76 protein-coding genes and 3 pseudogenes (1 of these 79 running past the window's edge) are annotated in these 100926 nt (G+C 72.8%); 30 read left to right on the top strand and 49 right to left on the bottom strand.

What is annotated here, in order from left to right:
* The first annotated feature begins 694 nt into the window (after positions 1 to 694).
* A complete protein-coding gene (locus ACZ4MH_RS24995; RefSeq protein WP_351599964.1) occupies positions 695 to 1144 on the top strand; it encodes a PTS sugar transporter subunit IIA in 450 nt (149 codons plus the stop codon).
* Between the two features lie 136 nt (positions 1145 to 1280).
* Complete coding sequence (gene ptsP / locus ACZ4MH_RS24990; protein WP_351599966.1) at positions 1281 to 2951, top strand: phosphoenolpyruvate--protein phosphotransferase; 1671 nt, start codon at positions 1281 to 1283, stop codon at positions 2949 to 2951.
* Positions 2952 to 3069: 118 nt separating this feature from the next.
* On the opposite strand, the gene ACZ4MH_RS24985 is transcribed toward ptsP, so the two are convergent.
* Positions 3070 to 4068: a hypothetical protein gene (locus ACZ4MH_RS24985; RefSeq protein ID WP_351599968.1), complete on the bottom strand. Its 999-nt coding sequence runs from the start codon at positions 4066 to 4068 to the stop codon at positions 3070 to 3072.
* Positions 4069 to 4246: 178 nt separating this feature from the next.
* On the bottom strand, positions 4247 to 6256 hold the full coding sequence (locus tag ACZ4MH_RS24980) for an acetoacetate--CoA ligase (protein ID WP_351599970.1): 2010 nt from the start codon (positions 6254 to 6256) through the stop codon (positions 4247 to 4249).
* Positions 6257 to 6595: 339 nt separating this feature from the next.
* Between ACZ4MH_RS24980 and ACZ4MH_RS24975 the strand changes: the two genes are divergently transcribed.
* The 4 genes from ACZ4MH_RS24975 to ACZ4MH_RS24960 all read left to right on the top strand — a co-directional run bounded on the left by ACZ4MH_RS24975 (position 6596) and on the right by ACZ4MH_RS24960 (position 11530).
* Complete coding sequence (locus tag ACZ4MH_RS24975) at positions 6596 to 9046, top strand: glycoside hydrolase family 31 protein (RefSeq protein ID WP_351599972.1); 2451 nt, start codon at positions 6596 to 6598, stop codon at positions 9044 to 9046.
* Positions 9047 to 9123: 77 nt separating this feature from the next.
* On the top strand, positions 9124 to 10158 hold the full coding sequence (locus tag ACZ4MH_RS24970; protein WP_351599974.1) for a methyltransferase: 1035 nt from the start codon (positions 9124 to 9126) through the stop codon (positions 10156 to 10158).
* Between the two features lie 83 nt (positions 10159 to 10241).
* Positions 10242 to 11120: a M15 family metallopeptidase gene (locus tag ACZ4MH_RS24965; protein ID WP_351599976.1), complete on the top strand. Its 879-nt coding sequence runs from the start codon at positions 10242 to 10244 to the stop codon at positions 11118 to 11120.
* Between the two features lie 59 nt (positions 11121 to 11179).
* Positions 11180 to 11530 (top strand): Mpo1-like protein, encoded by a 351-nt coding sequence (locus ACZ4MH_RS24960; protein WP_351599978.1) that lies wholly within the window; start codon positions 11180 to 11182, stop codon positions 11528 to 11530.
* A 35-nt stretch (positions 11531 to 11565) separates the two neighbouring features.
* Here the strand turns inward: ACZ4MH_RS24960 and ACZ4MH_RS24955 are convergent, their stop codons facing one another.
* From ACZ4MH_RS24955 to ACZ4MH_RS24940, 4 genes are all read right to left on the bottom strand, one after another.
* The gene (locus tag ACZ4MH_RS24955) at positions 11566 to 12378 is read right to left on the bottom strand and encodes an ABC transporter permease (protein ID WP_351599980.1); all 813 of its coding nucleotides are present in this window, start codon (positions 12376 to 12378) and stop codon (positions 11566 to 11568) included.
* 108 nt (positions 12379 to 12486) lie between these two features.
* Positions 12487 to 13353, bottom strand: coding sequence for an ABC transporter permease (locus ACZ4MH_RS24950; protein ID WP_351599982.1), 867 nt, complete (start codon positions 13351 to 13353; stop codon positions 12487 to 12489).
* 64 nt (positions 13354 to 13417) lie between these two features.
* Positions 13418 to 14623 carry an ABC transporter substrate-binding protein gene (locus ACZ4MH_RS24945; RefSeq protein ID WP_351599984.1) on the bottom strand — a complete coding sequence of 402 codons (1206 nt, stop codon included), beginning with the start codon at positions 14621 to 14623 and terminating at the stop codon, positions 13418 to 13420.
* 168 nt (positions 14624 to 14791) lie between these two features.
* Positions 14792 to 15925 carry an ABC transporter ATP-binding protein gene (locus ACZ4MH_RS24940; protein WP_351599986.1) on the bottom strand — a complete coding sequence of 378 codons (1134 nt, stop codon included), beginning with the start codon at positions 15923 to 15925 and terminating at the stop codon, positions 14792 to 14794.
* A gap of 373 nt (positions 15926 to 16298) precedes the next feature.
* On the opposite strand from ACZ4MH_RS24940, the gene ACZ4MH_RS24935 reads away from it, so the two are divergent.
* The 3 genes from ACZ4MH_RS24935 to glpK all read left to right on the top strand — a co-directional run bounded on the left by ACZ4MH_RS24935 (position 16299) and on the right by glpK (position 21226).
* Entirely contained in the window at positions 16299 to 18218 is a 1920-nt protein-coding gene (locus tag ACZ4MH_RS24935) for an EAL domain-containing protein (RefSeq protein WP_351599577.1), read from the top strand.
* A gap of 524 nt (positions 18219 to 18742) precedes the next feature.
* Positions 18743 to 19510 carry an MIP/aquaporin family protein gene (locus ACZ4MH_RS24930; RefSeq protein ID WP_351599578.1) on the top strand — a complete coding sequence of 256 codons (768 nt, stop codon included), beginning with the start codon at positions 18743 to 18745 and terminating at the stop codon, positions 19508 to 19510.
* Between the two features lie 186 nt (positions 19511 to 19696).
* Positions 19697 to 21226, top strand: coding sequence for a glycerol kinase GlpK (glpK, locus tag ACZ4MH_RS24925; RefSeq protein WP_351599579.1), 1530 nt, complete (start codon positions 19697 to 19699; stop codon positions 21224 to 21226).
* A gap of 166 nt (positions 21227 to 21392) precedes the next feature.
* Here glpK and ACZ4MH_RS24920 read toward each other — a convergent pair whose 3' ends face one another.
* Positions 21393 to 22001, bottom strand: a complete 609-nt coding sequence (locus ACZ4MH_RS24920) for a GTP-binding protein (RefSeq protein ID WP_351599580.1) — start codon at positions 21999 to 22001, stop codon at positions 21393 to 21395.
* Between the two features lie 375 nt (positions 22002 to 22376).
* Here ACZ4MH_RS24920 and ACZ4MH_RS24915 point away from each other — a divergent pair, with 375 nt between their 5' ends.
* Positions 22377 to 23171: a GntR family transcriptional regulator gene (locus tag ACZ4MH_RS24915; RefSeq protein WP_351599581.1), complete on the top strand. Its 795-nt coding sequence runs from the start codon at positions 22377 to 22379 to the stop codon at positions 23169 to 23171.
* Positions 23168 to 23941: a sulfite exporter TauE/SafE family protein gene (locus tag ACZ4MH_RS24910; RefSeq protein WP_351599582.1), complete on the top strand. Its 774-nt coding sequence runs from the start codon at positions 23168 to 23170 to the stop codon at positions 23939 to 23941. Before ACZ4MH_RS24915 ends, ACZ4MH_RS24910 begins: the two co-directional genes overlap by 4 nt.
* 155 nt (positions 23942 to 24096) lie before the next feature.
* Here the strand turns inward: ACZ4MH_RS24910 and ACZ4MH_RS24905 are convergent, their stop codons facing one another.
* From ACZ4MH_RS24905 to ACZ4MH_RS24895, 3 genes are read right to left on the bottom strand one after another with little or no spacing between them, the layout of a single operon-like run.
* Positions 24097 to 24507, bottom strand: coding sequence for a DUF742 domain-containing protein (locus ACZ4MH_RS24905; RefSeq protein WP_351599583.1), 411 nt, complete (start codon positions 24505 to 24507; stop codon positions 24097 to 24099).
* 19 nt (positions 24508 to 24526) lie between these two features.
* Positions 24527 to 24961 carry a roadblock/LC7 domain-containing protein gene (locus tag ACZ4MH_RS24900; protein ID WP_351599584.1) on the bottom strand — a complete coding sequence of 145 codons (435 nt, stop codon included), beginning with the start codon at positions 24959 to 24961 and terminating at the stop codon, positions 24527 to 24529.
* Positions 24958 to 27657, bottom strand: a complete 2700-nt coding sequence (locus tag ACZ4MH_RS24895; RefSeq protein WP_351599585.1) for a sensor histidine kinase — start codon at positions 27655 to 27657, stop codon at positions 24958 to 24960. Before ACZ4MH_RS24895 ends, ACZ4MH_RS24900 begins: the two co-directional genes overlap by 4 nt.
* Before the next feature lie 312 nt (positions 27658 to 27969).
* Here ACZ4MH_RS24895 and ACZ4MH_RS24890 point away from each other — a divergent pair, with 312 nt between their 5' ends.
* From ACZ4MH_RS24890 to ACZ4MH_RS24880, 3 genes are all read left to right on the top strand, one after another.
* The gene (locus ACZ4MH_RS24890; protein WP_351599588.1) at positions 27970 to 28386 is read left to right on the top strand and encodes a hypothetical protein; all 417 of its coding nucleotides are present in this window, start codon (positions 27970 to 27972) and stop codon (positions 28384 to 28386) included.
* A gap of 272 nt (positions 28387 to 28658) precedes the next feature.
* On the top strand, positions 28659 to 29477 hold the full coding sequence (locus tag ACZ4MH_RS24885) for an IclR family transcriptional regulator (RefSeq protein WP_351599586.1): 819 nt from the start codon (positions 28659 to 28661) through the stop codon (positions 29475 to 29477).
* 233 nt (positions 29478 to 29710) lie between these two features.
* The gene (locus ACZ4MH_RS24880) at positions 29711 to 30796 is read left to right on the top strand and encodes an S-(hydroxymethyl)mycothiol dehydrogenase (RefSeq protein WP_351599587.1); all 1086 of its coding nucleotides are present in this window, start codon (positions 29711 to 29713) and stop codon (positions 30794 to 30796) included.
* 15 nt (positions 30797 to 30811) lie between these two features.
* Here ACZ4MH_RS24880 and ACZ4MH_RS24875 read toward each other — a convergent pair whose 3' ends face one another.
* The 7 genes from ACZ4MH_RS24875 to ACZ4MH_RS24845 form a co-directional block, all read right to left on the bottom strand.
* Positions 30812 to 36055, bottom strand: coding sequence for a coiled-coil domain-containing protein (locus ACZ4MH_RS24875; protein ID WP_467754692.1), 5244 nt, complete (start codon positions 36053 to 36055; stop codon positions 30812 to 30814).
* A 96-nt stretch (positions 36056 to 36151) separates the two neighbouring features.
* Positions 36152 to 37087 carry a hypothetical protein gene (locus tag ACZ4MH_RS24870; protein WP_351599823.1) on the bottom strand — a complete coding sequence of 312 codons (936 nt, stop codon included), beginning with the start codon at positions 37085 to 37087 and terminating at the stop codon, positions 36152 to 36154.
* Positions 37088 to 37226: 139 nt separating this feature from the next.
* Positions 37227 to 38768 carry a hypothetical protein gene (locus ACZ4MH_RS24865; RefSeq protein WP_351599825.1) on the bottom strand — a complete coding sequence of 514 codons (1542 nt, stop codon included), beginning with the start codon at positions 38766 to 38768 and terminating at the stop codon, positions 37227 to 37229.
* A gap of 56 nt (positions 38769 to 38824) precedes the next feature.
* The gene (gene pcp / locus ACZ4MH_RS24860; RefSeq protein ID WP_351599827.1) at positions 38825 to 39469 is read right to left on the bottom strand and encodes a pyroglutamyl-peptidase I; all 645 of its coding nucleotides are present in this window, start codon (positions 39467 to 39469) and stop codon (positions 38825 to 38827) included.
* A 30-nt stretch (positions 39470 to 39499) separates the two neighbouring features.
* A complete protein-coding gene (locus ACZ4MH_RS24855; RefSeq protein WP_351599829.1) occupies positions 39500 to 40468 on the bottom strand; it encodes a DUF979 domain-containing protein in 969 nt (322 codons plus the stop codon).
* Positions 40465 to 41172 (bottom strand): DUF969 domain-containing protein, encoded by a 708-nt coding sequence (locus ACZ4MH_RS24850; RefSeq protein WP_351599831.1) that lies wholly within the window; start codon positions 41170 to 41172, stop codon positions 40465 to 40467. The genes ACZ4MH_RS24855 and ACZ4MH_RS24850 overlap by 4 nt, the downstream gene beginning before the upstream one ends.
* Positions 41173 to 41271: 99 nt before the next feature.
* Complete coding sequence (locus tag ACZ4MH_RS24845; protein WP_351599845.1) at positions 41272 to 41949, bottom strand: GntR family transcriptional regulator; 678 nt, start codon at positions 41947 to 41949, stop codon at positions 41272 to 41274.
* A 335-nt stretch (positions 41950 to 42284) separates the two neighbouring features.
* On the opposite strand from ACZ4MH_RS24845, the gene ACZ4MH_RS24840 reads away from it, so the two are divergent.
* The 3 genes from ACZ4MH_RS24840 to ACZ4MH_RS24830 are packed head-to-tail and all read left to right on the top strand — an operon-like array spanning position 42285 to position 44598.
* Positions 42285 to 43049 (top strand): LamB/YcsF family protein, encoded by a 765-nt coding sequence (locus tag ACZ4MH_RS24840; RefSeq protein WP_351599833.1) that lies wholly within the window; start codon positions 42285 to 42287, stop codon positions 43047 to 43049.
* Positions 43050 to 43087: 38 nt separating this feature from the next.
* A complete protein-coding gene (locus ACZ4MH_RS24835; RefSeq protein WP_351599847.1) occupies positions 43088 to 43729 on the top strand; it encodes a 5-oxoprolinase subunit B family protein in 642 nt (213 codons plus the stop codon).
* Positions 43726 to 44598, top strand: coding sequence for a 5-oxoprolinase subunit C family protein (locus ACZ4MH_RS24830; RefSeq protein WP_351599835.1), 873 nt, complete (start codon positions 43726 to 43728; stop codon positions 44596 to 44598). Before ACZ4MH_RS24835 ends, ACZ4MH_RS24830 begins: the two co-directional genes overlap by 4 nt.
* 134 nt (positions 44599 to 44732) lie before the next feature.
* Here the strand turns inward: ACZ4MH_RS24830 and ACZ4MH_RS24825 are convergent, their stop codons facing one another.
* From ACZ4MH_RS24825 to ACZ4MH_RS24805, 5 genes are all read right to left on the bottom strand, one after another.
* Positions 44733 to 46103 (bottom strand): NAD(P)/FAD-dependent oxidoreductase, encoded by a 1371-nt coding sequence (locus ACZ4MH_RS24825; RefSeq protein ID WP_351599837.1) that lies wholly within the window; start codon positions 46101 to 46103, stop codon positions 44733 to 44735.
* 15 nt (positions 46104 to 46118) lie between these two features.
* Entirely contained in the window at positions 46119 to 46703 is a 585-nt protein-coding gene (locus tag ACZ4MH_RS24820; RefSeq protein WP_351599839.1) for an XRE family transcriptional regulator, read from the bottom strand.
* An 85-nt stretch (positions 46704 to 46788) separates the two neighbouring features.
* Entirely contained in the window at positions 46789 to 50394 is a 3606-nt protein-coding gene (locus ACZ4MH_RS24815) for a hydantoinase B/oxoprolinase family protein (protein WP_351599841.1), read from the bottom strand.
* Positions 50395 to 50583: 189 nt separating this feature from the next.
* A complete protein-coding gene (locus tag ACZ4MH_RS24810; protein WP_467754691.1) occupies positions 50584 to 51708 on the bottom strand; it encodes a glycosyltransferase family 4 protein in 1125 nt (374 codons plus the stop codon).
* A 339-nt stretch (positions 51709 to 52047) separates the two neighbouring features.
* Positions 52048 to 53472: a HEAT repeat domain-containing protein gene (locus ACZ4MH_RS24805; RefSeq protein ID WP_467754690.1), complete on the bottom strand. Its 1425-nt coding sequence runs from the start codon at positions 53470 to 53472 to the stop codon at positions 52048 to 52050.
* 363 nt (positions 53473 to 53835) lie between these two features.
* Between ACZ4MH_RS24805 and ACZ4MH_RS24800 the strand changes: the two genes are divergently transcribed.
* Complete coding sequence (locus ACZ4MH_RS24800) at positions 53836 to 55320, top strand: PP2C family protein-serine/threonine phosphatase (protein ID WP_351600595.1); 1485 nt, start codon at positions 53836 to 53838, stop codon at positions 55318 to 55320.
* 85 nt (positions 55321 to 55405) lie between these two features.
* Here ACZ4MH_RS24800 and ACZ4MH_RS24795 read toward each other — a convergent pair whose 3' ends face one another.
* The gene (locus tag ACZ4MH_RS24795; RefSeq protein ID WP_467754689.1) at positions 55406 to 56890 is read right to left on the bottom strand and encodes a DNA-binding protein NsdB; all 1485 of its coding nucleotides are present in this window, start codon (positions 56888 to 56890) and stop codon (positions 55406 to 55408) included.
* A gap of 234 nt (positions 56891 to 57124) precedes the next feature.
* Here ACZ4MH_RS24795 and ACZ4MH_RS24790 point away from each other — a divergent pair, with 234 nt between their 5' ends.
* Together ACZ4MH_RS24790 and ACZ4MH_RS24785 are read left to right on the top strand one after the other, a co-directional pair.
* Positions 57125 to 58258, top strand: coding sequence for an aminoglycoside phosphotransferase family protein (locus ACZ4MH_RS24790; protein WP_351600585.1), 1134 nt, complete (start codon positions 57125 to 57127; stop codon positions 58256 to 58258).
* A 430-nt stretch (positions 58259 to 58688) separates the two neighbouring features.
* On the top strand, positions 58689 to 60683 hold the full coding sequence (locus ACZ4MH_RS24785) for an N-acetylmuramoyl-L-alanine amidase (protein WP_467754688.1): 1995 nt from the start codon (positions 58689 to 58691) through the stop codon (positions 60681 to 60683).
* A gap of 60 nt (positions 60684 to 60743) precedes the next feature.
* On the opposite strand, the gene ACZ4MH_RS24780 is transcribed toward ACZ4MH_RS24785, so the two are convergent.
* The 5 genes from ACZ4MH_RS24780 to ACZ4MH_RS24760 are packed head-to-tail and all read right to left on the bottom strand — an operon-like array spanning position 60744 to position 66659.
* A complete protein-coding gene (locus ACZ4MH_RS24780) occupies positions 60744 to 61778 on the bottom strand; it encodes an aldo/keto reductase (protein WP_351600588.1) in 1035 nt (344 codons plus the stop codon).
* 29 nt (positions 61779 to 61807) lie between these two features.
* Positions 61808 to 63448: a glycoside hydrolase family 13 protein gene (locus ACZ4MH_RS24775; RefSeq protein WP_351600589.1), complete on the bottom strand. Its 1641-nt coding sequence runs from the start codon at positions 63446 to 63448 to the stop codon at positions 61808 to 61810.
* A gap of 33 nt (positions 63449 to 63481) precedes the next feature.
* The gene (locus tag ACZ4MH_RS24770; RefSeq protein ID WP_351600591.1) at positions 63482 to 64315 is read right to left on the bottom strand and encodes a carbohydrate ABC transporter permease; all 834 of its coding nucleotides are present in this window, start codon (positions 64313 to 64315) and stop codon (positions 63482 to 63484) included.
* On the bottom strand, positions 64312 to 65340 hold the full coding sequence (locus ACZ4MH_RS24765) for a carbohydrate ABC transporter permease (RefSeq protein ID WP_467754687.1): 1029 nt from the start codon (positions 65338 to 65340) through the stop codon (positions 64312 to 64314). Before ACZ4MH_RS24765 ends, ACZ4MH_RS24770 begins: the two co-directional genes overlap by 4 nt.
* A gap of 14 nt (positions 65341 to 65354) precedes the next feature.
* Positions 65355 to 66659, bottom strand: a complete 1305-nt coding sequence (locus ACZ4MH_RS24760; RefSeq protein WP_351597521.1) for an ABC transporter substrate-binding protein — start codon at positions 66657 to 66659, stop codon at positions 65355 to 65357.
* 397 nt (positions 66660 to 67056) lie between these two features.
* Between ACZ4MH_RS24760 and ACZ4MH_RS24755 the strand changes: the two genes are divergently transcribed.
* The 3 genes from ACZ4MH_RS24755 (at position 67057) to ACZ4MH_RS24745 (ending at position 69808) form a co-directional block, all read left to right on the top strand.
* Complete coding sequence (locus tag ACZ4MH_RS24755) at positions 67057 to 68100, top strand: LacI family DNA-binding transcriptional regulator (protein ID WP_351597523.1); 1044 nt, start codon at positions 67057 to 67059, stop codon at positions 68098 to 68100.
* Positions 68101 to 68228: 128 nt separating this feature from the next.
* The gene (locus ACZ4MH_RS24750) at positions 68229 to 68600 is read left to right on the top strand and encodes a YciI family protein (protein WP_351597526.1); all 372 of its coding nucleotides are present in this window, start codon (positions 68229 to 68231) and stop codon (positions 68598 to 68600) included.
* Positions 68597 to 69808 (top strand): RNA polymerase sigma factor, encoded by a 1212-nt coding sequence (locus ACZ4MH_RS24745; RefSeq protein WP_351597529.1) that lies wholly within the window; start codon positions 68597 to 68599, stop codon positions 69806 to 69808. Before ACZ4MH_RS24750 ends, ACZ4MH_RS24745 begins: the two co-directional genes overlap by 4 nt.
* A 29-nt stretch (positions 69809 to 69837) precedes the next feature.
* On the opposite strand, the gene ACZ4MH_RS24740 is transcribed toward ACZ4MH_RS24745, so the two are convergent.
* From ACZ4MH_RS24740 to ACZ4MH_RS24730, 3 genes and pseudogenes are all read right to left on the bottom strand, one after another.
* On the bottom strand, positions 69838 to 72261 hold the full coding sequence (locus tag ACZ4MH_RS24740) for a glycoside hydrolase family 95 protein (RefSeq protein WP_467754686.1): 2424 nt from the start codon (positions 72259 to 72261) through the stop codon (positions 69838 to 69840).
* A gap of 148 nt (positions 72262 to 72409) precedes the next feature.
* The gene (locus ACZ4MH_RS24735) at positions 72410 to 72907 is read right to left on the bottom strand and encodes a glycosyltransferase family protein (protein WP_030250687.1); all 498 of its coding nucleotides are present in this window, start codon (positions 72905 to 72907) and stop codon (positions 72410 to 72412) included.
* 110 nt (positions 72908 to 73017) lie between these two features.
* Positions 73018 to 75957 (bottom strand): annotated as a pseudogene (locus ACZ4MH_RS24730) (ATP-binding protein).
* A 280-nt stretch (positions 75958 to 76237) separates the two neighbouring features.
* Between ACZ4MH_RS24730 and ACZ4MH_RS24725 the strand changes: the two are divergent.
* Both ACZ4MH_RS24725 and ACZ4MH_RS24720 read left to right on the top strand, forming a co-directional pair.
* Positions 76238 to 77437 (top strand): isoafricanol synthase, encoded by a 1200-nt coding sequence (locus ACZ4MH_RS24725; RefSeq protein WP_351597532.1) that lies wholly within the window; start codon positions 76238 to 76240, stop codon positions 77435 to 77437.
* Between the two features lie 10 nt (positions 77438 to 77447).
* The gene (locus ACZ4MH_RS24720) at positions 77448 to 78170 is read left to right on the top strand and encodes a leucine-rich repeat domain-containing protein (RefSeq protein WP_351597535.1); all 723 of its coding nucleotides are present in this window, start codon (positions 77448 to 77450) and stop codon (positions 78168 to 78170) included.
* A 25-nt stretch (positions 78171 to 78195) separates the two neighbouring features.
* Here the strand turns inward: ACZ4MH_RS24720 and ACZ4MH_RS24715 are convergent, their stop codons facing one another.
* The 5 genes from ACZ4MH_RS24715 to ACZ4MH_RS24695 all read right to left on the bottom strand — a co-directional run bounded on the left by ACZ4MH_RS24715 (position 78196) and on the right by ACZ4MH_RS24695 (position 82590).
* On the bottom strand, positions 78196 to 78438 hold the full coding sequence (locus ACZ4MH_RS24715; RefSeq protein WP_031064166.1) for a DUF397 domain-containing protein: 243 nt from the start codon (positions 78436 to 78438) through the stop codon (positions 78196 to 78198).
* 111 nt (positions 78439 to 78549) lie between these two features.
* On the bottom strand, positions 78550 to 79740 hold the full coding sequence (locus ACZ4MH_RS24710; protein WP_351597538.1) for a thiolase domain-containing protein: 1191 nt from the start codon (positions 79738 to 79740) through the stop codon (positions 78550 to 78552).
* A gap of 7 nt (positions 79741 to 79747) precedes the next feature.
* A complete protein-coding gene (locus ACZ4MH_RS24705; protein WP_351597541.1) occupies positions 79748 to 80812 on the bottom strand; it encodes a thiolase domain-containing protein in 1065 nt (354 codons plus the stop codon).
* Positions 80812 to 81759, bottom strand: coding sequence for a Zn-ribbon domain-containing OB-fold protein (locus tag ACZ4MH_RS24700; protein WP_351597543.1), 948 nt, complete (start codon positions 81757 to 81759; stop codon positions 80812 to 80814). Before ACZ4MH_RS24700 ends, ACZ4MH_RS24705 begins: the two co-directional genes overlap by 1 nt.
* A gap of 30 nt (positions 81760 to 81789) precedes the next feature.
* Positions 81790 to 82590, bottom strand: a complete 801-nt coding sequence (locus ACZ4MH_RS24695; RefSeq protein WP_351597546.1) for a crotonase/enoyl-CoA hydratase family protein — start codon at positions 82588 to 82590, stop codon at positions 81790 to 81792.
* A gap of 164 nt (positions 82591 to 82754) precedes the next feature.
* Here ACZ4MH_RS24695 and ACZ4MH_RS24690 point away from each other — a divergent pair, with 164 nt between their 5' ends.
* On the top strand, positions 82755 to 84374 hold the full coding sequence (locus tag ACZ4MH_RS24690; protein WP_351597549.1) for an acyl-CoA synthetase: 1620 nt from the start codon (positions 82755 to 82757) through the stop codon (positions 84372 to 84374).
* Here the strand turns inward: ACZ4MH_RS24690 and ACZ4MH_RS24685 are convergent.
* Positions 84338 to 84832, bottom strand: a complete 495-nt coding sequence (locus ACZ4MH_RS24685; RefSeq protein ID WP_467754685.1) for an MFS transporter — start codon at positions 84830 to 84832, stop codon at positions 84338 to 84340. The genes ACZ4MH_RS24690 and ACZ4MH_RS24685 overlap by 37 nt on opposite strands.
* A gap of 161 nt (positions 84833 to 84993) precedes the next feature.
* On the opposite strand from ACZ4MH_RS24685, the pseudogene ACZ4MH_RS24680 reads away from it, so the two are divergent.
* A pseudogene (locus ACZ4MH_RS24680) lies at positions 84994 to 86129 on the top strand (DUF4158 domain-containing protein).
* 19 nt (positions 86130 to 86148) lie between these two features.
* On the opposite strand, the gene ACZ4MH_RS24675 reads toward ACZ4MH_RS24680, so the two are convergent.
* Positions 86149 to 86874 carry a dienelactone hydrolase family protein gene (locus tag ACZ4MH_RS24675; protein ID WP_351597555.1) on the bottom strand — a complete coding sequence of 242 codons (726 nt, stop codon included), beginning with the start codon at positions 86872 to 86874 and terminating at the stop codon, positions 86149 to 86151.
* A 260-nt stretch (positions 86875 to 87134) separates the two neighbouring features.
* On the opposite strand from ACZ4MH_RS24675, the gene ACZ4MH_RS24670 reads away from it, so the two are divergent.
* Entirely contained in the window at positions 87135 to 88028 is an 894-nt protein-coding gene (locus ACZ4MH_RS24670) for a recombinase family protein (RefSeq protein WP_351597558.1), read from the top strand.
* On the opposite strand, the gene ACZ4MH_RS24665 is transcribed toward ACZ4MH_RS24670, so the two are convergent.
* On the bottom strand, positions 88003 to 88992 hold the full coding sequence (locus ACZ4MH_RS24665; RefSeq protein ID WP_351597560.1) for a helix-turn-helix transcriptional regulator: 990 nt from the start codon (positions 88990 to 88992) through the stop codon (positions 88003 to 88005). The two genes, ACZ4MH_RS24670 and ACZ4MH_RS24665, sit on opposite strands and share 26 nt — an antisense overlap.
* 92 nt (positions 88993 to 89084) lie before the next feature.
* On the opposite strand from ACZ4MH_RS24665, the gene ACZ4MH_RS24660 reads away from it, so the two are divergent.
* Complete coding sequence (locus ACZ4MH_RS24660) at positions 89085 to 89483, top strand: VOC family protein (protein WP_116158284.1); 399 nt, start codon at positions 89085 to 89087, stop codon at positions 89481 to 89483.
* 228 nt (positions 89484 to 89711) lie between these two features.
* Here the strand turns inward: ACZ4MH_RS24660 and ACZ4MH_RS24655 are convergent.
* The 7 genes and pseudogenes from ACZ4MH_RS24655 to ACZ4MH_RS24625 form a co-directional block, all read right to left on the bottom strand.
* Positions 89712 to 89879, bottom strand: a pseudogene (locus ACZ4MH_RS24655) (MFS transporter); the annotation flags it as partial.
* Positions 89880 to 89956: 77 nt separating this feature from the next.
* Positions 89957 to 91009: a 4-hydroxythreonine-4-phosphate dehydrogenase PdxA gene (gene pdxA / locus ACZ4MH_RS24650; protein ID WP_351597564.1), complete on the bottom strand. Its 1053-nt coding sequence runs from the start codon at positions 91007 to 91009 to the stop codon at positions 89957 to 89959.
* A gap of 69 nt (positions 91010 to 91078) precedes the next feature.
* Entirely contained in the window at positions 91079 to 92470 is a 1392-nt protein-coding gene (locus ACZ4MH_RS24645; protein WP_351597567.1) for a four-carbon acid sugar kinase family protein, read from the bottom strand.
* 82 nt (positions 92471 to 92552) lie between these two features.
* Positions 92553 to 93365 (bottom strand): DeoR/GlpR family DNA-binding transcription regulator, encoded by an 813-nt coding sequence (locus ACZ4MH_RS24640; RefSeq protein ID WP_351597570.1) that lies wholly within the window; start codon positions 93363 to 93365, stop codon positions 92553 to 92555.
* Between the two features lie 129 nt (positions 93366 to 93494).
* A complete protein-coding gene (locus ACZ4MH_RS24635) occupies positions 93495 to 94028 on the bottom strand; it encodes an SMI1/KNR4 family protein (RefSeq protein ID WP_351597579.1) in 534 nt (177 codons plus the stop codon).
* A 140-nt stretch (positions 94029 to 94168) separates the two neighbouring features.
* Entirely contained in the window at positions 94169 to 94801 is a 633-nt protein-coding gene (locus tag ACZ4MH_RS24630) for a chorismate mutase (RefSeq protein WP_467754684.1), read from the bottom strand.
* Positions 94802 to 94936: 135 nt separating this feature from the next.
* On the bottom strand, positions 94937 to 95635 hold the full coding sequence (locus ACZ4MH_RS24625; protein WP_351590794.1) for an alpha/beta fold hydrolase: 699 nt from the start codon (positions 95633 to 95635) through the stop codon (positions 94937 to 94939).
* A 139-nt stretch (positions 95636 to 95774) separates the two neighbouring features.
* On the opposite strand from ACZ4MH_RS24625, the gene paaK reads away from it, so the two are divergent.
* Complete coding sequence (paaK, locus tag ACZ4MH_RS24620; RefSeq protein WP_467754683.1) at positions 95775 to 97157, top strand: phenylacetate--CoA ligase PaaK; 1383 nt, start codon at positions 95775 to 95777, stop codon at positions 97155 to 97157.
* Positions 97158 to 97225: 68 nt separating this feature from the next.
* On the opposite strand, the gene ACZ4MH_RS24615 is transcribed toward paaK, so the two are convergent.
* The 3 genes from ACZ4MH_RS24615 to ACZ4MH_RS24605 all read right to left on the bottom strand — a co-directional run.
* Entirely contained in the window at positions 97226 to 98026 is an 801-nt protein-coding gene (locus ACZ4MH_RS24615) for a VOC family protein (RefSeq protein WP_351590789.1), read from the bottom strand.
* Positions 98027 to 98242: 216 nt separating this feature from the next.
* Positions 98243 to 99778, bottom strand: coding sequence for a fatty acyl-CoA synthetase (locus tag ACZ4MH_RS24610; protein WP_351590786.1), 1536 nt, complete (start codon positions 99776 to 99778; stop codon positions 98243 to 98245).
* Positions 99779 to 99937: 159 nt separating this feature from the next.
* A protein-coding gene (locus ACZ4MH_RS24605; protein ID WP_351590783.1) for an acyl-CoA synthetase crosses the window boundary here: on the bottom strand, positions 99938 to 100926 show its 3' portion. 562 nt of this gene lie beyond the right edge of the window; the window shows 989 of its 1551 coding nt (coding positions 563–1551); its start codon lies off the right edge, out of view; the stop codon is at positions 99938 to 99940.

The raw sequence follows: 100926 nt of genomic DNA, 5'->3' as shown, positions 1-100926 counted from the left end.
GTGTTAAGCACGCCGCCAGCGTTCGTCCTGAGCCAGGATCAAACTCTCCGTGAATGTTTGCCGGTAATCCGGCGAAACACACACGAGAGCGGAACGAGCGGACGGAATAGGTCTACTCGTTCACAGCGTCCTCGCTGTGTGTGCCACCGGGCACGAGGTGCCGGGTGGACTTTTCAAAGGAACCTCGTCCCAGCTAGTGCTGGAGACGGGGTATCAACATATCTGGCGTTGACTTTTGGCACGCTGTTGAGTTCTCAAGGAACGGACGCTTCCTTTGGTCCCGTTTCACCGGGCCCTCCGGGCGCTTCCCTTCGGTGTTTCACACTCTATCAGGTCTTTTTCGCCTTCCGAACCACTCTCTTTTCCGCAGCCATTGCACGCATTGCAAAGCAACGCAGGCATACAGAAATGATCGAGATTCTCGGATCAAGACTCTGATGGGGTGCTGTCCCGGTCTTGGGCCGCAGTGATTGCGTCCTCGTCTCCGGGGCAGGTGTTAGACAGTACAGGTGGGGTTGGGGCGAGGCAAATCGGGGGAAGGGCGGCGTCCAGCGGTACCCCGTCACACGCGTGATCGCGCCTCGCGTCTCTCGTGCGGAGTGTCCACTTCTTATGACTTACGCTCTGACCGGTGCGCCGTCCGGGACAGGTAGTGACGGCGACCTGATAGATCTCCACCCCTGGGAGGCTTCCCATGACCACCGTGACGTCCCCGCTCGCCGGACGCGCCATCGGGCTCAGTGCAGTTCCTGACCCCGTCTTCTCCGGCGCGATGGTGGGGCCCGGTACCGCGATCGACCCGGAGCGTGAGCCTTCCGTGGCGCTCGCGCCCGTGGACGGCGTTGTCGTATCTCTGCACCCACACGCGTTCGTCGTCGTCGACGGCGACGGGCACGGAGTGCTGACGCACCTCGGCATCGACACCGTTCAGCTCAATGGCGAGGGCTTCGAGCTGCTCGTCAACAAGGGGGACACCGTGACGCGCGGTCAGGGCGTCGTCCGGTGGAACCCCGCCGCCGTCGAGGAGGCCGGCAAGTCGCCGGTCTGCCCCGTCGTCGCTCTTGAGGCCACCGCCGACGCGCTCGGCGACGTGCGCGAGGACGGCGACGTGAAGGCCGGAGACCAGCTCTTCAGCTGGCAGTGATGCGCGGCGCCGTTCCGTAGGGCACGCGCGCGTGGCGCGCGCGGACGGCAGCGTGTACCGGGCGGCCCCACCGGACCGCACGTACGACAGTTCAACGCGACGGCAATGACCGTCGCATCACACGGAGACGGGTGCAATGGAGACAACGCTGCGAGGCGTCGGCGTGAGCCATGGTGTCGCCATAGGCGAGGTGCGGCACATGGGGACGGCGGTCCTGGAGCCGCCGGCCAAGCAGATCCCCGCCGAGGAAGCGGAGCGCGAGCAGGGGCGCGCCCGCCAGGCCGTGGAAGCCGTGGCCGCTGACCTGATCGCCCGTGGCAACCTCGCGGGCGGTGAGGCGCAGGCTGTGCTGGAGGCCCAGGCCATGATGGCCCAGGACCCCGAGCTGATGGCCGACGTCGACCGCCGCATCGCGGTGGGCAGCACGGCCGAGCGCGGTGTGTACGACGCTTTCGCCGCGTACCGGGCGCTGCTGGCCGGCGCCGGGGAGTACCTGGCGGGCCGGGTCGCGGACCTGGACGACGTGCGGAACCGGATCGTCGCGCGGCTGCTGGGCGTGCCCATGCCGGGTGTGCCGGACAGCGACGAGCCGTACGTGCTGATCGCGCGGGACCTCGCGCCGGCCGACACGGCGCTGCTGGACCCGTCGCTGGTGCTCGGCTTCGTGACCGAGGAGGGCGGGCCGACCAGCCACAGCGCGATTCTGGCGCGGGCGCTGGGCGTGCCGGCCGTGGTCGCGCTGCCGGGTGCGCATGAGCTGGTCGAAGGAACGGTGGTGGCCGTGGACGGCTCCACCGGGGAGATCTTCGTCAACCCGAGCGATGAGAAGCGCGCGGAGATGGAGCGGGCGGCCGAGGAGCGGAAGGCCGCGCTGGCCGCCGCCACCGGGCCGGGCGCGACGTCCGACGGGCACAAGGTGCCGCTGCTGGCGAACGTCGGCGGTCCGGCGGACGTGCCGGCGGCGGTCGAGGCCGGTGCCGAGGGCGTCGGGCTGTTCCGTACGGAGTTCCTGTTCCTCGACGACAGCAAGAACGCGCCGTCGGAGGAGAAGCAGGTCGAGGCGTACCGCCAGGTGCTGGAGGCGTTCCCCGAGGGCCGGGTGGTCGTGCGGGTGCTGGACGCGGGCGCGGACAAGCCGCTGGACTTCCTGACGCCGTCGGACGAGCCGAACCCGGCGCTGGGCGTGCGGGGTCTGCGTACCCTGCTCGACCACCCCGACGTGCTGCGGACCCAGCTCACCGCGCTGGCCAAGGCGGCGGAGGGGCTGCCGGTCTACCTCGAGGTCATGGCGCCGATGGTGGCGGACCGTACGGACGCCAAGGCGTTCGCCGACGCCTGCCGTGAGGCGGGGCTGCAGGCGAAGTTCGGTGCGATGGTGGAGATTCCCTCCGCCGCTCTGAGGGCGCGTTCGATCCTGCAGGAGGTGGAGTTCCTGTCGCTGGGCACCAATGACCTGGCGCAGTACACCTTCGCCGCCGACCGTCAGGTCGGTGCGGTGTCCCGGCTGCAGGACCCGTGGCAGCCCGCGCTGCTCGACCTGGTGGCGATCTCGGCCGAGGCCGCCAAGGCCGAGGGCAAGAGCTGTGGTGTGTGCGGCGAGGCGGCTTCCGACCCGCTGCTCGCGTGTGTGCTGACGGGACTGGGCGTCACCAGCCTTTCCATGGGTGCGGCGTCGCTTCCTTACGTGCGCGCGACGCTGGCGAAGCACACGCTGGCGCAGTGCGAGCGTGCCGCGTCGGCGGCGCGTGCGGCGGACACCGCCGAGGAGGCCCGTCTGGCGGCGCAGGCGGTGCTCTCCGGGGAGTGACCGCAGGTCCTTCGCCTCAGCGGCGCAGTGCCGTGTGGTGATGTCGTGGTGCCGATGGCCGTCCCGCCCTTGTGGCGGGGCGGCCGTCGGCGTTTCGGGAGGGCTGACCGCCGGTCTGCTACGTGTCCCCGCAGTGCTGGTGGGGGTATGCGGGCGGAGGCAGGGGGATGCCGGGGAGGTAGTCGACGCCCGGCTCGGGTGAGACGGGGTCGCCGGTCCTGGCGTCGGTGCAGTACGCGGAGAAGACCTCGGCGGCGGTGAGGGCGCGCAGCCAGGTGCCGTGGAGGGACCAGCCGCGTACTTCGTCGCCGTGCTCGTCGTCGAGGGTGCGGGCGACGACGCCGCCGGGGCGGCGCAGGGCAATGCCGGCGGCGAGGACCGTGCAGAAGATCAGTGCTTCCGCTTCGGCCAGGTGGAGGCGACCGTCGGGGAGTGCTGTCGCGTGCAGCGCCGCGAGCAGCGGGCTGCCGTCGCCGGCGGGGACGCTGCAGACGAGGTGGTGTCTGCCGGGGCCGAGGGCGTCGAGGAGTCGGAGCATGGCCTGGGAGGCGTTTTCGAAGGCGTCGTGGGCGGTGTCGCCGTCGCAGGCGGGACAGCGGCCCGCGGTGGTGAGGAGGGCGCCGGCGCGGTCCCAGGTGTCCTGGCGGTCGGCTTCGTCGAGGAGTGCGGGCAGCGTGTCGGTGAGCCGTCGTCCGGTGTACGGGACGGTGGCGCCGGCGGCGGCCATCTCGGTGGTGTAGCGGGCGCGGCTCTCGGGGCTGTCGGGGTGCAGTCCGTTGTCGGTGCAGTAGTCGGCGTATTCGCCGGGGTCGAAGAGGGTGAGTGTGGTGTGCCGGCCCTGGGCGGCGAGGGTGCGGAGCAGGCCGTCGAGCCGGCGGAGGTAGCCGGGGTGGTCCTGGCCGGTGAAGGGGAAGGTGCGGTAGCGGTTCATGGCCGCGAGGTCGTCCGGTGTCGGCAGGACGGCGAGGGTGCCGGGGATTTCGCGGCTCACCCGGCGCCGCGCGGCGGCGGTCCTGCGGCGGGCGTGGCCTGCGGGTCCGCGGGCGCGGCGGGTGGTGCGGCGGTTGCCGGCGCCGGGCTCGGTGCCGGGCCGGGTGCGGCGTGCGGTGCTGGTCATGATTTTCCCCCTTGGTGTTGCTGGTGAGCGGGCGCGGGCCGCCGGTCGGCGGGCCCGGGCTCGTGTGTCGTCATCGCTGGCGACTCATTGCTCACTGAGCGTAAGGGAGGGGTCTGACAATCGCGTGCGTGAGCCGCCGGAATGGCCTGTGACCAGGTGTTTCCGGCGGCTCGCTTGATCACTTGGCGCGGTCGGCGGCGATCCGCTCGTAGAACCGGAGGAGTTCGAGGTTGTCGACGGAGCCGGGGTTGACGGCCTTTTCCAGCGGGGTGCCCTGGAGGAGGCGCTTGACCGGGACTTCGATGCGCTTGCCGGTGAGGGTGTGCGGTACGCCGGGGGCCTCGATGATGTCGTCGGGGACGTGGCGCGGCGAGAGCTGGGTGCGGATGGTCTGCTTGATGCGGCCGCGCAGGTCGTCGTCGAGGGTGGCGCCTTCGGCGAGGTGGACGAAGAGGGGCATCCAGTAGCCGCCGTCGGGGAGTTCGAGGCCGATGACGAGGGATTCGCGGATTTCGGGGAGGCGTTCGACGGCTTCGTAGATGTCGGCGGAGCCCATGCGGACGCCCTGGCGGTTGAGGGTGGAGTCGGAGCGGCCGTGGATGACGACGGTGCCGCGTGCGGTGCGGGTGATCCAGTCGCCGTGCCGCCAGACGCCGGGGTACATCTCGAAGTAGCTGTCCCGGTAGCGGCTGCCGTCGGGGTCGTTCCAGAAGCGGATCGGCATGGAGGGCAGCGGGTTGGTGACGACGAGCTCGCCGACCTCGTCGATGAGGGGCTTGCCCTGGGGGTCCCATGCCTGGACGTCGGTGCCGAGGCAGGGGGCCTGGAGTTCGCCGATGTACACCGGGAGGGTGGGCACGGCGCCGGCGAAGCAGCTGCAGACGTCGGTGCCGCCGCTGACGGAGGCGATCCAGAGGTCTTCGGCGACTTCGTCGTGCAGCCAGCGGAAGCCGTCGGGGGGCAGCGGGGAGCCGGTGGTGGCGACGCACTTGACGCGGGAGAGGTCGTAGTCGCGTCCGGGGTGGACGTCGGCCTTGGCGCAGGCCATGACGTACGCGGCGGAGGTGCCGAAGAGGGTGGCGCCGGTGCGTTCGGCGATGGCCCACTGTGCGCCGGTGTCGGGGAAGCCGGGGCTGCCGTCGTACAGGACGATCGTGGAGCCCACGAGGAGGCCGGCGGCGAGGAAGTTCCACATCATCCAGCCGGTGGAGGTGTACCAGAAGAAGCGGTCCTCGGGGCCGAGGTCGCAGTGGAGGCCGGCCTGCTTGAGGTGTTCGAGGAGGATGCCGCCCTGGGACTGGACGATGGCCTTGGGGAGGCCGGTGGTGCCGGAGGAGTACAGGACCCACAGGGGGTGGTCGAACGGCACCTGTTCGAAGACCGGCGCTTCGTCGCGGGAGACGACGTCGTCCCAGTGGAGTGCGCCTTCGGGGGTTTCGGTGCCGAGGAGCGGGATGTGCACGACGGCGGTGAGGCTGGGGAGTTCGGCGCGCAGCTCGGTGACGGTGGCGCGGCGGTCGTGTTCCTTGCCGCCGTAGCGGTAACCGTCGACGGTGAACAGGACGACCGGTTCGACCTGCTGGAAGCGGTCCAGGACGCTGCGGGCGCCGAAGTCGGGGGCGCAGGAGGTCCAGACGGCGCCGACGGCGGCGGAGGCCAGGAGGGCGACGACGGCCTGCGGAATGTTCGGGACGTAGCCGCTGACGCGGTCGCCGGGGCGCACTCCGAGGCGGCGGAGTTCGGCGGCCAGCGAGCCGACCTGGGCGCGGAGTTCGGCCCAGGTGACGGGGGTGGGCTCGTGGCTCTCGTCGACGTGCAGGAGGGCGGGGTCGGCGGCCCTGGCGGGGTCCTCGCCGGCGCGCAGGGCGTGCTCGGCGTAGTTGAGGGTGGCGCCGGGGAACCAGCGGGCGCCGGGCATCGTGGCGTCGGCGAGCACGGTGTCGTACGGGGTGCTGAAGCGGACGTCGAACCATTCGGCGGTGGCGCGCCAGAAGGTGCGCAGCTCTTCGACGGACCAGCGGTGCAGTGCGGCGTAGCTCGCGGCGGGGTCACCGGGGATGGCGGCGGGGGCGCCGTGGTGGGTGGCGGCCCATTCCTGGAAGCGGGTGACCTGTGCTCCGGCGATACGGTCCGCGCCGGGCTGCCACAGGGGCTCCGGGTGGGGTGCGGGCTGCGGTGCGGTGGTCATCATGCGGCTCCCGGGCTGTACACGGTTGGTGTGCCGGTCCATGCGCCGCGGTGGGCGGTGCCGCCGGCCGTCCCGGTCCGGCGGTGCCCGACGCGTCCGTAGGGGTGCGCAGGACACGACTGGTCAGGACGATGCCACGTGATCGACTTCTGCACCAGGGTGGGCACCCCACAATCGGGGGGAAGGGTGTGTGGCGCGACCACGGTGTGAAGGGCGTGCCCGGAGGCGGGCCGCTGTTCCCGGAGCGCGGTGTCTCTTTTACGGACACAGCAGGTCAACGCAGGTGAACGGAAGCTGAACGATGCCTTCATCGGCGCATGTCGGTGGCAGGCTGACGGTATGGACGGGCGGGATCTGGTGCGGTCGGCACGGACGGTCAGGGCAGTGGGCGCCGCACAGGGGTGGTTGTCGGTGCGGTCGGCGCTGCGCCGGAGGCGGGCGGACGCGGCCGGGCTGCCACCACGGGGTGCGGAGCGGGCACGGGTGCCGGGGATGGCGGTGGGGGCCGAGCCGCAGCCTGGTGGTGGAGTGGTGCGGTTCGCGCGGTCCTCGTTGCGGATCCGGGTGACGGCGGGCGGCGCGGTGTTCTGCGGCTGGGACGGGGCGGTGCCGGAGCCGTCGTACGCGCTGGTGGGCACCGGCCCTGAGGCGGACGGCCGGGCGGAGCTGGAGCCGGACACCGAGGGCGGCTGGCGTGTGGTGTCGGAGCGGGTGATGGTCGCGGTGTCGCGGTTCGGCGCGGTGGAGATCCGTACGCCGGGCGGGGTGGTGCTGCGTCGGGAGCTGCCGCCACGGTGGTGGGACCGGGTACCGGAGGGGGCGTCGGGGCGCGATGCCGCGCCGGGGGACGGCCCGGACGAGGGGGCTGCGCCTGAAGAAGGCGCGCGGGTCGGGGCGTACGGGGAGTCGCGGTGGGTGCAGCGCTCCGAGGTGACGGCGGACGCGCGGTTCTTCGGGCTGGGCGGCCGTGCCGGCGGGCCGCGGCTCCGGGACGGCACGTACCGGCTGTGGAACACCGACCCCGGGGGCGCGTTCGGGCCGGGTGACGATCCGCTGTCGCTGACCATGCCGGTGCAGCTGGTCGTCGCGGACGCGGGGACACACCTGGTCTTCCACGACAACTCCTGGGACGGGCGGGTCACACTGCACGAGGGCGAGGAGGGCCGGGGCTCGGGGCACGACCGGGCCGGTTCCTGCGAGCTCCGGATGGACGGCGGTCCGCTGCGCTACTGGGTGCTGACGGGGACGCCGGCCCGGGTGCTGCACGGGTGGGCGTCGCTCACGGGTGCACCCGCGCTGCCGCCCCGCTGGGCGCTCGGGCACCAGCACGCCCGGTTCGGCTTCGGTGATGCCACAGAGGTGCGGCGGGTGGCCGCCGGTTACCGTGCGCGCGGTGTGCCGCTGTCGGCGCTCCACCTGGACATCGACCACTTCGACGGCCACCGGGTGTTCACGGTGGACCGCACCCGCTTCCCCGACCTGCCGGGGCTCGCCTCGGAGCTGCGCCAGGAGGGCGTGCGGCTGGTGTCGATCGTCGATCCCGGGGTGAAGGCGGAGCCGGGGAACGCGGTGTACGAGAGCGGGGCTGCGGCCGACGCGTTCGTACGGGAGGCGCGCGGGCGGGAGGTGCGGGGCGCGGTGTGGCCGGGCGAGGCGGTGTTCCCCGACTTCACGGACGCCCGGGTGCGCAAGTGGTGGGGCGGGCTGTACGCGGAGCGGCTGGCGCAAGGATTCGCGGGCGTGTGGCACGACATGAACGAGCCGTCCTCCTTCGTGGCGTTCGGGGACCCGACGCTCCCCCGGTCCGCGCGGCACGCCCTGGAGGGCCAGGGCGGGGACCACCGGGAGGCGCACAACGTCTACGGGCTGGCGATGGCACGGGCCGGCTATGAGGGGCTGTGCGAACTGCGCCCCGAGGAGCGGCCGTTCCTCTTCTCGCGCTCCGGGTGGGCCGGACTGCAGCGTTACGGGGGCACGTGGTCGGGGGACGTGGCATCCGGCTGGCCGGGGCTGCGGGCCTCGTTGTCGCTTGTGCTGGGCCTGGGGCTGTGCGGCGTTCCGTACAGCGGCCCGGACATCGGAGGCTATTCGGGGGTGCCGTCCGGCGAGCTGTACCTGCGGTGGTTCCAGCTGGGCGCTTACCTGCCGTTGTTCCGTACGCACTGTGCGCACGACGCGGGGCGCCGGGAGCCGTGGGAGTTCGGGGACGAGGTCCTGGAGCACGCACGGGCGGCGGCGCTCGAACGCGAGCGGCTGCTCCCCTACGTGTACACGCTGGGGCACCTGGCCCGGCTGACCGGTGCTCCGTATGTGCGCCCGCTGTGGTGGGGCGCACCGCGCGACCGGGCGCTGCGCGACTGCGAGGACGCGTTCCTGCTGGGTGACGCGCTGCTGGTGGCGCCGGTGCTGGAGGCGGGGACGCGGCGGCGGACCGTGCGGCTGCCGCGCGGGAGGTGGTACGACACGGCGACCGGCGAGGCGTACGACGGGCCGGGGCAGGTGGTGGTCGAGGCGCCGCTCGCGCGGATTCCGGTGCTGGCACGGGCGGGTGCGGTACTGCCGGTGGCGGGCACGGACGGCGGCATCGAGCTGGAGGCCTGGGCGCCTGCTCCGGGGCGCAAGGGCGGCGGAATCGTCGTGCCGGATTCCGGGGACGGTTGGGAGCCTCCGCGCGTTGAACGGATGGAGTCGCGGTGGGAGGCGGGACGTGTGGTGGTGAGCCGGGCGGACGGAGAGCCCGTGGAGTACAGAGTGCGGGTCCGCGGAGGCGAGCCTGAGACGGGGGCCTGAGAAGCGGGGCCCGGTCCAGCCGAGGTGACGCGGCAGGGGCGACGGACGGAGCGGAGGACGCGGTGGGGAGCGAGGCTGTGGAGGGTTCCGGGGAGGTCTCCGGGGCGCCGGTCGGCGCCGGATTCCGGAGCGCGGCGGAGCTGGCGGACCTGATGACGCCGATGGCGGTGCGGACGGCGGCGACGCTGCGGCTCGCGGACCGCATCACCGACGGCATACGAACCGCGCCCGCGCTCGCCGCCGCCACGGGCAGCGCCCCCGGGGCACTGGCACAGCTGCTGAACCACCTGGTCACGGTGGGGCTGCTGCGGTGGGCCGGCGCACCGGGATCCGGGTACGAGCTCACCGCGACCGGCGAGGAGCTGCGGGACGGGCATCCCGGTGGGCTGCGCCGGATGCTGGACACCGGGACGGCGATCGGGCGGGCCGACCTCGCGGCCGTCGAGCTGCCGCACTCCGTACGGACGGGCGCGGCGGCGTTCCCTGAGCGGTACCGGCGGGACTTCTGGGCCGACCTGCGGGCGGACCCGGCGCGGACCGCCGACTACGACGCGCAGATGGCGGCCGACGTGACGTCGTGGGCCGAGGCCGTGCTGCCGGTGTACGACTGGGCCGGGCTCGGCCGGCTGGTGGACATCGGCGGCGGCAACGGCACGACGCTCGCCGCGCTGCTGAGGGCCCATCCGGCGTTGCGGGGCACGGTGTTCGAACAGCCCGAGACGGCGCGGGCGGCGCGGGCCACCCTCGCGGCGGCCGGGGTCGCGGACCGTGGGGACGCGGTGAGCGGCGACTTCTTCGGGGAGCTGCCGTCCGGTGCGGGCGGCTATCTGCTGTGCGCCGTGCTGCACGACTGGGACGACGAGGCGACGGTGGGGATCCTGCGGAGCTGTGCGCGAGCGGCGGGAAGGACGGGCAAGGTGCTGGTGGTGGAGAAGTTCGGCGCGGGCGGTGAGGCGGTGAGTACGGGGATGGACCTGCGGATGCTGGTGTACTTCGGCGGCCGCGAGCGGGGCGTCTCGGATCTGACGGCGCTGGCGGCGCGGGCGGGGCTGGAGCTGAGCGGCGTCCATCCGGCGGGGCGGCTGGCGGTGGTGGAGCTGACGGCACGCTGACGCGGTGCTCGGGCGGGACACGACGCCATCGGCCGCGCGTGGTGGTCTTCCGCCGGCCGGGCCGGGCCTGGTAGACGATGGGCATGCCAAGACTTGCTGCCGCGCTGCGCGGCCTCGCCGTCACCGCCGCCACCCTGGTCTCCGTCGCCGCCCTGCCCTCAGGAGCCGAGGCCCAGCAGCCGCACGGAACGCCGTCCGCGGGGCCGGCCGTTCCGGCCGTACCGGCGAACGGCGCCAAGGACCCGAAGGCGCCCAAGGAGTTCGTGGCGCTGCGGGACGTGGATCCGACGATCCGGCAGGAGATGCGGTACTACACGCCGCACAACTTCATGGGCGTACCGGTCACCGGTTATGAGAAGCCGATGTGCCTCCTGACGCGGGACGCGGCGCAGGCGTTGCACCGTGCGCAGGTGTCCTTCCTCAAGAAGGGCTACACCCTGAAGGTGTACGACTGCTACCGGCCGCAGCGGGCGGTGAACCACTTCGTGGAGTGGGCCAAGGACCTGAACGATCAGCGCATGAAGGGCGAGTTCTATCCACAGGTCGACAAGTCGACGCTCTTCAAAGACGGGTACATCGCGGAGAAGTCCGGGCACAGCCGGGGCAGCACGGTGGACCTGACCCTGGCGAAGCTGCCCGCGCCGCCGACTCGGCCGTACGTTCCCGGTGAGCCGCTGCGTCCCTGCTACGGCCCGCAGGACGAGCGGTTCCCCGACAACTCGCTCGACATGGGCACCGGTTTCGACTGCTTCGACACCCTGGCGCACACCCTCGATCCCCGGGTGAAGGGTGAGCAGCGCGAAAACCGGCTGCTGCTCAAGGCCGGGCTGGAGAAGACCGGTTTCGTGAACTACGAGAACGAGTGGTGGCACTACACCTTCCAGCCGGAGACGTTCCCCGACACCTACTTCGACTTCCCCGTCGCGCAGAAGTCGCTCGCGGACGGCACTGACAACCCCTGAGGTCACTGACGGCCGCGGACATCACTGACAGCCGTCGCGCACCGGGCTACGGTGCGCCCATGACGACACGGGAATTCGCCACCTACGAGGACTTCTGGCCGTACTACGTCGCGATGCACTCCAAGGCCGCGACCCGGTGGGTGCACCTGACAGGCACGCTCACCGGGCTCGCGGTCTCGGCGTACGGGCTGATACGGCGGCGCCGGAAGCTGCTGCTCGCGCTGCCGCTGATCGGTTACGGGACGGCCTGGCCCGCACACTTCCTCATCGAGGGCAACAACCCGGCCACCTTCGGGCACCCGGCCTGGTCGCTGCGCGGTGACGCGCAGATGATCCGCATGATGCTGGCGGGCCGGGACGCCGAGCTGGACGAGATCGCCCGCAAGTGGCTCGCGGAGAACGCCCAGTAGCGCCCAGCAGGCCACCCCTGCCGCCCCCTGCGGGTTCAGAGGCGCCCGCCCGCCGCGTCCGACGACAGCCGCTGGGCCACGTACACCGGGATCACCGACAGGGCGATGAGCAGGGCGGCGACGACGTTGATGACGGGGGCCTGGTTCGGGCGGGCCAGGTTCTCGTAGATCCAGATTGGCAGCGTCTTCGTGCCCGGCCCGGCGGTGAACGTGGTCACCACGATCTCGTCGAAGGAGAGCGCGAAGGCGAGCAGGGCGCCCGCGAAGAGGGCCGAGCGCAGCGCGGGCAGCGTGACATGGCGGAAGGTCTGGGCGGGGCGGGCGCCCAGGTCGGCGGATGCCTCGGCGAGCGAGGGCGCGATACGGCGCAGCCGGGCGGCGACGTTGTTGAAGACGATGACGACGCAGAAGGTCGTGTGGCCGACGATCACGGTGAACAGGCCGAAGCCGATGCCGAGCGGGTCCAGGACGGTGCGGAAGGCCGCGTTGAGCGCGATGCCGGTGACGATGCCCGGCAGCGCGATGGGCAGCACGACGAGGAACGAGACCGCCTGCCGGCCGAAGAAGCGGTGCCGGTGGACGGCGAAGGCGGCCAGTACGCCGAGGACGAGCGCGATGGCGGTGGCGGCGAGGCCGGCCCGCAGGGAGGTCCACAGGGCGTCCCGTACGCCGTGGCTGTGCGCGGCGCGGAGCCACCATTCGCCGGTCAGCCCGCTGGGCGGCCAGGCGAAGGAGCGGTCGGCGTTGAAGGAGTTGAGGACGACCAGGAGCAGGGGCACGTGGACGACCGCCAGCCCGGCGGCCATGAGCCCGCCGAGCACGACGCGGGCGGTGCGGGTCAGATGCACCTCGAAATCCTCCTCGGAGGCGGGAACCGGGACGTCCGGCGGCCCGTTGTCACTGTGAGTACAAGGTCACCACGCTGAGTGCGGGACCTGAGCACTGAGTACAGGGGGTCACAGTGAGTCCAGCGCACCCGCGCGCCGTACGGCCGCCAGGTAGCAGACGATCAGCACGACCGGTATGGCCGAGAGCGCGGCGGCCAGCGGGAGGTCGAGGGTCACCTGTGAAGCGATGACGTTGCCGAGCAATTGGGTGCGGCCGCCGACGATCTGGACGGTGAGGTAGTCGCCGAGGCTGAGGGAGAAGGTGAAGACGGAGCCAGCGAGCAGGGCGGGACGCACGGCGGGCAGGACGACGAGACGAAGGGTGCGCCAGGCGCCGGCGCCGAGGTCGGCGGAGGCCTCCAGGTGCGGGGTGGGCAGCCGCTCCAGGGCGGCGAAGACGGGGAGGATCATGTACGGGAGCCAGAGGTAGGCGAGGACGAGGACGGCGGCGGGCAGGCCGTAGCCGGGGCCGGTCAGGCCGAGCGGGGCGAGTACCGCGTTGACCAGGCCGTGTTCGCCGAGCATGACGCGCCAGGCGTACGCCTTGACGAGGTAGCCGGCCCACAGGGGCATGAGCACGGCCACGAGCAGGGCACGCCGCCACCGCCCCGACGCCACCCGCGCCATGAAGAAGGCCATGGGCAGGGCGAGGAGGGCGTCGATGAGGGTGACGGCGACGGCGACGCCGAGGGTGCGCAAGGTGATGGTGCGGTAGACGGGATCGGTGAGGAGGGTGCGGAAGTTGTCGGTGTTCCAGATATGGACGACGTCGGAGGTGAAGCTGTCGGTGGTCCAGAAGGCGGACAGGAGCAGGACGGCGAGCGAGCCGAGGTAGGCGAGGCCCAGCCACAGCAGGGGTGGCGTGAGCAGCGCCGCCAGCCTCAGCCGCGCTCCCGTGCGGGAGGCTCCCGAAGGCTCCGAAGTCCCCGAAGGCATCGCGGCGGAAGTCTCCGAAGTCGACGTACCCGAAGTCGAAGGCACCGAGGTCACCGGCTCGCTCTCAGCCCTTGATCTCCGTCCAGGCGCGTGTCCACTGGGCGTAGTCGGTGCACTGCACGTTCGTCCGGCCGTCCAGGCACTGCTTCACGGGGGTGGTCCAGAAATGCACGCGCTTGTAGTAGCTCTCGTCGTCGGCGTGGTAGGTGGCGCAGTGCTCGGGGTCGGAGGTCTCCTTGCACGCCTTGGCGTTCGCGGGGGCCTCGCCGAAGTACTCGGCGACCTGGGCGTTGACCTTCGGCGAGACGATCCAGTCGAGCCACTTGTAGGCGCAGTTGGGGTGCTGGGCCTTGGCGGCGACCATCCAGGTGTCCGACCAGCCGGTGGCGCCCTCCTTGGGCAGGACGGCCTTGACCGGAGCCTTCTCGGCCTCGGTGAGGTTGGCGATGACCTGCCAGGTGGTGCCGACGACGCTGTCGCCGCCCTTGAAAGCGGTGACTTCCTTCTGGTAGTCGCTCCAGTACTCACCGATGTTGCCGTGCTGCTTCTTCAGGAGTGCGACGGCGGCGTCCAGTTGCTTCTGGTCCAGCGCGTAGGGGTTCTTGATGCCCAGCTGCGGCTCGCTCTTCATCAGGTACAGCGCGGCGTCGGCGATGTAGATGGGCGAGTCGTAGGCGGTGACCTTGCCGGCGTGCTTCGGGGCGTCCTCGAAGACGGCCCGCCAGGAGTCGGGGGCCGGCTTGACCTTGTCGGTGCGGTACATGAGGAGATTGGCGCCGCGGCCGTGCGGGATGCCGTACATCTGCCCGTCGACGGAGTTGAACGGCTGCTTCTTCAGACCGGCGAAGATGTCCTTGTAGTTCGGCACCAGGGCGGTGTTGACGGGTGCCGCGTCGCCGGAAGCGATCAGGCGGAGGGTGGCGTCGCCGGAGGCGGAGACCGTGTCGTACTGGCCGGTCTTCATCAGCGAGACCATCTCGTCGGAGGTCCCCGCGATCTTGGTGTTGACCTTGCAGCCGGTCTGCTTCTCGAAGGGGTGGACCCAGTCGGTCTTGGGGTCGTTGGAGCCGTCCTCGGCGTAGCCGGCCCAGGCGATGACGTTGACCTGGCCCTCACCCTTGCCGAGCGTCTTCTTCATGGGGACGTCCGGCGCGCGGAAGCCGCCGCCCCGATCGCCGCCGCCTCCGCCGCTCCCCCCGGAGCCGCACCCGACGGCAAGCAGCAGGACCGTGGCCGCCGCGGCGGCCTTCCACACGTTCGTGTTGCGCATCCGGTTCTCTCCCGTCGCACACGGCGTCAGACACAGGCTCCGAGCGTCGCCAGTATCCGGATCAAGGCGGTGCTCCACCAGTGCGCGTCGGGACACGATCGGGTCAAGTCGGTGCGCTGGGCCCGGACATCGGCCCGGTACGCCGGCCCGCTACGGCGACGCGGTCCCTCAGCCTGGTACGGGATACGCGTCGTCGGCGTCCCAGGCGAGGCGTACCGGGGTGTCGGTGCGGGCCGGCAGGGCGGCGCCGGAGGTGTTCAGGCGGAGTACGGTCAGCCGGTCGCCGCCCTCGTCGAGCCGGACACGGAAACGGGTGTGCGGGCCGGCGTGCGCGATGTCGGTGATCCGGCCGGTCACCGACCGCTCCTCCGGACTTGCCGTCGCCTCCACACCTACCGCCTGCGCGCCTACCGCCTGCGCGCCTGCCGTTCCCGCGCCTGCCGTTTCCGGGGCGTTGTCGAGTGGCGTGATCCGTATGCGTTCGGGGCGGATGCTGTACGTGCCCGGGCGGCCCGTCAGCCGCTGTGCTGCCGCGCCGCGCACCAGATTCGTCACGCCCACGAATCCGGCGACGAAGGCGGTGGCCGGGCGGTCGTAGATCTCCAGGGGCGGGCCAATCTGCGCGATGCGGCCGCCGTCGAGTACGGCGACCCGGTCGCTCATCGTCAGCGCCTCCTCCTGGTCGTGGGTGACCAGGAGGAAGGTGATGCCGGTGGTGCGCTGGATGTGTTTGAGCTCCGTCTGCATCTCCTGGCGGAGCTTGAGGTCCAGGGCGCCGAGCGGCTCGTCCAGGAGGAGCAGCCCGGGGCGGTCGACGAGGGCGCGGGCGAGGGCGACGCGCTGCCGCTGGCCACCCGAGAGCTGTCCCGGGCGGCGGTCGCCGTAGTCGTCGAGCCGTACGGTCGCGAGCGCCTCGCGTGCCCGGGCCCGGCGTTCGTCCTTGCGGACGCCGGCGACGCGCAGCGCATAGCCGACGTTCTGCTCGACGGTCATGTGCGGGAAGAGGGCGTAGTCCTGGAAGACGGTGTGGACGTCGCGGCGGTGCGGGGGCAGGGCGGTGACGTCGCGGCCGGCCAGTTCGACGCGGCCGGAGGTGGGGCGTTCGAAGCCGGCGATGAGGCGGAGCAGGGTCGACTTGCCCGAGCCCGAAGGGCCGAGGAGGGAGAAGAACTCGCCTTCCTGGATGGTGAGTTCGGCGTGGTCGACGGCGCGTACGGTACCGAAGTCCTTGGTGAGGGCGGTCAGGAAGACCGCCGTTGCGGGCGGCGCGGGCCTCGCGCCCGGCATGTTGTCCTCGGCCATGCGGTCTCCTCCCCGGTGGGCGGCTTGATCGCGCCGGGTGACTGTACCGGGGCGGCACGGGCCGCGTCACGGGCGCGGGCCACCGCCGGGACGGGGTGGCACGGGTCGGCGCGGGGTCGTTGCGCCGACGGCCTGCGCCTACGCGGTCTGGCCGCGGGTCCGTATGGGCCCGTATCGCCGCGCGCCGGCCACGCGGCTCGGCGCGTACCGCGCCTCGGGCGTGGTCCGCCGCCGACACCTGGCCGCTGGCCGGTCGCCGGTCGCCGGTGGCCGCTGGCCGGTCGCCGCTGCATTCTCCCTACGTCGCCGAAGGGTGCGTGAACACCGCGTGAACCCTGCTGCGCGAGGGGCGGGAGGGGGGCATGCTGTCCGCGTGCCTGCCTGGACGGACCAGCTCCGATTCGCCTACCAGCCCGTCGTGAACCTCACGACCGGTTCCGTCGCCGCGCTGGAGATACTCGCCCGCCCCGAGCACGGGGACGTGCTCACTCAGGCCCGCCGCTCCCCCGGCATCGACGACGAACTGGCCGCGCTCGCGGTGCGGCACGCCACGCAGCGCGAGACGCTGCTGCCGCTGCAGGTGAACCTCTTCGCCACCACGGCTGCGGAGGTACCGGAGTTGACTGCGCTGCGGGCGGCGGTGCGTGCGGTGGGGCGGCGGCCGTGCGAGATCACCCTGGATCTGACCGGGCCGTACACCCACGTACCGGCCCGCGCGTTGCTGGAGGCGGTGGCGGGCCTGCGCGCCGACGGGTTCCGGCTCTGCGTGGACGGAGTGGGCGACGGGGACATCCCGCTACGGCTGTTGGGCGACCTGGCGCCGGACGTGATCAAGCTGGACGCCTCGCTCTGCGCGGACCTGGACGCCCGGCCGGGGCGTGCCGCGGTGGTGCGGATGGTGCGGTACCTGTGCGACGAGCTGGGTGGGCTGTTGGCGGTGGAGGGCGTGGAGACCGAGCGGAGTTACGCGGCGGTGCTGCGGGCCGGCGCGCAGCTCGCCCAGGGCCACCTCTTCGCACCACCCGCGCGCCGGCCCACGGCCGAGGTCTTCGTACCGGCACAGGCGCCGTCAGCGCCCGAGCCGAGCGGGGCGCCGGCCGCCGGAATGCCGGGCGCGAGCCCTACGCCGAGCGCCAGTGCGGCCCAGGCGCCATCCGCCCGGATCCAGAGCCCGGCCGAGGCGCCGCCCTTCAGCGCGCCGTTCGGTGCCCAAGCCGGTCCGCCCGTCGCGCAGTTCCTGCAGCCAGCCGCGTTGTTGCCGGTGACCGCGTCGGCCGAGGAGGTGCGGCGTCGGCTCACGGGGCTGCCGGACGTGTCCGGGGTGCTGTTGGTGGACGCGGACGGCGTTCCCGTACGGGCGGTGGACCGGGACCGGTTCCTGCTGTCGCTGTCGGGGCGGTACGGGCACGCGCTGTACGCGGACCGGCCGGCACTGCGGCTGGGCGACCGGCCGCGTACGGTCGGCGCGGGCGCGACCGCGTGGGAGGTGCTGGACGTCATCGCGGACGGCGACCGGGCCCGTACGGGCGACGACGTGGCGGTGGTGGACGAGCGGGGGCGGTGCATCGGGGTGGTGCACCTGGCGGACATCCTGCGGGCGCTGGCGGAGAGCCGGGTGGAGGAGGCCGCGCGGCTCAATCCGCTGACCCGGCTGCCGGGTTCCGACGCGGTCAACGGCGAGGTGGACCGGCGGCTCGCGCAGGGCCGCGCCGTGGCCCTGAGCTGGCTGGACGTGGACGGGTTCAAGCAGGTCAATGACAGCGCCGGGTTCGCGGCCGGGGACGAGCTGATCCGTGCGGTGGGCGCGGCGCTGGCCCGGGCGGCGCGCGGGGACGCGGCGTGCCGGGTGGGGCACATCGGGGGCGACGACTTCCTGGTGCTGACCGATCCCGAGGGGCTGGAGGTGATCGCCGCGGCCGTGCTGGACGTGCCGTGGTCGGCGGGCGGGCGTCCCGTGACGCTGTCGCTGGCGACGGTGGTGTGCCCGGCCGGGGCCGTCGCCGGGCACGCGGAGGCGGCCGCCGCGCTCGCCCCGCTCAAGAAGACGGCGAAGGGGCTGGCCGGCGCGAGTTGGGTGCTGAGCAGACACGGTACGGCCCACCACGAGGTACGCCGGGGCCGAAGGGCGCCCGGCCCGATACCCGGCCCGACGCCGGCCCCGGCATCAGCCCCGGCCCCCGCGCCGACGCCCGGCCCGGCGCCCGGCGCGGATGCCGACAGCCCCGAGGCCCACGCCCTCGCACCGCGACCATCTGCCGGTGAGCGACACGGGCGTACTGCGAGCGTCCCGTAACCCTGCCCTCAGCCACAGTGGCCCGCCCAGCAGGCGCGTTCACCGTATCCGCCGGTAACGGACACGGGCGCCCGGCAAGCGTCCCCCAACCCTGCCCCCAGCCACAGTGATGCGCCCAGCCCACCTGGTCGCCGTGTCCGGCAGTAACGCCCATGAGCGAGCAACGGGGCAGTAGAGGCGTGGGGTGCGGGCGGTGTGCTGAGTGGCGTCAGTCGTTGCCGTCCATGTGCTTGACGCTCCATCACGGCCGGTGAACACTTCCGGGTGTCAGTCGGCGTGCCGTACGCAGGCTTCCCCCCGACCGCGTGGTGACGCCGCGCGTTCCTGTGCCCCACCGGCGCCCTGCCGTACTGACATGCTCGTCGCGGAGGCCGGGCGGGATGCGGGAAGAACACGGCCGTCCGCTTCACCCCGTATGAATACCGTGGCACGTCCGGAAATCTGTGGCCGGGCCATGGGAGAGGTACGCACCCTGCACGGAGGACCGGGGTCCGTTCCCCGGGCAAGGGCCCAAGGAGCCGCAGATGTATTCCAATGGGGACATATTCGTCGGTGAAGTCATCGGCACCGCGATCCTGATTCTCTTCGGCGCGGGCGTCTGCGCCGCCGTCACCCTGCACTACTCCAAGGCGAAATCGGCCGGCTGGGTGGCCATCGCGTTCGGCTGGGGCCTCGGCGTGCTCGCCGGGGCCTACACCTCGGCGCCGCTGTCCGGCGGCCACCTCAACCCGGCCGTCACCCTCGGCTCCGCCATCGCGGGCGGCACGCCCTGGTCGAAGGTGCCGCTGTACATGGCGGCGCAGCTCATCGGGGCGCTCATCGGCGCGGCGCTGACGTGGGGCGTGTACTACGCGCAGTTCGCGGCCAACGCGCAGGAGGACAAGGCCCAGCCGACGCTGGGGATCTTCTCCACCGGGCCGGAGATCCGCAAGCCCGTGGCGAACCTCGTCACCGAGATCATCGCGACGATCGGCCTCGTGCTGCCGATCCTGTTCTTCGGCGAGAACAAGGGCATCGGCATCGGCCCGATCCCCGGCACCGACGGCGGGGTCTACGGCTCGGGGATCAACGTACTGCTCGTCGCACTGCTGGTGGTCGGCATCGGCCTCTCCCTCGGCGGCCCCACCGGGTACGCGATCAACCCGGCCCGTGACCTCGGCCCGCGCATCGCGCACGCGCTCCTGCCCATCCCCAACAAGGGCACGTCGGACTGGAGTTACGCCTGGGTGCCGGTCGCGGGCCCGCTGATCGGCGCGGCGCTCGCCGCCCTGGTGTACAACGCGGCCTTCTGAGACCCAGCCCTCTGGGACCCGGCCTTCCGAAACGCGGCCTTCTGAAACGCGGCCTTCCGGCCTTCTCCGGGCGCGTGGTCCATGACTGCCCTTGTGCGCGGACTTCCGACCGCGCCGTTCCGCCCGCAGCCTTGCGCTGCGGGCACCACCGCTCGCCGACTGCGGTCATCCGACTGAGGAGACGCCATGACGGACAGCACGGACAGTACGCAGAAGTACGTCGCCGCGATCGACCAGGGCACCACCTCCAGCCGTTGCATCATCTTCGACAAGGACGGCGCGATCGTCGCCGTCGACCAGCGTGAGCACCGGCAGATCTTCCCCAAGCCCGGCTGGGTGGAGCACGACGCGACCGAGATCTGGTCCAAGGTGCAGGCCGTCGTGGCGGGCGCGCTCGCGGGGGCCGGGCTGCGTGCCGACCAGCTCAGCGCGCTCGGCATCACCAACCAGCGGGAGACCACGGTCCTGTGGGACCGCAGGACGGGCAAGCCTGTGCACAACGCGATCGTCTGGCAGGACACCAGGACGGCGGCGCTCTGCAACGAACTGGGCGGCGCGGACGGCCAGGACCGGTTCCGTGACGCCACGGGCCTGCCGCTGGCCAGCTACTTCTCGGGGCCGAAGGCGGCCTGGCTGCTGGACAACGTTCCCGGGCTGCGGTCGCGCGCGGAGGCCGGCGAGATCGCGTTCGGCACCATCGACTCCTGGCTGATCTGGAACCTCACCGGCGGCACGGACGGCGGGGTGCACGTCACGGACGTGACCAACGCCGGCCGGACGATGCTGATGAACCTGGCCACCCTCCAGTGGGACCCCGCGATCCTCTCGGCGATGGGCATCCCCGAGGCGGTGCTGCCGGAGATCAGGCCCTCGGCGGAGGTGTACGGCACGGCCGTGGGCCAGCTGGCGGGCGTGCCCGTGGCGTCGGCGCTGGGCGACCAGCAGGCCGCGGTGTTCGGCCAGACCTGCTACGGCGTCGGCGAGGCCAAGAACACCTACGGCACCGGGTCGTTCCTGCTGCTGAACACCGGTAACCGGCCCGTGCCCTCCAAGAGCGGGCTGCTGACCACGATGGGGTACCAGCTGGGCGGCGAGGCCCCGGTGTACTGCCTGGAGGGCTCCATCGCGATCACCGGCGCGCTGGTGCAGTGGTTCCGCGACCAGCTGGGCATCATCAGCTCCGCCGACGAGATCGAGACGCTGGCGGCGAGCGTGGACGACAACGGTGGCGCGTACATCGTCCCGGCGTTCTCCGGGCTGTACGCGCCGTACTGGCGCTCCGACGCGCGTGGTGTGATCACCGGCCTCACCCGCTACGTCACCAAGGCGCACTTGGCGCGTGCCGTGCTGGAGGCGACGAGCTGGCAGACGCGCGAGGTCGTGGACGCGATGTACCAGGACTCCGGGGTGCAGATCACGACGCTGAAGGTGGACGGCGGGATGACCGCCAACAATCTGCTGATGCAGCACCAGGCGGACGTGCTGGGCGTGCCGGTGATCCGCCCGGTGGTCGCGGAGACCACCTGCCTGGGCGCGGCGTACGCGGCGGGCCTGGCCACCGGCGTGTGGCAGGACCTGGACGAGCTGAAGGCGCACTGGAAGCGGGACGCGGAGTGGTCGCCGCGGATGCCGGGCGAGGTCCGGGAGCGGGAGTACGCGCGGTGGCGGAAGGCGGTGGAGCGCAGCTTCGGCTGGCTGGACGAGAACGGCGAGTAGGACCAGTACGCCTTATAGGACCAGTAGGACGTCCTGCGGCGGCCCTGACGGCGCCTGTGGGACCGTCGCGGCCCGTACTCCGGACGGCGGGGTACGGGCCGCACGGCGCCATCCCCACGGCGCCTCCTGGCGTGTCCCGGCGGGCCGCACCGGCCCGCCGGACGGGTCAGGACAGCGCCGGCTCGCGCTGCTCCTCGCTCATGCGCAGCGCGTGCTGCACGACCTCGACGAGTACGTCGCGCGCCGAGCCCTTCTCGCGTGCGTCGCAGTACACGACGCTGACGTCCGGGTCCAGGTCCAGCGCGTCGCGGACGATCTCCGCGGGGTAGCGCTCGGCGCCCTCGAAGCAGTTGACCGCGACGGTGAAGGGGATGCCGCGGCGCTCGAAGTAGTCGATCGCGGCGAAGGAGTCCTCCAGGCGGCGGGTGTCGGCGAGCACCACCGCGCCCAGCGCGCCGGTGGACAGCTCGTCCCACAGGAACCAGAAGCGGTCCTGGCCCGGCGTGCCGAAGAGGTAGAGCACCAGGTCCTCGCGGAGGGTGATCCGCCCGAAGTCCATGGCGACGGTGGTGGTGTGCTTGCCCTCGACGCCCGCGGTGTCGTCGACGGGCCGGCCCGCCTCGCTCAGCTGCTCTTCCGTGCGCAGCGGCTTGATCTCGCTCACCGCGCCGACCAGCGTCGTCTTGCCGACGCCGAAGCCGCCCGCGACCAGGATCTTGAGCGTGACCGGCTCGACGGCTTTCCTGCGGCGTCGCTCAGCGCGCCCGAAGACCATTGACCGCTTCCTCCGTTTTCGGTGGTGCCGCGTCAGCGACGGACCGGCGCACCGTGGCTGATGACAACTGGTGGAGACTGGTGGAGCACGACAACTCCCGGGTAGGAGTGGATCGTTCCGCACCGACTGTACCGACGGCAAGCCCCGGGTCCGGCACCGCCCCTGCCTGATGTGCTCATGATCACTGAGCGTACGGGGCACCGCATACGGACGCGTCTGCCCGGCGGAACGGCCCGCCATTCACCCCAAACCCGCTGGTCAGACATTTACGCAGGTCAGGCGAGGTGGCGTAACTCTGGCGTAATGCCCGGAGAGTACCGTCGACGGCTCCGGAGGACGCGGCAGCGCACGGGGCGGCGCGGAAGGGAGTCAGCCATGCGGGAGACGGCACCACCGGGCGCGGAGGGCGGGGACGACGGGCCCTGGGTGTCCTCCCGGCCCCGCGCCGAGCGCGCCCGGCAACTGGCCGACGTGCTCCGGCAGCGGATCACCAGCGGCGCGTACGAGGACGGCGTGCTGCCCGGTGAACGCGAGTTGGGCGCGCACCTCGGGGCCTCGCGCAACGCCGTCCGTGAGGCGCTGGCACTGCTGCGCAACGAGGGGCTGATCTCCCGCAAGCAGGGCGTGGGCACCACGGTCGTGATGCCCAAGTACGGCCACGGGCTGGACCGGCTGGCGGGCCTGGCGGAGACGCTGACCGGGCACGGCGCGGTCACCAACGAGGTACGGGCGGCCCGCCCGGTCCCGGCTCCCCCCGCGGCCATCGCGGAGCGGCTGGGCCTGGCCCCCGGGGAGGGCGCGGTGTACGTCGAGCGGCTGCGCCGGCTGGGCGGCCTCCCGCTGTCCCTGGACACCACCTACCTCACCGCGGACATCGGGACGCCGCTGCTCGCCTGCGACCTCGCGCACCGCGACCTGTTCGCGCTCATCGAGGAGACCTCCGGGCAGCGCCTGGGCCGGGCCGAGGTGTCGGTGCACGCGGTCAACGCGGGGCCGGACACCGCGGCGCTGCTCGGCGTGGAGGCGGGCGCCGCGGTCTTCGCCATCGAACGGCTCACGCATCTCGCCGACGGCCGCCCCGTGGACGCCGAGTCGCTGCACATCCGCGCGGACCGGCTGGCGCTGCACGCCACGCTGCACCGCGGTCCGGCCCCGAAGGAGGCGCGATGAGCGGCCTGGCGCCCGACACCACGACGCTGGTCCTGCTGGCGCTCTTCGGGCTGGCCGCCGGGGTCGGCATCACGGCCGTGGGCCCCGGTGGAGTACTCGCGACCGTCGGCCTGTTCGTCCTCACGGACCTCTCCCCCGCCCAGGTCGCGGGCACCGCCATCGTCACGCACGTCGCCACCGGGATGCTGGGCACGGCCGCGTACGTGCGCTCCGGTGAGCTGCGGGAGCCGCGCACGCGGCGCACGGCAGGGGTGCTGGCGGGCGCCGCGGTGCTCGGCACCCCGCTCGGCGTACTGGCCAACACCCTCTTCTCCGGACGGGCTTTCGGTCTGCTGCTGGGCGCCTTCGTGGCGCTGGTCGGCGGGCTGGTCTGGTACCGCGAGCGGCGCGCCGCGCCTACGGGGGCCGCGTACCCCAGCGACTGGGTGACGGCCCTCCTGGGGTTCGGCGTCGCGGTGGCGAGCGGGGTGTTCGGGGTCGGCGGGCCGATGCTGACCGTGCCGCTGCTGGTCGCGCTGCGGATGCCGGTACTGGCCGCGCTGGCCGTCGCGCAGGTCCAGTCGGTGGTGATCGCCACGGCGGGGACGCTCGGCTATGTGGCGCACGGCGCGGTGGACTGGCCGCTGGCGGCGCTCGTCGGCGTACCGGAGCTCGCGGGCGTGCTGATCGGCTGGCGCATCGCCCGCGCGCTCCCCTCGCGCACCCTCAAGACCGGCCTTGTACTGGCCCTCTTCGCACTGGCGCCGTACTTGGCGCTCTACGGGGGCTGAGGACGTGCCCCATACGGGGGCCGAGGGCCTGCGCTCCTACAGGGGCTGGGGGCCTGCCCCCATACGGGAGCTGGGGACGTGCTCGCCTACAGGGGCCGAGGGCCTGTTCTCCTACGGAGACCGGGAGGCCTGCTCCCGTATGGCGGCGCAGGCTCTCAGAGGGCGCGCAGGCCGTTGATGACCTCGCGCAGGATGTCCTCGTCCGGGAGTTCGGCGGGCGGCACGGGACGGGTGACCCGGACCAGCTCAGCGTCGAGCAGGTCGCCGATGAACACCCGGACCACGCCGACCGGCAGGTCCAGCTCGGCGGCCAGTTCGGCCACGGAGAGCGGGGCCTCCCGGGTGAGGTCGACGATGTCGAGGTGTTCGGGCGACAGCGACTGGTCGGTGACCGGTTCGTCGGCCCGGCTCTCCGCGATCACCTGCGCGATCAGGTCCAGCCGGGCGACGGCCGCGCTGGCGGTGCGGCCGCGGGTCATGGCGTACGGACGGACGACCGGGCCCGCCTCGTCGTCGAACCACCGGGCCGGGCCCGCTGCGGGCCCGGCCTGATCTTTTCGGTTCATGCGGTCACCGTCGTCATCCTCAACTGGGCCCGCCGGTCCTGGGAGCCGTCCCCAGGTGCGTACCCACCCGCTTGACCAGCAGCGTCATCTCGTACGCGATCAGGCCGACATCGGAGTCGGCGTCGGCGAGCACGGCCAGGCAGCTGCCGTCGCCGGCGGCGCTGACGAACAGGAACGCCTCGTCCAGCTCGACCATGGTCTGCCGCACCTGGCCCGCGTCGAAGTGCCGGCCGACGCCCTTGGCCAGGCTGTGGAACCCGGAGGCGACCGCGGCCAGGTGCTCGGCGTCCTCCCGGGGCAGGTCGGCGGAGGCGCCGGTGGCCAGGCCGTCGCTGGAGAGGATGAGCGCCTCGCGGATGGAGCCCACCCGGCCGACCAGCTCGTCGAGCAGCCAGCCCAGTTCGCCCGTGCCCTTCGCTGCGGTCCCGGCTGCTGTTGCCTTCGGTGCGGTCATCGACCGTCCCCTCCCATGTTCTTTCTCGGTGCTGTGGCGCTGCCGTCTTCGCCGGATTCGCGCCGGCCGCGCTGCCAGCCGCGCTGGAGCGAGGCCATGCGCGACCGTACGTCCTCGGCGTCGCGGTCGGCCGCGGGGTCCGCGGCCTCGGTCGCCGGGCCGGACTGCCGGCCGGACGACGTCTTGAGCTGGGGGGCGAGGCTGGCCTGCCGTACCCGCCGGGGCAGACCGGGCACCGTCCGCGCGGGCGGCGCCTCTTCAGCGGACGGCGCCTCTGCGGGGGACGGCACGTCTGCGCGGGGCGCCACCTTCCCGGCGGGCGCCACCTTGTCGACGGACGACGCCCGCTCGGCGGACGGGGTCCTTTCCGCAGACGGGGCCGCTTCCGCGGGCCGTTCGGCGCCGCGCGTCCCCGCGGCCGGCCCGTCGGCGTCCTCCACCGCGCGGCCGTGGTCGCTGACCAGGACCGGGGAGCGGCGGCGGCGCGGCAGCGGCGCGGGGCCACCGCCCGGGGGCGGGTCGCCGGCCGGCCGGTGCTCCACGCGCTCGGCGGGCACCGGGCCGGTCGGCAGCGCGGGGCGGCCGTCCTCGGTACGGCGCTGTCTCCGGGGCCCGCGGAAGACGCTCTCGTCCTCCTCCTCAGCGGCCCGCTCCGCCGCGGCGTCCGGTGCGCCGCGCTCCGGCAGTGCCACCGGCACCTGGGCGAGCGCCGCCAGGGCCCCGCCGCGTGCCGCCTCGGCCGACACGGGACGCTTCACCGAGCCGGTGTCCTCGCCACGGCCGCCCTCGGTGCGCCCGTCGGCGCTCTCGGTCAGCAGCGTGCCGGGGATGAAGACGACCGCGGTGGTCCCGCCGAACGGGGAGGGCTGCAGCGAGACGCGTACGCCCTGCCGCTGGGCCAGCCGGCTGACCACGAACAGGCCGAGCCGGTCGGTGTCGGACAGCTCGAACTCGGGGGTCTCGGCGAGCCGCAGGTTGGCGTCCAGGAGCGCGTCGGGCGCCATGCCCAGCCCCCGGTCGTGGATCTCCAGGGTGAAGCCGTTGGCGACCCGCTCGCCGACCACCTGCACGGCGGTGTGCGGCGGCGAGAAGACGGTGGCGTTCTCCAGGAGTTCGGCGATGAGGTGGGTGAGGTCCGAGACGGCCGGGCCCTCCACCGCGAGCCGCGGCAGCCGGCGCACCTCGATGCGCTCGTAGTCCTCGACCTCGGAGACCGCGGCCCGCACGACGTCCATGAGCTGGATGGGCTTGCGCCACTGCCGGGACGGCGCGGCGCCGGAGAGGATGACCAGGCCCTCGGCGTGCCGCCGCATACGGGTGGTGAGGTGGTCCAGGCGGAAGAGGTCGGCCAGCTCGTCGGTGTCCTCCGTACGGCGCTCCATGGCGTCCAGGAGGGTGAGCTGACGGTGCAGCAGGACCTGGCTGCGGCGGGCGAGGTTCACGAAGACCTCGGAGACGCCGCGGCGCATGTCGGCCTGCTTGACGGCGGCCTCCAGCGCGGCCCGCTGGAGGGTGTTGAGCGCCTGGGCGACCTGGCCCATCTCGTCCTGGGTGAACTGCAGCCGCGGCGCCTCGGTCTCCACGTCGACGTGTTCGCCCGCGGCGAGGCGGCGCATGACGCTGGGCAGCCGTACGCCGGACACCTCGTGCGCGTCCTTGCGGAGCCTGCTGAGGTCCTTCACGTGCCGGCGGCCGAGCCGGAAGGAGACGATGATCGAGGCGAGCAGGGCGACGAAGCCGAGGACGCCGGCGAACGCGGCCCTGGCGAGCACGGTCATCGCGGCGGGCTGCACCCGGTCCTCGAAGCGGCCGCCCGCTTCCTTGTTGATCCGGTCCAGGTCGCCGAGGACCTGTCGCGCGGTGTCGTGCCAGCGTTCGGCGTTGATGGCTTCGGTAGCGCCGGACGGCCCCGCCGCGATCACCGCGTCCTCGAAGGACTCCAGTTCGCGCGGCTTGGCGTCGTTCCAGTAGTCCTCGTACACGGCACGCTCGGCGGCGGGCAGCGCGGTGAGGCTGGTCTCGTACAGGACCTTGCGCTCGGCCACCCGGTCGGAGAAGTCGCGCAGTTCGCGCGGGGACATCGAGCCGGACACCAGCGCGGCGCTGAGCACCGCGTCCTCCCGGGAGAGCGACTCGCGCCCGCGGGTGAGCGCCACCAGCGCGCCGCCCTGCTTGGAGATGTCCGGGTCGGGCAGGAAGTGCATGCTGCCCAGGAAGTCGTAGCAGGGGTCGACCAGGGCGTTGTACTGGTCGAACGCCTCGCGGCGGGTGAGGGTGTTGTTCTCCACCTGGTCGCGCAGCTCGTCCAGGTGCGCGAACGCCTTGACGGCGGTCTCCAGCCGCGAGCCCGCGCCGCCGAGGAGGTCCTCGCGCACGTCGGAGCCCTTGGCGTTGGCCCGCAGCCGGGCCACGGCCCGGTCGGTGGCGAGGGTCTGCCGGCGCAGGTCGGTCAGCGAGCCCGCGATCCGCGGGTCGGCGAGGTAGACCAGGGTGGCGCGACGTTCCTTCTGCAGGGCCTGTACCGCGTCCTCGGCCGGGTAGCCGACCTTGTCGACGACGACCGCGACCTTCAGCAACTGGCGTGCCTCGGTGCCGGTGACGTACGTGGCGAAGGCCCACATGGCAGTCAGGGACACCAGAGGTACGAGCAGCAACGCCACGATCTTCCGGCGGATGGACTTCCCGCGAAAGCGCATGGCCTCCCCTACGTCAACCCCGGCCCGCGGGGATGGTGTTCCGTCAACAAACGGCGCGAGCCTACTACTGTCGGGGGGTCAACTCGAAGAGCTGTCCGACGGACCGGCCCGCAGGTCAGGACCGGATGGCCGTCCTTGTCCGGCGATTCCCGGACAACACGCCCGTCCGTGTGGTCTCCACCACCCCACTCGTATCCCCTTCCGGGCCACGACTGTTGGCCGGAAAGAACCGGCCCCCGCCGTCGGGGCGGCGCCGGCGGTAGGCGACCATGAGTCCCGGGTAACGGCGCACGGCGGCATGTACCGGAGGAAATCCGGGCAGTCACCGAACAGCCGGACAGGCGGGGAAAGTACGGGGAGAGTGACGGCTTCATGGACCTCGGCAGAGACGGCGCGCTGTGGCAGGAAGAGCCGTCCCCCCGCCCCCGTATGCCCGATCCGGTGCGCACCGCCGCGGTGCGGGCCGTCATCATCGTGGCGGTGACGCTCGTCCAGGCCATGGTGGCCTTCCTCAGTACGCTCGCCGGGTCCTGGCTCGCCTTTCCCGCGGTGCTCAGTACGGTCGCCTCGACCGTGGTCGCGACCTGGGGCGTACTGGACGTCTGGGTGACCCGGCAGGTGTGGATCCAGCGGCACGGCGTGGAGTCGCGCCCCAGCAGCACGGCCAGGGCGCTGCGCCGGGAGCGGCGACGCGCACGCCGGCAGGAACGGCGCTCGGCCGCCGCCTGACGTCCACCTGACTGCCGCCCGACTGCCGCTTCACCGGCGACCGAGCTCCTCCTTTACCGGCACCGGCCCCCTTTCCGGAGGCCCGGACTCCGAAAAGCTGCGAGTAGCATCTGGCCCCCTTGGCACTGATCGGTATGATGGCGTTGCTTCATACGCATCGCACCGCGCGATGCGCAACAGCAGACCGCGCAACAGACCGAGATCCGGGAGCGGATCACGACGGGCTCCCGACGACTGGCCCCCAGGGCCGCCGGGCGGTGACGCACAGACCCATGCCGAAGACGACCGACACGAGCGCCAACGAGACCACCGAGGAAACCGGCGACAGCACACGCGGCGGTGCCGGCTCCGTCCAGTCCGTGGACCGGGCGGTGAGCGTGCTGGAGATCCTGGCCCGGCTGGGTGAGGCGAAGGTGACCGAGCTGGCCGAGGAGCTGGGCGTCCACAAGTCCACCGCCTTCCGCATCCTCGGCGTCCTGGAGAACCGCGGGCTGGTCGAGCAGGAGGGCGAGCGCGGCAAGTACTACCTGGGCGCGGGCGTGCTGCGGCTGGCGGGCGCCGCCGCGATCCGGCTGGACATCTCCCAGGAGGGCGCCCCGGTCTGCCGCGCGCTGGCGGAGGACACCGGCGAGACCGCCAACATCGCGGTACTGGACGGCGACGCGGCGGTCAACATCATGCAGGCGCGCGGCGGGGCCGCGGTCACCGCGTACAACTGGCTGGGCCGGCGCACGCCGTTGCACGCCACCGCGAGCGGCAAGGTGCTGCTCGCGCACCTGCCGCGGGAGCGCCGCGACGGCCTGCTGACCCGCTCGCTGCCCCGCTTCACCGAGCACACCCTCACCGCCGCGGCCCTGCGTCCGCAGCTGGCCGAGGCGCTGGAGCTCGGTTACGCCTGCACGGCCGAGGAGTTGGAGGTCGGCCTGAACGCCGTGGCCGCGCCGGTACGGGCGCACGACGGCGCGGTGATCGGCGCGATCGGCGTGTCGGGGCCCGCGTACCGCATGGAGCGGGAACTGCTGCCGGAGCTCGCCGAGCGGGCAGCGAAGGCGGCGGCCGAACTCTCCCGTGCCATGGGCTTCGCGGCCTGACGAGCGGCCTCGGAAACAGGCCGAGAAACGGACCGGGAAACAGGCCAGGAATCAGGCCGGGAAACGGGCTGCGCGCGGGTCGCCGAACCCTCTTGACGGATCGCCGTCCAAATCCCAGCATGTCTCCTATGGTGCAACAGGCCGCACGATAGGCAACAAGTAACGGCATCTGTCCACCACCGAGTACCGGCACCTACCCTCCGCCGCCGCAGGCGCTGTCGAGGAGTGAAGACATGCCGCACGAAGCCCGCGCCGTCATCGCCGTGAAGAAGGGGGCGCCGGTCGAGGTCCTGCCGGTCCTGGTGCCCGACCCAGGTCCCGGGGAAGTGCTCGTACAGATCCAGGCGTGCGGCGTGTGCCCCACCGACCTGCGCCATCGGGACGGCGCCGCCGGTGCGGACTTCCCGTATCTGCTCGGCCACGAGGCGGCCGGCATCGTCGAGGCGACCGGCCCGGGCTGCGGCGAACTCGCCCCCGGCGACTACGTGGTGCTCGCCTGGCGGGCCCCCTGCGGCACCTGCCGTTCCTGCCACCGCGGCCGCCCCTGGTACTGCTTCGCCTCCCGCACCGCGCAGGGCACGACGACCCTGCTCGACGGCACCCCGCTCACACCGGCGCTCGGCATCGGCGCCTTTGCCGAAAAGGCGCTGGTCCACGCGGGCCAGGCGGTGAAGGTCGACCCGTCGGCCCGGCCCGAGGCCGCCGGGCTGATCGGCTGCGGGGTGATGACCGGGTACGGCGCGGCGGTGCACACGGGGCGGGTGGGCAACGGCGACACCGTGGCCGTCATCGGCTGCGGCGGGGTGGGCAACGCCGCGATCGCCAGCGCCTCGCTGGCCGGCGCCCGCCGGGTGATCGCGGTGGACGTGGACGCCCGCAAACTGGACGCCGCCGAACGCTTCGGCGCCACCGACACCGTCAACTCCCGCTGGACCGACCCCGTAGCGGCGGTCCGCTCGCTGACCGGCGGCCACGGCACGGACGTCGTGATCGACGCGGTCGGCACCCCGGAGACCTTCCGTCAGGCCCTCGACATGCGCGACCTGGCCGGCGTCCTGGTCCAGGCCGGCATCCCCGACCGCGACCAGCACGTCGACCTCCCGCTGCACGACCTCTTCTCCCGCGGCGGCGCCCTCAAGGTCTCCTGGTACGGCGACTGCCTGCCCAGCCGCGACTTCCCCGTCCTGATCGACCTCCACCTCCGCGGCAAACTCGACCTGGAAGCCTTCGTCTCGGAGACCGTCCCCCTGGACGACGTGGAGAGCGCCTTCGGCCGGCTGCAACGGGGTGAAGTACTGCGGTCGGTGGCGGTGTTGTGAGCCACCGCCACCGGGCTACTCCTGGCTGCTCTCCGGCCCCGGCCCCCGCTCCGGCTCCGGCTCCGGCTCCGGCGCCGGCTCCTCCGGTCGCTTGAACATCCGGGTCGCCGTGATCTCGCCGTGGATCGTCTCCGACTCGGGCCGCTGCTGCGGCAGGCCGGGACGCAGGTGCTCCTCGACGCTGATGTACTTCAGACCGGCGCGCAGGTCCGCGTCGTTCCGCAGGCGGATGACCAGCGGGAACTCGGCGAGTGCCGTGGTGTCGAACAGGCCCGTGGTGTAGAGGAGCTGGACGCCGAGCGCGTCGGCGACGGCCCGCTGGAGCTCCAGCAGGTACGTGGCGTTGGCGCGGCCGATGGGGTTGTCCAGGAACAGCGTGCCGGCGTGCCGCTCCTTGTCACGGCCGCGGTCGTTGCTGCGCAGCGCCGCCATCGTGCAGTACAGCGCGATGGCGGCCGTGAGCAGCTGGCCGCCGGAGAAGACGTCGCCCATCTGCCCGACGGGGACCCGCTCGGCGCGCAGTACGGCGTCCGGCTTGAGGATCTCCACGGCCACGCCACGCGGCTGGAGCGCGGCGGCGACTCCCCGCAGCAGCAGGGACATGCCGTCCCGGCGCAGGTCGCTGTTGCGCTTGACGGCCGCGCGGGTCGCCTCGTCGATGACCTCGCCGAGCCGCTCGGTGAGCGTGGCCTGGTCCGGGTCGTCGAAGCGGATGCGCAGGAACTCCTGGCCCGACCACTCCCCCAGCCCCTCGGGCAGCCGGGACAGCCGCTGCGCCGAACGCAGCGTGGCCAGCGAGGACTCCACCAGGCCGCGCAGCCGGTCGACGATGCTGCCGCGGTTGCGCTCCAGCTGCGTCAGCTCGTCGGTCAGGACGCGCAGGCGGGGTGCGAACGCGTCGGCCCACTTGGCGGCGTGGTCCGGGAGCGCGGACGCGGGCAGCTCGCGGATCTGCTGCCGGGCCGGGGTCTTGACCATTTCGTACTTGGTGGAGTTGGCGTGCCGTACGAGGATGTCGCTCGCCTCGCGGACCGCCGAGTCGGCCGAGGAGAGGTCGCTCGCGCAGCCGCGCAGCGAACGCCGGGCCTCGGCGGCGGCCTGCCGGGCCTCCTCCAGGCGGCCCCGGTACGGCTCGGGCGCTTCCTGGTCCTCCTCGGGGCCGTTGTCGCGCAGGATGTCGCGCAGCATCGCGGCGGTCTCGTCGAAGCCGCCGGCCGCGTCCTCGGCGGCGCGGTGGCCGCGCAGCAGCTCGGCGTGGGTGGCGCGGGCGGTCTCCAGCGCGTCGGTGGCGGTGGCCAGCTCGGTGTTGGCGCTGCGAAGCAGCTCCTTGGCGCGCTCGGCGTCGGCCGGGACCAGCTCCTCGGGCAGCTCGGTGTGCGCCTCGACGCCTTCCGGCGGCGCCAGCCGCTCCGCCTCGCCGCGCAGCCGGCCCAGGTGCTCGCTGGCCGCCGAGGCCCGCGACTCCAGCATGGCGACCAGCTCCTCCGCGCGGGCCGCCGCGGCCTGCCGGGACGGGCCGTCGGCCGCGTCCGGGCTCTGCAGCAGCTGCTCGGCGCGGGACCGCACCTTGTTGGTCAGCCGGTCCAGCTCCCTGCGGGCCGCGGACTCGTCGCCCTCGGCGCGGGCCTGCTCGGCACGCAGGTCGGCGCCGACGCCGACCTTCTCGTACAGCTGGGACGCCGCACGGTACGCCTCGCGCAGGGTGGGCAGCGAGGACTCCGGCGGGGCTTCCTCCTCGCCCAGGTCGTCCGGCACGCCGGCGATCTCGGCGCGCTCGGCGCGCAGCGCGCGGGCGGTGCGGCGGGCGTCGTCGGCGGCGCGCTGGGCGGCGCGCCGGTCCTCGTCGGCGGCGCGGGCCCGGTCGACGCACTCCTCGGCGCGCGCTTCGTACTCCGCGCCCTCGTCGGCCAGTTCACGCAGCTTGCTCTGCCAGGCGGCGCGCTCGCGGAGCCGGTAGGCGAGCCCGGCCAGCGCGTCGGCGACCCGGCGGGCGCGCTGCGCGGCCTCGCCCCGCTCCTCACGGACGCGCGCGGCCTCGGCCGCCGCCTCGTCCGCCTCGGCCCGTACCGTACGGGACTCCGCCAGCTCCTCGGCGGCGGCGTCGGCCGTCGTACGGGTCTCCTCGGCCGCGGCCGCCAGCTCGGCGAGCCGGCCGGCCGGGCAGCCCGTACGCCAGGAGGCCAGCCGGGCGGCGAGCGCGCGGTCGGCGGAGAGCCGGGCCGCGAGCTGCCGGATCTCCTCGTCGCGGGCCGCGGCCCGGGCACGCAGCGCCTGCCGCTCCTCGTCGGCGGCCGACTCGTCGTGCATCGCCGGGTTCGGCGGGACGAGGAAGACGCCGGTGTCCTGGGCGTCCGGCGACGGGGTGGGCGCGAGCAGGGCCGCCGCCGTACCGACGGCGACGGCCGAGCGCGGCAGCAGGGCCGCCTGCGCCAGCACGTCGCGGGCGCGCGCGTGGGTGTCGGGATCGGTGATGATCACGCCGTCGACCAGCTCGGGCCGGGCGGCCAGCACGCGGGCGTGGTCGACGGGGTCGACGGCCTGGGCGAGGTAGCGCCAGCCGGGCAGGGCGGGGACGCCGTGCTCACCCAAGTACTCGACGGCCGCCAGGACATCGGGGCCGGGCGGCAGCAGTCCGCCGTCGCCCAGCGCGCCGAGGATGCGCGAGTCGTCGGCGGCGGCGGTCCGCATCTCGAACAGCTGCCGCTCGGCGGAGCTGACGCCGTCGTCGAGCAGCTCCTGCAGCGCGTCGGCGTTCCGGTCGACGTCTTCGGCGGAGAGGGGGCCGGACGAGCCCGCGGGGCGGGCGGGAACGGCGGTCCGGCCGCGCGCGTCGGCCGGGCTTTCGCCCTCGTCGTCGGGGCAGGCTTCGTCATCGGCGGGCGGAGCCTCGGCGGCATCTTCCGGGGCAGCGGCGTCCGGCACCTCGTCGACCGCCTCGGCCCACTCGCCCTCGGCCGGCTCGCCCTCGGGCGCGTCCGCCGCTGCGGCACCGTCCGCCGCATCGGAGTCGATCCGCGCCGAGACCTCGTCCCGGGAGCCGGACTCGGCGGCATACGTGCCGTGTCCCCCGGCGGGCCGGGCCTCGGCCTCGGGGGACTCCTCGTCGGCCGAGGTCCCGAGCCCCACGACGCCGGACGCCCAGGAGCCGTTCCGTACGGACATCGCGTCCCCGGTGGCGGACGTGGCCTCTTCAGGGGCCGCAGGGCGCGCCTCTACAGGGGCGCCGCTTCCCATAACGGGACCTGCGAAGTACCCGTCGTCCGGCTCGGCGTCGTCCGTGCCCTCGGCGGGCGCCGCCGCCTCGCCGTCGTCGACGCGGACCGTCACCTGGAGCGGCTGCCGGGACTCCGCGGCGAGCGGGCGGCCGCCGCGCTGCCCTGGTACGCCCGGAACCGCCGCGGGCGTACCCGTGGCCGACTCCATGCCCAGCAGCTCCGCGAGGCGCGGCTCGGCGCCGATGGACTCGGCGGCGCGGCGCTCCGCGTCGTACGCGCGCTCCGCCGCGAGCGCGGCGTCCTCCGCGCGCGCCGCCGCCAGTTCGGCGCGGGACTGGCGCGCCGCGGCCTCCTTGGCGCGGTCCCCGGTCTGCCGGGCCGCCTCGCGCGCTGTGTCCCAGGACTCGACGGCGGCCTTCTCCGCGTCCGTCGCGGCGAGCGCGGCGCGTGCCGGATCGGCGTCCGGCGCGGTGTCGTCCAGCCAGCCGGCCCGTACCGCCTCCGCCGTCTCCTGCTCGACCTCGGCCAGCCGCTGCTTGAGGTGCTCGGTCTCGCTGCGGGCGCGCTGGGCGGCGGTCGCGGCGGCGGTGGCGTCGCGGTGCGCCGACTCGCCCGTCTCCTGGAGGACCGCGGACCGCTCCTCCTCCTGGTTGGCCCAGGTCTCGGCCTCGGTCGCGGCGGCGTGCAGGGCCCGTACGAGGTCGGCGGCGGCCTTGCTGCGGGCGGCCAGCGCGGGGGCCGCGTCCCGCTCGGCCTCCTGGATCGCGGCGGCGACGCGGGCCGAGCGGTCGGCGGCGGCGCGGTGCCGCAGTACGGTCTCGGCGGCCTGCCAGGCGGAGTGCAGCGTGCGGGCGTCGTTCAGCTCGCGGCGCTGGGCGGCCGCGCCCTTCTCGGCGGCGGCCAGCGCGAGGGAGGCGTGCCGGTAGGCGAGCTCGGCGGAGATGAGCGAGCGGCGCTCGCGGCCGGACTCGGCCTCGGTGACGGCGTGGGAGGCGGCGGCGACCTGCTCGGCCAGTTCGGCGGTGCGGCCGCGCTCCTCGGTGGCGCGGGCGTGCAGCCGCTGCGCGAGGTGGCGCGTGCGGCGCTCGGCCCCGGCGTGCACCTCCCGTGCGCGCTCCCGGTGTTCGGCGTTCTCGGCGATCTTCGAGAGGAGGTCGAGGGAGCCGGCGGTGAAGTCGCGCTCGGCGGTCAGCTCGGCGCGGCGGCCGAGCTTGTGCGCGAAGCCGTGCACGAGGTCGGCGAGGCCGTCGGTGTCGCGGGTGTCGGTGACCGCGCGCAGCAGCAGGTCGGTGAAGTCGGAGTCGTTCTTGACCGCGAAGAGGCCGGCCGCCTCGCCCTCGTCGGCGTTCATCTCGCGCTGGTACCGGAACAGTTCGGGGTCCAGGCCCAGCTCGCCCAGGTGTTCGTTCCAGCGCTCGTGGATCTCGACCCAGGCCACGTCGAGGTTGGGGTAGTTCTTGCCGGCCTCGGTGAGGGCGTCGCGGAAGCCCTTCATCGTGCGGCGGCGGCCCTGGGCACCGGAGGCGCCCTCGACGATCGGGCGGACGGCGGTGGACTCGGCCACAGGGAGCGAGTCCAGACTCATCCCCGGGCCGGGTCGGAAGCTGTACCACGCCTCGGCGAACTTCCGCGGGTCGTTGGAGACCTGGCGGCCGCGCCACTCGCTGACCTTGCCGACCACGACGGTCTCGCCGGTGAGCGTGTGCTGCCACTCCAGCGCGACGTGGCCGCAGTCGTCGGCGAGCAGGAACTTGCGCAGCACACCGGAGCTGGCGCCGCCGAGGGTGTTGCGGTGGCCGGGCAGCATGACCGAGAAGATCAGCTTGAGCAGGACGGACTTGCCGCCGCCGTTCTCCAGGAAGAGCACGCCGGCGGGGGCCGGGCGGCGCGGCGGGCCGACCGGCTCCTCCTCGAAGAAGTCCGCCTGCGCCGGGGCCGGCCGGGGCACCGGCTCACCGACTCCGCGCAGGTCCAGGACCGTGTCGGCGTAGCGCGCACCGGCGGGCCCGATGGAGTAGAGGCGAACCCGGGACAGCTCGTACATAGCGGCGGACTCTCGTTGTCGTGACGGTGGTCGGTGGGTGGCCGGCGCTGGGGGCCGGCCCTCGGTCGTGGGGTGCTCGCGGCGTACGGGGACGGGTCAGCCCGAGTGGAAGGGCAGTCCCGCGTCGGCGACCAGGTCCAGGTCGTCGGTGTCCTCGGCGGGCAGCAGCGAGGCGCTGCCGTCCGCTATGGGGACCACGCCCAGCTCCAGCAGCTCGGCCATGGCGGCCGTACCCGCCATGTCGCGCACCTGGAGCTGATACCGGGCGGTGGTGCGGTACGCGCCTCCGGCGTCGTCCCCCGTGCGCTGCAGGAACCCGGAGTCGACGAGGAAGGAGACGGCCTTGGCGATGATGCCCGTGGTCGAACCGGCCAGCCGCCGGGCGTCCTTCGTGGCGCCCGTCGAGCTGCGCCGGGCGTAGACCCGCCAGGACGCCTCCAGGCCGGGCGCGCCGCTGGTGGGGTCGGTGTTCTCGCCGGCCTCGGCGGCGCGCTCCTCCAGGCGGCGGCACGCCTGGCGGACGAACGCGTCCACGCCGTTGACGGTGATGCGGCCGATGTAGCCGTCGTCGGCGAGGTCCTCGGGGCGCGGGAAGGCCATCGCGGCGACGGCCAGGTGCGCGAGACCGTGCAGGAAGCGGTCGCCCGCGTCCGTGGAGGCGCGGCGGGCGTAGTCGCCCATGCGGACCGCGAAGACGGAGTCCTCGGCGGCCGTGACGGCCATTCCGGCGCGGGTGGAGACCTCCAGGACGACCAGGCCGAGCCCGGAGGCGACGGCGTCGGCGAGCCGCGCGAACGCGGGCTCGTCCCGATAGCGCCGCAGCAGCTCGCCGTACTCGACGTCGCGGGCGGGCAGCAGCTTGGGCTGGAGGCCGAAGGAGACCAGGCGGGCGGCGTCCGCCGCGTCGGCGGGGGTGACCGGCGCGGGGCCCTTGGCGGACGGCTCCGCCTCGGCTGCGGGCAGGCCCCAGCCGTCGCCCGCGGCGGCCGTCGGGTCCGGCCGCGCGGCGTCGTCGGCGTCGTACTCGGTCACGAATCAGGCTCCTTGCGGCTCACGGTCTCAACTCTGGTGCGCCCCTGCGCGGGCCCCGCCGCGGCGGGCCCTTCGGGGCGGGCGGCGTCCACGGCTCCGACGGCCCCTTTGAGGCGGGCGGCGTCCACGGCTCCCGGCATCACGCCACCTCCGACCGCTCGGCCGCCATGCCGGCCGCGTCCAGCAGGGCGGTGCCCACGATCAGGTCGGCGCCGCCGAACTCCGGGTCGACCAGCTCCGTACCGTCGTCCACGGCGAACAGCAGCTGCCCCTCGCCCTGGCGGTAGGCCGTGCCGACCGGCGGGCTGGCGGCGTGCACGGCCATCAGCGCGACCAGGTACGGCAGTTCGGGGTCCTGGCGGCGCGCTTCGGCGAGCAGTCCGGAGAGCCTGCGCGGCGCGTCCGCGGGCAGCGTGAGCAGCGCGGTCGCGGCGTCCAGCTGCTCCTCGCTGAACCGGCTGTCGTCGGGCGTGGCGATCAGATCGGGCTCGGGCATCTCGGCGCCCAGGTGCTCGCGCTCCTGGGGCGGGGTGAGCAGCATCTCGACCAGGTCGCCGACCCGGACGGCGGTGGGCGTGCGCAGGCCGGTGCCCTTGGCGAAGAAGGCGTCGGTGACGCGGGTGGACTGCTCGACGGGCAGCGGCAGTACGGGGGCGACGAGCTGGCCGTACAGGTCGAGTCCGGCGTGCGCGGCGGGCGGCGCGAACGCCTGCCGGTCCTGCTCGGCGCGGAAGAGCGGGCCCGCTTCCAGGAGGCGGGACTGCAGCTGGGTGTGGCGGCGGATGCAGTCCTTGACGATGTCGACGAGCTCGGCGGCGCGGCGCTTGTGCTCGCCCATCTTCGGATCCCCGCCGGCCTCGGCCTCGTCCCGGACGCGGCGGATGTTGGTCAGGATCGCGTTCTCGTGGCGGTACCGGTCCGCGACGTGGTCGAGCGCCTCGGTGATCATGTCGGGGACGGCGCGCAGCCAGTCGACCGCGCGGACGTTGCGCCGGGTGGCGTCGAGGGTCCTGCGGAGCGTTTCGGCGTACTGCACCGTGCGGTACCGCGCCTGCTCGGCGGCGAGCTGGGCGTCGGCGAGGCGGCCGCGGCTGATGAGCACCTCGAGCTTGACCTCGGCGGCGATCTGGGCGCTGGTGACGTCCGTGTCCAGCGCGCCCACCAGGACGTTGACCGCTTCGTCGGTGGTACGGAGGTAGACCGTGCCGCCGGGGCCCGGGACCTCCTCGATGAGCTTGAAATCGTAGTCCCTGCGGATGTAGTCGCCCTCGGCGGTGAACGTGCCGTAGACCGCGCGGAAGCCGCGGTCCACGCTGCCGACGTTGATCAGGTTCTCCAGGACCCAGCGGGCGACGCGCTCGTGCTCCGCCGCCGGGCGGCGCGGGGCCTGGGCCGCGATGCGGGGCTGCAGCCTGGCCACTATCTGTTCGTGGTCAGCGCCGGTGTCGAAGTCCATGTGGAGCGTGACCAGGTCGATGGCGGCGAGGGCGACCTCCGCCATGGCATAGACGCCGTACTCCCCCGCGAGGTTGGCCTTGCGCGCGTCGAGGTCGTGCAGCGGGGCCGTGCACGCGAGCGCGCGCAGCCGCCGGGCCAGGCCCTCGTCGGCCGCCGGGCCCGGCGCGGGCCGCGTCACCCCGCTGAACTGGGGCGGAGCGCTCTGGGGGGATGGAGAAGTCACGGTGAACAGATTAGGCCGTCGCACTGACAACGGACGAAACGGCACGGCCTGGCAGGTCAGTGTGTGGCGCCGCCCACAGCCTTGATGTCCTCGGTGCGCTCCGCCGCCGTGATCATGATCACGCGCAGCGCCTGGGCGACGGACGTGACCGGGAGTGACGGCTTGCCCTGGTCGGTGACCTGTCCGGGAGCGTACGGGACGTGCACGAAGCCGCCGCGCACGGCGGGCCGTTCGGTGGCGATGAGGTGCATCAGCCCGTAGAAGACGTGGTTGCAGACGAAGGTGCCGGCGGTCTGCGAGACCGAGGCGGGCAGCCCGGCCTCCCGTACGGCGGCGACGCACGCCTTGACCGGGAGCGTGGCGAAGTACGCGGCGGGGCCGTCCTCGACGACCGGTACGTCGACGGGCTGCGCACCCGAATTGTCGGGAATGCGCGCGTCGTCGACATTGATGGCCACCCGCTCGACGGTGACGTCCGGGCGGCCGCCGGCCTGGCCGACACAGAGGACGACCTCGGGGTCGGCGTCCGCGACGGCCTTACGGAGGGCATCGTTCGCCGCACCGAAGACGCAGGGCAGTTCGGCGGTCGCGATCTCGTAGCCGGGCGGCGGGTCGGCCGCGACGGCTTGGACGGCCTGCCAGGAGGGGTTGACGCGCTCCCCCTCGAAGGGGGCGAATCCGGTCAGAAGTACCCGGGTCATGGAGTGTTACTCGGTTTCGGCAGGTCCGCGTCAGAACGCGAAGACGGACATGATGACGATGTTGCAGCCCAGCAGCGCGACCGCGGTGGGCAGCTGGGCCTTGATCGGACCGTACTGGTCCTTCAGCTCCAGCAGCGCGGCGGGCACCACGTTGAAGTTGGCGGCCATCGGCGTCACGAGCGTGCCGCAGAAGCCGCAGAGCATGCCGATCGCGAGGATCGCCGGGGCGTTGCCGTGCGCCTGCTCGATGAGGACGGGCCAGCCGACGGCGGCGGTCATGACGGGGAAGGCGGCGAAGCCGTTGCCCATGACCACCGTGAACAGGAACATCCCGACGCAGTAGACGACGACAGCGGTGACCACCGAGCCGTGCGGCAGCACCGCCTCGGTGAGGATGCCGACCTGCTTGCCGACGCCGGAGACCGCGAAGATCGTGCCGAGGGTGGCGAGCAGCTGCGGCAGCAGCATCGCCCAGCCCATGGACTCCAGCATCGAGCGGCCCGCGTGCAGCGGCGCCGCGGCCTTCTTCTCGCGCAGCATGACCATGGCGAGAACGAGCGCCACGATGGCGCCGATGCCGAGCCCGAGGATGGTCTCGCTGCCCTCCTGGAGGAGCGGCGCGCCCCCGAGGGAGAGCTTGGGGACGAGGACGGCGCAGACCAGGGCGACGGCGGGAATGGTCAGGGCGGGGATGAACAGCTTGCTGCCGTGCCTACGGGCGCTCGCCTGCCGTTCCTCCGTGGTCGTCGTCCGGGGCTTGCCGCGCCCGGTGAACCCGAAGGCGGCCAGGCAGATCATCACGAGGACCGCGACGCCGAGCGGCTCGGCGGGTGCCGACTTGTCGACGACCCAGGAGCTGTAGACGAAGCCGGCGCCGAGCAGGCCCCAGAAGGCCGCCGTGCCGAAGCGCTTCGGGTTGCTGCGGTCGGCGGCCATCTGTACGGCCATCACCAGGAAGAGCGCGCCGACCAGCCAGTAGAACCACTCTGCCTTGATCACTTCGTGGCCTCCTGGGGGGCGGGTTCGACGCGGGCGCCGAGCAGTTCGCGCTCCAGCGTGCGGTCCATGCGCAGCAGCCGGCCGCCGTGGATGAGCAGCGCGCACAGCCCCGTCGGGATGGCCCAGAGGGCGAGCTGCAGCGGTTCGAGGTGGGTGTGGTACGTCGAGTTGGCGAAGCCGGTGATCAGGAGGATCGAGCCGACGGCGAGGAAGACGTCCTCGCCGAAGAAGAGCCCGACGTTGTCCGCGCTGGCGGTGAAGGACCGGATCTTCTCGCGGGTTTTGTCCGGCAGCGCTCCGTAGCGGCGTTCCGCCGCGCCCTCGGCCATCGGGGCGGCGAGCGGGCGCACCGTCTGGGCGGGCCCGAAGAGGTCCTTCAGGCCGAGCGCGGCGAAGCACTGGCGCAGCACGAGGTAGAGCGTGAGGAAGCGTCCGGTGGTGAGCTTCGCGAAGCGTGCGATGAGGTTGCGCGCCTGCTCCTGGAGGCCGTGGCGCTCCAGGAGGCCGATGACCGGCAGCGTGATGACGAAGATCGTCACCGCCCGGCTGGAGGCGAAGCCGTCACCGAAGGCGGCGAGCACCTTCTGCGGCGACAGGCCGCCGAGGAATCCGGTGGCGATGCCCGCCACCCCCACCACCAGCAGGGGATTGCGGCGCGTGGCGAATCCGATGATCACCACGAGAACGCCCAGAAGAACGATCACGGGACCGCCTTTCGCACGCAGAAACCCACGGGTCTCGTGGGGATGTGCCAGGACGGTAGAGGATCGTTCTACGATCCGACAATAGGCGGGTGATTCTCGTTACCTGCCGGAAACTTGCGTGGCGACCTGCTGGGCGTAGGCACTTGACAGCTGAGCCCGGGAATCGTCCAGGTAGGACGCGAGCAGCCGCTCCGCCTGGACCACGTCGCCGCCCTGCAGCGCTTCGAGGATCTGGCGGTTCCGCGTGAGATACGGCTCGTGGAAGCGGCGCGGGTCGTCCATTACGTGGAACACCAGCCGCAGCTCCGCGAGGACGCCGCGCATCAGCTCGTCCGTGCGCGGACTGCCGGCCAGCGCGACCAGCGCCTGGTGGAAGCGGATGTTGGCCGTCGACAGGTCCTGCCAGGACCGCTCCAGCGCGGCCCGCTCCCCCGCCACCACGGCCGCCTCGACCTGGTCCAGAGCGTACGGCGGCTCGCCCAGGCCGCGGACCACGGCGCACTCGATCATCCCGCGCACCCGGTAGATGTCGGCGAGGTCGTCCACCGCGACCACCCGCACGAAGACGCCGCGGTTCAGCTCGTGCACCAGCAGCCGCTCGTGCGTGAGCAGCCGGAACGCCTCCCGCAGCGTGTTCCGCGACACCCCCAGCGCGCCGCCGATGGAGTCCTCCGACAGCCGCGCTCCGGGCGGGAAGAACCCCTCCGCGATGCGGTCGCGCAGTATGTCCGCGACCCGCTCGGCGGTACTCGTCCGCCCCAGCAGCGCCCGGTCCATCGCCAGCCCGGCCGGCTCCTCCACGAGCCGCCGGTCGATCCCCTTCGCCACCTCGCGCCTCACTTTCGTCCCCCTGGTCACCGTGACCGCGTACGGCGGCCGCGCGGCCGCCCACAAGGGCACGCAGTCAATCCCAGATCGGCGAACAAGACAACAACCCTCTTGTCCTATCGTTCAACAATCCTCTAGCTTGATGCGGTAACCGGTCGGCCCGAGCGCCCCAGGAGGACAGCCGCTACGGAAACGGGCCGGCCGGCTCTGCCTTGCCCTGCCCACGTCCGGCTCTGCCGGCATCAGAAACGTCGGCCCCGCCGGCCCTGTTGGAAGGGACGCACATGACGGACCCGGTGATCGACCTCAACGCCGACCTCGGTGAAGGGTTCGGACGGTGGCAGCTCACCGATGACGACAGTCTGCTCTCCGTCGTCACCAGCGCCAACGTCGCGTGCGGCTTCCACGCGGGCGACCCCTCGACGATGCGCAGGGTCTGCGAGACGGCCGCCGAGCGCGGCGTCCGCATCGGCGCCCAGGTCTCCTACCGCGACCTCGCCGGCTTCGGCCGCCGCGCCATGGACGTCCCCCCGGACGAACTCGCCGACGAGATCGCGTACCAGATCGGCGCCCTGGAGGTCTTCGCACGCGCCGCCGGTTCCCGCGTCTCCTACGTGAAGCCGCACGGCGCGCTGTACAACCGTGCCGTCCACGACGCCGAGCAGGCCGGCGCCGTCGTCACCGGCATCCGGCGTGCGGCCGGCCCGCTGCCCGTACTCGGGCTCCCCGGCTCGCAGTTGCACGCGGCGGCGCGCGCCGCCGGGCTGCCCGCCGTCACCGAGGCGTTCGCCGACCGCGCCTACACGGCCGCCGGCACCCTGGTCCCGCGCCGGGAGCCCGGCGCGGTCGTCCACGACCCGGACGCCGTCGTCAAGCGCTCCCTCGGCCTCGCCCGCGACCACGCCGTCACCTCCCTCGACGGCGAGCGCGTGGAGGTCGACGTGCAGTCGCTGTGCCTGCACGGCGACACCCCGGGCGCCGCGGACCTCGCACGGCGCGTACGCGACGAACTGACGGCGGCCGGCGTCCGCGTGGCGGCGTTCGCATGACCGCACTCCCGGCCTCCGCCGAGGAGCGCGGCCTTCGTATGCGCACGCTGCCCGTGGGCGATCACGGCCTGCTCGTCGAACTCGACAGCGGCGCGGCCGTCGAAGCGCTCCACGCCGAACTGCTGCGCCGCGCCGCGGCCGGCCGACTGCCCGCCACCCGCGAGATCGTCCCCGCGGCGCGCACCGTACTGATCGACGGGCTCGCCGCACCGGAGCGGTTCGCGGCCGAGCTGGCCGGCTGGGACGTCCCGCCGGCCACCCGCTCCGGTGCGCAGACCCTCGAAGTGCCCGTCCGCTACGACGGCCCCGACCTCGCCGACGTCGCCGAACTATGGGGCGTCACCCCGGAAGAGGTCGTACGGATCCACTCCGGTACCGAATTCCGCGTCGCCTTCTGCGGCTTCGCGCCCGGCTTCGGCTACCTCACCGGCCTGCCCGAGCGCTATCACGTGCCGCGCCGCGCCACCCCGAGGACTCGCCTCCCGGTCGGCTCGGTCGCCCTCGCGGGCCCGTACACGGGCGTGTACCCGCGCTCCTCCCCCGGCGGCTGGCAGCTGCTGGGCACCACGGACACCGTGCTGTGGGACGCCTCCCGGGAGCCGGCGGCACTGTTCGCACCGGGCACCCTCGTACGCTTCGTCCCGCAGCCGTTCGACCCGCACCCGGAGGCGGCCCAGTGACCGACCGCGCATTCGCCGTCGTACGCGCCGGAGCACTGACCACCGTCCAGGACCTCGGCCGCGCCGGCCACGCCCACCTGGGCGTCCCGCGCTCCGGCGCGCTCGACGCGAACGCCCACCGCCTGGCCAACCGCCTCGTCGGCAACGCCCCCGAAGCGGCCACCCTGGAGACCACCGTCACCGGGTGCGCGGTACGGATGCGCAGCGCCGTCACCGTAGCCGTCACGGGCGCGCCCTGCCCGGTGACCGTCGACGGCCGCCCCGCCGCCTGGGGCGCCCCGGTGCACGTACCCGCCGACGCCGTCCTGGAGGTGGGCACCGCCACCTACGGGCTGCGCAGTTACCTGGCCTTCGCGGGCGGCATCGCGGCCGAGCCGGTACTCGGCAGCCGCGCCACCGACCTCCTCTCGGGGCTCGGCCCCGACCCGCTCACCGACGGCGCCGTGCTGCCGCTCGGCACACCGGGCGCGCCGGTGCCCGCTGCGGACGCGGTCCCGCACACCGGTCCGGCACGCGAACTGGTCCTGCCCGTCCGCCTCGGGCCGCGCCACGACTGGTTCACGGCCGCGGGGCTGCACACCCTCCTGACCGGCGTCTGGCGGGTGTCGTCCGCGAGCAACCGCATCGGACTGCGCACCGAGGGGCCGTCCCTGGAGCGCGCTCGGGACGGCGAACTCCCCAGCGAGGGCATGGCCCTGGGCGCCGTCCAGGTCCCCCCGAACGGCCTCCCGGTACTCTTCCTCGCCGACCACCCGACGACCGGCGGCTACCCGGTCATCGGCGTCGTACGAGAGTCCGCACTGCCCGCCGCCGCCCAGGCCGCACCGGGCACCCCGGTGCGCTTCGTACGGGCCCACAGCGGCGCCTGAGGGCCTTTCTCCGACCGGTCGTCCTACTCCTCGGCCGTGCGCGCCGAAACGAGGCGAACCCCGCGCGGCGTGCGGTGCGGCTGTTGCTTTCGGGGGCGGCGGATCTGGCGGGCTGCGAAGTGGTGGGGTGCATGTCAGCGTCCCGAGATGCGGTCGGCGATCCTGGCGATCGGGGCGGTGGTGGTGCGGCGCGCGGCCTCGCTGCGGTCCGCCGCTCGGTAGGCGGCGTACATGCCGTGCACGCCGAGCCAGCGGGCAGGCTCCGGCTCCCAGCCGCGGGTCCGGTGCCCCGTCCACGGCAGCCGGGTCAGCTCGGTGTCCCGTTCCAGTACGAGGTCGCGCAGGGTGCGGCCGGCCAGGTTGGTCGCCGCGACGCCGTGCCCTACGTAGCCGCCGGCCCAGCCCAGCCCGGTATTCGGGTCGAAGGACACCGACGCGCACCAGTCGCGCGGCACCGCGAGTACGCCCGACCAGGCGTGGTCGATCCGCGCACCGGCGGTCGCGGGCAGCAGGCGAGCCAGGGTGTCGCGCAGCGCCCGTACCGTCTTCGGGCTGGTCCGGCCGTCCCGGTCCACGCGGGACCCGAAGCGGTACGGGACGCCGCGCCCGCCGATCGCGATGCGGCCGTCCGCCGTGCGCTGCGCATACGTGTAGGCGTGCGTGAGGTCGCTGAGCAGTTCGTGCCCGTCCCAGCCAATGGCCTTCCACGCCTCTTCGGGCAGCGGTTCGGTGACCACCATGGAGGAGTTCATCGGCAGCCAGGTGCGACGCTCTCCGTAGAGGTCGCTGGTGAACCCCTCGGTGGCCCGGAGGACGCGGCGGGCCCGCACCGTCCCGAAGGGCGTCTCGGCGCGCCCCGGTGCGATGCGGGTGACGGGCGTGGACTCGTGGATCGTCACCCCGAGGGCCGCGACCGCCCGGGCGAGGCCCTGCACCAGCTTGGCGGGGTGGACACGGGCGCAGTGCGGGTTGTGCACGCCGCCCAGCGCGCCGGCCACGTCCACCCGGTCGCGCACCTCGCGCCCCGAGAGCAGGACCTCGTCCTCGTTGCCCCAGTGCCGGGACTTCTCGTGTGCGGCGCGCAGCCGCGGCAACTGGGCGGGCCGGTGGGCCACGCTCAGATAGCCGCTCTTGACCATGTCGGCGTCGATGCCCTCGTCCCCGGCCACCGCGATGACCTCGTCCACCGTGGCGTTCATCGCCCGCTGCAGCTCCCGTACGGACTGCGGCCCGCGCTCCCGTGCGTACACCGCGGGGGAACCCGCGATCTTGCCGCTGAGCCAGCCGGCGTTGCGGCCCGAGGCTCCGTAGCCCGCGAACTCCCGCTCCAGTACGACGATGTGCAGGCCCGGGTCGGCCTTCTTGAGGTAGTACGCGGTCCACAGTCCGGTGAAGCCGGCGCCGACGATGCACACGTCGGCGACGACCGGGCCGTCCAGGGGGTCGCGCCGGCTGGGAATGCCGGTCTGCCGGTACCAGAAGGAGATGTTGCCGTTCAACGTCATCGCGACCTCCGTCGCTCAGTAGCTGGGCGGGCTGATCACCCACAGGACCCTGGCGCCGGCGCCGCCGGTCTCCACGAGCTTGTGGGGGACGGCACTGCTGTGCCGGATGCTGTCGCCGGTCCCGAGGGAGAAGCGCTCGCCCTCCAGGTGGAGTTCGACCTCGCCCGCCAGCACGTACAGGAACTCCTCCGAGTCGCCGTGCGTGTAGGGCCGGTCGCCGGTCGACCCGCCGGGCTCGAACTCGCCGAGGAACGCCTCCAGGTGGTGCTGCGGGCCCGGGGTGAGCCGGAACTTGCGCCCCAGCACCCCGAAGGTCAGGCTCGGCGCCGCGGCCGCCTTCAGGACGCGCGGTCCGGTCGCGTAGTCCGCGGCGAAGAGATCGCCCATCTTCAGGCCGAGCGCGGCGGCGATCTGCTGGAGCGTGGCGATGCTCGGGTTGGCGATGGAGCGTTCGACCTGGCTGAGGTACCCCTCGCTGATCCCGGCGGCGTCGGCGACGGCCCGCAGGGTCCGCCGCCGAGCGCGCCGCAGGGCACGGAGCCGGTGACCTACGGGAACGTCGTCGGGCTCGTGCCGCTCGTCGGCGGTCTCGTGTGCCATGCCCGGGAACCTAAGACCCACCGGCCTCCGGGACAAGACTTCTTACACAGCGACTCAGAAGACTTAACTGCCGGGCCGCGCGCGGCTACGAGCGCCGTGGCGGCCCGTATCCGCCCCCGCCCGGCGTGCGGAGCACCAGCACGTCGTCCGCGCCCACCTCGGCCACGTCGCACCCCTCCAGCCGCTCCGTGCCGCCCTCCGCGCGCTCCACGCGGTTCTCGCCCGGTGCGCCCGGCCCGCCGCCCGCCATGCCGTACGGCGGCACCCTGCGGTGCCCCGTCAGCAGCGCCACCGTCATCGGCTCCAGGAAGCGGATCCGGCGGGTGACGCCGCAGCCGCCGTGCCACCGACCTGGGCCGCCGCTGCCCTCCCGTACAGAGAAGTCCTCCACCCGTACCGGGTAGCGCCACTCCAGCACTTCAGGGTCGGTGAGGCGGGAATTGGTCATGTGGGTCTGCACGGCGTCGGCGCCGTGGAAGCCGTCGCCCGCGCCCGAGCCGCTGGCGACCGTCTCGTAGTACTGCACGCGGTCGTTCCCGAAGGTGACGTTGTTCATCGTGCCCGCCCCCTCGGCCTGGACGCCCAGCGCCCCGTAGAGCGCGCCGGTGACCGCCTGGGAGGTCTCCACGTTCCCGGCGACGGTGGCGGCCGGGAAGACCGGCGCGAGCATCGAGCCCTCCGGGATGCGCACCTCCAAGGGCTTCAGGCAGCCGCTGTTGAGCGGGATGTCCTCGGCGACCAGGGTGCGGAAGACGTACAGGACGGCGGCCATCACCACGGAGCTGGGCGCGTTGGCGTTATCGGGCTGCTGGGGCGAGGTACCGGCGAAGTCGAGCACCGCGGAGCGCGCCTCCCGGTCCACGGTCAGCGCGACCCGGATCTCCGCGCCGCTGTCGGTCTCGTACCGGAAGGAGCCGTCGGCGAGCCCGGCGATGATCCGGCGCACCGACTCCTCGGCGTTGTCCTGCACGTGGCCCATGTAGGCGCGCACCACCTCGAGACCGAACTGCCCGATCATCTTGTGCAGTTCCCTGATGCCCTTCTCGTTGGCGGCGATCTGCGCCCGGAGGTCGGCGATGTTGGCGTCCGGGGAGCGCGAGGGGTACGGCTCTTCGGTGAGCAGCCGTCGCGTCTCCTCTTCGCGCAGCCGGCCGTCCCGTACGAGCAGCCAGTTGTCGAAGAGGACGCCCTCCTCCTGGATCGTGCGGCTGAAGGCGGGCATGGAGCCGGGCGTGATGCCGCCGATCTCGGCGTGGTGGCCGCGGGAGGCCACCAGGAAGAGCAGCTCTTCTTCCTGCTCGTCGAAGACCGGGGTGACGACCGTGACATCGGGGAGGTGCGTTCCTCCGTGGTACGGATCGTTGATCGCGTACACGTCGCCGGGGCGCATGTCGTCCCGGCGGCGGCGCAGCACTTCCTTGATGGACTCGCCCATCGAGCCCAGGTGGACGGGGATGTGCGGCGCGTTGGCGATCAGATTGCCGGCGGCGTCGAAGAGCGCGCAGGAGAAGTCCAGCCGCTCCTTGATGTTCACGGAGTGCGCGGTGTGTTCGAGCCGTACGCCCATCTGCTCGGCGATGGCCATGAAGAGGCTGTTGAAGACCTCCAGCATGACCGGGTCGGCGGCGGTACCGACGGCCGTGCGCTCCGGACGCGCCTCGACCCGGGTGAGCAGCAGGTGCCCGTGGTCGCCGGCGGCCGCCTGCCAGCCGGGGTCCACGACGGTCGTCGCGTCGTCCTCGACGACGATCGCTGGCCCGGTCACGGCGTCACCGGGCCGCAGGTCCTCCCGGCGGTACAGCCGGGTCTCCTGGCGCCTCCCCGCGACGAACATCCGTACCGTGTCCAGCGGCCACAGCTCGCCCTCCCGCTCGGCGGCGAGGCTGCGGTGCCCGGAAGTGCCGCCGGCCGCGCCGACGGCCTCCACGGAGGCCGCCTCGGCGATCAGCGGCTTGTCCATGGTGAAGGCGTACCGGGCACGGTGGACGCGCGCGAACTCGGCGGCCATGTCGTCCGCGCCGGCCAGCGGCACGGGGATGCCCGCGTCGGTGCCCGCGTACCGGAGGACGACGCGGGCCCGGGTGGTGATGCTCTCCTCGGGCACGCCGTCGGCGCGAAGCTCCTCACGGGTGCGCGCCGCGAGGTCGTCACAGGTCGCGCGGACGCGGTCCATGGTGTCGGCCGTCAGCTCGGTCTCGATGGACTGCTCGCGCATCGCGGTGGCGTCGGCGACCCCGATCCCGTACGCGGAGAGCACGCCGGCCAGCGGCGGCACGATCACGGTACCGATGCCGAGCGCGTCGGCGACCGCGCAGGCGTGCTGGCCGCCCGCGCCGCCGAAGCTGGTGAGCGCGTACCGGGTGACGTCGTGGCCGCGCTGCACGGAGATCTTCTTGACCGCGTTGGCCATGTTCAGCACGGCGATGTCCAGGAACCCGGCGGCGGCCTCCTCCGGGCCGCGCCGGTCGCCCACCGCCCGCTCCGCCTCCCGCGCGAGCGCTTCGAAGCGCGCACGCACCTCCTCCGGGTCCAGCGGCTGGTCACCGTGCGGCCCGAACACCGCGGGGAAGTGCGCGGGCTGGATGCGGCCGAGCATGACGTTGGCGTCGGTGACGGTGAGCGGGCCGCCGCGGCGGTAACAGGCGGGCCCTGGGACGGCGCCCGCGGAGTCGGGTCCCACCCGGTAGCGGCGGCCGTCGAAGTGCAGGACGGAGCCGCCGCCTGCCGCGACCGTGTGGATGTTCATCATGGGCGCGCGCATCCGTACGCCCGCGACCTCGCTGCCGAAGACGCGCTCGAACTCGCCCGCATAGTGCGACACATCGGTGGACGTGCCGCCCATGTCGAAGCCGATCACCTTGTCGTGCCCGGCCTCGGCGGCGGAGCGGACCATGCCCACGACGCCACCGGCCGGCCCGGAGAGCACCGCGTCCTTCCCCCTGAAGTGCTCCGCCTGCCGCAGCCCTCCATTGGACTGCATGAACATCAGCCGGATACCGGGGAGTTGCGCGGCGACCTCCTCCACGTAGCGCCGCAGGATCGGCGACAGGTAGGCGTCCACCACGGTGGTGTCACCGCGCGGTACGAGCTTCATCAGCGGGCTCACCTCGTGCGAGCAGCTGACCTGCGTGAATCCCGCGTCCGTCGCCAGCTCGGCGAGCTGCTTCTCGTGGGCGGGGTGGCGGTAGCCGTGCAGCAGCACGACGGCGGCGCTGCGGAAGCCCGCTTCGTACGCGGCGGCCAGCGCTTCCCGGGCCGCGTCCGCGTCGAGGGGCGTGACCGTCTCCCCGTGCGCGTCCACCCGCTCCGGTACCTCGATCACCCGGTCGTACAGCGCGTCCGGCAGCACGATGTGCCGGTCGAAGAGCCGGGGCCGGTTCTGGTACGCGATGCGCAGCGCGTCTCTGAAGCCGCGCGTGGTGACGAGCACGGTGGGCTCGCCCTTGCGCTCCAGGAGGGCGTTGGTGGCCACGGTGGTGCCCATCTTGACGACGGCCACCCGCTCGGCCGGGACCGGCTCCCCGGGACCCAGCCCCAGCACCTCACGGACCCCGGCGACGGCCGCGTCGTCGTACCGCTCGGGGTGGTGCGAGAGCAGCTTCCGGGTGACCAGCGCGCCGTCCGGCCGCCGCGCCACCACATCGGTGAAGGTCCCGCCCCGGTCGATCCAGAACTCCCAGCGTCCCGTCATGCGGCCATTGTGACAACGGACCGGCGAGCGGGGCGGCGGCGTGGGCCGTGCGGAAGGCGTGGACCGCGGTGTGCCGGCCGAAGTGCTCGGCGCGGCGGCGGGCCGCACCCGTGTCCCGGTGGCGCGCCGTCCCCGTGCGCGCTGTACCGCTGTGCTCCGTACCGTCGCGCCTCATGCCGCTCACGCCGCTCACGCCGCCACCGCCTCCCGTTGTCCCAGTACGTCCTCGTAGTGCGCCAGCAGCCGGTCGCCGACCGCCTCCCAGGTGCGGTCCGCGACCGCCGCCCGGCCCGCCGCCCCGTAGGCGGCGCGCAGCTTCGGACTGCCGGCGAGCACCTGCACCGCGTCCCGTACCGCGGCGGCGTCACCGGGTGGTACGAGCAGTCCGGTGCGCCCATGGGCCACCAGGTCCAGCGGGCCGCCCGCCGCGGGCGCCACCACCGGCACCCCGCTGGCCATCGCCTCCTGCACGGTCTGGCCGAAGGTCTCGTACGGCCCGGTGTGCACAAAGACATCCAGGGTGGCGAAGAGCCGGGCCAGTTCGTCCCCGGTACGGCGGCCGAGGAAGCGCGCCTCGGGGAGCGCCGCGCGCAGCCCCGGGGCGCTCGGCCCGTCACCGATCACCACGGTCCGCACCCCCGGGAGCCGCGCCGCCTCCCGGAGCAGCCCGACCTCCTTCTCCGGGGCGAGCCGCCCGATGTATCCGATCAGCACCTCGCGCCCGGCGGCCAGCGAGCTGTGCAGCACCTCGTCGCGGCGGGCCGGGTGGAAGCGCATGGAGTCCACCCCGCGCGGCCACAGGCGCACCCGGGGCACGCCCTGTGCGGCCAGCTCCCGGGCGGCGGCGGTGGAGGGGGCGAGGGTGCGGTCCGCCGCGGTGTGCACGGCGCGCAGCCGCCGCCAGGCCGCCCCCGTGCCGGCGCCCAGGTACGTGCGGGCGTAGCGGCCCAGGTCGGTCTGGTACACGGCGACGGCCGGCACGCCCAGCCGGGACGCGGCCGCCATGCCGCGCACGCCGAGCACGAAGGGGCTCGCGAGGTGGACGACGTCGGGCCGGTGCGCGGCGAGCGCGGCGGCCAGCCGGCGGCCCGGCAGCGCGACCCGTACCTGCGGATAGCCGGGCAGCGGCAGCGAGGGCACCCGGACCACGGGACACGGCGGGGTCCGCCCGGCCGCCGGGTCCTGTGCCGTCGCCGGGGCGACGACCAGCGGTTCGTGGCCGCGCCGCACCAGGTGCCGGGCGGTTTCCAGGGTGCAGTGCGCGACGCCGTTGACGTCGGGCGGGAAGGATTCGGTGACGATGGCGACACGCATACCCGTGTTGTCGGCGGGCCGTGCGTGGACCGGGCCACGGGGATCTTTCCAGCGGGGGAACGTCCCATGAGCGTTCTGTCGTCGGGACCCCGTGAGGCCTTGGGCAGTCGGGCCTGCCTCTGCCCGCATCGCCTGGGCCCTGTCCCGTAGGGACGTCCACGGCCGCGTACTCCGTGGGGTGGTCGGTCACGTCCGCACGAGGGTCGGCAGCGCGCCGTACGGAGAGCGACGACGCGCCACATGGAGGAGACAAGGGAGGAGAGCGGACCACGGGCCCCGTGGGGCGGCATCCCGGTCCCCCGTAGGGCGGCGCCCGGCCCCCGTAGCGCAGCGCCTCCGTCAGACCTCGGCCGCGTCCGGGCCGATCCGGCCCCGTACGGCGGTCTGGACCTCGGTCTCCTCGGCCGGGTCGGCGGCGAGCCGACGGAGCTGTTCGACGACGCGGGCGTCGCCGGTAGCGGCCGTACGGGCGGCGAGCTCCCGGGTGGTCTCCTCGCAGTCCCACAGGCACTCGACGGCGAAGCCCGCCGCGAAGCCGGGATCGGTGGCGGCCAGCGCGGCGGCGGCCCGGCCGCGCAGATGGGAGGAGGAGGTTTCGCGGTAGATGTGGCGCAGTACGGGCGCGGCGCACTCGACGCCGAGCCGTCCGACGCCGTCGGCCAGCTCCCACAGGCCGGCCGCGTCCGGGCCCTCGGCCTGCACGGTCCTGCGGAGCACGGCGAGCACCGTGTCGGCGTCCCGAGTGCCGCCGCGGCGGGCCAGCAGCGCGGCGGCCACGGCGCCCAGCCGGTCCGGGCGGCGGGCCCACACGCGGGCGCGTCCGACGGCCGCCACGGAGCGCATACGGCAGAACGCGCCGGTCGCCGCCTCGACGAGCTCCGGGCAGGCGAGCGGGTCGCAGGCCGCGGCCTCGATCAGGTCGAGCGCCTCGGGGTCACCCCGCTCGGCGAGGTGGCGCAGGGCAGCGGCGCGGGCGGCGTCCGGACCACTGCGGGCGGCCGCCAGCAGCTCGGGGCGGTCCTCGGGCCCGGCCACCGCGGCCAGGCAGCGCGCCGCCGCGCCGGTCCGCCACTCGGCGGGCCGCTCGGCACGGCCGTCCTCGGCCCACTGCAGGACCTCACGGACGCTCCAGCCGGGGCGCGGGCCGCTCGGCGTGAGCTGGCGCTGCCAGCGGTCGAAGCAGCCCTGCTCGCCGGCGGCGCGCACCCGGGCGCCGTACCGGGCGTCCTCGGCCCACAGCCGCCAGGGGCGGGGCTCGAAGGCGTCCCGTACGGCAGCGGCCAGCTCGGCCTCGCCCTCGGGGGTCTCGGGGAACCGGGCCAGGACGGCGGGCGCCAGGGAGGCCAGGCCCTCGTCGTCGTCGCGCAGGGCGAGCTCGTCCAGGGCCCAGCGCCAGTTGCCGCCGACCGCGGCGTAGCTGCGCAACAGGAGCAGCGCGGCGTCGCGCCCGTAGGAGGCGAGGTGGCCCAGGACGGAGAGCGCGAGGCCGGTGCGCTCCTCGCGGGTGTCGGTGCGGTCGTCGGGGTGGAAGAGGTGCCGTTCGATCTCTTCGAGGCCGCCGTCGAGCTGCATGTAGAGGCGTGCGTAGTACAGCGAGCGGTTCTCCAGCTGCCAGTCGCGCCGGGGGTCGCTCAGCACACTGTCGTTGAGGGCGGCCAGGGCCTCGGCCCGGGGCGCCGCCAAGGCATGCAGGGTCCCGTCGCCGCGGCCTCGCTGGAGGAGGCCGAGCAGGGTGCCACTGGGCGCTATGTCTGGATCGAACATGAGGTCAGCATCCGGTGCGGGGGACTGGCTGGCAACGGGATTTCCGCTGACGGGCATTCTTGCCGGTGTCCGCGGGCCGTATGCGTCGTTCCCCAGGGTGGATCGGCGGAACGACTGCCGTACGGCGGCCGAAGCCTAGCCCGGAGCGACGGATTCCGCAGCGTCCGGGCGGGTTGCCAAGGCGCAGCCGGGGGCATATGCCATGCGCACCACCGTATCGGGTCATGCCAAATCCCTTACGCGCGGTCGCAGCCTGTGCAACAGTCGTTACCGGCCCTTCCATCAGACATGGCCGACGAGGCCACAGACATGGCCGACGAGGCCACAGACATGGCCGCGCGCCGCCTGATATCGGAGTACGTCATGCCGTCCCATCTCTTCGCGGACCATCATCCCGCCCAGCCGCCCGAGCGCGGCGCGGTCGACGCACTCATCTCGCAGGCCCGCCGGCTCCGCGGTGGCCTGGACGCCGTGCGCCGCGAGGCCGCCGCCGAAGGTCACCCGGACGAGGACGCCCGGCTGCGCTGGCAGCGTGCCCTGTACGACCTCGCGGTCCACCACCTCGACGACCTCGGCGGACATCTGGACCAGCTCAGAGAGGGACTGCCGACCGGGCCCGTGGACGGCCCGGACGAGCCCCTGCCGCGTCCCGCGGCCCCGGCAGGGCCCGACCCCGAGGCGCACGCCCGCGGCTCGCTGCTGACCCGCGTGGGCAGCGCGGAGTGGAACCTCCTCACCGACGAGGCCAGCTGGTCCGAAGAGCTGTTCGGCATCTTCGGCCGGGAGCCCGCCGACGGGCCGCTCACCCTGGACGAGCTGCCCTCCCTGATCTTCTCCGACGACCAGCCGCTGGTGACCGCGATGGTCACGGACTGCCTGGTGGACGGCAAGCCGATCGACGGCGAATTCCGCATCGTGCGCGCCGACGCGAGCGTGCGCACGGTGCACATGGTGGGCGAGCCGGTGCTCGACGCCGACGGCAGCACGGCCTGCATGTGGGCCGTGCTGCGCGACGTCAGCGAGCTGCGACGCAGCCAGAGGGCGGTGCGCGAGACCCGTGACTCGCTGCAGCGTCAACGGCACATCGCACAGACCGAACACCGGCTTGCGGTCGAGCTGCAGGAAGCCGTGCTGCCGCCGTGGCGCGGCTCCCTGCGGTTCCCGCACGGCGGCCCGGTCGCCCTGGACCTCGCCGCCCGTTACCTCCCTTCCGGCTCCAGCGCCCTCATCGGCGGCGACTGGTACGACGCGCTGCAGCTGCCCGACGGGCGCACGCTGCTGAGCGCCGGCGACCTCACCGGGCACGGCGTGACCGCCACGTCGGGCATGGCGATGCTGCTCGGCGCGCTGCGCGGCATGGCCGTCTCGGGCCAGGAGCCGGGCCCGCTGATGGGCTACCTCAACCAGCTCCTGGACGCCTCCGCGCAGCCCGCCCTGGGCAGCGCGGTGTGCTGCCGCTTCGACCCGGCCACCCGCAGGCTGGACTGGGCGCAGGCCGGGCACCCCGCCCCGCTGCTGTTCCGGGACGGGCAGGGGCAGGCGCTGCAGCCGCCGGAGGGCGTGCTGCTGGGCGCGACCTCCGGGGCCGTGTACACGCAGCGCAGCGTGCAGTTGCAGCCGGGCGACCTGCTCGTGCTGTACACCGACGGGCTGGTGCCCCGGCGCCGTACGCCCGACGCGGACAGCACGCACGAAGGCGCGGAGCGGCTGCTCGCCCTCGCCCCCCGGTTCGCCGCGGCGCGGAGCGCGCAGGACAGCGTCCGAGCCGTCGTCGAGGAGTTCGGCAACGCCGAACGAGAGGACGATGCCTGCGTGTTGATCGCGCAGGTCGGTGAAGAGGGACGATGAAGAGCCCCGACGGGGGCTGACGGTACCGCCGGAAACCGCCCCGAGGTCCTGGGGGCAGCATCTCCCGCGGTGGTACGGAGGTCGCTCAGACCTGCCCGTTGCGGTCCTTCGGCTTCTTCTGCTTCGGCAGGGCGAGCCTGATCTCCTCGCGCAGGTCCTGGACCTTGGCGTAGTCGGCGTACTGCCCCGTCAGGCGGTACATCTCGCGCAGCCGGTCCCAGGTGCGGTGCGAGGAGTTCTCCCCGATCGACACCAGTGCCAGCCGCGCGTACCGATCCGCCTGTTCGGGATCGTTGGCGATGAACAGGGCGGAGGCCAGCGACAGATAGTCGAAGATCTGCGAGCGCTGGTAACCGTCCCTGCGCAGCGCCAGCGCCTGCCGCGCGTGCCCCTGGGCGAGCTTGGCGGCTTTGGGGTCGTGCTCGGCGAGCGTGCGGTACGCCAGTGCCTGCATCCCGTGCAGGTCGGCCTCGTCGAAGCTCTGCATCCAACTGGGCGGCGGCACGTCCCGCTTGTCCGAGACGAACAGCTCCTCGGCCTCGCCGAGAGTGCGCCGCATCGCCTGCCCGTGGCCCTTCGACGCCTGCGCCCACGCCTCGATCGTGTGCAGCATCGCACGCGTGCGCGGCAGGGTCTCGTCGCCGGAGCCTGAGTGGGCGAGGTTCATCAGGTCCAGGGCGTCGTCCGGGCGGCCCAGGTGGACCATCTGGCGCGCCGCCCGGGACAGCGCCTCCCCGGCCCGGGGGCGGTCGCCGCCCTCACGGGCCGCGTGCGCGGCGATGACGAAGTACTTCTGCGCCGTGGGCTCCAGGCCCACGTCGTGGGACATCCAGCCGGCCAGGACGGCGAGGTTGGCCGCCACGCCCCACAGCCGCCGCTGGAGGTGTTCGGGATGGCGGTAGGCGAGCATTCCGCCCACCTCGTTGAGCTGGCCCACCACGGCCTTGCGCTGCAGCCCGCCGCCGCGGGCCGCGTCCCAGGCGCGGAAGACCTCCACCGAGCGCTCCAGCGCGTCGATCTCCTGGGAGCCCACGGGAGCCGCTTCATAGCGGTCCAGGCCGGTCTGGTCGAGGGTATGGGGGCCGAGAGGGTTGTCGGTACGGGGTGCGTCGGCTGCCAGGGCCGGGTCGGCGTGCAACCAGTCGTACATGGCGCTGCTGAGCGCGGAGCCGGCGGCGAGCGCCGCGCCCGCGCCCACCAAGCCGCGTCGGTTGAGCATGAGGTCCATTCCCGTGAATTCCGTGAGGACCGCAGCCGTACGGTCGGGCGGCCACGGCAGGCCATCGGCGCCCTGCCGCTTCCCCGCGCGCCCTGAGCGTGCGAAGCCGAGGTCCTCGGTGGTTACGACACGGCCGAGGCGCTCGGTGAACAGGGATGCCAGGACCTTCGGCACCGGATCGCGCGGGGTCTCCCCCATGTCGATCCAGCGCCGGACTCGGGACGTGTCGGTCGCCAGCTGCGGGTGGCCCATGGCCGCCGCCTGCCGGTTGACCAACCTCGCCAGCTCGCCCTTCGACCAGCCGGCGAGCTGGAAAAGGTCCGCGAGACGGGTGTTCGGCTCCCTGTTCACGTCAAGCCCCCAGGTTCCTCGACTGAGTTGACAGTAACCGGCCGTCATGTGCCGGGCGAGCATTCGCCAGGGTTCGCCAGGGTGCGCCAGATGGTCTGCCACCCGTAGTCGCGTGTTCTGTAGAGACGCAGCCCCCGGCCCGGTGGCGGAAACGCATTCCCCAGGGTGTCGCAACCCTCACCGGGCCGGTGGCGCAACGCCACTCGTCGGCGCACGAAGGGACCTCATCCACCCATGTACGCAGCATCGTCCGCCGCGACCGCCCCGACCCGGCCGTACCGCCCGCAGCCCACGGGCAGCGGTCCGTACCTCGATCCCGCTCACTCCTCGGGAATGGCCGCCGGGCCTCCGGGCGGCCGCCTCCGGCGCCCCCAGGGAGCAGCACCACAACCGCTCAGCGGGAGACTCGATTTGTCCGGCCCCCAGGGCGCGCAGTTGCGCGCGGCGGTCGCCTCGGTGCAGCGCATCTGTCCGGAGTTCAACCCCGTCCAGGTACTGCGGCGGGGCGGGAAATCCGTCCTTCTCGTCGGCACGACCGGGCGCTCGACCGCGGTGGCGAAGTGTTTACTGGACCACTCGCCGGCCTGGGTCGAGCGGTTCCGGCACGAAATAGCTGCGTATCGCGCCTTCGTACGCCACCGTCCGCCGGTGCGCGTGCCGAGGTTGGTCGCCGCGGACCCTGACGACTGCACGCTGGTCGTCGAACGCATGCCCGGCCGGGTCGCGGCCGTGCAGCGGCATCCCACGGAGGCGCCGCCGCGTGCGGACGTCCGGGCCGCGCTCGGGGCGATCTGCCGGATCAACCTCTGGCGCCCGCCGGCCGGGATGTTCGACGCCCCCCTGGACTACGCGAACCGCATCGGGCGGTACCACGATCTCGGCCTGCTGACCGACCGGGACCTGGGCGACCTGCAGAAGCTGATGCACGGCATCGCGCACTCCCCCGGCCAGTTCTGCCACGGCGACGCGCTGCTGAACAACGTCCTGCTCTCGCCGGCCGGCCCGGTGCTGCTGGACTGGGAGCACGCCGGCTGGTACTTGCCGGGCTACGACCTGGCGACCCTGTGGTCGGTGCTGGGGGACGCGCCGGTCGCCCGCCGCCAGATCAGTCAGCTCGCGCAGGCCGCGGGCCCCGCCGCCCGGGACTCCTTCCTGGTCAATCTGATGCTGGTGCTGACCCGGGAGATCCGGCGCTACGAGACCGCGGTACAGCGGACCATGCGGGATGAAGTGCCGCCCGGTCCCACCGGTCAGGGACAGCCGGGGGCGCCCGCGGCGGGCGAGGAACAGCGCCTGCTGCTGCGGCGGCTGCACGACGACGCCCAGATGGCGCGGCGTGCGGTACGGGCGGCGGTCGGCACCCGCTGATCCGCCGACGGGGGGAAAGGGAGCGGCGCGCCTGTACTGGGGCGCGCCGCTCTTCTCTGCGCGCTCCACGGAGGAGCGCGCCGCTCCTGTATGTGCGGCGCCGCTCTCCTGTACGCGCTCCGCCGCGGCAGGGTGGCGTACGGTGGCGCGCTCCGGGGCATCACCCCCGAGCACCCCTGTGGCGGTGCGGATTCCGAGACGGTGCACGGCCCGGCGTTCCCTCCGGCATTGGTCCATTCCACTGACGCGTCCCAGGCCCGGAGCCCGGTGCGCGAAAACTTCTCCGGCCCCGCGCCGACCTGCGAAATCGGCCGGTCGCGGGGTGATTGACGGATCGTCGGTGAACCGATACCTCTTGACAGGTTCCCGCACGCCCAACGGCGCACCATCCGCCACACCGCCCGGTACGGGCCGGCCCGAGGAGGCTGCATTGCGAGGATCCGCCCCTGTCGGCGTCGCCAGACGCGACGCCCCCCGAACCCCCCGCAGGACGACGAGGAGGGCCGGTACCGCTGTCGCGGTGGCCGCCCTCCTTCTGCCACTGGTCTCGGCCGCGCCCACCGCCACCGCGGGCTCGGACACCGGTTCCCTCCAGCGTGCCTTCGCCGACGCGTCCGCCCGGTACGACGTGCCGCAGAGCGTGCTGCTGGGCGTCGCCTACCTGGAGTCCCGCTGGGACGGGCACCAGGGCGCGCCCAGCGTGTCCGGCGGGTACGGCCCGATGCACCTCACCGACGCGCGGACCGCGCTCGCCCGGGAGGCGCCGCACCACAGCGAGGGCACCGAGGACGCCCGCGGCGACGACGCGCGCCCTCGCAAGACCTCAGAGGCGAAGCTGCCGAAGACCTCGCAGTTGCCGGCGCGGCTGCGGACCCTGCCGAAGGCCGCGGCGCTCACCGGCCTGTCCGCGCGCGAGCTGCGCGAGAACGCCGCGGCGAACATCAGCGGCGGCGCCGCCCTCCTCGCCGACCAGCAGCGCCGGCTCGGCCTGAAGACGAGCGCCGACCCCGCCGACTGGTATGCGGCGGTGGCCCGTTACTCGGGCGCGAGCGAGGCGAAGAGCGCCACCGTCTTCGCCGACCAGGTGTACGACGTGCTGCGCGGCGGCGCGTCCCGGACGACCGACGCGGGCCAGCGCGTCACCCTCGCCAAGTCCCCGGGCCTGACCCCCGACCGCGCCCAGACCCGCGTACTGGGCCTGCGCAAGGCGGAGTCCGGGGAGACCGAGTGCCCGCCGGAGGTGGCGTGCGAGTCGGTGCCCGCTCCGTACCAGGAGCTCGGCGACGACGACTACGGCAACCACGACCTGGCGGACCGCCCCCAGGACCAGTCCGTCGACTACCTCGTCATCCATGACACGGAAGCGACGTGGGAGACGACCCTGAAGCTGGTGCAGGACCCGACGTACGTGTCCTGGCACTACAGCCTCCGGTCCTCCGACGGGCTGATCGCCCAGCACGTCCCGACCAAGGACGTCGGCTGGCACGCGGGCAACTGGTACATCAACTCCCGCTCCATCGGCCTGGAGCACGAGGGCTTCCTGGTCGCGCCGGACGCCTGGTACACGGAGGCGATGTACCGCACCTCCGCGCGCCTGGTGCGGTATCTGACGCGCAAGTACGACATCCCGGTGGACCGGCAGCACATCCTCGGGCACGACAACGTGCCGGGGACGACCACCGCCTCGATCAAGGGCATGCACACCGACCCGGGCCCGTACTGGGACTGGGACCACTACTTCGACCTGCTGGGCAGGCCGCTGGCGCCGACCGCGGGGCCGCACGGCGGCCTGGTCACCATCCGCCCGGAGTACGACGAGAACCAGCCTGCGTACACGGGCTGCGAGAAGGCGGGCCAGCCGTGCGCCGCGCACGGCTCGGGCGCTGTACGCCTGTACTCCGCGCCCAGCGAGGACGCCCCGCTGATCAAGGACGAGGGGCTGCACCCGGGTGGCGGTGACTCCACCGCGGGGGTGAACGACACCGGCGCTCGTGCCAGCACCGGCCAGCAGTTCGCGGTCGCGGACCGGAAGGGCGACTGGACGGCGATCTGGTACCTCGGCCAGAAGGCGTGGTTCCACAACCCCGGCGCGGAGCCGACGGCGGTGCACGCCAGGGGCTGGGTGGCCGTCCCGAAGGCGGGCCGGACGGAGATCCCGGTCTACGGGCGGGCCTACCCGGAGAAGGCCGCCTACCCGGCCGGCGTCCCGGTCCAGGCGGTCTCGCCGCTCCCGTACGCCCTCAAGGCCGGCCAGCGCTACACGGTCGGCGGCCGGACGCTCGGCGAGTACTTCTACGCGCCGACGTTCGACACGAGCAAGCACGCGGTGGTGCGCGGCAAGGACGCGTACTACGAGATCCAGGTCGGCCACCGGGTCGGCTACGTCCGCGCGACGGACGTCGACATCCGCAGGTCGGACCGCTAGACGGGACGCGGCGGCCGGCGGGTCCTTCCGGGCCCGCCGGCCGCCGTGCCGTGTCCGCCCTCAGCGCCCGCCGGCCACCTTCCGGCTGCGCTGCTCCTGGCCGGGGCCGCCGTACGGGTAGTCGGCGGCACCCGGGTCGCTCACCTTGTCCAGCCGGTCCCGTTCCTCGTCCGACAGCCGCAGGCCGGCCGCCGCGAGGTTGTCGTCCAATTGTTCAACGGTCCGCGCGCCGAGGATCACCGAGGTGACGGCCGGGCGGTCGCGTACCCAGGCGAGGGCGACCTGCGCCATGGAGACGCCGCGCTCCTCGGCCACCGCGCGCACCTCGTCGACGACGGCCCAGGTGCGCTCGACGCGGCCGCGCCGGTCGTACGCCTCGACGCCGCGCTCCGGGTTCTCGCCGAGCCGGGTGGCGCCGGCGGGCCGGGCGTCCCGGCGGTACTTGCCGGTCAGCCAGCCGCCGCCGAGCGGGCTCCACGGGAGCAGCCCGAGCCCTTCGGAGGCGCAGGCCGGGGTGATCTCCCATTCGATCTCGCGGGAGAGCAGGCTGTACTGCGGCTGGAGGGTGACCGGGCGGGCCAGCCCCCGGAAGTCGGCGATGTCGACGGTCTTCTGGAGCTGCCAGCCGGTGAAGTTGGACAGCCCGATGTAGTGGATCTTGCCCTGGCGCACCGCGTCGTCGAGGAAGCGGAGCGTCTCCTCGATGGGCGTGAGCGGGTCCCAGGCGTGCACCTGGTACAGGTCGACCGTCTCGACGCCGAGCCGGCGCAGCGAGGCGTCCAGCGCGCGGTGCAGGTGGCGGCGGGAGAGCCCGGCGCCGTTCGGATCCTCGGCCATGGGGAAGCGGCCCTTGGTGGCGAGGACGACGCGGTCGGTGACGTCGGCGGGGCGTGCGGCGAGCCAGCGCCCGATGATCTCTTCGGACGCGCCGGCGGTGTAGACGTCGGCGGTGTCCACGAGGGTGCCGCCGGCTTCGACGAACCGGTCCAGCTGGGCGTGTGCGCCCGCCTCGTCGGTCTCGTGGCCGAACGTCATGGTGCCCAGCGCCAGCGCCGAGACGCCGCAGCCGCTGGGGCCGAGGGTGCGGTACTCCATGCCGATTACTCCTTCCGTAGGCCGGGCGGTCACAGGGCGAGCCAGACGGCCTGGTCCGGCGCCAGCCGGCCGTCCGCGAGCGGGCCGCTGGCCAGCAGTACGGTCTCGTGCGCGGGCAGGGTGTACGGCTCGGCCGAGAGGTTGACCACGCAGAGGAAGCCCGGCTCGCGACGCAGGGCGAGCACGCCGTCCGGCGCGTCGAGCCAGGTCAGCGTTCCGTCGCCGAGCGCCGGGTGGTCGCGGCGCAGGCGCAGGGCGCGGCGGTAGAGCGCCAGCATGGAGTCCTCGTCGCCCTCTTGTGCGGCGACGCTCAGCTCGCCCCACTCCGGGGGCTGCGGCAGCCAGGGCGCGCCCGCCGCGCCCTCCGGGCTGAAGCCGTACGGCGCGTGCTCGCCCGCCCACGGGATCGGCACGCGGCAGCCGTCCCGGCCCCGGTCGGTGTGGCCGGAGCGCTCCCAGCACGGGTCCTGGAGCACGTTCTCCGGCAGGTCCTCGACCTCGGGCAGGCCCAGTTCCTCGCCCTGGTAGATGTACGCGCCGCCGGGGAGGGAGAGCATCAGGAGGGCGGCCGCGCGGGCCCTGCGGGTGCCGAGTTCAAAGTCGAGCGGGCCTTCGGGCCGGTAGACCTCGTTGGCGACCCACTTCTTCACCACCTTGCGGCCGAACCGGCTGGGGTGGCGGACCACATCGTGGTTGGAGAGCACCCAGGTGGCCGGCGCGCCGACCGAACCGAGGGTGGCGAGCGAGGTGTCGATGACCTCGCGCAGTTCCTTGGCGTCCCAGGGGGTCATCAGGAAGTCGAAGTTGAACGCCGTGTGCAGGCCGTCAGGGCGTACGTAGTTGGCGAGGCGGTCGGGGGCGTGCGTCCAGGCTTCGGCGACGAACTTCCGGTCGCCGGGGAATTCGTCGGCCACGCGGCGCCATGCGCGGAAGACCTCGTGCACCTCGTCGCGGTCCCAGTGGGGGTGGTCGAGTCCGCCGTGCGGGGCCAGCGCGTTCGGGTCCTCGCGGGACGGCAGGTCGGGCAGCTCGGGGTGCTTGATCAGCCCGTGTGCCACATCGATGCGGAATCCGTCGACGCCGCGGCCGAACCAGAACCGCAGGATGTCCTCGAACTCCGCGCGCACTTCCGGGTGTTCCCAGTTGAGGTCCGGCTGCTCCGGGGCGAACAGATGCAGGTACCACTGCCCGTCGGGCAGCCGGGTCCAGGCAGAGCCGCCGAAGCAGGACTTCCAGTTGTTGGGCGGCTCGGCGCCGTCAGCGCCGCGGCCGGACCGGAAGATGAAGCGCTCCCGCTCGGGGCTGCCCTGTCCGGCGGCCAGCGCTGCCTGGAACCACGCGTGCTGGTCGGAGACGTGGTTGGGCACGATGTCGGGGATGACGCGGATGCCGTTGCGGTGGGCCTCTTCAATGAGTGCCTCGGCCTCGGCCACGGTGCCGAACCGCGGGTCGATCTCCCGGAAGTCGGCCACGTCATAACCGTGGTCGGCCTGCGGCGACTTGTACCACGGGTTGATCCAAATGGCGTCCACGCCGAGCGACTTCAGGTACGGCAGCCGCGAGCGGATGCCGGCGATGTCACCGATGCCGTCGCCGTTCCCGTCGGCGAAGCTGCGGATGTAGACCTGGTAGATGACGGCGTCGCGCCACCAGGGTGCGGTGCTGGTCATGGGTTACGTACTCCTTGTACGGGGCGGTCCGGGCTACTTCGCGGCGCCGGCGGTGAGGCCGGCGACGATGCGGCGCTGGAAGAGCAGCACCACGATGACGAGCGGTACGGTCACGAGCACGCCGGCGGCCATCTGGCTGCCGAACGGCGTCTCGAACTGGGTGGCGCCGGAGAACTTGGAGATCGCGACCGGCGCGGTCTGCATCTCCGGCTTGTTGGTCATGGACAGGGCGATGAGGAATTCGTTCCAGGCCGCGATGAAGGTGATGATCGCGGTGGTGAACAGGCCGGGCGCGGCGAGCGGGACGATGACCCTGCGGAACGCCTGGCCGCGGGTGCAGCCGTCGATCATGGCCGCCTGTTCCAGCTCTTCGGGCAGCTGCCGGAAGAAGGCGGTGAGGTTCCAGACCGCGAGCGGCAGGGTGAAGGACATGCTCGGCACGATCATGGCCTGGTAGGTGTTGATCCAGCCCAGCTCGACGAAGAGCTTCAGCAGCGGCACGGCGATCGAGACCACCGGGAACATCGAGGTGGCGATGATCACGGTGAGCACCAGCCGCTTGAGCCGGAACTCCAGCCGGGCCATGGCGTACGCGGTGAAGGTCGCGAGCAGCAGCGCCAGGCAGGTGGTCACGCCCGCCACGACCAGGCTGTTGAGGAGGGCGCGGGTGAAGGCCTGGGAGGGGTCGAAGACGGCGCGGTAGTTCTCCAGCGAGAGCGGCGCCGGGAGCAGGGAGTTGTCGAAGATGTCGGAGGTACGGCGGAGGCTGGAGACCAGCATCCAGTAGAACGGCGCGAGGCAGTAGGCCACCACCGCGGCGACGCCCGCGTACAACAGCCACTTGCGGAGGCTTGCCGGGATCGTCATGCCGCAACCTCCTGACGGCGGCGCGGCAGCAGCCGGCGGCGCCGGGGAGCCGCGTCGTCCTCCCCGACGACGTCGGCGCCGAGCAGCCGCACGAAGGCCAGCGCGATGAGGAAGACGTACACGAAGAGCAGCACCGCGTAGGCGGACGCCGGGCCGAACCGTACGTTGGCGGCCTGGTCCTGGGCGAGCATCGAGAGCGTCTCCACCGAGGTCTTCTGCGCACCGATGAGGAGGTACGGCAGGTCGAACATGCGCAGCGCGTCCAGCGTGCGGAACAGCACGGCCACCAGCAGCGCGGGCTTCACCAGCGGCAGTGTGATGTGCCAGAACCGGCGGAGCATCCCGGCGCCGTCCACGCGGGCCGCCTCGTACACCTCCTTGGGGATGACCTGGAGGCCGGCGAGGACGAGCAGGCCGACGAAGGGCGCGGTCTTCCACACGTCGGCGATGATCACGGCGGCCTTGGCGTGGAAGCCCTCGGTGGTCCACAGGACTTGACGGCCGAGGAGCGCGTTGGCGATGCCGTTGCTGTTGAAGATCCAGCGCCAGAGGAGGCCGGTGACGGCTGTGGGGATGGCCCACGGGACGAGGATGCTCGCGCGGACCAGGGCACGGCCGCGGAACGCCTGGTGCATGATCAGCGCCATGGTGACCCCGATGAGGGTTTCCAGGAGGACGGTGCTGACGGTGAAGAACGTGGTGTTCCAGAAGGCGTTCCAGAAGCGGCTGCCGGCCTCGCCGAAGATCGCGGCGAAGTTCTGCAGGCCGACGAACGGCTCGCTGTCCTCGACGAATCCGGTCTTCGGGTCCAGGCCGCGGGTGCCGTAGAGCGACTGCTTCAGCGCCACGAGCGTCGGGTAGAGCACGACGACCGCGAGGACCAGCAGGGTGGGTGAGACCAGGAGGGTGGCGAGCCGGGCGGTGCCGGCGGTGGCCCGGGCCGGGCGGCGCCGGGCGGGCGGGGCGGGTGGCTTCGCGCGCACGGCGGCCGGGGCCGGCCGGGCGGGTGTCTGGGTGTCGGCCATGAGGGGCTGGCTCCTTATTCGGCCGCGGGGTGCCGCAGGGCCCGCTGGAGGTCCTTGAGCGCCTGGGCGCTGGTCTTCCCGCCGGTCAGCGCGGCGTACGCCTCGCGCTGCACGGCCGCGGTCACGTCGCCGTACTGGAAGACCCGCGGGCGCGGCACGGCATGCAGGATCGACTGCTTGAGGGTGGGGAGGTAGGGATACGTCTTGACCAGGGCGGCGTCCTGGTAGAGGGAGTCGTAGGTGGGCGCGGCGGGCGCGTACTTGAGCGAGAACCGCTGGTTCTGTTCGTTGGTGAAGAACTTCATGAAGTCCAGCGCGGTCGCCTTGTTCTTCGCCGAGGCGGTCAGGGCGAGGTTGTGGCCGCCGAGGCTGGAGGCGCCGGGGCCCTTGAGGCCGGGCAGCGGGGCGACGCCGAACTTCCCCGCGACCTTGCTGGAGCCGTCCTTCTTCGAGGCGAGCGGATACATGTACGGCCACTGCCGCTCGAAGATCAGCTTCCCGGCCTGGAACGCCTGCCGGGCGTCCTCCTCCTGGTACGTGATGGCCTCCTTCGGGGCCGTGCCGTCCCGGACGGCGTCGACGAGGAAGTCCAGCCCCGCCCTGGCCTGCGGGGTGTCCAGGTGCGGGCGGCCTTGCGCGTCGGTGACGGTGCCGCCCGCGGAATTGACGGCCTCGGCGAAGTTGACGGTGAGCCCTTCGTACTTCTGGAGCTGCCCGGCGTAGCAGGACATCCCGCGCGCCTCCGGGAGCTTCTTCACCTCGGCGCAGTCGGCCTTCATCTCGGCCCAGGTGACCGGCGGTTCCTCGATGCCGGCCTTGCGGAGCAGGTCGGTGCGGTAGTAGAGCATCCCGCCGTCGGAGCTGGCCGGGACCGCGTACAGACCGCCGCGGTAGGTCGCCGTCCGCACGATGGGCGGCAGCATCCGCCGCAGCGGGAAGCGGTCGGCGGGCAGCCGGTCGACCCAGCGGTGCGCGGCGAACTCCGAGGTCCACACGGCGTCGAGGGAGAGCACCGTGAACGCGTCGGACTTGATCTCGGCGTTCTGGATCATCTGCTGGCGCTGCGCGTCGGGGTCGGTGGGCAGCTGGACGAAGGTGACCTTCTCCTCTGGGTGGCGCTTGTTCCAGCGGTCGAGCAGCGCTTGCACGGTGCCGGTGGGGTCCTTGCCGGCGACGTACGTGATGGGGCCGCGGCCCTCGAATACGCCGGCCCGCGCGGCGGGCGCCGTACCGCCGGGCGCGCCACAGGCCGTGACGGCGGCGAGCCCGACGAGCCCCGCGCAGGCGCTCCGTACTGCCCTGGTGGTCCTGGTCTTCACTGTCTCTCCTGGCAGCTGGGCACCGCCCGGGACGCGGGGTCCCGAGCGGTGCGCCGACCGTGTGACTGCGCTGTCAGCCGCATCCCGAGCAGGCAGGACAAGAGACGCCCGTATCGCGGGCGTTGGGAGAAAAAAGGGTGCGCGAGCGGCAGGTGACGGCGGTCACTCTGTAACAACGCTTGCACGCTAGGAGCACACGTGGGGGAAGTCAACGCGTTACGTCGAGGTAATTTCCCGGTCGCATCGGGGCGCTATGCCCGGTTTTCACCAGTACTTGGCGGCTAAAGATGCACATGAAGACGCGCGGAACCGCCGAGACAGCGTTGTCACACCATCCTCATGACAGCGCTGTCTCGGAACGGTTCCGGACCGGCGCGCCGAGTGCTACCGTCCGCTCATGCCACCAGCCCAGCGGCACCACCCCACGCTGGCCGACGTCGCCCAGCGGGCCGGGGTGTCCGCCTCCACCGTCTCCCGCACCATGCGCGGCCTGTCGACCGTCTCGCCCGACGTGCGCGCCCGCGTCGAACAGGCCGCGCGCGAGCTGAACTTCGTGGTCTCCCGGCAGGCGTCCAGCCTGGTCACCGGGCGCACGGGCGTGGTCGCCGTGCTCGCGCCCACGCTCAATTCCTGGTTCATCGGCTCGGCGCTCTCCAGCCTCGGCCCCGTACTGCGCGCGGCCGGCCTGGACCTGCTCGTCTACGTCACCCCCGACATGGCAGAGCGGGCCGCCTTCTTCGAACAACTGCCGGCCCGGCGCAACGCCGACGCGCTGCTGGTGTTCTCCTTCGACCTCTCCGAGGAGGAGAGCGCGCGCCTGGACGACCTCCAGGTGCCGGTCGTCTACATCAGCCAGCACGCCGCGGGCCGGCCCAGCGTGTACGTGGACGACGTGGCCGGGGCCCGCGGCGGCACCCGGCACCTGCTCGGCCTCGGGCACCGCCGGATCGCGTTCGTGCAGACCATCGGGGCCAGCGGCTTCACCTTCAGCTCGCACGAGCGGCTGCTCGGTTACCGGCAGGCGCTGACCGAGGCGGGCGTGCCGTGGGACGACGAGCTGGTGGTGGCCACGCCGCCCGGGCACAAGCGCCGCACCGCCGAGGCGGTCGGCCGGCTGCTGAGCCTGCGCGAGCCGCCCACCGCGATCTTCGCCGAGCAGGACGAGGTCGCCGTCTCGGTGCTCTGGACGCTGCGCAGGTCCCGCATCGACGTGCCCGAACGGATCTCCGTACTGGGCTTCGACGACCACCAAATGGCCGAGTGGTCCGACCTGACCACGATCGCCCAGTCCCCGGAAGAGATCGGCCGAGCAGCAGGCGAGCTGGCCCGCGCCCTCATCAACGACCCGGAAACGGACCAGTCCCGCCACGTCGTCCTGCCGACGCGACTGATCCCGCGAGCGACCACGGCACCGCCGCCGGTTGGGGTGGAGGGCCCCTAGGGCCCGCTGGGGCCGTCCGCCGGCGAAAAACTCGTGCGAAAGTCCTGGCGGGTGTCAAGAAGACGGCGGCGGCTCCGACCAACCGGCGAAGGGCCCAGCCGGGGCTCGCGAATCACGAGGAGTACGAGATGCAGTTCCTGATCAGCCTGCACATCAACCCGGCCGTACTGGACGCATTGACGGACGAGGAGAAGGCGGCGATCGGCGACGGCCACGGCAGGTTCATCCAGGCGCTGAAGGAGTCCGGCGAGCTGATCACCACGCAGGCACTGGTCGACCCGTCACAGGCCGCTGTGGTGTCCGTGCGCAACGGCCAGCCCGTGGTGACCGACGGACCTTTCCTGGAGGCCAAGGAGTACCTGGGCGGCTTCTACCTGATCGACTGCGAGAACAAGGAGCGGGCGATCGAGCTGGCGGCGCGGATCCCGGACACCGCGATCGAGGGGCTGGGAGTCGAGGTGCGGCAGGTGATGTTCGCCGACGGACAATTGGAGGCATGACAGCACCGGACTTCGAGGACCTGCTGCGTGAACTCACGCCGCAGGTCCTCGGCACGTTGGTACGCCGGCACCAGCAGTTCGAAGGGTGCGAGGACGCCGTACAGGAGGCCGTCCTCGCCGCCACCGTGCAGTGGCCGGCCGAGGGAGTGCCGGGCAATCCGCGCGGCTGGCTGGTGACGGTCGCGTCCCGGCGCCTCATCGACCAGATGCGGAGCGACCACGCGCGCCGCGAGCGGGAGTCGGCGGCGGCCACCGAGGTGGTGCCCGAGGACGTACCGGACACCGACGACACACTCGTCCTGCTGTTCCTGTGCTGCCATCCGACGCTGACGGCGGCCTCCCAGACCGCCCTGACGCTGCGGGCGGTCGGCGGCCTGAGCACTGCCGAGATCGCCCGCGCGTTCCTCGTGCCGGAAGCCACGATGGCGGCCAGGATCAGCCGGGCCAAACAGCGCGTCAAGGCCGCCGGCAGCTCGTTCAGCCTGCCGGACGGCGCGGAGCGCGAGGAGCGGCTACGGGTCGTCCTGCACGTGCTCTACCTGATCTTCAACGAGGGTTACACCGCGTCCTCGGGCAGTGAGCTGCACCGCGCCGACCTCGCGCACGAGGCGATCCGGCTGGTCAGGATGGTGCACGCACAGCTGCCCGAGGACGGCGAGGTGACCGGGCTGCTCGCGCTGATGCTGCTGACCCACGCCCGCCGTGCGGCACGTACGACGGCGGCCGGCGACCTGGTGCCGCTGGACGAGCAGGACCGTACGAAGTGGGACCGCGAGCTGATCGACGACGGCATAGAGCTGGTCAAGGCGTCGCTGGCCGGCCCGGCGCTGGGGCCTTACCAGCTGCAGGCCGCCATCGCCGCCACGCACGCCGACGCGGCCACGGCCGAGGAGACCAACTGGCCGCAGGTGCACGCCCTCTACCTGATCCTGGAACGGATCGCACCCAACCCGATGGTCACCCTCAACCGGGCGATCGCGCTCTCCGAGACCGAGGGCCCACGGGCCGGGCTGGCCCTGCTGGCCACCTTGGACGGGGACGCGCGGATGGCCGGGCATCACCGGCTGCTGTCCGTACGGGCGCATCTGCTGGAGAAGACCGGCGACACGGCCGGGGCGTACGAGCACTACCGGCGCGCCGCGAAGTCCACCGCCAGCATCGCCGAGCAACGCTACTTGGAGTACCGGGCCGGCAGGGTGAAAGCATAGGTTCCGTTGCCAGCACCGCGAGGTGCGCGCTACGCCGGAGTGATCTCGTACGAGTGACCGCCACGGGCCGCGAGGAGGGCCGTGCCCTCCTCCGTGCGGGGTGCGTGGTCCTTGTTCGTCGTCAGGTCGCGTACGGCGTACGGGCGGGTGAACAGCGCGCCGCGTAGCCGGAGTTCGCCGTCGCGGCCCGCGTGTAGTACCAGCCGTCGTGCGGCGCCGTTCGACCATGTGAGGTCCACGGCCGTGTCGCCGCGCGTCCGGAGGCCGGTGACCGAGCCGTCGGGCCAGCGGGCCGGGAGGGCGGGGAGTATTTCGATCGCGTCGAGGTGGCTCTGCAGCAGCAGCTCGGTGATCCCGGCGGTGGCGCCGAAGTTGCCGTCGATCTGGAACGGCGGGTGGGTGTCCCAGAGGTTGGGCAGTGTGGAGGAGGTCAGCAGCTGGGTGAGCATGGTGTGGGCGTGGTCGCCGTCGCGCAGCCGCGCCCAGAAATTGATCTTCCATGCCTTGGACCAGCCGGTGCCGCCGTCGCCCCGCGCCCGCAGCGAGACCTTCGCCGCCTCCGCCCACTTACTGCCGGGTTCGATCCCCCGCCCCGGGTGCAGCGCGAAGAGGTGCGAGACGTGCCGGTGGGTGTCCTCCGGGTCGTCCAGGTCGGCCTTCCACTCCTGCAGCTGGCCCCAGGAGCCGATGCGCAGCCCCGGGTCCAGCCTGTCCAGCGCCCGCTGCAGCTCCGTACGGAACGCCGCGTCGTCACCCGTAAGACGGGCCGCCTCCAGTGTGTTGACGAACAGGTCGCGGACGATCTGCTGGGAGATGGCGGCGCCCGCGGTGAACGCGCCGTGCTCGGGCGAGTAACTGGGCGAGACGACCAGGGTGCCGTCGCGCGGGTCGGTGTGCAGGGTGTCCAGCCAGAAGAGCGCGGCCTCCTTCAGCGCCGGGTAGGCGGTGCGGCGCAGGTAGCCGGGGTCGCGGGTGAAGCGGTAGTGGTCGTAGAGCTGGTGCGCGAGCCAGGCGGCGGCCTCGGGGAACCAGAAGGCGGTGGCCCAGTCGTGCACGCCGGTGAACCCGTACGGATTGGTCTCGTTGTGCACCACCCAGCCGCGGGCCCCGAACATCTCCTTCGCGGAGACCGCGCCGGGCGGCCGCAGCGCCGTGACGAAGCGCTCCAGGGGCTCGGCGGCCTCGGCGAGGCCCGCCGCGTGCACGGGCCAGTAGTTCATCTGGAGGTTGATGTTGGTGTGGTAGTCCGCCGACCAGGGCGGGGTGGTGGAGTCGTTCCATACGCCCTGGAGGTTGGCGGGCAGCGAGCCGCGGCGCGAGGAGGCGATGAGGAGGTAGCGGCCGTACGCGAAGTACAGGGCTTCCAGGGCGCGGTCGGCTGGGCTCGTGCCGCCGGTGTAGGCGGCGAGCAGGCGGTCGGTCGGGACGCCGGCCGGCATCCGCTGGCCGATGTCGAGCGCGACACGGTCGAACAGCCGCCGGTGGTCGCGGAGATGGGCCGCGAGCAGCCGGTCATAGCCCGTGGCAACCGCGGCGTCGACGGCCCGGGTGATCCGGTCGTGCGGGTCGGCGCCGCGGTAGTGCGGGTGCCGGTCGGCGTAGTCGGTGCCGGCCGCGAGCACGAACCACAGGGTGTCGGCGCCGGACACCGTGACCGTGCCGTCGGCGTTGTCCCGTACCGTGCCGCCCTCGGCCAGCACGCGCAGCTGCGCTTCGAATACCAGGCCGTTGTCCTGGAGGGCGCCCCGTACGGTGATCCGGCCGTCCCGCGCGGTGACCGTGCGGTCGTCGCGGGGCGAGGTGGTGCGCACGGTGCAGCCGATGGCGCCGGGGCGGTCGGCGGTGACGCGGCCGACGAGGACGCCGGCGGGATGCGAGGCGAAGTACGCGCGGCGGTGGGTGGTGGTGCCGCTCCGGTAGCGCACACCGGCCACGGCGGAGCGCAGGTCCAGGTCGCGGCGGTACTCCGCCGGGGCGGCGGGCGCGTCCGGGATGTCGAGGTGGAGGTCGCCGAACGTCTGGTACGCGCCGTAGCCGGTCTTCGGCAGGCCCAGCAGCTCCGCGACCCGCTCGGGGTCGGCGCTGCCCTCGTCGTCGATCAGCCGCCGCACCCGGTCGAGGGCGTCGGGGCGCGGGCTGTGCCAGTTGCCGGCGTCGTAGCCCGGGGAGCCGGGGCCGCCGGTCCACAGCGTCTTCTCGTTGAACTGGAGCCGCTCGCTCGCGACGGTGCCGAAGACCATGGCGCCGAGCGCGCCGTTGCCGAGGGGCAGCGCCTCGCGCTCCCAGTCATCGGCGGGACGGTCGTACCAGAGCAGGTATTCATCGGAGGGCTCGGGCGCCGCTTCTGCGGATCGCCCGCGTGCCTCGGCGCCCGGTCCCACCCCCAGGGCGAGCGCGCCGCCCACCCCAACGGCGCCCAGTACTGCGGTTCTTCGGCCCACTTCGGTACGCATCGGCGGCTCCCGGCGATCCCGTGAACGACTCACCCCGGCAGGGCGCCGCCGATGCTATAGGTCCGATGTCTAGGGCGACAAGAGGTCGTACGGAACCGCGGCCGCCAGGCTGCCCTACCGCACGCGGCCCTGCGCAGTCCTGCGTCGCTCAGCCCTGCTGGAACATCTCCGCCGGCAGCGGCTTCAGCAGCGCGTACAGGTCGTCGGTGATCGGGCGGTCCCAGCTCGCGATCGTGACCAGCACGCCGTCGCTCCGGTCGAACTGCACGCAGGAGACGCGGCCCTCGGAGCACTTGATCCGCTTGACGATCAGCAGGTTGTCGTCGTGCATGACCGGGAGGTCCTCGGTCTCCACGACCGTGACCTCCTCGTCGTGCTCCAGCGCGTCCAGCAGCTGCGCCACCTCGAAGGGCACCTCGCCCTCGCCGAGCTCGCGCGCCGGGGAGCCCTCCGGGAGGTTACCGATGATCATCGCGGGGCCGCGGCCGCCGAAGAGGTCGTACCGCAGGAAGACGCCCTGGCAGCTGCCGTCGGGGGCGGGCAGCAGTCCGGCGCCGAGATTGCCCGGCCAGTCACCGGGGTCCATGGCGAGCACATCGAAATCGGGCCCTGCGGGCGCGGCGCTACGGCGGCGGAGGAACGACATACAGCCATCGTACGTGCCCCGCGCGGCCACCCTCCTGCGGTACCGCGCCGCCGACCGGCCGGAAGCCGTAGGGCCGGAAGCCGTGCGGCCGGAAGCCGCAGGGCCGCCCGTCACACCTCCGGCGCGGCGGGCGGCCGCATGACGGCGGCCACGCCGTCGCTCCCCAGCAGCCGGGCCAGGCCGTTACGGTCCGTGCCCATCTTGCGGTAGACACCGGACAGCAGCCGGCTGACGTCCGGGAGCTGCGTGCCCAGCTCCACGGCGATGCGGTCCTTGGGCCAGCCCTGCACGACCCACTCGGCCACCGCCCGCTCCTGGGCGGTGAGCGTGTCCGTACCGGAGCTGCGCAGCTGGAGGGGGCGCAGCCCGGCGGCGGACAGCTCGTCGCGGGCGCGCGCCACCAGCGACTCGGCGCCGCAGTGCAGGGCGCCGTCCAGACCGCGGTAGAGCCGGTCGGCGGCGTCCTGCGGCAGGCCGGCGCGGCGCAGCGCGGCGCCGTGCTCGACGAGCGCCTGGGCCAGCTCGTAGGCGGAGGGCGAGCGCTCGAAGTGGCGGACCGCCTCGGCCAGCAGCTTCATGCCCTCCGCGCCGCCGACCACGCCGGCCTTGCAGAACAGCGCCTGTCCGATGGCGGACTCCGTACCGAAGTCCTGGGCGCGCTGCAGCGCTTCGTCGGCGAGGGCGAGCGCCCTGGGCCGGTCGGTGAGGGTGATCGCGCGGGCGAGGTGGAGCCGCCAGGGGCACCAGGCGGGGTTGCGCATGGCGCGCGGCTCCAGGCGCCTGCCGACGGCCGTGAGCTGGTGCTCCGCGTCGCGGTGCAGGCCGCGGGCGAGCAGCAGCTCGCTGTAGACGGTCTGCGAGTCGGGGTAGACGACGGCGTTCGGGACGACCTCGCCGTAGCTGTACGTGTCGGCCAGCTCCTGGGCCTCGTCCACGCGGCCGCGCGCGAGCAGGATCTCGATGAGGATGCCGATGGCGAACCACTGGGCGGGCACCCGCTGGCCCACCCGGTGCGCGATGCGCAGGCCGCCGTGCACCAGGTCCTCGGCCTCGGCGAGCCGGCCGCGGCGGTAGCGGATGTAGCCGAGGAGGGTGTACCCGAAGGAGAGGTGGGCGCCGCGCCAGCCCTTGCGCTCGCACTCGGCGATGCCCTGGTGGAACAGCTCCTCGGCGCGGCCGGGCTGGTCGCAGTACATGAAGGTGAGCGCGACGATGACGGGCACCTCGAAGCCCCAGTCCTCGTCGGTCCACGGCAGCCCGTCGCCGAGGGCCTCCTCGGCGTAGTGCAGCGCCGTCTGCGCGCTCTCGCCGCGCACCATGGCGTCCCAGGCGCGCAGCCCGAGGATGTACCGCTCTGCCATGCCGCGCCCGGTGACGTGGTCGGCGAGCTTGGCCAGCAGCCGGGAGCGGGCCGGCGAGTCCTGCTCGTCGGCGCGGAACGCGTTGTACATGAACTGCTCGGCCTGCATGCGCAGCCGGGTGCGCGCGTTCGTCGCGCGCTGGACCTCGCCGGCGACGACCTGGGCGGCCTCCCCCAGGCGGTCGCTGTGGGCGAGGGCCTGCGCCAGCTTGTACGTGATCGTCTCCCGCAGCTCGGGCTCCAGCTCGTGCTCCTCCAGGGCCGCACGGAGGTGGTTCACGGTGGTGGCCGGCTCGCTGAGCAGGGAGGAGCAGCCCAGCTCGAACAGGACGCGGGCGCGGTCCTGGAGCGAGGGCGGTTCGCGCAGCGCACGGGCCAGGCAGCGGCGGGCGGCGTCCGGCGCCCCGGCCCTGAAGTACTCGGCGGCGGCCTCCCGCAGGCGCTGCACGACCCAGTCGTCGTGCTCGGGGTGCATTTCCAGCAGGTGGCGGGCGGCGGCGGTGGCGCCCAGGCCGGCGTCCACGACCGCGGCGGCCGCCTGGCCGTGCAGGGCGACCCGCAGGGCGCCGGGGATGGCCTGGTAGACGGCGCTGGCGACGAGCGGGTGGAAGAAGCGGAGGTTGCCGTTGTCGGACTTGCGGGCCGGGGCGAGGATGCGCGCTTCGCGCAGCTGGTCGAGGACGTCGGCGGCCTGCACGGCGCCGAGGCCCGCGACGTTGGCGGCGAGCGTCGGCGAGACCTCCGTACCGAGCACGGCGGCGGCCCAGGCGAAGCGGACGGCCGCGGTCCCGAGCCGCTCCAGGCGCTCGACGAGGCCGCTGTCCTTGATGGCGGTGATCAGCTCGCGCAGCTGGGAGACGTTGGCCTGCTGCGGCTTGATGCCGCGCTCGCGGATCTTGGCGCTCAGCTCGACGACCTCGTACGGATTGCCGCCCGTGACGGCCCAGCACTCGCGGCAGAACGCCTCGTCGGCGCCCTCCCCGACCATGTGGTTCACCACGCGCCGGACGGCGGTGGGGGTGAGCGGAGTCAGCTCGAAGGGGCGGGAGCCGCTGCGCTCGGCGATCCGGCGCAGCGGGCCGGCGCCGGCCGGCAGCTCGTCGGGGCGGTACCCGACGACGATCAGTATGGGCAGCTCTTCCGCGCGGGCGGCGAACGCGGTGAGCCAGGCGAGGGATTCGGGGTCGGCCCAGTGCGCGTCGTCGAGGATGAGGACGACGGGCGAGAAGTGCACGGCGAAGCGGGTGACGACCCAGTCCAGGCCGTCCCGGACGCCCTGCGGGTCGGGCGAGGCGTCACCGTCGGCGGCGACCAGCCCGACGGCGGGCGCGACGATGTCGTACTAACTGCCGAGGATGCGGCGGTGCTCTTCGGGGGACTCGGCGGCGAACACCGGCTGCACCAGCTGGCGTACGACGTGGAAGGCCACCTCCTGCTCCTGCTCGCCGCCGCGGGCGAGGAGCACCGTGCAGCCGCGCGCGACGGCGCGCCGGCGGGCCTCGGTGATCAGCGCGGTCTTGCCCATGCCCGGCGGCCCGGCGAAGGCGAGCAGGCCGCCCGTACGCACGCCCTCGGCGCCGTCACCCGAGCCGCACAGGTCGGTCAACATACCGTCCAGCGCGCTCAGTTCCGTCTCGCGCTCGAGCATCGGCCTGCGCACCCGGCCCGATCGCCCGATCATCTCCGCCATGACCTTCCCCTCCTGCATACAGCGATGAGCCTAGCGCTGACGGGGGCTCCGGGAACCGTCCTCAGCGACTTTCGACCATGGACCGCTGGAGCGCACCGCACGATTCCGCGCCGTCCGCGGCGGCGCACGGCGTGCGGTCCTCCGCCTGCGCGGGTGGCGCGAGCGGGCGTCGTGCACGAACTCATTGACCGATAAACCTGCTCCCTTCTTGACTCGTAGTTGCAGGAGCCCCAGGCTCCCCTGGCTGCGTCACGGGGCGCAGCGGCAAAGGAGGCGGACCATGAACGACCCGATCATCGCGGAGGCGGCCCCGCTGCCGCCCGTCCCCCGGCGTACGGCGCCCCTCAGCATCCCGTTCCAGGCCCGGCTCAACCCCGGGGTGGAGGCGGCCCGCCGGCACACGCTCGGCTGGCTGCACGGGTACGGCATGCTCTGCGGGGAGGCGGCGACCGCCGAGTACGACGCGCTGCGGCTGGACCGGCTCATGGCGTACTTCTACCCCGACGCCGACGCCGCCGAGCTGGCCCTGGCCACGGACTTCAACGCCTGGTTCTTCCTCTTCGACGACCAGTTCGACGGCCCGCTGGGGCAATGCCCGGAGGCGGTGGCGCACTTCGTGGACCGGGTGGTGCGCACGATGGACGACGCGCCGGACCTGCTGCCCGAAGAGCCCGACAGTCCCCTGGTGGCCGGTTACCGCGACATCTGGCAGCGGATCACCGACGGCGCGCCGCGCGCCTGGCAGCTGCGCTTCAAGGGCCACTGGGAGCGGTACCTCTCCGCGTACCACTGGGAGGCGCAGAATCGTACCCGTAAGGGGGTACTGCCGCTGGAGCAGTACCTCAAGGGGCGGCGGGACTCCATAGGGGTGCAGCCGTGCCTGGACTTCGCGGAGCGCTGCGGCGGTTACGTCCTGCCACGCGAGCTGCACGGCCGACCACCCCTGGCGGAGCTGCGCCGGCTCACCGCCGAAGCGGTCATCTTCGTCAACGACATCGTGTCCGTGGACAAGGAGCTGGCGGCCGGCGACGTCAACAACAGCGTGATCATCCTGCACCGTTCGACCGGCTGCACGCTGGACCAGGCGGTGCGCCGGATCGCCCGTACGGCGAGCGCGCGCGTGGACCAGTTCCAGGAGCTCACCTCGGTCCTGCCCGCGACGCTCAAGGAGCTGGGCATGCCCTCCGCCGTGCACGACCACGTGGCGCACTACGTCGCGAGCATGCGGCATCTGATCAGCGGTAACCTCGTGTGGTCGCGGGAGACCCCGCGCTACGACGACAGCGGCACCGCCGCGGTACGCAGCCGCCCGTGGGCCGACCTCTTCACGGCCGCCGACCCAGGAGTACCGGCCGCCGACCCAGGAGTACCGGCCGCCGACCCAGGAGTACCGGCCGCGGGCCCGGGAACACCGGCCGCGGGCCCGGGAGCACCGGCCGCGGGCCCGGGAGTGCCGGTGCCCCGACAGCACGAACGTTAAGGCACCCTCTGTGTCCGACGAGTACAACTACTGGAAGGCCGGGCTGGGTTCCGTACCGGAGGAGGTGTGGGAGGCGTCGCCGGGGCCGCGGGTGCTGATCCTCGCCGACAACGCCCTCACCGACCTCCCCGACCGGATCGGCGAGCTCACCACGCTGCACACCCTCGACCTCGGTCACAACGCGCTCACCCGGCTGCCCGCCGCGCTCGGCGGGCTCACCGGCCTGTCCCGCTGTCTGTACGTCCACGACAACCGGCTCACCGAACTGCCCGCGGCCCTCGGCGAGCTGACCCGTCTCGGTTACCTCAACGTCGGCGACAACCCGCTGCGCCGCCTCCCGGACGCGCTGGGCGGGCTGGCGGGCCTGCACGAGCTGCGGGCCCAGCGCTGCGCGCTGACCGCCCTGCCGCCCGCGCTCGGCCGGCTCGCCCGGCTGCGGGAGTTGTGGCTGCGCGGCAATCACCTCACCGCGCTGCCCGGCACCTTCGCCGGCCTCCGGGAGCTGCGCGAACTGGAACTGCGCGAGAACGCGCTGGGCGACGTCCCCGCAGCACTGCGCGGGCTGCCGCTGCTGCGCCGGCTGGACCTGCGCGGCAACCGGATCCGCACGCTCCCCCACTGGCTGCCGGAATGGCCGGCACTGGAGAAGCTGGACCTGCGCTGGAACGCCGTCGACGACGGCGCGCCGGCGCTGCGCGTGCTGCGGGCACGCGGGTGTGTGGTCCTCGCCTGACCGCCGACAGGCCGGATGACCGTGGTCAGGTCAGATCGAACTCGCCGTCGCGGGCGCGGCGGACGAAGCCGCGCCACTCGCCGGGTCCGAAGACGACGGCCGGGCCATTGGGGCTGCGCCGGTCCCGCATGGCAATGAAGCCGTCGACGAAGGCGATCTGGACGTCGCCCATGCCCTGCCCGCTGGGCTGCCACTGGGCGTGCGTGAGATCCAGTTCGGGCTGCTTCTCGCCGGTGATCCGCTGCTCGGCGGTGGTGCTTTCGGCCACGTTTCCCGCTCCTCACCCGGTCGGCTCCGTCGGTCCGTGCCAGCCTAGCCACCGCGCCCGGCCACCGACAGGCCGCGACGGCGCGCCCGTCTCGCGCCCGTACCGGACCGGTCACGTCACGGGCGGCTCCGCGCCGACCAGCCACATCGAGAAGAACTGCGAGCCGCCCCCGTACGCGTGCCCCAACGCCCGCCGCGCTCCCGGTACTTGATGCTCGCCCGCCTGCCCGCGTACCTGGAGTGCCGCCTCAGCGAAGCGGAGCATGCCCGAGGCGCCGATCGGGTTGGTGGACAGGACACCGCCCGAAGGATTCACCGGGAGGTCACCGTCCAGTTCCGTCACGCCGGACTCGGTGAGCTTCCAGCCCCCGCCCTCCTCCGCGAAGCCCAGGTTCTCCAGCCACATCGGCTCGTACCAGCTGAACGGCACGTACATCTCGACCACGTCGATCTCCCGGCGCGGGTCGGTGATGCCGGCCTGCCGGTAGACGTCGGCGGCGCAGTCCCGGCCCGCGCGCGGCGAGACGGCGTCCTTGCCCGCGAAGAGCGTCGGCTCGCTGCGCATCGCGCCACCGTGCACCCACGCGGGCGGATGCGGCGCGCGCTCGGCACCGGCGCGCCCGGTGAGGACCATCGCACAGGCGCCGTCCGAGGAGGGGCAGGTCTCGGAGTACCGGACGGGGTCCCACAGCATCGGGGACGCCTGCACCTTCTCCAGAGTGAGGTCGTGCTCGTGCAGATGCGCGTACGGATTCTTGAGCGCGTTGCGGCGGTCCTTGTACGCGACGAGGGAACCGACCGTTTCGGGCGCGCCGGTGCGCCGGATGTACGCGCGGACGTGCGGGGCGAAGAAGCCGCCCGCGCCGGCCAGCAGCGGCTGCTGGAAGGGGACGGGCAGGGAGAGGCCCCACATCGCGTTGGACTCGGACTGCTTCTCGAAGGCGAGGGTGAGGACGGTGCCGTGCACGCGTGCGGCGACGAGGTTGGCTGCTACAAGGGCGGTGGACCCGCCTACGGAGCCGGCGGTGTGCACCCGGAGCATGGGTTTGCCGACGGCGCCGAGCGCGTCGGCGAGGTACAGCTCCGGCATCATCACGCCCTCGAAGAAGTCCGGCGCCTTGCCGATCACCACGGCGTCGATGTCGGCCCAGGTCAGCCGGGCGTCCTCCAGGGCGCGCAGGGCGGCCTCGCGGACGAGTCCGGCGATCGACACGTCCTTGCGCGCTGCGGCGTGCCGGGTCTGGCCGATGCCGACGACGGCCACGGGCTCCTTGCCCGTGCCAGCGCTCTTGACGGCGCTCATGACGGCCTCACTCCCCTTCCAGGACGGCGACCAGGTTCTGTTGCAGGCACGGGCCGGAGGTGGCGTGCGCGAGGGCGCGCCGGGACTCGCCGCGCTGGATGCGGGCCGCTGCCTCGCCGATCCGAATAAGGCCCGCGGCCATCATGGGGTTGGCGGCGAGCGCGCCGCCCGAGGGGTTGACCGTCACGTCGTCGCCGAGCCGCAGGGCGCGGCGGAGCACGATCTCCTGGGAGGTGAAGGGCGCGTGCAGTTCCGCGGTGTCCACGGGGCGTTCGAACGCCCCGGCGCGCTCGGCGGCGAGCCGGGTGGACGGGGAGTCGGTGAGGTCGCGGACGCCGAGGGCGTGCGCTTCGATGCGGTGGTCGATGCCGCGTATCCAGGCGGGCCGGTCGCACAGCCCTCGGGCGGTGTCCCCGGCGGCGAGGAGCACGGCGGCGGCGCCGTCCCCGATGGGTGGGCAGTCGCCGCGCCTCAGGGGCGCCACGACGTGCTCGCCCATGGGGTGCTCACCGCGCAGCTGGGCGTGGGGGTTGGCGGCGGCGTCGGTACGGCTGCGGGCCGCGACCCCTGCCAGTACGCGTTCGTCCGCAGCGCCCGCGTCGAACAGGGCCTGCGCCTGGAGCGCGGCGAGCGCCACTGAGTCGGGCCACAGCGGCGCCATGTAGTACGGGTCGAGCTGGCGGGTGAGGACCTCGCGGAGGTCGCCGGGCGAGGACTTGCCGTAGGAGTAGACGAGCGCGGTGTCGGCCTCCCCGGTGAGGAGCTTCACCCACGCCTCGTACAGCGCCCAGGCGCCGTCCATCTCCACGTGCGACTCGGCGACCGGCGGCCAGGCCCCCACGCCGTCCAGCGCCATCGTGAAGGAGAAGGCGCGCCCGGCGAGGTAGTCGCTGGAGCCGGAGCAGACGAAGTCGATCTCACCGGCCTTCAGGGCGGCCTGGCCGAGCACGTCGTTGAGCACCGGCATCAGCATCTCCACCTCGGAGACCTCGGCGCTGTCGGGCACGTGGTCGGACTGTCCGAAGGCGACGATCGCCACGTCCGGACGGGGATGCGCGTCGAGCTGTCGCATCAGACCAGCTCCTTGTACGTGTCGTAGTCGGCGTCCGGCTCTCCGGTGGGGCGGTAGTGGTCGGGCCAGCGCTGCCCTTCCTTCCACACCGGCTCGACCCGCATCCCCATCCGGACCCGGTCGTACGGGATGCCGGCGACGCGGCCGTGGAGGGCGAGCCCTGCGCCGTCCAGGGCGATGTGCGCGTAGACGTAGGGCACTTCGATATCGAGCCCCTTGGCCTTGATGTTGACGACGCAGTAGGTGGTGACGGTGCCCTTCGGGCCCACCTCGACGCGTTCGCCGGTGGGGACGCCGCACGTAGGGCAGGCGCCGCGCGGCGGCACGTACACCTTGCGGCACTCGGGGCAGCGCTCGCCCACGATGCGCCGCTCGGCGAGCGCCTGTAGGTGGGCGGTCTGGGCGCGGCCGGGGCTGTACGTGTAGTCGAGGCGGGCGGGGAGGGTGACGACGGAGACGGCGTCGGCGAAGTCGCCGCTGTGGTCCCGGGGCGCGTCCCCGGGGGCGCCGTCGTACGGCTCGAAGCAGGCGATGTCGGTGATGGCCCCGGTGCGTTCCGCCGCCCACCGGATGCGCACCCGCATCCCGGTGGCGACGGCCTCCGCCGAGGGCGCGTCCAGGACGTGCAGCAGGGAGCTGCCGGTGCCGTCCAGCCGGACGAGCACCCACGCGAAGGGCCGGTCGAGGGGGTGTTTGCCGGTGGAGTGCAGATTCCACGCCCAGGTGGTGACGGTGCCGGTCTGTGCCACCTGGACCAGCTCGCGCAGTTCTTCAGCGGTGGCCGGGTCGTACTCGACGGGCGGCACGAGCACCGTGCCGTCGGTGGCGCGCACCCCGAGGACGGTGCGTTCGCGCAGCCCGGTGAGGAAGGCGCTCTGCACGGGGCCGAGGGAGCGGGTGAAGGGGAATTCGACGACGAGCGGGGCGGAGAGGGTCTCGGTGGTCACGGGCTGCTCCTCAGGTGCGCCGGTGGACGATCAGGCGCGCCGGTAGACGGGCGGGCGCTTCTCGGCGAAGGCTTTCGCGCCTTCCTTGGCGTCGTCGGTGCCGAAGACGGGCCAGCCGTGGGCCAGTTCGTGTGCCAGCCCGTCGGTCTCGGTCAGCTCCGCGGTCTCGTACACCGATGCCTTGACCGCCTCGACGGCGAGCGGCCCGCAGGCGTTGATCTGCTCGGCGATCTCCAGGGCCTTGGCGCGGGCGTCACCGTCGGGCACGACGTGGCCGATCAGCCCGATGCACTCGGCTTCGTGCGCGCTGTACGGGCGTCCGGTCAGCAGCATCTCCAGGGCGTGGGTGCGCGGGATCTGGCGGTGCAGCCGTACGGTCGAGCCGCCCAGGGGGAAGAGTCCGCGCCGCACTTCGAAGAGGCCGAAGGTGGCGCTCTCGCCCGCGACCCGGATGTCGGTGCCCTGCAGGATCTCCGTGCCGCCCGCGACGCAGGGGCCTTCGACGGCGGCGATGACGGGTTTGCGCGGCCGGTGGTGCCGCAGCAGCGCCTTCCAGTGCAGGTCGGGGTCGGCTTTCATACGGGCGCGGTGCGCGTCGTCGGCCATGCCGTCGCCGGCCAGCGCCTTGAGGTCCATGCCGGCGCAGAAGACGCCGCCCGCGCCGGTGAGGACGACGGACCTGATGTCGTCGTCGGCGTCGGCGGCCAGCCAGCCGTCGTAGAGGCCCACGAGCATGGCGGGCGAGAACGCGTTCTTCGCCTCGGGCCGGTTGAGCGTGAGTACCAGCGATGCCCCTACGCGCTCGGTGAGCACGTGTTCGGTGTCGCCCATGGGCGTCCTCCCGTCTCCGGAACGAGAACAGGTTGCAGGAGCGGCACGGCGACTTCAAGGGTTTCCTGACACTCAGTCAGTTTTCTTGGCCGGGGCTCTTCCCCCTTCCGCCCCCGGACGCTCTAATGAGCGCCGGACCAGCGGCCGCGCGATCAGGAGGAGACGTGGAGTACAACCTTGCCGACCTCTTCGAGTCGATCGTCGACGCGGTACCGGACCGCGAGGCGCTGGTGTACGCGGAGCACCCGGGCAGCGGCGCCGAACGCCGCCTGACCTACGCCGAGCTGGACGGGGCGGCCAACCGCCTCGCCCACCACCTCGCGGACTCCGGCGTACGCCCCGGCGACCACGTCGGCCTGCACCTCTACAACGGCGTCGAGTACCTCCAGACCCTCTACGCCTGCCTGAAGATCCGCGCCGTGCCCGTCAACGTCAACTACCGCTACGTCGAGGACGAGCTGGTCTACCTCTACCGCGACGCGGACCTGGTGGCGCTGGTCTTCGACGCGGAGTTCACCGGGCGGGTGGCGGCCGCCGCGCCCCGCGCGCCGGGCCTGCGCCACCTCGTACGGGTCGGCGCCCCGCCGCCCGGCGCCCCCGAACCGGCGCCCCGCCCGGTGTCCTTCACGGACGCGGAGGCGGCCGGTTCCCCCGGCCGCGGCTTCGGCCCGCGCAGCGCCGACGACCGCGTCATCATCTACACCGGCGGCACCACCGGCATGCCCAAGGGCGTGGTCTGGCGCCACGAGGACCTGTTCTTCTCCGGGACGGGCGGCGGCGCCCCCACCGGCGAACCGGTCTCCCGCCCCGAGGAGCTGGCCGAACGGGCCGCCGCGAGCGGCGAGGGCCTGGTCTTCTTCCCCGCTCCCCCGCTCATGCACGGCACCTCCACCCTCACCGCATTCATCGGCTTCCACTTCGGCCAGAAAGTGGTCGTTCACCGCAAGTACGTGCCCGAAGAGGTACTGCGGACGATCGAACGCGAGCGGGTCACCAGCGTCTCGGTCGTCGGCGACGCGATGCTGCGCCCGCTGACGGACGCCCTCGCCGGCCCCCTCAAGGGCACCGACTGTTCGTCCCTGTTCGCCGTCTCCAGCTCCGGCGCGATCCTCTCCGAGACCGTACGTACCCAGTTCAGCGCGCTCGTCCCGCACGCGATGCTGCTGAACAACTTCGGCTCCTCGGAGTCCGGCTTCAACGGCACCGCGACCGAGGACGCGGGCGCCGACGCCGGCTTCCGGCTCCGGGTCAACGGCCGTACGGCGGTGGTCGACCCGGTGACGCACGCTCCGGTGGTACCCGGTGAGCCCGGCCGCTTGGCGCAGCGCGGCCACGTGCCGCTGGGCTACTACAACGACCCGGCGAAGACCGCCGAGACGTTCTTCGAGGCGGACGGCGAGCGGTGGGTGCTGCTGGGCGACATGGCGACGGTCGACGCGGACGGCGTGGTCACCGTCCTCGGACGCGGTTCGCAGTGCATCAACTCCGGCGGCGAGAAGGTGTACCCGGAGGAGGTCGAGCAGGCGCTCAAGGCCCACCCGGACGTGTACGACGCGCTGGTCGCGGGCGTGCCGGACGACCGCTGGGGCAGCCGGGTGGCGGCCGTGGTGCAGCTGCGGCCGGGCGCCGGGCCGGTGGACCTGGCCGCCGTCCAGGCCCACTGCCGCACCCGGCTGGCCGGTTACAAGATCCCCCGCACGGTCGTGGTCACCGACCGCATCCAGCGCTCCCCCAGCGGCAAGGCGGACTACCGCTGGGCGAAGCGGGTGGCGGCCGAGGGCTGAGTCCCTCTCTCCGAAAGCACCGCTGCCGTCGGGCGCAGCCCGAATGCCACCAGCCCGGCGGCCACCACCAGGAAGCCCGCGAGCACCACGAACCCGGTGAGCCGCGTGCCCGTCACATCGGTCAGCCAGCCGACCAGGTACGGCCCGGCGAAGCCGCCCAGATCACCGAGCGCGTTGACCAGCCCCATGGCCACCGCGACCACCTCGAACCGCAGCAGCTCACCGGGAACCGCCCAGAACAGCCCGTACGGCGCGTACACCGCCGCGGCCGTCACACACAGCAGCACCATCCGCAGGAAGCCGCCGTCCACCACCTGGCCGAGCAGCAGCGCGACGACGCCGACCACGAGGGACCCGGCGACCGCGGCACGCCACCGCCGAGTACGGTCCGACCAGGCGGCATTGCCGACCATGACGACGAGCGCGAGCGCGAACGGAATCGCCGTGAGCAGCCCCACCTCCGTCGACGAGCCGCCGTGCGTCAGCTCCGGCCTCGGGGAACATCGGTACAGCCGTTGACGCTGAGAACGATCATGGTCAGCCAGCACACCGGTTGAGGGCCCGCCGGGGTTCGCGGAAAGATCGCCGGGCGGGTAGCGGCGCTGGCTACGGTCCCCTCGTGCCGGTGGAGTTTCTGACTGATGAGCAGGCCGAGGCGTACGGGAAGTTCGCCGAGGAGCCGACCCGCCCCGGCTGGAGCGATTCTTCTTCCTGGACGATGTGGACCGGGATCTGATCTCGCTACGGCGCTCAAAGCATCACCAGCTCGGCTTCGCCCTACAGATGTGCACCGTGCGCTACATCGGTCGGTTCCTCCCCAACGATCCGCTCGATCCGCTCGATGCGCCGTGGCCGGTGGTCGAGCATCTGGCCGCGCAGCTCGGCATCGAGGACGCGTCGGTGGTGAAGCGGTACACCGAGCGGCCCAAGACGGCCTACGAGCACGCGTGGGAGATCCGGGACGCCTAGGAGTACCGCGAGTACGAGGACGCGGAGTGGTTCCGGCGGTTTCGCGCGTTCGTGCACGGGCGGGCGTGGACGCACGCCGAGGGGCCGGTGGCGCTGTTCAACCAGGCAGTGGGCTGGCTGCGCCGTCACCGGGTGCTGCTGCCGGGGGTGAGCGTGCTGGCCCGTCACCGGGTGCTGCTGCCGGGGGGGGGTGAGCGTGCCGGCCCGGCAGGTGTCGGAGGCCCGGAAGGTCGCGGAGGCCCGGAAGGTTGTGGAGGCCCGGAAGGTTGTGGAGAAGCGGCTGCACGCCACGGTCGCGGGTGCCGCCCGCCGCGCCGAACCGGCGTTGCCGGGTGAGTTGGTGGCGACGCTCAAGACGCCGGAGGGGTCGCGGTTCTCGGAGCTGGAGCGGCTGCACCGGCCGCCGACGCGGACGACCGGGACGGCGTTCGCGGAGTACGGGCGGATCGTGAAGACCGAGCACCTGCTGCGCGTGGTCGACCCGGTGGACGACACCTACCGCCGGCAGATGAAACCGCCAGCTCACCGTGCAGGAGTCCCGCCACAAGCTCGCCCGCGACGTGTGCCCCGGCAAGCGCGGCACCATCCACCAGGCGTACCGGGACGGGATGGAGGACCAGCTCGGCGCGCTCGGCCTGGTCCTCAACGCCATCGTGCAAGCACCGCAACCTGAACCTGCTCGGCCGCTACAGCTTCACGGCCTCGACCCCGGCCGTCGGCGCCCTGCGCCCGCTGCGCGACCCGGAGGCGTCGGAGCTGGACGAAGACGACGATGGGCAGGAGTGAGTATCAGGAGCCGATCGGATCAATCCGTGACGGGCAGGCACTCGGCGAGCAGAGCGACGACGTCACGCCAGGCTCGCTGTGCGTGCCGTGGGTGGTAGCCGACGCCGGGACGCACGGTGTGGTCGACCGGTGGATGGTGGAAGGCGTGAAGGGCTCCCCCGTAAACCACGAGGCGCCAGTCGACGCCCGCAGCCTCCATCTCTGCGGTGAACGCGTCCCGTTGGGCGGGCGGCATGATCGGGTCTTCCGACCCGACCCCGGCCCACACCGGGCAGCGAATGCGCGCCGCCTCGCCCGGTCGGCCCGTGGTGAGTGCGTTGACTGTCCCGATCGCGCGCAGGTTGACGCCGTCGCGCCCGAGTTCCAGCCCAATGGCGCCCCCGGTGCCGTAGCCGATGGCGGCGATCCGGTCGGGGTCGGTCCGCGGTTCGGTGCGCAACACGTCGAGCGCCGCGTGGCCGATGCCTCGCATCCGGTCGGGGTCGGCGAGCAGTGGCATGCAACGGGCCAGCATCTCCTCGGGGTCGCCCAAATAGCGCCCACCGTGAAGGTCGAAGGCCAGCGCTACATATCCCAGCTCGGCGAGAGCATCGGCCCTGCGGCGCTCGACGTCGCTGAGCCCCGTGCCCTCTGGTCCGAGCAGCACTGCGGGCCGGCGGTCGACACCGGCCGGGAGCGCGAGATGCCCGGTCATCGTCAAACCGTCGGCCGGATACTCGACCGTACGCGTCGTAATCGTTGTCATGCGACTGGACGGTAATGACCGTTGCGCCCGCTCGGGGTGGTGTTCACCGATGGCAGACAGCAGTCTGTCCCGACTACAACACCCGGACGCGTCGCCCTCCTGTCGGCAAACGATCGTTTAAAGACAGGGCGGCCGGACGTCCAATGAACCCGTGGATTTCCGGGATCGGTAGGGCCCGAATCCCATCAGATCCGATGGTGATTGCTGACAGGGTTTGACGACAAGCAAGGTCCAATCCTCCGCGTGAAAGGGCACTCCGGGTGGCGAACCTCGTCTACAAGCGGGGCTCGACCGACCAGCAGTCCACCGCCCGCCAGGACCTCGCCCTGGACGAGGCCGGGATCGAGGACACGGTCGTCTTCGAGGAAGACCCCGGCACCTCCAGCCGCCTCCATCCGCTCCAACGCCCGAAGTTCCGCGAACTGCTCACCTACGCGCGGCCCGGCGACACCGTGCACATCTCCGAGATGTTCCGCCTCGTACGCAGCAATCAGCACATCCTCGACGTGCTCGACGTCCTCCACCGCGACCGCCTGGCCCTGCGCATCCACGACGGAGCGTTCTCCGCGATGGACCTCACCGCCCGCCACCCGCGCACAGGCGAGTTGCTGTCCACCGTGAAGTTCGTGGTGCAGACCCTCGCGGCCGCCGGCGAACTCCAACGCGACCTCCAGCGCGAGCTGACCTACGACGGACTGCGCGCCGCCGAGGCCCAGGGCAGCAAGGGCGGCCGCCGCCCCGCCGTGGCGGCCGAAACAACCGGCGCCGTGCGCACCGCGTATCTGGAAGGCCGCTCCATCGCCGCCCTCGCCCGCGACCATGGCGCCATCCGCGGCGCCATCCGCACGGCTGTCGCCGACCTCCTGCCCGAGCACACGGCCGCCGACCCGGACGCCCCCGCCCCAGAACTACCGGTCACCCTCGACATGCCGGGCAAGGTCGCCGACTTCCTCCGTGCCGTCGACCTGGAGCCCGCAGAGCGGGCCGCGCTCGACCAAGGGACAACCGTTCGGCGCGGCCAGGGCTACACCCTGCGCCTCACCTCCGTCCCGGCCGTGCACCGTCACCTCCTCACCCGCTGCCAACCGAAGCCACCGGCCCGGCAAAGCCACGGATCACGCCTCGCGGTCAGGCTCGGTGGGCGTACGACGTGAGGCGGTCGGCGAGCGCGATGACGAGGGCGCGGAGTTCTTCGGGGCGCTCGATGACGAACGGCCGGTCGAGTGAGGCGAGTACTGGAGGCAACCAGTCGAGCCGCTCCGCCCGTAGCTCGACGCGCAGCCAGTGCTCAGCCGCCGGATCCTGGCCGGCCGCGGGCTCGTGCTCCTCCAGGTTCGCGACGCTGGCGGGGAGGCGGGCGCGGATCTGCTCGACTGTCCCGTGGATCCGCAACGTGACCTGATGCCGGTACTCGGCAGTGGCGAACCCTGACAACACGCGCTGTGCCGGACCGGGACCCACGGGCGCTTCGAATGAGCCGGGCAGGGCCCTCGCGGCTGCGATGCGATCGAGCCGGAAGGTTCGGTCCTCGCCGACCTGGGCGTCCTTGCCCGTCACGTACCACCGGCCCGCATGGGCGACGATCCCGTACGCGTGCAGTGTGCGTTCGCTGCGCCGTCCGCCGCGGTCGGTGTAGCGGATCGAGACCGGTCGGCGGTGGCGCACCGCATCGGCGATGGTGAGCAGGAGCCCGGCGTCCGGGTGGTCCAACTCGCCGGGCTGATCCGTGAAGGCGAGAGCTTCCAGGAGTGCGTCGAGCCGGCGGGCGATGTGCTTGGGCAGCACCCGCCGGATCTTCGCTGATGCCGTCTCGTTCGCCGTGCGCTCCGTCATCGTCAGCTCTGCCCGGCGACCGGCGACCAGGCCGAGCAGCACGGCCAGCGCCTCGTCGTCGCTGAGCATGAGCGGAGGCAAGCGGTACCCGGGAGCCAGCCGGTACCCGCCGTAGCGGCCGCGCACCGACTCCACGGGTACGTCCAGCTCGATCAGCTGGTCCACATACCGCCGCACAGTGCGCCCTTCGACGCCGAGACGGTCGGCGAGCTCGGCCACAGTCCGGGTGCCGCCCGACTGCAGCAGCTCCAGGAGTGTCAGCACGCGGCCGGTGGGTCGTGGCATGTTCGCAGCCTAACGCGAATACAGGACCGATTCTGTCCACTATTTCTCCTAGCCTGCGACTGCACGCCTCCAGCACAGCCAAGGAGATTCCCATGGACTTCGTCTCGATCCGCATCATCACCAGCGACGTCGCACGCCTCGTCGAGTTCTACGAGCGAGCTACGGGGATGCAGGCGATACGGGCCACCGAGGACTTCGCCGAGCTCAAGACCGCGGGCGCAACCCTCGCGATCGCCAGCACCCGCACGGTCCCCCTGTTCGCCCCGGGCTCTGCGCGCCCGGCGGACAACCACAGCGTGATCACCGAGTTCCTCGTCGACGACGTGGACCGCGTTCACCAGAACCTGACCGGCTTCGTCACCGACTTCGTCAACGAGCCCACCACGATGCCCTGGGGCAACCGGTCGCTGCTCTTCCGCGACCCCGACGGCAACCTCGTCAACTTCTTCACCCCCGTCACCCCGGAGGCCATCGAAAAGTTCGCACGCTGACGCCACGCACAGCCGCTCACGCGGGAGCCCCGAGACCCCAGGGCTCCCCGTGAACGCGGCCGCCGAATCCAGGAGCGCCACCAGCAGAGGACATCCGAAGGCACCGCTGACGAGACCAGGTCGTGTGCGGGGCTGCTCGCCCTGCGGCGAATACTGCAACTCTCGAATACCGACACTCCACCAGTGCCACCGCCGGCTCGCGTGGTCGAGCATCAGGCCGGACAGCGGCGCCATGATGATCGAGGACAGCGGCGGGCAGGCCATCCACAGCGCGTTGGCGCGGGCCCGCTCGCGCAGCGGGAACCAGGAGGCGAGCAGGATCAGTACGGCGGGCCACACGCCGCGCTCGAAGAAGCCGAGCGCGAAGCGCGCCACGTAGAACTGCTGGGCCAGCATGTACATGAGCGCGGCGACGGGGATCACGTACACCCAGCGCTTGGCCGGTGCCTGAGCCGGGATGGGTGCCGGGCCTGTCATGGGCGGGCCCCCGTGCCGTATGCGGCGCGGATGCGGTCGGTGAAGCGGCTGAAGTCCGCGGCGGCGCGGAAGGCGGCGGCCATGGTGCCGGGCGACGCCTTGCCGGTACCGGCGATGTCGAAGGCTGTGCCGTGATCGACGGAGGTACGCAGGATCGGCAGCCCGACCGTCACCGACACCGTGCCGTCGAAGTCGACGGTCTTGGCGGGGATGTGCCCCTGGTCATGGAAGTGCGACAGCACGCCGTCGTACCGCCCTTCCAGCCCCTGGTGGAAGACCGAGTCGGCGGGGATCGGCCCGTACACGCCGTGTCCCTCGGCGGCGGCCTTCTCGACGGCGGGCCGCAGCGCGGTGATCTCCTCGTCGCCGAAGTGGCCGCCTTCGCCGCCGTGCGGGTTGATCGCGGCGACGGCGAGCCGGGGCTCGTCGTGGCCGAAGACGCGCAGCGCGGTGACGGCGTGCCGGATGCTGTCCGCGACCCGTTCCTCGGTGATCTGGTCCAGGGCCTTGCGCAGCGCGACGTGCCGGGTGGTGAAGAAGATCTTCAGCCCGCGCACCACGAACATGGTGTCGAAGTGTGCCGCGCCGGTCAGCTCGCCGAGCATCTCGGTGTGCCCCAGGTGCTGCGAACCCGCCGCCCAGATGGCCTCTTTGTTGATCGGCGCGGTGACGATCCCGTCGACCTCGCCGTCGAGCGCGACGCGGGTCGCCGTCTCGATCGCCGCGACGGCCGACCGCCCGGCCTCGGCGCTGACCTTGCCCCACTCCAGGTCCCCGGTGACGATCCCGAGGTCGAGCACGTCGATGCTCCCCGGCTCGAAGCGGGCCTCGCCGGGCGCGCCGATCGCGTTGACCCGCACGCCGTCCAGCCCGCAGACGGCGACAGCACGCCGCAGCACGGCGGCGTCCCCGACGGCGATCCCGCGCCCGACGGCCGCGGTGCCCGGATCGGCGAGCGTACGGGCAACGATCTCGGGCCCGATACCGGCGGGATCGCCGAGGGTGACGGCGAGTACGGGAAGCGGGGAGGTAGCGGCAGAAGCGCTCATGAAGGTGACCTCACAGCTGGGTACGGGTGACTACGAGCGACCAACAAGCGCGTGTCCGAGCACGGAAAGTTACTGCGCCGCGACTTCCGGGTAAGTCCGGGATGGGGACCTGCCACCGCGCGCATTCGGGCGCAGCGCTCCGTTCGATTCCCTCCCCCGCCCCACCCCCCGCTCCCACCCCCGCAGCGCATCGCGCGTACAGGCCACGCGGAGGTGGTCGAGGCAGTCGCGGGCCGCGTCCGGGCCGCCGATGAGGCCACCCTTCGTGGCGAAGTGCAGGCCGTCGTGCGGCCCGCCGACGAGGTGCCCCGCGACGGCGAGCGGCAGCACCTCGGCCTCGATGGCGAACCCCTCCGCACCCAGTGCGGCGGTCACGGACGCCGCGACGTCGCCGCCCGACGCGTACAGCCCGCCCGGCCGCAGTTCGGTGACCGCGTGCCGGGCGATCTCGGACAGGGCGTGGAGGATGCGTTCGGCGGCGCGTGCGTGCGGCACAGGGCGCGTGGAGCCGGTCGCGACCCGTACTCCGAGTACGGTCGCCCCCTCGTCGGCCGCGGCCCGCAACGCGCGCAGCACCGCTGCGGGTTCGGGATGCTCGGGGTCGAGCTCTACCCAGACGGCTCCCAGTTCCGAGGCGGCGCGGTCGAGCTGTTCGCCGGTGCGCTCGGTGATGCTGCCGACCACGGCGAGGACGCGCGGCGACTCGGCGCCCTGCGGCCGGATGCCGAGCGCGGTGCTGTACGCGGCGCCGAACGGACCCGAGTCCAGTACCGCCCACCGCACTCCGTCCTCGGCGGCGACCCTGGCCGCGGCCGCGGCGATCGTCTGCAGATGGGCGTTCTCCGTGGCGTCGCCGATCACGATGTCGGCGGTGGCCGTGCGCAGCGCCGCGACGACCCGTTCGATGCCCGCCTCGACGACGTCCAGCGGGAGCTCGGCCGTGGTCCGCGCGGTCTGCTCGCCGAGCAGCGCGGCCACGCGGGAGTGCCGTACGGGGTCGAAGGGGTCGCGGGCCACGGCGGTACGGGTGAGCGGCACGCCGTCGACGAGGTGCAGTCCGCCGACGGTGGTCCGGCCGGCGTCGGGGAAGGCGGGGACGGCGAGGACGCGGGTGGGAGCAGTGCGGGTCGGTTCCGGCTGCTCGCCGGCCGCGGCCGCCAGGGCATCGAGTACCGCGTCCAGCTCCCGGCCCGGATTGCCGCGCAGCGTGGTGTCCACCCGCTTGACGACGAGCGGGACCGGCCCGGCAGCCGCGACCACCGCCCGTACCGCGTCGTACGCGCGTCCCGCCGGCCAGTGCCGTGAACCGGTGTTGACGACGAGGACGTCGGCGCGGCCGGCGAAGCGGCGTACCTGGTCCGGTGTGCTGACGGTGACCGCGCGCAGCCCCAGCCTGGCGTACAGCGCGCCGGTGGCGTTGCTCCCGGTGAGATCGTCTCCGACGACGAGGACCTGCGGCACGGCACCTCCCGAAGCGAGCGAACCGCGCATCCCGAGATGCGCGTTTGCGTCACTTCAGCCTTGGCCATCGGATGCGGGCGCGTCAATACGCGTGCACCGCCGAGACGTTCCAGCGCTCCTCTTCGTATGCCGCGAGCGCCGCGTCGTCGGCCGTGGTCATCAGTCCGGTACCGGGAGGCATCGCCGCCCAGTAGGGGAAGGCGGGCACGGCGGTACGGGATCCCGCTCTCTCGCCCCCCGAAGGCGCGCTGCCGAGCTTGGAGTGATCGGCGAGGACCCACGCGGCCCGCGCGCACTCGGCCATCGCCTCCTTCAGCGCGGCCTGTTCGTGGTCGGGGCAGTTGACGCCGCGCCGCGCGTCCAGCCCGTCGACGCCGAGGAAGACCAGGTCCGGCGTGATACCGCGCAGTTCGCGCAGCGTACGGGCGCCCAGCAGCGCCTCGTTGGGCCGGCGCAGCCGCCCGCCCAGGACGACCAGCTCCACGTCCGCGTCGGCCAGTTCGAGCAGCGTGGAGAGCCCGTTCGTGACCAGCGTGACGTCGGTGCGGTCGCGCAGCTCGTGCGCGACCCCCGCGACGGTCGTCCCCGCGTCCAGCAGCACGACGTCGCCCGGCCGCACCAGCTCAGCCGCCGCCCGCGCGATCGCGGCCTTCTCGGCGCGCTGCCCGCCTTCCTTGTCGCGCCAGGACCGCTCCGGGAGGTGGTGGTCGACTGCCCCGCCGTACGTACGCGTGATGCGCCCCCGGTCCGCGAGACTGGCCAGGTCCCTCCGTACGGTCGACAGCGAAACGCCGAACTCGGCCGCCAGCCGGTGCACGCTCACGTCCCCGGCCCCCAGCAGCTCCACCATCCGCCGCCGTCGCTCCCGCGTCCCCGCCCGCTCCCCGTTCGTCAACTGCCCCTCCAGTACGGTCGCCCTGACCCGAAGTTGCGCACATCGCGCAAGTCGAGCCTAGCAACACGGAGAGCGCCTCTCCCCGGGCGAGGAGGCAAGGAGCTGCGCCGGAATGGCGGCTCGGTTACGTCAGCGGCACAACTCGTCGAGGTCGTCGGCGAAGCCCGGGAACTCGGCCCGGGCTTCGGCGATGATTTCCCGGGCGGACCGGCGCGGGGTGGTGGCGTGCCGGCCGGCGAGTTCGGTCAGGGACACGTCCGGGCGCGCCTCGCGCTCGTCGTACACCGCGGCCTCCATCGGTCCGAAGCCGTCGGCAAGCACCCACAGAAAGTCGGACAGGCACCCGGCCACCACGCCGCACTCGCCCTCCGAGCCCATGAACACCACCGGCTGTTCGTCGAGCGACCGCCCCGGCCGTGCGTACCAGATCGCGGCGAGACCGCCGGTGCCGTCCTGCCCGAAGATCCGGTAGGCGCCGCCGTCGAGCTCATGGTTGCCGGTCCAGTGCCGGAGCCAGTCGGTGGTCTCCTCGGCGGAGTCGAAGGCGTCGTACGGCTCGAAGTCGACGCCCTCGTCGTCGTTGTCGCCGAACTCGAACTCCACTCGCGCCACCTCGGCCAGGGCGGGCGGCAAGCGGCGGTCGTCGTCGGGCGTCGTCCCGATCGGCGCGTTCAACTCGTTCAACTCGTTCAATTCGTTCAACTCGCGCAACTCATCAACTCGTGCAACTCGCGCAATTCATTCGGCTCATTCGGCACGTTCGGCTCGTTCGGCTCGTTCACTTGGAGAAAGGGGCAGGGGGCCTATCCGCAGACGGAGCGCACGGCGCGTGCCAGTGCTGTCGTGTGGAGCAGGTCCAGGTGTTCGTCCCGTACGACATGTGCCGAGGCGACTGTCAGGACGGGGGTGCAGGACGGGGACGTGCGCGCGGCCGGGGAGTCGGCGATGGCGCGTACGAGGCCCTCGTTGATGCGGTTGATCTCCTTGCGGACCTCGTTGAGGTCGGGGCGGGTGGTGGGGGCCTGGGTGGGGTCGGCGGTCCAGCGGCGGTGCAGAGCGCGCTGCACGATCTTGTTCGCCTCGATCTGGTCGCGGAAGACGGCCACCGTGCGGTCGGGGTCGGCACCCAGTTCGCGCGCCCGCTGGGCCACCGCGTCGAGCACCTGTTGCTCTCGCGCCGGGTCGTCGATGGGGCTGCCGGTGCCCCACTTCGCGGCCGCGACGAGGTCCGCGGTGGCCAGCCGCTCGGCGGACAGCGCGGCGATCGGGCGCAGCGCGGCGTACGGGCCCGGGTGCGCGGCAGCCCGGCCCGGTTGCGCGGCGGACGGAGCGGCGTGGGCCTGCGGGGCCGCGACCGCGCCGGGCGCTCCGGTGAACAGGACGGCCGCGGCGGCGGCCACGGTCACCGCGCCGCGGAGGGAAGTGCTGATGCGCACGGAGTGCCCTTCTCTTCTCTGTTCTTCTCTGCTGTTCTCTGCTGTTCTCTGTTTTTTCGATCTTGATCGGTCTTGTTGTACTCGATGTTGTACTCGTTGTTGTACTTGATCAACGGTCGGTACGGCCACCGGCCGTCAGCCCTCGCGTGCCAGGAACCCCTGTACCGCTTCGAGGAATTCGCGCGGGCGCTCCTCGTGGACGAGGTGGCCGGCGCCGTCGATCGTGACCAGTTCGGCGTGCGGGATCAGCTCCGCCATGCGGGCGAGGTCCTCCTGCCGGATGTGGCTGTCGGCGCCGCCGCCGATCACCAGCGTCGGCGCGGTGATTCGCGGGAGGCCGTCCCACCAGCGCGGATCCGGCGCGTTCCGCTCCGCCACCACCGCCGCCTTCGCCGCCCAGTCGAACGCCGCCGGGCCGGCCGGCGCTTCCGGTACCTCCTGCGGCGGGTCGGCGGGCAGCGGCGGCGCCGCCTCCTCCAGGACGAGCCGCGCCACCAACTCGGGCCGTTCGGCGGCCAGCAACAGCGCCGCCACCGCGCCCAGGGAGTGGCCGATCAACGTGACCTCGCCGAGTCGCAGCTCGCGGAGGAAGCCGATCGCGTCGTCCCGCCACCGCTCGAAGCCGTACTCGCCGGGCCAGTCGCTCTGCCCGTGCCCCCGCAGGTCCAGCGCGTACACCCGGTGGGTGGTCGCCAGCTGGCCGACCACCCCGCGCCAGTCCTCACCGTCCTCGCCGAGGCAGTGCAGCAGTACGGCCGGGGGCGCGTCCGCCTCGCCCCACGCCCGGTACGCCAGCTCGACCCCGTCCACCTGCACCTTCTGTACATCCGCCATGGGCCGAAGGTACCCGTGGCGGCACGCTTCGAGACCCTTGACGTGTTCGCCGCCCGCTGATTACTTGATTCCGACACCGGCCACCGAATGATCGGTCGGCGTCCGGGCGACCGGTACGGGACACGGGCGGTGCATGCGGATGGCAGGAACGCCGGACAGGCCGAAGGCTACGGAGACGTACGACGTCACGAGGGTGAAGACGGCGACGGAGACGGAGACGAGCACGTACGACGTCACGAAGGCGTACGACGATGCTGAGCGGCTGACGCGCGAGGAGCTCCGGGCACTCCAGCTCGAACGGCTGCGGGCCACACTGCGGCACGCGTACGACCACGTGCCGTTCCACCGCGCCTCGTTCGACAAGGCCGGCGTGCAGCCCGAGGACTGCCGTACCCTCGCCGACCTCGCGCACTTCCCCTTCACCTGCAAGGACGACCTGCGCGCCGACTATCCCTTCGGAATGTTCACGGTACCGCAGTCCGCCGTACGGCGCATCCACGCGTCCAGTGGGACCACGGGCCGCCCGACCGTCGTCGGTTACACCGAGCACGACCTGTCCGTCTGGGCCGATGTGGTGGCCCGGTCGCTGCGTGCCGCCGGCGCCCGGCCCGGCCACAAGGTGCACGTGGCGTACGGATACGGGCTGTTCACCGGCGGGCTCGGCGCGCACTACGGTGCCGAGCGGCTGGGCTGCACGGTCATTCCGGCGTCCGGCGGCATGACGGCTCGTCAGGTACAGCTCATCCAGGACTTCCGGCCCGAGATCATCATGGTGACCCCGTCCTACATGCTCACCCTTCTGGACGAGTTCGAGCGACAGGGCGTCGATCCGCGGACGACCTCCCTCCAGGTGGGCGTCTTCGGTGCCGAGCCGTGGACCGAGGAGATGCGCCGCGAGATCGAGGAGCGGACGGCCATCCACGCGGTCGACATCTATGGCCTGTCCGAGGTGATGGGGCCCGGCGTCGCGCAGGAGTGCGTGGAGACCAAGGACGGGCTGCACGTGTGGGAGGACCACTTCTTCCCCGAGATCGTCGACCCGGTCACCGGCGCGGTGCTTCCGGAGGGTGAGGAAGGCGAGCTGGTGTTCACCTCCCTCACCAAGGAGGCCATGCCGGTCGTCCGCTACCGGACGCGCGACCTCACCCGGCTGCTGCCGGGCACCGCGCGCCCCGCCTTCCGCCGGATGGCCAAGGTCACCGGGCGCTGCGACGACATGATCATCCTGCGCGGGGTGAACCTCTTCCCCGCCCAGATCGAGGAGATCGTGCTCCGCACCCCGGGGATCGCGCCGCACTTCCAGCTGCGGCTGACCCGTGAGGCCCGGCTGGACGAGCTGACCGTACGTGCCGAGGCCCGCCCCGGCGCGTCCCCCGAGCAGCGCACGGCCGCGGTGGAACGGATCGCCCGCGCCGTGAAGGACGGCATCGGGGTCACCGTGGCGGTCGAGATCGTCGCCCCGGAGACGCTGGAGCGCTCGGTCGGCAAGATCAAGCGCATCGTCGACCTCCGGGACACGTGACCTGGTCTGCCCCGACGCCTGACTTGGCCTCTTCCGACGCCTGACCCCACCCTTCCTGGGGCTCTCCCTCAGCCAGTAGGCGGTTCCCCCTTGATGATGGCGAACGTGGCGCCGTACGGGTCGCGGAACATCGCCAGGCGGCCGACTCCCTCCGCGTCCACCGGCGGGATGAGGGCGACCGCGCCGCGCTCGGTCGCCGCCGCGGCCGTCGCGTCGCAGTCGTCCACGCCGAAGTACGGGTGCCACTCGGAGGTGGAGCCGCGCTCGCGGTGCTCCTGGGGCAGCTGCATGATGCCGCCCTGGCCGAACGCGGGCGAGGCCGCGACGCCCGCCGGGACGACGATGGTGTACGCGCCCGCCTCGCCCATCGGCAGGTCCTGGTACTGCCAGGAGAAGACCGAGCGGTAGAAGTCCTTGGACCTGGCGCTGTCCGTGGTGTACAGCTCGGTCCAGCACAGGGTGTTGGCCTCCATCACGGCCTCCAGCCCCTTCGTGTCGCCGGGCTGCCAGACCGCGAAGTCGGCGCCGTCGGGGTCGGTGAACGCTGCCAGCCGGCCGGCCGTGAAGACGTCCATCGGCTCGGCGCGGACCGTGCCGCCGGCCGTCTCCACCGCCTTGGCCGTGCCGTCCGCGTCCGGCGTGTGGAAGTACACCGTCCAGGAGGGGCTGGCGCCCTCCTCGACCAGCGGGCCGATCGCGGCGACGATCCTGCCGTCCAGCCGGAAGAAGCCGTAGCCGCCGGCGTCCGGTCCGGCGGACTCGAAGGTCCAGCCGAACACCTCGCTGTAGAAGGCGACGGCCGCGTCCACGTCGGGGACGCCGAGGTCGAGCCAGTTCGGCGCGCCCGGTTCGTACTTGGTCGAGAGCATGAGCAGATCCTTCGGGTGTGAGGCGAAGCGTGGTGAACTGCTGTCATGACGGTGTCCGTCCGCCGGCCGAGTACGGACCGCACCACCCATTTTTCTGAGCTGTCCTCAGCATGGCAGGCACCACTGACAGTCGCCCCGCAGCGACACGTCGCCGCAGGTCAGGCGGCATGCCGCCGGACGGCCGCGCCGTCCCGGCGGCCGCTCAGCGGCGACCGCTCAGCGGCGGCGGCCGAACCGCTCCCGCAGCTCCCGCTTGAGGATCTTGCCGCTGGCGTTGCGCGGCAGCTCGGGCACGAAGACGACCCGCTTGGGCGCCTTGAAGGCCGGCAGCCGGGTGCGGGCGGCGTCGATCAGTTCCTGCTCGCCGAGGTCGCCCGCGTCCTCCTTCGGTACGACCACCGCCGTCACCGCCTCGATCCACCGGTCGTCCGGCAGCCCGATCACCGCGACCTCGGCGACCTTCGGGTGTTCGTACAGCACGTCCTCGACCTGCCGGGAAGCGACCAGTACGCCGCCGGAGTTGATGACGTCCTTCACCCGGTCGACGACCGTGAGGTACCCCTCGGAGTCCCGTACGGCGAGGTCTCCGGAGCGGAACCAGCCGTCTCTGAAGGCCGCGGCGGTCTCCTCCGGCTTCTCCCAGTACCCCTCGCACAGCTGCGGGGAGCGGTAGACGACCTCGCCCGCTGTGCCGTCGGGCACGTCCCGGCCCTCCTCGTCGACCACCCGCGCCTCCACGAAGAGCACGGGCCGCCCGCAGGAGTCCATCCGCCCCGCGTGCTCGCCCGGTCCCAGCACGGTGGCCAGCGGGCCGATCTCGCTCTGCCCGAAGCAGTTGTAGAAGGCGAGGCCGGGGAGGCGGCCGCGGAGCCGTTCCAGTACCGGCACCGGCATGATCGACGCGCCGTAGTACGCCTTGCGCAGCCCGGTGAGATCGCGGGCGGCGAAATCGGGGTGATGGGAGAGGCCGATCCACACCGTGGGCGGCGCGAAGAGGCTGTCCGCGCGCCCCGCGCCCACCAGTTCGAAGATCGTGTCGGCCGCCGGCGCGTCCAGGATGGTGTTCTGCGCGCCCACGGCCAGGTAGGGCAGCAGGAAGACGTGCATCTGGGCGGAGTGGTAGAGCGGGAGCGAGTGCAGCGGCCGGTCGGTTTCGGCCAGGTCGAGCGCGGTGATGGCGCTGACGTACTCGTGCACGAGCGCGCGGTGGGTCATCATCGCGCCCTTGGGGAGCGCGGTGGTGCCGGAGGTGTAGAGCAGCTGCGCGAGGGCTTCGGCGTCGACGTCCGCGAGCGGTGGGAGGGCGGCGAGACCCGCGGGGTCCGTGCGCAGCCGTGCCAGCCGGGCGAGCAGCGCGTCGTCGGCGTCACGGAGCGGCAGGGCCCGTACGCCGTCCGGGAGTTCGTGCGCGAGCGCCGGGTCGGTGAGGACCAGAGAACTGCCGGATTGTTCGACGATGTACTGGAGGTCGTCGCCGGTGAGGTGGTGGTTGATGGGGACGTGGACGAGGCCGGCGCGGGCGCAGGCGAGGAATCCGATCAGATAGGCGTCGGAGTTGTGCCCGTACGATCCGACCCGGTCGCCGGGGTGCAGTCCCTCCCCGAGGAGCAGCCGGGCCGCGGCGGTGACCGCCTCGTCCAGTGCCCGATAGGTCCAGGACCGTTCGGCGTACCGCACCGCCGTGCGCTCCGGCACCCGCCGCGCGCTCCGCCGCAGCATTCCGTCGACCGTACTGCTCCGCACTCCTGCCATGGCGCGATCCTGTGCCCAGCCTCCGCCCGGGTCAAGGGAGGCGGCACCGGGACGCGGCGGCCCCCGGGACCACAGCCACCGCGCCGCGCCTCAGAGGGCGTCGCCGCGGCGTGCCTCAGACGCGGTGCCGCGTCTCAGAGGGCGATGCCGCGCCGCGCCTCAGAGCGCGCGTTCGCGGCCCTCCCAGTACGGCGCGCGCAGCCGCCTCTTGTAGAGCTTGCCGTTCGGGTCGCGCGGCATGGCGGCGATGAAGTCGACGCTCTTGGGGAGCTTGTAGCCGGCCAGCCGGGTGGCGCAGTGGGCCAGGATGTCGGCGGCCAGCGCGTCGTCCGGTACGCGGCCGTCCGCCGGTTCGACGACGGCCTTGACCTCCTCGCCCCAGTCGTCGTGCGGGATGCCGAAGGCGGCGGCGTCGGCGACGGCGGGGTGGCCGAGCAGCGCGGCCTCGATCTCGGCGGGGTAGATGTTGACGCCGCCGGAGATGATCATGTCGATCTTGCGGTCGCGGAGGAAGAGGTAGCCGTCCTCGTCGAGGTAGCCGAGGTCGCCGACGGTGAAGAAGTCGCCGATGCGGTTCTGTTCGGTCTTGCCGTCGTCCTTGTGGTAGCGGAAGCCGCCGGTGGCCATCTTCATGTAGACGGTGCCCAGCTCGCCGGCCGGGAGGCGGCGGCCGTCGTCGTCGAAGACCGCCAGTTCGCTGATGGGCCAGGGCCTGCCGACCGTGCCGGGCTTCTTGAGCCAGTCCTCGGCGGTGGCGAACGCGCCGCCGCCCTCGCTGGCCGCGTAGTACTCCTCCACGCACCTCCCCCACCAGTCGATCATGGCGCGTTTGACGTGGTCGGGGCAGGGCGCGGCGCCGTGGATGGCGTGCCGCATCGAGGAGACGTCGTACCGGTTCCTGGTCTCCTCCGGTAGGGCCAGCAGTCGGTGGAACTGGGTGGGCACCATGTGGGTGTGCGTGCACCTGTAGGTGTCGATGAGGCGCAGCATCTCTTCGGGTGTCCAGCGGTCCATCAGGACGAGCCGGTGGCCGATGTGCAGGGCGGCGGCGGAGAATTGCAGGACGGCGGTGTGGTACAGCGGCGAGCACACCAGGTGCACGTTGTCGTCGAACGGTTTGATGCCGAAGATGCCGAGGAAGCCGCCGA

The sequence above is a fragment of the Streptomyces sp. NPDC026301 genome, assembly GCF_055567935.1.
This window is presented reverse-complemented; position numbering and strand designations above follow the sequence as displayed.

Coding starts and splice junctions, on each gene's coding strand:
- ACZ4MH_RS24995 (WP_351599964.1), top strand. CDS start 695: ATGACCACCGTGACGTCCCCGCTCGCCGGACGCGCCATCGGGCTCAGT.
- ptsP (WP_351599966.1), top strand. CDS start 1,281: ATGGAGACAACGCTGCGAGGCGTCGGCGTGAGCCATGGTGTCGCCATA.
- ACZ4MH_RS24985 (WP_351599968.1), bottom strand. CDS start 4,068: ATGACCAGCACCGCACGCCGCACCCGGCCCGGCACCGAGCCCGGCGCC.
- ACZ4MH_RS24980 (WP_351599970.1), bottom strand. CDS start 6,256: ATGACCACCGCACCGCAGCCCGCACCCCACCCGGAGCCCCTGTGGCAG.
- ACZ4MH_RS24975 (WP_351599972.1), top strand. CDS start 6,596: ATGGACGGGCGGGATCTGGTGCGGTCGGCACGGACGGTCAGGGCAGTG.
- ACZ4MH_RS24965 (WP_351599976.1), top strand. CDS start 10,242: ATGCCAAGACTTGCTGCCGCGCTGCGCGGCCTCGCCGTCACCGCCGCC.
- ACZ4MH_RS24960 (WP_351599978.1), top strand. CDS start 11,180: ATGACGACACGGGAATTCGCCACCTACGAGGACTTCTGGCCGTACTAC.
- ACZ4MH_RS24950 (WP_351599982.1), bottom strand. CDS start 13,353: ATGCCTTCGGGGACTTCGGAGCCTTCGGGAGCCTCCCGCACGGGAGCG.
- ACZ4MH_RS24945 (WP_351599984.1), bottom strand. CDS start 14,623: ATGCGCAACACGAACGTGTGGAAGGCCGCCGCGGCGGCCACGGTCCTG.
- ACZ4MH_RS24940 (WP_351599986.1), bottom strand. CDS start 15,925: ATGGCCGAGGACAACATGCCGGGCGCGAGGCCCGCGCCGCCCGCAACG.
- ACZ4MH_RS24930 (WP_351599578.1), top strand. CDS start 18,743: ATGTATTCCAATGGGGACATATTCGTCGGTGAAGTCATCGGCACCGCG.
- glpK (WP_351599579.1), top strand. CDS start 19,697: ATGACGGACAGCACGGACAGTACGCAGAAGTACGTCGCCGCGATCGAC.
- ACZ4MH_RS24920 (WP_351599580.1), bottom strand. CDS start 22,001: ATGGTCTTCGGGCGCGCTGAGCGACGCCGCAGGAAAGCCGTCGAGCCG.
- ACZ4MH_RS24915 (WP_351599581.1), top strand. CDS start 22,377: ATGCGGGAGACGGCACCACCGGGCGCGGAGGGCGGGGACGACGGGCCC.
- ACZ4MH_RS24910 (WP_351599582.1), top strand. CDS start 23,168: ATGAGCGGCCTGGCGCCCGACACCACGACGCTGGTCCTGCTGGCGCTC.
- ACZ4MH_RS24905 (WP_351599583.1), bottom strand. CDS start 24,507: ATGAACCGAAAAGATCAGGCCGGGCCCGCAGCGGGCCCGGCCCGGTGG.
- ACZ4MH_RS24900 (WP_351599584.1), bottom strand. CDS start 24,961: ATGACCGCACCGAAGGCAACAGCAGCCGGGACCGCAGCGAAGGGCACG.
- ACZ4MH_RS24895 (WP_351599585.1), bottom strand. CDS start 27,657: ATGCGCTTTCGCGGGAAGTCCATCCGCCGGAAGATCGTGGCGTTGCTG.
- ACZ4MH_RS24885 (WP_351599586.1), top strand. CDS start 28,659: ATGCCGAAGACGACCGACACGAGCGCCAACGAGACCACCGAGGAAACC.
- ACZ4MH_RS24880 (WP_351599587.1), top strand. CDS start 29,711: ATGCCGCACGAAGCCCGCGCCGTCATCGCCGTGAAGAAGGGGGCGCCG.
- ACZ4MH_RS24875 (WP_467754692.1), bottom strand. CDS start 36,055: ATGTACGAGCTGTCCCGGGTTCGCCTCTACTCCATCGGGCCCGCCGGT.
- pcp (WP_351599827.1), bottom strand. CDS start 39,469: ATGACCCGGGTACTTCTGACCGGATTCGCCCCCTTCGAGGGGGAGCGC.
- ACZ4MH_RS24845 (WP_351599845.1), bottom strand. CDS start 41,949: ATGGACCGGGCGCTGCTGGGGCGGACGAGTACCGCCGAGCGGGTCGCG.
- ACZ4MH_RS24840 (WP_351599833.1), top strand. CDS start 42,285: ATGACGGACCCGGTGATCGACCTCAACGCCGACCTCGGTGAAGGGTTC.
- ACZ4MH_RS24835 (WP_351599847.1), top strand. CDS start 43,088: ATGCGCACGCTGCCCGTGGGCGATCACGGCCTGCTCGTCGAACTCGAC.
- ACZ4MH_RS24825 (WP_351599837.1), bottom strand. CDS start 46,103: ATGACGTTGAACGGCAACATCTCCTTCTGGTACCGGCAGACCGGCATT.
- ACZ4MH_RS24820 (WP_351599839.1), bottom strand. CDS start 46,703: ATGGCACACGAGACCGCCGACGAGCGGCACGAGCCCGACGACGTTCCC.
- ACZ4MH_RS24815 (WP_351599841.1), bottom strand. CDS start 50,394: ATGACGGGACGCTGGGAGTTCTGGATCGACCGGGGCGGGACCTTCACC.
- ACZ4MH_RS24810 (WP_467754691.1), bottom strand. CDS start 51,708: ATGCGTGTCGCCATCGTCACCGAATCCTTCCCGCCCGACGTCAACGGC.
- ACZ4MH_RS24805 (WP_467754690.1), bottom strand. CDS start 53,472: ATGTTCGATCCAGACATAGCGCCCAGTGGCACCCTGCTCGGCCTCCTC.
- ACZ4MH_RS24800 (WP_351600595.1), top strand. CDS start 53,836: ATGCCGTCCCATCTCTTCGCGGACCATCATCCCGCCCAGCCGCCCGAG.
- ACZ4MH_RS24790 (WP_351600585.1), top strand. CDS start 57,125: ATGTACGCAGCATCGTCCGCCGCGACCGCCCCGACCCGGCCGTACCGC.
- ACZ4MH_RS24780 (WP_351600588.1), bottom strand. CDS start 61,778: ATGGAGTACCGCACCCTCGGCCCCAGCGGCTGCGGCGTCTCGGCGCTG.
- ACZ4MH_RS24775 (WP_351600589.1), bottom strand. CDS start 63,448: ATGACCAGCACCGCACCCTGGTGGCGCGACGCCGTCATCTACCAGGTC.
- ACZ4MH_RS24770 (WP_351600591.1), bottom strand. CDS start 64,315: ATGACGATCCCGGCAAGCCTCCGCAAGTGGCTGTTGTACGCGGGCGTC.
- ACZ4MH_RS24765 (WP_467754687.1), bottom strand. CDS start 65,340: ATGGCCGACACCCAGACACCCGCCCGGCCGGCCCCGGCCGCCGTGCGC.
- ACZ4MH_RS24755 (WP_351597523.1), top strand. CDS start 67,057: ATGCCACCAGCCCAGCGGCACCACCCCACGCTGGCCGACGTCGCCCAG.
- ACZ4MH_RS24750 (WP_351597526.1), top strand. CDS start 68,229: ATGCAGTTCCTGATCAGCCTGCACATCAACCCGGCCGTACTGGACGCA.
- ACZ4MH_RS24745 (WP_351597529.1), top strand. CDS start 68,597: ATGACAGCACCGGACTTCGAGGACCTGCTGCGTGAACTCACGCCGCAG.
- ACZ4MH_RS24740 (WP_467754686.1), bottom strand. CDS start 72,261: ATGCGTACCGAAGTGGGCCGAAGAACCGCAGTACTGGGCGCCGTTGGG.
- ACZ4MH_RS24735 (WP_030250687.1), bottom strand. CDS start 72,907: ATGTCGTTCCTCCGCCGCCGTAGCGCCGCGCCCGCAGGGCCCGATTTC.
- ACZ4MH_RS24725 (WP_351597532.1), top strand. CDS start 76,238: ATGAACGACCCGATCATCGCGGAGGCGGCCCCGCTGCCGCCCGTCCCC.
- ACZ4MH_RS24710 (WP_351597538.1), bottom strand. CDS start 79,740: ATGAGCGCCGTCAAGAGCGCTGGCACGGGCAAGGAGCCCGTGGCCGTC.
- ACZ4MH_RS24705 (WP_351597541.1), bottom strand. CDS start 80,812: ATGCGACAGCTCGACGCGCATCCCCGTCCGGACGTGGCGATCGTCGCC.
- ACZ4MH_RS24695 (WP_351597546.1), bottom strand. CDS start 82,590: ATGGGCGACACCGAACACGTGCTCACCGAGCGCGTAGGGGCATCGCTG.
- ACZ4MH_RS24675 (WP_351597555.1), bottom strand. CDS start 86,874: ATGACAACGATTACGACGCGTACGGTCGAGTATCCGGCCGACGGTTTG.
- ACZ4MH_RS24665 (WP_351597560.1), bottom strand. CDS start 88,992: ATGCCACGACCCACCGGCCGCGTGCTGACACTCCTGGAGCTGCTGCAG.
- ACZ4MH_RS24660 (WP_116158284.1), top strand. CDS start 89,085: ATGGACTTCGTCTCGATCCGCATCATCACCAGCGACGTCGCACGCCTC.
- pdxA (WP_351597564.1), bottom strand. CDS start 91,009: ATGAGCGCTTCTGCCGCTACCTCCCCGCTTCCCGTACTCGCCGTCACC.
- ACZ4MH_RS24625 (WP_351590794.1), bottom strand. CDS start 95,635: ATGGCGGATGTACAGAAGGTGCAGGTGGACGGGGTCGAGCTGGCGTAC.
- paaK (WP_467754683.1), top strand. CDS start 95,775: ATGGCAGGAACGCCGGACAGGCCGAAGGCTACGGAGACGTACGACGTC.
- ACZ4MH_RS24615 (WP_351590789.1), bottom strand. CDS start 98,026: ATGCTCTCGACCAAGTACGAACCGGGCGCGCCGAACTGGCTCGACCTC.
- ACZ4MH_RS24610 (WP_351590786.1), bottom strand. CDS start 99,778: ATGGCAGGAGTGCGGAGCAGTACGGTCGACGGAATGCTGCGGCGGAGC.